The sequence below is a fragment of the Aeromonas sp. S19(2024) genome, assembly GCF_041402625.1.
GTDB classification, from domain to species: Bacteria; Pseudomonadota; Gammaproteobacteria; order Enterobacterales; family Aeromonadaceae; genus Aeromonas; species Aeromonas caviae.
Genome location: NZ_JBGLQU010000003.1, coordinates 57672 through 173014, shown reverse-complemented (window position 1 = coordinate 173014; position 115343 = coordinate 57672). Strand labels below are relative to the sequence as shown.

Here is a 115343-nt window from a genome sequence, read left to right as displayed (position 1 = left end):
AACTGGACGGTGCGCGCCGACCGGATGCGCTTCAACGACATGGATCTGCTGACCATGGCGCCCAAGGAGCGGCGCCGCATCATGGGGCGGGAGATAGCGATGATCTTCCAGGACCCTATCAGCTGCCTCGACCCCTCCGAGGAGATAGGCACCCAGCTCGAGGAGGCCATCCCCACCAGCGCCTTCACCGGCAAGTTCTGGCAGCGCTTCCAGTGGCGCAAGAAGCGGGCCATCGCCCTGCTGCACCGGGTCGGGGTCAAGGATCACCGCAAGGTGATGCGGGCCTATCCCCACGAGCTGTCGGACGGCATGTGCCAGAAGGTGATGATCGCCATGGCCATCGCCAACCAGCCGCGCCTGCTGGTGGCGGACGAGCCCACCAGCGCCATGGAGTCCACCACCCACTCCCAGATCCTGCGGTTGCTGGACAAGATGAACAAGCTGGGCAATACCACCATCCTCATCATCAGCAACGACATCGCCGCCATCGCGAACCTGACCGACACCCTCAACATCATGTATTGCGGCCAGATGGTGGAAGTGGGGACCCGGGACCAGATCCTGGAATCCCCTCACCACCCCTATACGGATGCCCTGCTCAAATCCATCCCGGACTTTGACAAACTGGTGCGCCACAAGTCCCGGCTCGAGACCCTGCCCGGGGTGATACCGCCGCTGCAGCATCTGCCCATCGGCTGCCGCCTCGGCCCACGCTGCCCCTACGCCCAGAAGCAGTGCGTGCAGACGCCGCTGATGAGCAAGGTCAAGGGGCATCAGTTCAGTTGCCACTTCCCCCTCAACATGGAAGAACCGAAGAAATGAACCGGCACCAGACCCTGATCCGGGGCACCTGCCCGCCCCGTCAGCCCCTCTATCCGGCGAGCACACCCAAGGAGACCACGTCGTGACCGAACCTTCCCTGTTGCAGGTCAGGGGCCTGTGCAAGACCTACCAGAACCGCACCGGCCTGTTCAGGCGCCGTGCGGTGGAGGCGATAAAGCCCCTCTCGTTCGATCTCGAGGTGGGCCAGACCCTGGCCATCGTCGGGGAGGCGGGCTCGGGCAAGAGCACCCTTGCCCGCATTCTGGCGGGCATGATTGAACCGAGCGGCGGGGAGATCGCCATCGAGGGGCAACCCATGGTCCACGGCGATTACCAGACCCGCTGCAAGCTGCTGCGGATGATCTTCCAGGACCCCAACACCTCCCTTAACCGGAAAATCCGGGTCGGCCAGATCCTGGAGACCCCCCTTCGCCTCAACACGGCCCTGAGCGAGGAGGAGCGCCGGGAGAAGGTGATCCAGACCCTGCGCATGGTGGGCATGCTGCCCGACCACGCCCTCTTCTATCCCCAGATGCTCTCCGCCGGCCAGCAGCAGCGGGTGGGGCTGGCGCGGGCGCTCATCCTCAATCCCAAGATAGTGGTGGCGGACGAGGCGCTCTCGACCCTGGATATTTCGGTACGCTCCCAGATCATCAACCTGCTGCTGGAGATGCAGGAGACCATGGGGCTGAGCTATGTGCTGGTGGCCAACGATCTGGGGATCGTGAGCCACATCAGCGACGAGGTGCTGGTGATGCACGAAGGGCGTGTGGTGGAGCGCGGCAAGACCTTGCGGGTCTTCGCCGACCCCCAGCACGATGTCACCCGCCGCCTTATTCAGAACTACAACAACGAATACCGCCGCTGATCCCGCGGCGCGTTTCCCCTTGCGCCAGACATAAAAAAACCCGGCCTGATGTCTCATCAGTCGCCGGGGGATTGCGTTCAAAAAGTGATTGCGTCGCTCGTAGTAGGAACAGGGGAATGGTAGGCAGCCCCCGTCATCTCAACAACTGTCAGATCTGACAGGCAGTCCGCTATGGAACCGGAATTGCGGATCCGGCGAACAGATGAGCTCGGCCTCCAGGCGACCGAAGAAGGCCACCCGCTCGCTGATGTCCTCGTCTGCGAACGTCTGTGCCAGGGCCAGGTAGTCCTGATAGTGACGCGCCTCCGAGCGCAGCAGGGAGACATAGAAGCGGCCAAGTTCCTCGTCCAGATGAGGGGCCAGCCTGGCAAAACGCTCGCAGGATCGCGCTTCGATATAGGCACCGATGATCATCTTGTCCACCACGGCCGCCGGCTCGTAGGTGCGCACATGGGTCAGCAGACTGCGGGCATAGCGGGAGGCGGTGACGGGACCATAGGGGATGCCCCGTGCGGCCATGATCTCCAGCACCTGCTCGAAGTGGTGCAACTCCTCCTGGATGAGGCGCACCATGGGGAACAGCAGGGGATTGCGCTCCAGCTCGGCAAACACGCTCCTGTCTGATTCGCCCATGGTGCGCTTGCCGAGGATCTCCGCCTTCTCCGGCAAGGCATCGAGCTCCCGGTAGAAGGTCAGCTTGGGCAGCAGGTGACGCTTCTCCTTGGGCAGGCAGTAGCGGCGCACCAGGCTGTGGGCGGTGAGTGCCGCCTTGTTCTCGCAGTTGGCGTGATCGATAAGCAGGGTCGGCAACTGGGCGGGATCCCGCGCCATTTCCACCCACTCATCCGGGGTCTCGCAATGCAGGAACTGGCGAACGGGGGCTAACAGGTCATCCATCTGAACTCTCATCTGTTGATACGACACGCGGCGCCTGGCGCCGGGGGGCCTATGCTAACGGATCCCGCCCGGCCTGCCCACCGCCATCATGGCTCAGCCCGTCAGACGCCTGAGGGAGTCGCGGCGGATCAGGGTGCCGCTGAAGGCGGGCAGTGCGTCCCGGCTCCCCTCCTCCACCATGGTGATCAGGCGGTTGATGGTCTCCTGGATCATCCCGTTCACCGGCATCTTGACGCTCGACAGCGCGGGAATGACGTAAGGGGCCAGGGGGATGTCGTCAAACCCCACCACCGAAACCTCGTCAGGCACCATCACACCGGCTTCGTGCAGCCGTTTGATGGCCCCGATCGCCATGTCATCGTTGCTGGCCACCAGGGCGCTGAAGCGAGCGCCTCGCGCCAGCAGGGTCGAGACGGCGGCCGCGCCACAGGCGGGGGTCCATTTGCCGGGAGCGATCAAGGTCTCCTGCACGGGGATGCCGTGCCGGATCAGCGCCTGCCGGTAACCGGCCAGGCGCTCGGCGCCGGTGGGGGAATCCGCAGAGCCTGCAATGAAGGCGATCTCCCTGTGCCCCATGGCCACCAGCTTGTCCACCACCGCCTCCGCCGCCGCCTGCTGATCCGCATAGACGCAGTGGGCCGGATGGCGGCTCAGACGCCGGTTGAGCACCATGATGGGCTGCTCATGCTGCTCGATGATCTCGTCCATCTCCTCCACCCCAAGAAAGCGCGGATAGATGATGACGCCATCGCAACGGGAATCGAGCAGATACTGGATGGCCTGGCGCTCCTCGTCGGCGCTGTGCTTGCCGTCCGCCAGTATGAGCTGGCGCCCGCGATCCTCGGTCATCCGCGCCACCTGGGAGAGCAGCTCGCCGAAGTAGACGCCGTGGTAGAGGGTGTTGGTGACCACCAGTCCCAGGGTCCGGGTGTGCCTGGTCGCCAGCTGCCTCGCCACCAGGTTGGGGCGATAGCCGCACTCCTCGATGGCCTGCTGCACCCGGTCCCGGGTCTCCTGGCTGGTGTAACCGTTGCCCGACAACACCCGGGAGACCGTCGCCTTCGACACCCCTGCCCGCCTTGCCACCTCCAGCATCGTCGTCATTGTGTTCTCCCTTGCTCGTAACGGGGCGCAGTGTACTGCACCGCCCCCGGCTTGTCGTCGCACGAATGGTGTGCTGGCCCGGGTTCAGTGATCCCATTCACGGATCCGGACGCTCGCTGCACAAGGTGCTTGTCTCCCGCGCTCAGGCCGCGCACTCTATGTGGAACCGGTTCCACATTCAGTTTCATGCGCGTTCCCGCCCTTCGCGGCGGCGGGGCGAGCAGGCCCACTTGGTGAAAAGGATCTACCTCGATGTCAAAAAACTATGCGGCTCTGGCCGGTACCGTCATCACCGCACTCGGCGGCGCCGACAACGTCGTCGCCGTGACCCACTGCATGACGCGGCTGCGCTTTGTGCTGGGCGATCCCGCCCGGGTCAATGGCCCTGCCCTCAAGGCCATCACGGGCGTGCTCGGGGTGGTGCAGGCGGACAACCAGTGTCAGGTGATCATCGGCAACACCGTCTCCCACGCCTATCGCGAAGTGCTGGCCCTGCTGCCCCAGGGCGGCGGGCAGACTCCGCTTGCGGAGGCTTCCGCTGGCTGGAGCCTGCGCCGCATGGGCGCCGCCATCCTCGACGCCCTGATCGGCACCATGTCCCCCCTCATCCCGGCCATCATCGGCGGCTCCATGCTCAAGCTGCTGGCCATGGTGCTGGAGATGACCGGCGTGCTGGAGAAAGGCTCCTCGACCCTCACCATCCTCACGGTGGCCGGGGATGGGGCCTTCTTCTTCCTGCCCCTGATGGTGGCCGCCTCCGCCGCCGTCAAGTTCAAGACCAACATGTCCCTGGCCATCGCCATCGCAGGCGTGCTGGTGCACCCCAGCTTCATCGAGCTGATGGCCAGAGCCGCCGAAGGGGAGCAGGTGACTTTCGCCCTGGTCCCGGTGACCGCGGTCAAATACACCTACACCGTCATTCCGGCGCTGGTGATGACCTGGTGCCTCTCCTACATCGAGGGCTGGGTCGACCGCATCACCCCGGCGGTCACCAAGAACTTCCTCAAACCCATGCTGATCGTGCTGATCGCGGCACCGCTGGCCATCCTCTTCATCGGCCCCGTCGGCATCTGGATTGGCACCGCCATCTCCGGCCTGGTCTACACGGTCCACGACTATCTGGGCTGGCTGTCGGTGGCCATCATGGGGGCGCTCTGGCCCCTGCTGGTGATGACCGGCATGCACCGCGTCTTCACCCCGACCATCATCCAGACCATCGCCGAGACCGGCAAGGAAGGCATGGTGATGCCCTCCGAAATCGGCGCCAATCTCTCTCTTGGCGGCTCGTCCCTGGCGGTGGCCTGGCGCACCCGTAACCCGGAACTGCGCCAGACGGCGCTCGCGGCGGCTGCCTCCGCCATCATGGCGGGGATCTCCGAACCCGCACTCTACGGTGTGGCCCTGCGCCTCAAGCGTCCGCTCATCGCGAGCCTCATCAGCGGCTTTGTCTGCGGTGCCGTCGCCGGCATGGCGGGGCTCGCCAGCCACTCCATGGCCGCCCCCGGGCTCTTTACCAGCGTGCAGTTCTTCGATCCGGCCAACCCCATGACCATCGCCTGGGTGTTCGGCGTGATGGCCCTCTCGGTGGTGCTCTCCTTCGTGCTGACCCTGGTGATGGGGTTCGAGGACATCCCGGTCGAGAGCCCGGCCCCCCGCGCCGAGCCCGTGCAACCCGTCGCCACCAGCCAGGCGCAGGCCGGGCTGTGACACCCCATTCAGACATGACAAGAGGTAACCAATGTCGTTAACAAGATTTCCCGAGGGCTTTCTCTGGGGCGGTGCCCTGGCCGCCAATCAGGCGGAGGGCGGCTATCTCGAGGGGGGCAAGGGGCTGACCACGGTAGACATGATCCCCCATGGCCCGCGCCGCATGGCGGTCAAACTCGGCCAGGAGAAGCGCATCACCCTACAAGATGACGAGTTCTACCCAAGCCACGGGGCTATCGATTTCTATCACCGCTATCGGGAGGATATCGCCCTGATGGCCGAGATGGGCTTCACCGTGTTTCGCACCTCCATCGCCTGGGCCCGTCTCTACCCCAGGGGGGACGAGCGCGAGCCCAATGCCGAGGGCATCGCCTTCTACCGCGCGGTGTTCGAGGAGTGCAGAAAGTACAACATCGAGCCCCTGGTGACCCTGTGCCACTTCGATGTGCCCATGCACCTGGTGACCGAGTACGGCTCCTGGCGCAACCGCCAGATGGTGGAGTTTTTCACCCGCTACGCCCGCACCTGCTTCGAGCAGTTCGACGGCCTGGTGAAGTACTGGCTCACCTTCAACGAGATCAACATCCTGCTGCACAGCCCCTTCTCCGGGGCGGGGCTGGTGTTCGAGCAAGGGGAGCACCAGGATCAGGTGAAGTATCAGGCCGCCCACCACGAGCTGGTGGCCAGCGCCCTGGCGACCCGGATCGCCCACGAGGTGAACCCGGCCAACCAGGTGGGCTGCATGCTGGCGGGGGGCAACTTCTACCCCTACTCCTGCAAGCCCGCCGACGTCTGGACCGCCCTCCAGAAAGATCGGGAGAACCTCCTCTTCATCGACGTGCAAGCCAGGGGCGCCTATCCGGCCTATGCGCAGAGGGTGTTTCGTGACAAGGGGGTCACCCTGGTGAAGGGGCCGGAAGATGACGAGATCCTCAGGCACACAGTAGATTTCGTCTCCTTCAGCTACTACGCCTCCCGCTGCGCCGCCGCCGACATGAATGCGGGCAACACCAGCGAGGCCAACGTGGTCAAGTCCCTGCGCAATCCCCACATCGAGGTGAGCGAGTGGGGTTGGGGCATCGACCCCCTGGGCCTTCGCATCACCCTCAACACCTTGCACGATCGCTACCAGAAGCCCCTCTTCCTGGTGGAAAACGGCCTGGGTGCAGTGGACGAAGTGAACGAGCAAGGGGAGATAGAGGACGACTACCGCATCGCCTACCTGCGCGCCCACATCGAGGCCATGGGGGATGCCATCGAGGACGGCGTGCCCCTGATGGGATACACCAGCTGGGGCTGCATCGATCTCGTCTCCGCCTCCACCGGCGAGATGAGCAAGCGCTATGGCTTCGTCCACGTGGACAGGGACGACGCCGGCCATGGCACCCTGGCCCGCCGGCGCAAGAAGTCGTTCTGGTGGTACAAGAAGGTGATCGCGAGCAACGGGGAGGATCTGGCCTGAGGACCCTTGTGTGGGTTGTCCAGGCGCTGCGCCGAGTGCACGAATACAAGATGGGGGCCTAGGCCCCCATCTTTTTTCATCACGCTGGCAATCTGAAAACGTTTAACTGCCTTCGTTGAAGATCTCGAGGTTGCTGGTCCCTTCCTGCCACTCGCGCACGGCCTTGTTGTCGTCGCTGCGCAGGGCATTGAGGTGGTCCAGATAACCCTGATCCACGTCGGAGGTGACGTAGTGGCCGTTGAAGACCGAGGTCTCGAAGTGGCGCAGCTCGGGGTTGATCTCCCGCACCGCCTCTTCCAGATCTTCCAGATCCTGGAAGATGAGGCCGTCGGCACCGATAAGCTTGCACACCTCTTCCACTTCACGACCATGGGCAATGAGCTCGTTGGCGGTGGGCATGTCGATGCCGTAGACGTTGGGGAAGCGAATTTCCGGCGCGGCCGAGGCGAAGTAGACCTTGGCGGCCCCCGCTTCACGGGCCATCTGGATGATCTGCTCGGAGGTGGTGCCCCGCACGATGGAGTCGTCCACCAGCAACACCTTCTTGCCCTTGAATTCGGAGCTGATGGCGTTGAGCTTGCGGCGCACCGACTTCTTGCGCTGGGTCTGGCCCGGCATGATGAAGGTACGGCCGATGTAGCGGTTCTTCACGAAGCCCTGACGGTACGGCAGGCCCAGGGTGTGGGCGATTTCCAGCGCCACGTCGCAGGAGGTCTCGGGGATGGGGATGACCACGTCCACGTCGAGATCGTCCCACTCCCGTGCGATCTTCTGGCCCAGCTTGCGACCCATGTTGAGGCGGGCGGCATAGACGGAGACCTTGTCGATGAAGGAGTCGGGGCGGGCGAAGTAGACGTATTCGAAGATGCAGGGGTTCATCTGCGGGTTCTCCGCACACTGCTCGGAGAAGAGCTGGCCCTGCTCGGTGATGTAGATGGCCTCGCCCGGGGCGACGTCACGCACCGTCTCGAAGCCGATGGCGTCGAGGGCCACGCTCTCGGAGGCGAGCATATACTCCACCTGCCCCTGCTCGTCGACCCGGCGACCCAGGATCAGCGGGCGAATACCGTTGGGATCGCGGAAACCGATGAGGCCGTGACCGATCACCAGAGAGACCACGGCATAGGCGCCGCGGATCTGCTGGTGCACTTTGCGCACCGCCGAGAAGATATCTTCCGGGCGCAGCGCCATCTTGTCGCACAAGTCCAGCTCGTGGGCCAGCACGTTCAACAGCACTTCGGAGTCCGAGGTGGTGTTGATGTGGCGGCGGGCCACCTTGAACTGCTGCTCCTTGAGCTCCTTGGCGTTGGTGAGGTTGCCGTTGTGTGCCAGCACCATGCCGTAGGGGGAGTTCACGTAAAACGGCTGTGCCTCTGCCGCGCTGGAGCTGCCTGCGGTGGGATAACGGACGTGTCCGATGCCGATATTCCCTTTCAGGCGCTGCATGTGGCGCACTTCAAACACATCCTTCACCAGACCGTTGGCCTTGCGTTGCCGGAAGTTTCCACTGTCAATGGTCACGATCCCGGCGGCATCCTGTCCCCTGTGCTGCAACACCGTCAAGGCGTCGTAGAGGGCCTGATTGACGGGGGTGGTGCCAACTATACCGACAATACCGCACATGTCTTTGCTACCTCGAAGTCACTGTACCTGTTGAAGAAAACTGGACGAGTTCATCATGAACCCGAAAAACCACTGGATCACCGGCTTGAACTCCGGCACCAGCCTGGACGCCACCCACCAGTCGCTCTGGGAGAGGCTGGTGAAGGTATCCATGAAAAACAGCAGGGCGCTGACGATCAGCACCCCGCGAATGGCGCCAAAACAGACCCCGAGCACCCTGTCTGTGCCGGAAAGCCCGGTCTTTTCCACCAGCAGGCCCACCACGTAGTTCACCACGCTCCCCAGGATCAGGGTCGCCACGAACAGGGCGGCGATGGCCAGACCGTTGCGCACCATGGCATCGGAGAAAGAGGTGAAATAGACGGCGAGATCGGGATAGAAATGGCTGGCAATGAAAAAGGCGACGAACCAGGTGACCAGAGACATGGCCTCCTTGAGAAAGCCGCGCACCAGGCTGATGAGGGCGGAGAAACCGACGATGCCGATGATGGCGTAATCAATCCAGACCATAGAAAAAGATGTCCTGCGAAATTGCGGCGCAGTCTAACAAAAACGATTGCGCAATGCTTGATAAAATTGTGTTACAGGCCCGAAGGGAGCTATCCCTTCCCCTTGCGGCGGGTTTCCCGGGCCCAGAATGCACAACGCCATGGCATGCCATGGCGTTGTCGTCTGCAACGAGCGCTTACCCGATGTGGGTCAGGCCGCCCATATAGGATTGCAGCGCAGCCGGGATGGCGATGCGGCCATCTGCCTGCTGGTAGTTCTCGAGCACGGCCACCAGGGTGCGACCCACCGCCAGGCCGGAGCCGTTCAGGGTGTGGATCAGCTGCGGCTTGCCGTCGATGCGCACGCGAGCCTGCATGCGGCGCGCCTGGAAGTCGGTGCAGTTGGAGACGGAGGAGATCTCGCGATAGGTGTTCTGGGCCGGCAGCCACACTTCCAGATCGTAGGTCTTGGCGGCGCAGAAGCCCATGTCACCGGTAGAGAGCGCCATCACGCGATACGGCAGCTCCAGCAGTTGCAGCACCTTCTCGGCGTGACCCACCATCTCTTCCAGGGCATCCCAGGATTTTTCCGGGTGCACCAGTTGCACCATCTCGACCTTGTCGAACTGGTGCATACGGATGAGGCCACGGGTATCACGACCGTAGGAGCCCGCTTCGGAACGGAAGCAGGGGCTGTGGGCGGTCATCTTGATGGGCAGCTCCTGCTCGTCGAAGATCTCGTCACGGGCCATGTTGGTGAGCGGCACTTCGGAGGTCGGGATGAGGGAGAACTTGCGCACCTTGCCTTCGTCTTCCCCTTCCCCTTCGATGCCGGTATTGAAGAGATCCTGGGAGAACTTGGGCAGCTGACCGGTGCCGTACAGGCTGTCCGGGTTGACCAGATAGGGCACGTAGCACTCGGTGTAGCCGTGCTGCAGGGTGTGCAGGTCCAGCATGAACTGGGCCAGGGCGCGGTGCAGACGGGCAATCTGGCCCTTCATCACCACGAAACGGGCACCGGAGAGCTTGACGCCGTTCTTGAAGTCGACCCCCTTGGCCGCCTCACCCAGATCGATGTGATCGCGCACCGGGAAATCGAACTCACGCGGGGTACCCCAGCGGCGGACCTCCACGTTGTCGTTCTCGTCACGGCCCACCGGGGTGGTCTCGCTCGGCAGGTTGGGGATGGCGTCGGCGATCCCCTTGAGCTGGGCCAGCAGGGCCTCCAGCTCGACCTTGCTGGTCTCGAGCTCGTCGTTGATCTTGGTCACCTCGGCCTTGAGGGGGGCAACATCTTCACCACGACGGGCAGCCTCACCGATGGACTTGGAGCGGGCGTTGCGCTCGGCCTGCAGCTCCTGGGTGCGGGACTGCAGATCCTTGCGTTTCTCTTCCAGAACATTGACCGCCGCTACGTCCAGAACGTAGCCACGTGTCGCCAGACGAGCGGCAGCTTCGGTGATGTCGCTGCGCAGATATTTGGGATCCAGCATGGTTTACCTACTTTTTTTAATGGGATCTGGGCCCGGGTCATCGTGACCGGGTTGGGAAACAGATCCGGAAGTTAACATCGGTTGGCGCACCCCTTTGCCTTCGGAATCGGGCCTTCGAAATCAAGAAGATGGTGCAAGGCCAAGACAACCGGGGTCAGACGGGCAGTGTAGCAGACCGCCCCCCCGCCCGAACAGGGACTATTGCGCCCGTTTTTGCCGGGCCCCCTCTCCTGATGCCCTTGCCGTGCGCTTTCCGGGCGAGGGGCTTGAAGGTCTTTCCTATCGCTTGCGCGGGCTCTGCTTGTCCAGCTCGTGCAGATAGTCGAGCTTCTGGGCTATCTGCTTCTCAAGCCCCCGCTCGGTGGGTTGATAGTACTGCTTGCCGGCAAGCTCCGGGGGGAAGTACTGCTCGCCGGCGGCATAGGCCCCCGGCTCGTCGTGGGCGTAGCGATACTCGGCGCCGTAGCCCAGCTCGCTCATGAGCTTGGTAGGGGCATTGCGAAGGTGCGGTGGCACCTCGAAGTCCGGCAGGTTCTTGGCGTCGTGAAGCGCCGCCTTCCAGGCGGTGTAGACCGCATTGCTCTTGGGGGCGCAGGCGAGGTAGACGATGGCCTGGGCGATGGCCCGCTCCCCTTCCGCCGGGCCGATGCGATGGAAGCAGTCCCAGGCCGAGAGCGCCACCTGCATGGCACGGGGATCGGCGTTGCCCACGTCTTCCGAGGCAATGGCCAGTAAGCGGCGGGCGATGTAGAGGGGATCGCAGCCGGCGCTCACCATACGGGCATACCAGTAGAGGGCCGCATCCGGCGCCGAGCCGCGAATGGACTTGTGCACCGCCGAGATGAGGTCGTAGAAGTGATCGCCGCCCTTGTCGAAACGGGCCACGTGCTCCCCCACTACGGCGGCGAGCAGGGTACTGTCGATCACCCGCGCCCCTGAGCTGTCGGCCTCGGCCATGTCGGCCAGGAGCTCCAGATAATTCAGAGACTTGCGCCCGTCCCCGTCCACGGCTTTCGCCAGCGCCTCCTTGGCCCCGGGGGCAAAGCGCAGGCTAGGGTCATTGAGCCCGCGCGGGTCCTGCATCGCCTGATCGATCATGGCGAGGATGTCCTGCTCCTCCAGCCTCTTGAGCAGATAGACCCGGGCCCGGGAGAGCAGCGCATTGTTGAGCTCGAACGAGGGGTTCTCGGTGGTGGCGCCGATGAAGGTGATGGTGCCGTCTTCGATGTGGGGCAGGAAGACATCCTGCTGGCTCTTGTTGAAGCGGTGGACTTCATCCACGAACAGGATGGTGCGCACCCCACGCCAGCCGTTCTCCTTCGCCTTGTCGAGGGCGGCGCGGATCTCCTTGATGCCGGAGGTGACCGCCGAGAGCCGCTCCACCTCCGCCTGGCAGTAGTGGGCAACCAGTTCTGCCAGCGTGGTCTTGCCGGTGCCGGGGGGGCCCCAGAGGATCATGGAGTGGCAGTGCCCCGCCAGGATCGCTTTTCGCAGGGGCTTGTCCGGCCCCAGGATATGCTGCTGGCCGATGTACTGCTCGAGGGTTTGCGGCCGCATCCGGGCCGCAAGCGGACGAAAGTCCGAGGAGAAATCCAGGGATAAATTGCTCATCTGCATTGACCTTGCAGCTGACCGGTCGTCCATGACGCCCGGTCAGACGATAACGCCGGTAACGGCTGGCTCATCAACGCTGGTCGTCCAGCTCGACCCCCTTCGGGATCTTGAAGACAAATTCGTTGCCCTTGAGCACCGGCTTGCGGTTGAAGCTGCTCAGGGTGAACTCGCTCCACTGCCCCTGCGCCTCTTTCACGTCGAAGCGGCTGATGTTGTTCTGACGGTCGAAGGTGATGCGAAAGGAGGCGATCAGCTCGTCCTTGTTGCGGCTGGTGACGGTGTAGACATCCCCTTCCTGGGTCACGTCATAGTTCTTCCAGAGGCTGTTGTCGTTGCCCGCGATGAGCACGAAGGGGGTGTTGAGCACCGCATCCTTCATCTTGAGGGCGGTGACCTGCTCGACGAAGGGGTCGTACACCCACACATCCTTGCCATCGGCCACGATCAAATTCTCGTCCGGGGAGGTAGTGTGCCAGTTGAAGCGGTTGGGTCGCTGCACCAGCAGGGAGCCGCTCGCCTTTTGCAGCTCCTTGCCCTTGCTGTCATAGACGGTCTGGGCAAACGTCGCGGAGAAGAGATTGACGGAGGAGAGCTTCTCCTTGAGATCGCTGGCCGCATCGGCCCATACCTGGCTGCTGGCGACCAGCAGAATGGAACCCATCAACAGTTGTTTTTTCATCAGGCTCTTCATAGGGAGGTTCTCGATAAAAGGCCACGCCCGCAGAGGGCATGGCCAGGATGATGTGAGGCTTAGTCACGGACCGGCGGCGGTGCCAGCACGTCGCGCTGGCCGTTGCCACCCGGGGCACTGACGATGCCCTGGTTTTCCATCTGCTCGATGAGACGGGCCGCCCGGTTGTAACCGATCTTGAACTTGCGCTGGACGCTGGAGGTGGAGCCACGACGGGATTCCACCACGAAGGCCACCGCCTCGTCGAACAGGGGATCGATCTCTTCATCGCCGCCCCCGCCGAAGTCGCCACCGCCGCCCTCGCCGTCCGACTCGCCGGAGAGGATCTCGTCGATGTAATCCGGCTCCCCACGCAGTTTCCAGTCCGCCACCACCTTGTGTACCTCGTGGTCATCGACGAAGGCACCGTGGACACGGGTGGGGTTTGAGGTGCCGGCAGGCATGTAGAGCATGTCACCCATGCCGAGCAGGGATTCGGCGCCCCCCTGGTCCAGGATGGTGCGGGAATCGATCTTGCTCGACACCTGGAAGGAGATACGGGTCGGGATGTTGGCCTTGATGAGGCCGGTAATGACATCCACCGACGGACGCTGGGTCGCGAGGATAAGGTGAATACCGGCCGCCCGTGCCTTCTGGGCGATACGGGCGATAAGCTCCTCCACCTTCTTGCCGACGATCATCATCATGTCGGCGAACTCGTCCACCACCACCACGATGTGGGGCAGTTTTTCCAGCTCCGGCGGCATCTGATCCATGGAGTCGCCAGGACGCCACAGGGGGTCGACCAGGGGATCCCCCGCCTCGATGGCGGCCAGCACCTTGTCGTTGTACCCCTTGAGGTTGCGCACCCCGACCGCGGACATCAGCTTGTAACGACGCTCCATCTCGCCTACACACCAGCGCAGGGCGTTGGCGGCATCCTTCATGTCGGTGACCACCTCGGTCAGCAGATGCGGAATGCCTTCATAGACCGAGAGCTCCAGCATCTTGGGGTCGATCATGATGAAGCGCAGATCCTCGGGGGAGGATTTGTAGAGCATGGAGATGATCATGGTGTTCACCCCCACCGACTTGCCCGAGCCCGTGGTACCCGCCACCAGCAGGTGGGGCATCTTGGCGAGGTTCACCACCACGGGTTCCCCCGCGATGTCCTGACCCAGCCCCATGGTGAGCGGATTGCGGCTGGCCGCGAACGCCTCGCAGTCGAGGGTTTCCCGCAGGTAGACGGTCTGGCGTACCCGGTTGGGCAGCTCGATCCCGACGAACGTCTTGCCCGGGATCACTTCCACCACCCGCACGCTGCTGGCAGAGAGAGAACGGGCGAGATCCCGGGAAAGGTTGGTGATCTTGCTCGCCTTCATGCCCGGCGCCAGGTCCAGTTCGAAGCGGGTAATGACGGGACCGGGATAGACGCCCACCACCTTGGCCTGCACGTTGTAATCGGCGAGCTTCGCCTCCACCAACCGGCCCATGCGCTCCAGCTCGTCCTTGCTCATCATCTGGGTCTTGGCGGGCGGCCTGTCCAGCAGATCGATACTCGGCAAAGGGGCCAGACCGGGCTGGGGACGGCGCTTGGCTTTCACCGGCGCCGCGGCAACGGGAGCATCGGGTTCGTCATCCCCCTCCGCCCAGGGCAAGTCGAGGTCATCTTCTTCCTGGCGCACGGCGGGACGCGGACGGCCATTGGCCACGCGCTTGCCCTTGGCGGCAGGCGCCGGAGCCTCGTCCTCTTCGTCGTCAAACTGTGGATCGAACTGGAAGGTGTCTTCGTCAAGCTCCGGCAGCCATTCGTCAGCTTTTGTCTTTTGAGCGCGATTCTTCGCCTTGGGGTTGCGTGTCCAGCTGCCGTGGGGGTCTTCGTCATCCTCTTCCTGATCGAAGCTGCCCACGCCCCCTTCCAGCAGGGGATCCGGCCCCTCATAGCGGGGCTGGCGCCAGCCACCGGTGAGCCAGCGGCCTAGGGTGGTGGGGAAATGGTAGATGGCGCTGACTGAGCCGGTGCAGGCGGCACCGATGCGCTCGACAATGGTGAGCCAGGACCAGCCGGTAAAGAGGGTGATGCCGGTCGCCACGAAGCAGAGCAGCATCAGGTTGGCCCCCACGCCGCCAAAGAGCGGCACCACGGCTGAGGCGATCACATCCCCCACCAGGCCGCCGGCGGAAAAGTTCTGCAAGTCGTTGAAGTTCATGCTGGCGATGGCGGACATGCCAAGCACCGTCAGCACGAAGCCGATGATCCGTACCGACAGGGTGAGGTAATCCACTTCCAGCAGCTTGCTCGGGCGCCAGAACAGGCTCCAGCCAAGCAGCACCACCAGAGGGGGCACCAGATAGGAGAAGGCCCCGAAGGTAAACATGGTGATGTCGGCGAGCCAGGCACCGGCGCTGCCCGCGAGGTTTTTCACCTCCCCTTGCCAGGAGGTTTGCGACCAGCCGGGATCGGCGGGATGGTAGGTCAGCAGGGCAAGCAAAAGATAGGCAGCCATCAGGGTGATGGCGATCAAGACGGCCTCGAAGATCCGTTGTGTACCTGATAAAGGAGTAAACAGCTTTTTATCGGCCAAACTCCGGCTCCTTTGTGAAAACATGAATGCGGGGATAGGGGGCCTAGTATCCCTGAAAAGCCCACCGATTGTCAGCCAGTGCCTGAGGGCGGGCCTGAAACTCTCTATAAGAAGAAACGAGCGGACCGGCCGCTCGTTTCTGACTATCGTGACTCGTCATGGAACTTGCAAGTCACAGCACAACCCCGCTTATCGGGTGCTGATCACCAGACGACTGCTCTGTTTGACCTCTTCCATCACCACGTAGGTGCGGGTGTCGTTGACGCCCGGCAGACGCAGCAGGGTTTCACCCAGCAGGCGGCGGTAAGCGGACATGTCGCTGACGCGGGTCTTGAGCAGATAGTCGAAATCACCGGACACCAGATGGCACTCCTGGATCTCTTCGAGCACCTGAACAGCCTTGTTGAACTGCTCGAACACATCGGGGGCGCCACGATTGAGGGTAATTTCCACGAACACCAGCAGAGACGCGTCCAGATAATGAGGGTTCAGAATGGCGGCATATCCTTCGATATACCCTTGTCGCTCCAGGCGACGAACCCGTTCCAGACACGGTGTGGGACTCAGGCCAACTCGTTTGGACAACTCAACGTTCGAAATCCTGCCATCCTTTTGCAGTTCATTCAGAATGTTGCGGTCAATCCTGTCCAAATCCTTTAGCCGACTCTTAGCTTCCATCATTTAATTCCATCCTTTGGCTATTTTTTGGTAAGAATCACCAGTCATTTTATAATAATGGTCACAAATCCTGTCAATACCTGAATATACTAGGCGCAAATGTCGCTTAACATCTAGGCAACATAAACCACCAATCGATAGACGAGGGATAGCATGATTATCGGTGTACCTAAGGAAATAAAAAACCATGAATATCGCGTAGGCATGGTTCCGGCCAGTGTACGTGAACTGACAGCACGAAACCATACTGTTTTCGTCCAAAGCGGCGCAGGAAATGGCATTGGGTTCAGTGACGCAGATTATCTGGCTGCCGGAGCCGAGATCCTGGCCTCCGCTGCCGAAGTTTTCGCCAAGGCGGAGATGATCGTCAAGGTCAAGGAACCCCAGGCAGTGGAACGGGCCATGCTGCGTCCCGGCCAGACCCTCTTTACCTATCTGCATCTGGCGCCGGACCTGGCCCAGACCCAGGATCTCATCGACAGTGGTGCCGTCTGCATTGCCTATGAAACCGTCACAGACGGTCGTGGCGGTCTGCCCCTGCTGGCCCCCATGTCGGAAGTAGCCGGACGCATGTCTATTCAGGCCGGTGCCCAGGCACTGGAGAAATCCCGTGGCGGCAGCGGCGTGCTGCTCGGTGGTGTGCCCGGAGTGGAACCGGCCAAGGTGGTGATCATCGGTGGTGGTGTGGTGGGCTCCAACGCTGCCCGCATGGCCGTCGGCCTGCGTGCCGACGTCACCATCCTCGACAACAACGTCGATACCCTGCGCCGTCTCGACAGCGAGTTCCAAGGGGCTGCCAAGGTGGTCTACTCCAACCGCGAGACCCTGGAGCGCCATCTGCTGGCGGCGGACCTGGTCATCGGCGGCGTGCTGGTGCCTGGCGCCACTGCGCCAAAACTTGTCAGCCGTGACCACATTGCTCGCATGAAACCCGGTGCAGCCATCGTGGACGTGGCCATCGACCAGGGCGGCTGTGTCGAGACCTCCCATGCCACCACCCATGAAGATCCCACCTTCATCGTCGACGAAGTGGTGCACTACTGCGTGGCCAACATGCCGGGTGCCGTGGCGCGGACCTCCACCGTGGCCCTGAACAACGCCACCCTCCCCTTCATCATCAAGCTGGCCGAACAGGGCTATCGCAACGCACTGCTCGCCGATCCCCACCTGTTGCACGGTCTGAACGTGATGGCGGGCAAAATCACCTGCAAGGAGGTTGCCGTGGCCCACAACCTGGCTTACACGGATCCCCTGACCCTGCTGAACTGATCGCGTCCCTGCAAAGGGAGGTAGATGAGTGAAAATCCGCCCGCGATGGGCGGTTTTTTTATGCCTGCCATCCCCGGCTCACCCCTCTTGTTGGCGATTGCCCCAATCGATGCGCTGGCCTTTGACCACGGATCACGAATTACCTACAATCGCGCAAACTCATCACGTCTCGGAAATCACATCATGAGCCAAGTCACTCACAGCAAACTGCTGATCCTGGGATCCGGTCCGGCAGGTTACACTGCGGCCGTCTATGCCGCTCGCGCCAACCTCAATCCCCTGCTCATCACCGGCATGCAGCAAGGTGGTCAGCTGACCACCACCACCGAAGTGGAAAACTGGCCAGGGGACGCGGAAGGGCTGACCGGCCCGGCCCTGATGGAGCGCATGAAAGAGCATGCAGAGAAGTTCGATACCCGCATCCTCTTTGATCACATCAATGAAGTGACGCTGACCGAGCGTCCCTTCCGCCTCAAGGGTGACAACGGGGAATACACCTGCGATGCGCTGATCCTCGCCACCGGCGCCTCCGCCAAATACCTGGGTCTGCCCTCCGAAGAGGCCTTCAAGGGCCGCGGCGTCTCCGCCTGCGCCACCTGTGACGGCTTCTTCTACCGCAACCAGGAAGTGGCCGTGGTCGGCGGTGGCAACACCGCCGTGGAAGAGGCACTCTATCTGGCCAACATCGCCAAGAAGGTGCACCTCATTCATCGCCGCGACGAGTTCCGCGCCGAGAAGATCCTGATCAAGCGCCTCAACGACAAGGTCGAGAGCGGCAATATCGTCCTGCATACCCATCAGACCCTGGACGAAGTACTGGGTGACGACATGGGCGTCACCGGTGTGCGCCTGCGCAGCACCCGGGATGACACCACCTCCGAGCTGCCGCTGATGGGGGTCTTCATCGCCATCGGTCACCAGCCCAACACCCAGATTTTCGAAGGGCAGCTGGCGATGGAAAACGGCTATCTGAAGGTGCGTGGCGGACTGGAAGGGTTCGCAACCCAGACCAGCATTCCGGGCGTATTCGCCGCTGGCGACGTGGCCGACCACGTCTACCGCCAGGCGATCACCTCCGCAGGAACCGGCTGCATGGCCGCCCTCGATGCAGAGCGATATCTGGACGCACAATAATCAGAAGGATATAAAGGGCATGCCAGTTGGCATGCCCTTTTTTATTGCAAGGAGCAGGATGAAACGAAAAATAATGATAGTGGAAGACAGCCTGACGGTACGCCGCATGCTGACCCAGGCCATTGCGCAGCAGACCGGGCTGGAAATCGACGCCTTCGATACCCTTGAAGGGGCTCGCGATTGCCATGGGGAAGATTATGTGGTCGCCCTGGTGGATCTCACCCTGCCGGACGCCCCCAGCGGAGAAGCTGTCAATGTGCTGAGGGAGCGTGGGTTGCCGGTGGTGATCCTGACGGCCGACATCAGCGAAGAGAAGCGGGAAGCCTGGCTGGAAGCCGGGGTGCTGGACTATGTGATGAAGGATTCACGTCACTCCCTGCAATATGCCGTCGGTCTGGTGCACCGCCTCTACCTCAACCAGGCCATCGAAGTCTTGGTGGTCGACGATTCACGCACCTCCCGTCACCGCACCGCGGCCCAGTTGCGCAAGCAGTTGTTGCAGGTGCACGAGGCCAATTCAGCCCGCGATGCGCTGGCGCAGCTCGAGCAGCACCCCGCCATTCGCCTGATGCTGGTGGACTACTACATGCCGGAGATCGACGGCATCAGCCTGGTGCGAATGCTGCGCGAGCGCTACAGCAAGCAGCAGCTCGCCATCATCGGCATCTCGGTGTCGGACAAACACGGCCTCTCGGCACGCTACCTCAAGCAAGGGGCGAATGATTTTCTCAATCAGCCCTTTGAACCCGAGGAGCTGCAGTGCCGGGTCAGCCACAACCTGGAGGCCCTTGAGCAGTTCAACAATATCCAGGAATCGGCCAACCGAGACTACCTGACCGGGCTTTACAACAGACGCTACTGGTTCAACGAGGGTCAAAAGTGGTTCGAGGAGCATCAGCGCCATCAGGCGCAGCTCTCCCTGTGCGTGCTCGACGTGGATCACTTCAAGCAGGTCAATGATCACTGGGGGCACGCCATCGGCGATCAGCTGCTCTGTCATCTGGCCAGGCTGCTCACCCAGTTCTTCCCGGATGCCATGATAGCCCGATTCGGTGGTGAAGAATTTGCCCTGATGGTGCCACACTGCCCCGTTCCCGTGCTGCTCAAGCGACTGGAAGGGCTTCGTCTGCAAATGCGTCAGCAACCGCTGTCGCGGGAGATATCGCTCTTTGTACGCGCCAGTTTCGGCGTCATCAATGTCGGGCGGCTCTCCATGGACGAGGCGCTGAGCGAGGCAGATCGCCAGTTGTATCAGGCAAAGAATACCGGGCGAGACAAGATAGTCTGTCAGGACGTCTGAGCAAGCATCAGCAGAGGCACTCCGTGTAGTACCGCCCGGCGCCCCTTGTGTGGCGGCCGCCGGGTCAATCCCTTCTTCACCGTTCAATAGGTCTTATCGACTCGCACCCCATCGCTGAAATAGAGGATGCGCACCTTGTCGCCCTGCGCAAAGACCATGGCCGGATCGTAATCCTGGATCACGTTGATGAGCCCGTTCTGCTCGTTGCGGATCAGCAGCTCCACCAGCTTGTTCTCCACCACGCTGCCCCCTGACTGAAACTGCTGCACCGCCGCCGCTCCCGCCAGTGCCCCGACCGCAGTGGCAATCTCCCGCCCGTGCCCACCGCCAAACTGGTTGCCGAGCAGCCCGCCAAGCACGGCCCCTCCCAGAGTTTTCCAGCCGGAATGCTCTGATTCCACCATCTGGCGCTGGGTGATGTTGCGCACCGCATCCACCTGGCCGAAGACCACCTGCTCCACCGGACGCGCCGTGTTGCGTTCATACACCGCACTCCAGGCCGGTGCCGTGACAAAGCCAAGCAAGCTGGATACTATCAGGATAATGGCCTTCATCTATGAACCTCTGCCTTATGTCTCGCTATCTTACCGAACTGGATGATGAGCTGTGCTGGTTTCCCTCCCCCAGCCATGCGCTGGAAGAGCCCAACGGGCTGCTCGCGATTGGGGGAGATCTCTCCCCCACTCGATTGCTGGCAGCTTACCACAGCGGGATCTTTCCATGGAATGAACCCCATCAGCCACTGCTGTGGTGGTCACCGGACCCCAGGGGAGTCATCGTGCCCGAGGAACTCCACATCGGCCGCAGCCTGCAGAAGTGTTTGCGCCGCACACCCTTCGAGATTTACATCAATCGCGCCTTTGATGACGTCATTGCAGCCTGCGCCGCCCCCCGTCGCACCGCCAGCGGCACCTGGATAAGTGCCCCCATGATCGACGCCTATCGGCGCCTTCATCGCCTCGGTCATGCCCACTCCATCGAGATCTGGCAGGATGATCAGCTGCAGGCAGGCCTCTATGGCCTCTCCCTGGGCAGACTCTTTTGTGGTGAATCCATGTTCAGCCGCATCGACAATGGCGCCAAACTGGCCATGGTGGCCCTCTGTCGCCACTTTGCAGGGCATGGCGGTGCCCTCATCGACTGCCAGATGCAAAACGACTTTCTGGCCACGCTGGGCGTCCAGGAGTGGCCAAGGCAGCGCTTTCTGACCACCCTAGCCACCCTCACCCGGCAACCGTTGCAAGAGGGATGCTGGCAACCGAGGAGAATCAGCCTATGAGTGAAGAAGTGATCCTCAAGGTCGGGCTGACCCCCAGGCACCCGTGCAGCTACCTCGGTCACGAGCAGGAGCAGTTGCTGGTCCTGATGGACCATGAACTGCTCAACGCCGCCGGGTACGAACGGCTGCTGACGGCAGGATTCCGGCGCAGTGGCAACGACATCTATCGTCCTCACTGCCCCGCCTGCAGCGCCTGCCAATCCTTGCGCATACACAGTGAACGCTTCATCCCGAGCCGTGGGCAGAAGCGCATCCGCCAGTTGAACCGGGATCTCGAGCTCGTGCTGAGCTATGACGACAAGCCCGAGTATTACCAGCTCTATGAACGCTATATCCGTGAGCGCCATAGGGATGGCAGCATGTATCCACCGAGCCGGACCCAATACAAGGGATTCCTGCACTGTGACTGGATGCCCCCCCTCTATCTGGAGATGCGCAAGGAGGGACGCCTCATCGGCGTGGCCACCACGGATCTGCTTCCCCACTCTCTGAGCGCCATGTACACCTTCTTCGACCCCGACTATGCCGACCGGTCGCTCGGCACCTTCGCCATCCTGAGCCAGTTGGAACTGGCCAGACGTACCGGTCGTCAGTGGCTCTATCTGGGGTATCTGGTGGAGGAGTGCCGCAAGATGAATTACAAGCGCCAATACCTGCCCCATGAGCTGCTGGTACAGGGCGAATGGAAAAAAATCGACACCAAGCCCGAGTAAACTTTACACATAGCCTTAAATCCGGCATGATCCAGCGGTTTTTTGTTGTGGCTTATCAAGAGGATTCAATGGCTAAAGAAGACAGTATTGAGATGCAGGGTACCATTCTCGAAACCTTGCCCAATACCATGTTCCGTGTGGAACTGGAAAATGGTCACGTGGTTATCGCTCATATTTCCGGCAAGATGCGCAAAAACTACATCCGTATCCTGACTGGGGACAAAGTAACGGTGGCTCTGACTCCGTACGATCTCTCCAAGGGACGTATTGTTTTCCGCTCTCGCTAAGCCAGGAATTCAGCAAAAAACCCCAGCCTCTCGGTTGGGGTTTTTTGTCATTTCCGGCCTTGCTCACAGTCAGTGAGAGACAGCTTCAACGTTGACCTGAAAATCAAAGCTGAGGCTGTTGTTCACCAGTTCGACCTTCACAATGCCGCCATCGACCAGGGAACCGAACAGGATCTCGTTGGCCAGGGGCTTCTTGAGGTGCTCCTGAATGACCCGGCCCATGGGTCTTGCTCCCATTGCCCTGTCATACCCTTTCTCTGCCAACCAGTGGCGCGCCTCTTCAGACACCTCCAGTGAAACGCCCTTGGCATCCAGCTGAACCTGCAGCTCGACGATGAACTTGTCGACTACCTGATGGATCACTCCCATGTCGAGATGGTTGAACCAGATGGTGTGATCGAGCCGGTTGCGGAACTCCGGACTGAACGTCTTGTTGATCACCGCCATGGCATCATGGCTCATGTCCTGCTGCTGGAAGCCGATGGACTTGCGCTGGGTCTCCTGAACCCCTGCGTTGGTGGTCATCACCAGGATCACATTGCGAAAATCTGCCTTGCGCCCGTTGTTGTCCGTCAGGGTACCGTTGTCCATCACCTGCAGCAGCAAGTTGAAGACATCCGGGTGCGCCTTCTCGATCTCGTCAAGCAGCACGACGGAGTGCGGATGCTTGAGGACGGAGTCGGTCAACAGCCCTCCCTGCTCGAATCCCACGTAACCGGGAGGAGCCCCGATCAACCGGGACACGGTATGGCGTTCCATGTATTCCGACATGTCAAATCGCAATACCTCGACCCCGAGCGCCTTGCCAAGTTGCTGGGTCACTTCGGTCTTGCCCACCCCGGTCGGGCCGGCAAACAGGAAGCAGCCCACAGGTCGGCGTTCGTTGCCAAGCCCTGAACGTGACAACCGAATGGCATCGGTCAGCACCTCGATGGCCTTGTCCTGCCCGAACACCACCATCTTGAGATTACGCTCCAGGTTCTTCAGCACCTCCTTGTCGGAGGAGGAGACAGATTTCTCGGGAATACGGGCAATCTTGGCAACAATGGCCTCGATTTCCGGCACATTGATCACCTTCTTGCGCTTGCTAACGGGCAAGAGGCGTTGCCCTGCACCCGCTTCGTCGATGACGTCGATGGCCTTGTCAGGCAGATGGCGATCATTGATGTACTTGGCGGAGAGCTCCACCGCCGCCCGGATCGCCTTGACGGTGTAACGCACGCCATGGTGAGACTCATAACGGCTCTTGAGTCCCATCAGAATGCGAGTGGTGTCGTCTACTGTGGGTTCGACGATGTCGATCTTCTGGAAGCGGCGAGCAAGGGCCCTGTCCTTCTCGAAGATCTGGGCATATTCCTGGTAGGTGGTGGAGCCCACGCAGCGCAGCAAACCATTGGAGAGCAGCGGCTTGATGAGGTTGGCCGCATCCAGCTGGCCACCGGAAGCCGCACCAGCGCCAATGATGGTGTGGATCTCGTCGATGAAGAGGATGGCCCCCTCCTGACGTTCAATCTGCTTGAGCAGCACCTTGAGGCGCTTCTCGAAGTCACCACGATACTTGGTGCCCGCCAGCAGGGAGCCCATGTCCAGGGAGTAGATGGTGCTACCCGCAATCACCTCGGGCACATCCCCCTTGACGATACGGTAGGCAAGCCCTTCGGCGATGGCGGTCTTGCCCACGCCGGCTTCCCCGACCAGCAAGGGGTTGTTCTTGCGGCGGCGGCACAATACCTGAATGGTGCGATTGAGCTCCTGATCACGGCCGATGAGCGGATCGATGCGCCCCTCCAGCACCAGCTGGTTGAGGTTGGTGGCAAAGCTTTCTATCTGGGCAGAGGATACCTCGTCATCAGATTCCGCATTGTTGCCACCACTCTCGGGCTTGTTGTCCTTGCGCACCCCGTGGGACAGGAAGTTCACCACATCCAGGCGGCTTATTTCGGCTTTTTTCAGGAAGTAGGCGGCCTGGGACTCTTGTTCGCTGAAGATGGCGACCAGGACATTGGCACCGCTCACCTCGGTATTGCCGGACGACTGGACATGGAAGACGGCACGTTGCAGCACGCGCTGGAAGCCCAGCGTCGGCTGGGTTTCCCTGTCTTCGTCGTCACGGGGGATGAGCGGGGTCGTTTGATTGATGAAGGCGCGGATCTCTTTGCGCATCTGTTCCACATCCGCACCACATGAACTCAGCGCCTCATGGGCTGAGCTGTTATCCAGCAGGGCCAACAACAGGTGCTCGACGGTCATGAATTCGTGGCGCTCGTCACGGGCCAGCTTGAAAGCCTCGTTCAGCGTCTTTTCTAGATCTTTGTTCAACATAGGCACCTCCCCTCAGTACAGCAACAATGCGGTGTCGTTATCGCCATCAAGTCATCAGATTCAAGCCTTTTCCATGGTACATAGCAGTGGATGTTCGTTGTTACGTGAATAGGTGTTGACCTGGACCACTTTGGTCTCGGCAATCTCGGCGGTAAATGTGCCGCAGACTCCCTTACCACTATAATGCACGCTCAGCATCACCTGAGTGGCCTTCTCCAGATCCATACCAAAGAACCTTTGCAGCACCTCCACCACGAACTCCATCGGTGTGTAGTCGTCGTTGTTCAGGACGACCTTGTACATGGGTGGCGGTTGCAGCTTCGTTTTCTCTGCCTCTGCAATCTCTTCATTAGCAAAGAGTTCTTTCTGCTTGCTCATAGTTGCGCTTTGGTACCTCTAGATTACTACCGTGTCGCTCAAGATTGTCAATAGACTTGTTAACCAGATCACATCGGTTGTTAACAACTTCTTGACTCGCTTAAAAGTTGGACTAGATTGGTTACTTGCTAATCGGCGCCCGTCTGCTACGGGGTCATGCCCTAGTTATATAAGGCTGGCGCAGGTTACTCAACGACTTCAGGGTAATCAATAAAAGGATGTAGATGTATGGCAACCGGAACAGTCAAGTGGTTCAACAACGCAAAAGGATTTGGGTTTATCTGTCCGGAAGGCGGTGGTGAAGACATCTTCGCTCACTACTCCACGATTCAAATGGAAGGTTACAAGACCTTGAAAGCAGGTCAGGCAGTCAACTTTGAACTGCAGCAGGGGCCGAAAGGAAATCATGCCTCTGTCATCGTGCCAAACGAAGCACAGAACATCTAAGAGTCAAACTGGATAAATTAAAAAGCGGCATCCCAAGGGATGCCGCTTTTTTATGGACAGACACGAAAAGGGGAACAAGAAAGGCAAGGCCTTCCCTGTTCCCTGCTGCCGCTACCTCAGCGGGCCAGCAGGATGTTGAGCATGCGGCGCAGCGGCTCGGCGGCGCCCCACAGCAGTTGGTCACCCACGGTAAAGGCGGCCAGGTACTCCGGGCCCATGTTGAGCTTGCGCAGACGACCCACCGGGATGCTGAGGGTGCCGGTAACGGCAGCCGGGGTCAGCTCGCGGGCGGTGATGTCGCGATCGTTGGGGATCACCTTGACCCAGTCGTTGTGGGCAGCCAGCAGGGCTTCGATTTCGGCCAGCGGCACATCTTTTTTCAGCTTGATGGTGAAGGCCTGGCTGTGGCAGCGCAGGGCGCCGATGCGCACGCACAGACCATCCACCGGAATGGCGGCGTTTTCGATACCCAGGATCTTGTTGGTCTCGGCCTGGCCCTTCCACTCTTCACGACTCTGGCCATTGTCGAGCTTGGTGTCGATCCAGGGGATGAGGCCACCGGCCAGCGGCACGCCGAAGTTGTCCACCGGCAGGGTGCCGGAGCGGGTCTTCTCGGTGATCTTGCGCTCGATGTCGAGGATGGCGGAAGCAGGATCGGCAAGCTCCACCGCCACTTCATCGCGCAGCATGCCCATCTGGGTGACCAGCTCGCGCATGTGGCGGGCACCACCACCGGAGGCCGCCTGATAGGTGGCCACGCTCACCCACTCCACCAGATCGGCCTTGAACAGGCCACCCAGGGCCAGCAGCATCAGGCTGACGGTGCAGTTGCCGCCAACGAAGGTCTTGATGCCGTTGTTCAGGGCATCCTCGATGACGTCGCCGTTGACCGGATCCAGGATGATGACAGCGTCCTTCTCCATGCGCAGGGAGGAGGCGGCGTCAATCCAGTAGCCCTGCCAGCCGGCGGCTTTCAGACGCGGATAAACATCCTTGGTGTAGTCGCCGCCCTGGGCGGTGATGATGACGTCCTGTGCGGCCAGCGCCTCGAGATCGAAGGCGTCCTGCAAGGTGCCGGCATCGACACCAAAATTGGGGGCGGCCTCACCGGCCTGGGAGGTGGTGAAGAAGGTGGGTTGAATGCGGGCAAAGTCCTTCTCTTCCTGCATCCGGCTCATCAAGACCGAACCCACCATGCCACGCCAACCGACCAAACCTACTTTTTTCATAATGTCCTACCCTGGATAGCTGCTTATAGAAATCGTGTGTGGTACCCGTGACCCCTGCCTTGGCGCCAACCGTTTACAAGGGATTCACAATATATGAGTTGCAAAAAATGCGTCTGTCCACATTACGGATTGTGACGGCGGGCGCAAGTCGAATTGCGCAATATTCTGTGCCATTCGCTGCAATATCCGTCGGCCTGGCCGACCTGCGGGCAGCCGGTTGGCATCCTGCCTCCAGTTGGGGCATCATTGAGACCGACCGGCAGCCCCGCTGCCCCTCGGGGACGGCCCCGAGGCCTCCTGATACGCAGGGACGACCCTGCTTCCTGCGGAATCTGCTTTATGTCCCGGTTGCTCCTGCTGTTGGCCGGCCTGTTCGAGGTCGCCTGGGCCATCGGCCTCAAATACACCGACGGTTTCAGCCGTCCCCTCCCCACCCTGCTGACCCTGATCGCCATGGCCGTGAGCGTGCTGCTGCTCGCCATGGCGGTCAAACAGCTGCCCCTTGGCACCGCCTATGCGGTCTGGACCGGCATCGGCGCGGTCGGCACCGTGCTGATGGGGATCTGGCTGTTCAACGAACCGGCCACCCTAGCCCGGGTGCTCTGCCTGCTGCTGATCATCGGCGGGATCCTGGGTCTGAAATTCATCGGTTAGGCGCGCTGAAAGGGCCGGGTACACCGGCCCCGACGTGGCAAGCTCCAGGGGGCGATGTCAGCCCGGCGTGTTGCGGTGTTCCTCTGCTTGCTGATGTGTTCGCAGACGGTGGGTAAAGGCGGGTGGCACAGACGTGGCATGGCGAGCAAGATCCGCCCCATGACCGCCCGGGCGAGCATGAGGCGCCTCCTTTTATCTTTTCGTCTGCTCCTTCAATCACTCCACCAGCGTCTGCTCGATGCGGGCCCCAGGCATCATCTGCGTGAGACCGGCAATCAGCCTGTCGCCGGCCTCCCACAAGGCCGTGCGCGGCATCGGCGGCAGACACTCCAGAATGAACCACATCCGGGGGGAAGAGAGGCTCAGGCGAGTGCGGATCCCCTGGCGCCAGTTCCAGCGGCGACAGGTGACGCCGAGATCGTCCCGCCACACCACCTCTCCGGGAGCCGGTGCCTCCTGGATTGGCAGCCCTTCTTTGAGGGTGTCAAAGCATTCGCTGCCATCGGCAATCACCAGGCGCGGCGTCCCCACATAGGCCGCCAGATCCTCCCCGCCCACGGGAATGGCATACTCGATGCTGATGGCGTTGTAGAGATCCACCACAGGATCGATGGCGGGCAAGACGCCATCGCGCAGCACCCGCTTGCGCAGTGCCTGGGCCGAGCAGGGCGTGCGGGCAGGCTTGGCGCCAAACCCCTTGAACACCTGATCCCAGGCGGCCAGATGTTCAAGGGCCCAGGGGGCCTCGTCGGTGCCAAGGGCCGCACATGCCCGGGCCAGGGCCCGCTCCCCCACCAGAGTGTCAATCACGGGGGCGGCTTCCACCACGATGCTGAGGGCACAAAAACCCGGCGCCAACCTGGCTATCTCGGGGTCGATACGGGGGATCATCGGGAACATTCAGCACTCCTGGTCAAGGCTCATCAAGACGGGGGGGCGGAACGGGCACGGGCGTTCCCCTCTTTTCCTTCCCCCGCCAACGGTTGACGCCATGATGAAGGGCACAGGGTCATAATAAAATTTACTTTATCTTAATTATGTTAAGTAAAACTGATGACCCAACCCTCTTTCCCATGAAAAATCGCCGCCCCGCAGCGCACCGTCCGGCCCCACTACCACACCCCGCCCATCCAATGCAGACCTGGGCAAGCCCACACCATTGCCCTGGCCGCTTTCCCCGTCACTCATGCTATTATCTGCGTCCAAACATGAGCCCATAAAATCAGGACATTGTGATGACCGACCACACTTTTATTCCCGGCAAGGACGCAGCGCTGGAAGATTCCATCGAACGCTTCCAGACCAAGCTGCAAGCCCTGGGGTTTGATATCGAAGAGGCCTCCTGGCTCAACCCCGTGCCCAACGTCTGGTCCGTGCACATCCGGGACAAGGAGTGCGCTCTCTGCTTCACCAACGGCAAGGGTGCCAGCAAGAAGGCGGCGCTCGCCTCCGCCCTTGGCGAATATTTCGAGCGTCTCTCCACCAACTACTTCTTCGCCGACTTCTACTTGGGCGAGCAGGTAGCCAATGGCGACTTCGTCCACTACCCGAACGAGAAGTGGTTCCCCATCGAGGGGGATCAGCTTCCCACTGGTCTGCTCGACTCCTTCACCCGCAAGTTCTACAACCAGGACGGTGAAGTGACCGCCGACATGCTGGTGGACCTGCAATCCGGCAACGAGGAACGCGGCATCGTCGCCCTGCCCTTCGAGCGCCAGTCTGATCACCAGACCGTCTACATCCCGATGAACATCGTCGGCAACCTGTATGTTTCCAACGGCATGAGCGCCGGCAACACCCGCACCGAAGCCCGCACCCAGGGGCTGTCGGAGGTGTTCGAGCGCCACGTGAAGAACAAGATCATCGCCGAGGCCATCAGCCTGCCCCAGATCCCGGGCGAGGTCATCGCCCGTTACCCCGGCATCAAGGCGTCCATCGATGCACTGGAGGCCGAAGGCTTCCCCATCTACAGCTTCGATGCCTCCCTCGGCGGCCGTTATCCGGTCATCTGCGTGGTGCTGCTCAACCCGAGCAACGGCACCTGCTTTGCCTCCTTCGGCGCCCACCCGCGCTTCGAGGTCGCCTTCGAGCGCACCGTCACCGAACTGCTGCAAGGGCGCAGTCTCAAGGATCTGGACGTCTTCGTGCCGCCGTCGTTTGACAACGAGCAGGTGGCGGATCACCACAACCTGGAGACCCACTTCATCGACTCCTCCGGCCTCATCAGCTGGGATCTGTTCAAGGAAGAGTCCGACTTCGAGTTTGCCGACTGGGACTTCCGCGGCACCTCTCAGGAGGAGTTCGACCACCTGATCGGCATCTTCCACGAGCTGGAGCAGCCGGTCTACATCGCCGACTACGAGCACCTGGGTGTCTACGCTTGCCGTATTCTGGTGCCCGGCATGTCCGACATCTATCCGGTGGAAGATCTGCTGCTGGCCAACAACACCATGGGGGCCCACCTGCGGGAGACCATCCTGGCGCTGCCGGCGCTCGAGTGGGACGCAGAGCAGTACATGGCCCTGTTCGACCAGCTGGATGAAGAGGGTCACGACGAGCGGACCCGGGTGCGCGAGCTGCTCGGCATCGCCGCCGCCAAGGGCACTGCCCTGCACACCCTGCGCGTCGGTGAGCTCAAAGCCATGCTGGCGCTGGCCGCAGGCGACCTGGAGAGCGCCCTCGACCTCATCGACTGGACCATGGAGTTCAACCAGTCGGTGTTCCCGGCGGATCGCGCCGCTTACTACCGCGCCCTGCGCGCCTGCGTCGAGCTCTTCCTGGACGAGGAACGCGACCCCGAGCAGTACCGCCCGGTGTTCGCCCGCATGTTCGGGGAAGAGACCCTGGCGCAGGCGTGGGCCAACGCCCGCGGCGAGGCGCGCTTCCACGGTCTGGAAGCCGCCGATCTCTCCCTCTCCCAGTTCCCGCTGCACCAGAAACTGCTGGCCGCTTACGAGAAATTGCAAAAAGCCAAACGAATCCATAGCTGGAACTGATATGCTGATATGACGAAGGGGCCCTGAGGGCCCCTTCTGTTTTATGGTCTACGCTTTGGCTGGCCGTGCCACAAAGATGAAATAAAAGACAAAAAATACCTCTTAGGGGGTTGTTAATTTGGCACTCATGGTGCAGTGCGGCCGCAAAGGTGCCTGGCCGGTACTTTTTTAAGGGTGTCCTTTATAAGTTCTTAAAAATCATAAAATTAATAACAGACTCATTTCTGTTTCACCTGAAACCTGGTGTAAAGAAACGCTTCCGGATGGCGAAAAATCCTGTAGTAAAATTACATTCACAATCTGTAATTCTTGATCGGAGTCAATTTTGGGGATCAGCCCCTTTGTTATGATTTCCACAGGCAAAATATGCAGGTACTGAGAATTGAAAGCAGAATCTCCCTTTGATTGTCTGAAGCCCGAAGCCATCGCCGCCCTGGCCGAAGACATTACCTATGCCAAGGCCACCAAGCCCGCATACAAGGTCATTCCCCTGGCCATCACCGCTGGCGCCTTCATCGCCATCGCCTTCGTCTTCTATATCACCGTCACCACGGGCTCAAGCGGCATGGCCTGGGGCATGTCCAAGTTGGTGGGCGGCATCTGCTTCTCCCTCGGTCTCATCCTCTGCGTCCTGCTCGGCGCCGAACTGTTCACCTCCACTACCCTCACCCTGGTAGCCAAGGCGGCGAATCGCATCAGCTGGGCCCAGTTGCTCAAGAACTGGGGACTGGTCTACTTCGGCAACCTCATCGGCGGTCTCATCATCGTCGGCCTCATCATCATGTCGGCGGAATACACGGCAGCGGATGGTCAGTGGGGGCTGAACGCCATGAAAGTGGCCCAGCACAAGATCCATCACACCTTCTTCGAGGCCGTGGCCCTTGGCATCCTCTGCAACCTCATGGTGTGTCTCGCCGTGTGGATGGCCTTCGGCGCCCGCAGCGCCACCGACAAGGTGATGGTGATGCTGCTTCCCGTCGCCATGTTCGTGGCCTCCGGTTTTGAGCACAGTATTGCAAACATGTTTATGATCCCGGTCGGTATCGCCATCCACAGCGTCGCGAGCCCGGAATTCTGGCAGGCCATCGGCCAGGATCCGGCGACCTTTGCCGACCTGACCGTGTCCAACTTCGTCCTGCACAACCTCATCCCTGTCACCATCGGTAATATCATTGGTGGTGGCGTCATGGTTGGGCTGACTTACTGGTTTATCTTCCGTCGCCATCATTAAGGATGGCGGCAGACACATAAATACCTTGAGAGGTAATGAAAATGGCAGAACTTAACGAACAGTTCCAAAAAGCATGGGAAGGCTTCGCAGCCGGTGAATGGCAGACCTCTGTCAACACCCGTGACTTCATCCAGAAGAACTACACCCCGTATGAAGGTGACGAGTCCTTCCTGGCTGGCGCGACCGAAGCCACCACCAAGCTGTGGGACAAGGTCATGGAAGGCATCAAGATCGAGAACCGCACTCACGCGCCGGTCGATTTTGATACCGACCTGCCCTCCACCATTACCGCTCACGATGCCGGCTATATCGACCAGAGCCTGGAGCAAATCGTTGGTCTGCAGACCGACAAGCCGCTCAAGCGCGCCATCATCGCCAACGGCGGTATCAAGATGGTCAAGACCTCTTGCGAAGTGTACGGTCGTCAGCTTGACCCCATGGTCGAGAAGATCTTCACCGAGTACCGCAAGACTCACAACCAGGGCGTGTTCGACGTCTACACCAAAGACATCCTGAACTGCCGCAAGTCCGGCGTCATCACCGGTCTGCCGGATGCCTACGGCCGTGGCCGTATCATCGGTGACTACCGTCGTGTTGCCCTGTACGGTATCGACTTCCTGATGGCCGACAAACTGGCTCAGTTCAAGTCCCTGCAGGCTGACCTGGAAAACGGTGTCAACCTGGAAGCCACCATCCGTCTGCGCGAAGAGATCTCCGAGCAGCACCGTGCCCTGGCCCAGATGAAGGTGATGGCTACCAAATATGGCTGCGACATCTCCGTACCGGCCAAGACCGCCAAAGAAGCCGTACAGTGGACCTACTTCGCCTACCTGGCGGCGGTCAAGTCCCAGAACGGCGCGGCCATGTCCTTCGGTCGTACCTCCAGCTTCCTGGACATCTACATCGAGCGTGACCTGCAGAAAGGCCTGATCACTGAGCAAGAAGCCCAGGAGCTGATGGACCACATGGTCATGAAGCTGCGTATGGTTCGCTTCCTGCGTACCCCGGAATACGATTCACTGTTCTCCGGCGACCCGATGTGGGCGACCGAGACCCTGGCCGGTATGGGCGTTGACGGCCGTACCCTGGTCACCAAGAACAGCTTCCGTATGCTGAACACCCTGTACACCATGGGCCCGTCCCCTGAGCCGAACCTGACCATCCTGTGGTCCGAGAAGCTGCCGGTCGGTTTCAAGAAGTACTGCGCCAAGGTATCCATCGAGACCTCTTCCGTTCAGTACGAGAACGACGACCTGATGCGTCCGGACTTCAACAACGATGACTACGCCATCGCTTGCTGTGTGTCCCCGATGATCGTCGGCAAACAGATGCAGTTCTTCGGTGCCCGTGCCAACCTGGCCAAGACCATGCTGTATGCAATCAATGGCGGTATGGACGAGAAGCTCAAGATCCAGGTCGGTCCGAAGACCGAAATGGTCACCTCCGAGTACCTCGATTACAACGACGTGATGGACAGACTGGATCACTTCATGGACTGGCTGGCCAAGCAGTATGTCGCCGCCCTGAACATCATCCACTACATGCACGACAAGTACAGCTACGAAGCCTCCCTGATGGCGCTGCACGACCGTGACGTCTATCGCACCATGGCCTGTGGTATCGCCGGTCTGTCCGTAGCCGCTGACTCCCTGTCTGCCATCAAGTACGCCAAGGTCAAGCCGGTACGTGATGCCGATGGCGTCTCCATCGACTTCGAAATCGAAGGCGAGTACCCGCAGTTCGGCAACAACGACGCTCGCGTCGATGACATCGCCTGCGACCTGGTCGAGCGCTTCATGAAGAAGATTCAGAAGCTGAACACCTACCGTGGTGCCGTGGCTACCCAGTCCGTGCTGACCATCACCTCCAACGTGGTGTACGGCAAGAAGACCGGTAACACCCCGGATGGCCGTCGTGCCGGTGCGCCGTTCGGCCCGGGTGCCAACCCGATGCACGGTCGTGACCAGAAGGGTGCCGTTGCTTCCCTGACTTCCGTTGCCAAGCTGCCGTTCGCTTACGCCAAAGATGGTATCTCCTATACCTTCTCCATCGTGCCGAACGCGCTGGGTAAAGACATGGAAGCCCAGAAAGCCAACCTGGCCGGCCTGATGGATGGTTACTTCCACCACGAAGCCAACCTGGAAGGTGGTCAGCACCTGAACGTCAACGTGATGAACCGTGAAATGCTGCTGGACGCCATGGAAAACCCGGAGAAATATCCGCAGTTGACCATCCGCGTATCCGGTTATGCCGTTCGCTTCAACTCCTTGACCAAGGAGCAACAGCAAGACGTCATCACCCGTACCTTCACCGCTTCTTTGTAATAGAGTCTCGGAGAACAAAAACCGGCGCCCAGGCGCCGGTTTTTTTATGCCTGATAGTCAGGGAGCATCGGCCTGAACCTGCCGGCAAGGCCGGCTCTCCCCTCCTCTCATCCCGCCTTGTTCAGGGCCGCTCTCCTGCCGCCAGACGGCGGTTGATATCGGCGATAACCGGGGCGATGTCGGCCAAGGTATCAATCACATAGTGCGCCCCCGCCGCCCGCAGTTTGGCCTCGGCCGGTGTGCGCCTGGCGGCTATCTCCGCCTCGTTCATGGCGGAAAACGCTTCCCAGGTGGCGCCAAATTCGTTGCCGGAAACCGACAATCCCACCGTCCACATGCCCGCGTTCAACCCTTCGCTGATACCCGGCACGGCGTCATCTACCTTGATGCAACGATGCACCGCGCTCACTCCCAGCTCAATCACGTTGGCCAGCGCCATCCAGGGGCCGGGGCGACCGCCAGCCTTGAGATCGTCGGTGGCGACCCAGTGATCCGGGCGATAACCGTGATCGGCCGCAGCAGGTACCAGCGCTTCCATCACCGGACGGGGGTAACCGGAGCAGGAGCCGATGCGCAGCCCCTGGCCCCGCAGTGCCTCCAGCACCGGTAGCACACCGGGAATGGGGGCGGCAAAGCGGGTCACCGCGGCAATCTGCAGCGGCATAAAGGTGTGATAAATGTGGTCCACCTCGGCGTGGCTCATGGGGTGGCCGAAGCGAGCCTGCCAGCGCACATCCACCGAGGGCAGACGGCCGAGCGCCGCGATATGATCCCACTTGCCCAGCCCCATGGGCTGGCGCGCCTCATCGAGGGTCACGGGGAAGTCATAGGCGCGGGCGAAGGCCTCGACGAAGATGGAGGTGGGGGCGAAGGAGCCGAAATCGACGACGGTGCCGGCCCAGTCGAGGATCAACGCCTCTACGTCGGTGGTCGGGTCTACAACAATCTGCAAGTCAGTCATGGTGGTGTTCCTGTTTCGGTGAAAGTGCGATCTCGCCGAGGGCGCGATCGAGAATGGAGATGGCGCGCACCAGATCGGCGCGAGCGATATTGAGCGGGGGCGAGAGCTGGATGACGTTGCCCTGAGAGACCTTGAAGCTGAGCCCCAGTTCCAGACAGCGGTAGAGCAGCCGCTCGGCGGCCTGGCTATTGCGGGTGCGACTCTGATGATCGACCACCAGATCGAGCGCCCAGAGCAAACCGATGCCGCGCACCTGCCCAATGAGCGGGTGGCGCTCGGCAAGCGCCGCGAGCTCTACCGCCATAAAACGGCCATCCTCCCGCACTTTGGCCAGCAACCCCTCTTCACGGATGGTACTGATGGTGGCTAGGGCCGCCGCGCAGCCGATGGGGCTCTTCTCGTGGGTGTAGTGACCCAGTGAAATGGCCGCCGCCTGATTGAAACGATCCCGAGTGATGAGGGCAGCAAAGGGCACCACACCGCCCCCCAACCCCTTGCCCAGGCAGATGATGTCGGGCTCGATGCCGAACTCTTCAAAGCTGAACCAGTGGCCAGTGCGCCCCAGGGCATTGGGGATCTCGTCGACGATCAGCAGCACCTTGTGGCGATCGCAGATCTCCCGCACCCGCTGCCAGTAGGCCTTCGAGGGCACCTGTACGTCGGTGTTACGGATGGGCTCCGCGATAAAGGCGCCTATTCCTCCCTCCTTCTCGATGACGTACTCCAGATAATCGGCGTAGTGCAGGTCATCCCCCTCCCCGCGATACCAGACGCCGCGATAACGGGTGGGCGGCGGGATGCGCTCCACTCCGGCCATCAAGGGGCCCATACCGGCGCGAAAGCAGGCCTCGCCGCCGACCGAGATGGCATCGAGGGAGGCGCCGTGAAAGGCATCCCACAGGGACACCACCTTGCTGTTGCCTGTGATAAAGCGGGCAAGCTTCAGAGCAATCCCCACCACCTCGCTGCCACCGGGGGCGAACAGCACCCGGTTAAGATCGCCGGGGGCCAGCTCGACCAGGGTGCGGGCGCAGTCGATGGCGACCTGATGGGTGTAGCGGCGGGGCGCAAACGGCAGATCGGCGAGTTGCTGCTGCACCGCGGCCACCACTCTGGGGTGGCCGTGGCCCAGCTGATGGACGCTGTTGCCGTGGAAATCGAGATACTGTTTGCCCGATACACTGGTCAGCCAGCTCCCCTGCGCGCGCTCAATCAGATCCAGACAGGGGGTGGAGAGGGCCTGATGGAGAAAGTAGCGGCTATCCTCCGCCAATCCGGCCTGTACCTCTTCGCTCTGACCTGCCCACCAGCACGCCCGACCCGCGCCAAGGTTGATATCCCCTTCGCTGTCGGCGCGGCCGCTACCGTGCAGCTTATGGCCATGTAAATCGCGGCCACGCAGATCACGACTCTGAGCCAGCATGCTGGTCATCGCGCGTCCCCTTGCCAGTAGCAGGCGCTGGTCATGGCGACGAGCAGAGCGCGCACCCGCTCTGGGGTCACGTCGCCGATATTGCCGATACGGAAGCAATCGGCCTGGGAGACCTTGCCCGGATAGATGACAAAGCCCTGCGCCTTGAGCCGCTGGTAGAAGTCGGCGAAGCGGTAATCAGGGTGGGTCGGAGAGTAGAAAGCGGTAATGATGGGAGATTGCCACTGTTCTGGCAGCAGTGCCGCAAAGCCAAGGGCGACCATGCCATCCACCAGTGTGCGCTGATTTTCGCGGTAGCGCTGATGGCGGGCGGCAATGCCCCCCTCTTCGTCCAGCTCGCGCAGGGCCTGAGCAAAGGCGAGTACGGTATGAGTGGGCGAGGTAAAGCGCCACTTGCCCCCCTGCTGCTCCATGGTCTGCCACTGGGCATGCAGGTCGAGGGAGACAGATCGGGCATGACCGGCGCAGGCCGTGAGCGCCACGCGGCGAGCGATGACGAAGCCAAAGCCCGGCACCCCCTGAATGCACTTGTTGGCAGAGCTGATGAGAAACTCGATGCCAAGGCGCCCCATGTCGATGGGGATACCGCCAAAGCTGCTCATGGCATCGACGATCAGACGGATGCCGCGGCGCTGGCAGAGTTCAGCCACCTCCTCAAGGGGGTTGAGCATGCCGGTGGTGGTCTCGCAGTGCACCATGGCCAGATGGGTGATCTCGGGGTGGCGCGCCAGCATCGCCTCGATGGCGGCGGGTTCCGGGCGGGTCGTCTCGCCGCAGTCGAGCTCATGGTGGCGCAGGCCAAGGCAGCGGGCCATCTCCCCCATGCGGGCACCGTAGGCGCCGTTGTTGATGATCAGCAGACACTCATCGACGCCTATCGCCGAGCCCAGTACGCTCTCCACCACATAGCTGCCGCTCCCCTGCAGCAGCACGGCGCTGTAGTCGCTTTGATATTCCGGGCCGGCGGCGAGGCGCACCAGCTCGCGGCGGATGGGCTCCACCACACCCTGGTTGTAGTCCGCATCCCAGGTGCAGCTGTCTTGCAGCATGGCGGCGCGTACAGTCGCGGTGGTCGAGAGGGGGCCCGGGGTCAGCAGCAGGTAATCGACGGCGGCGGGGGCCGCAGGAATATGGGTCATGACTTCGCTCCTTTTTGGTATATACCAGAATGAGCGCATTGTGGATAACTGCCCCGCCAAGGTCAAAGGCGTGGCACTACATGCAACAAAAAATTCATTTTCAGCGCCGGGATCGCGATAATCTAGGAAGCCTGAACAGCAGGGGTGATTCTGGTATCTACCAACGCATGTTGATGTTGCCGTGTAACGACCGGGCAGATGACCTGCCCTGTGCCCAACCAATTACCCAACTCATTGAACAAACAGGGATTTTCATGAGCAAACCCCAATACCTGCAGATCAAGGATGCCCTCGCCAACCAGATCCTGGCGGGGGGCCTGGCCCCCAACGACAAGCTCCCCTCCGAGCGGCTGCTGGGGGAACTCTATGGCACCACAAGGGTTACCATCCGCGAGGCGCTGGTGCAGTTGGAGGCGAACGGCCTTATCTATCGGGAGGATCGCCGCGGCTGGTTCGTCACCCCGCCGCGTTTCAGTCTCAACCCCAGACGCACCTCCAACTTTCACCAGATAGTGCGGGAGCAAGGGGGCGAGCCGCGCACCGAGCTGCTGGAAAAAAGCCGCCAGGCGGTGCCGCCCGCGTTGATGGCGCAGTTGCAACTCAAGCCGTTTGACAGCCTCTTTTTGCTCAAGCGACTGCGCTACGCCAACGGGCGCGCCATCTGCTACTGCGAGAACCACTGCCTGCCAGAGCGGGTGCCCGGCCTGCTGGAGCTGGATCTCAACGGCAGTCTGACCGAGATCTACCAGGCCCATTACGATCTCCACTACGCCCGCATGCAGGTGCGCTTCTTCCCCACCGCCCTGCCGGACGAAGTGGCCAAGGCGCTCGGGGCCACCGCCGGTCTGCCCGCCCTGCGCCTCGAGCGACTCAACTTCGATCAGCACGGCCGGGTGCTCGATTTCGATCTGGAGTACTGGCGCCACGACAGTCTGGAGATCGAGGTGGATACCCAGGATTAGTCACGGACAAATCAGGGACGGCAAAACGTCACGGGGCTGTCACGGTCACGTCATAAAGATCCCCTAGCCTCTCTCTCGACCAATCTGGTTTATACCAAACCAATTTAACTGGAGAAGAGGATGAAACAGGGAACCCATCTGCTGGCCGCCGCCGTACTGGCTGCCATGACCGCCCCGGCACTGGCCGCGACCGACCTCACCGTCTACACCGCCTTCGAACCGGAGCAGCTCAACGAGCTGAAAACCGCGTTCGAGCGCCAGCATACGGATATCAACATCAAGTGGGTGCGTGACTCCACCGGCGTGGTCACCGCCCGCTTGCTGGCAGAAAAAACCCAGCCCAAAGCGGATGTGGTATGGGGACTGGCGGCGACCAGCCTGATGCAGCTCGATCAGCAGCAGATGCTCAATGCCTATGCACCGAAAGGGCTGGACAAGCTCGACAGCCGCTTTCGCGACAGCAAGGCCGAGCCGCACTGGATCGGTCTGGACGCCTTCTTCAGCGCCATCTGCTTCAACAAGGTAGAGGCGGAAAAGCAGGGGATCCCGGCGCCCACCAGCTGGGCCGACCTCACCAAGCCCATCTACAAGGGCAAGGTGATCATGCCCAACCCCAGCTCCTCCGGCACCGGTTACCTGAACGTCGCTGGTTGGCTGCAGACCATGGGTGAGAAGCAGGGCTGGCAATTCATGAACGGCCTGCACCAGAATATCGACCGTTACACCCACTCGGGCTCCGCCCCCTGCAAGCTGGCCGCCAGCGGCGAGACGGTGATCGGCATCTCCTTCGACTTCCCGGCCACCAGCCTCAAGGCCAAGGGGGCCCCCATTGAGGTGGTGTTCCCGAAAGAGGGGTCGGGCTGGGATATGGAAGCCGCCGCCATCATCAAGGGCACCCCCAAGCTGGAAGCCGCCAAACAGCTGCTCGACTTTGCCGCCACCGAACAGGCCAACGCCCTCTACAACAAGTCGTTCGCCGTGGTCGCCATCCCCGATGTAGCCCAACCGAGAGCGGGCTATCCGGCTGATATCAAAGGCCAGATGATCGACAACGACTTTAGCTGGGCAGCCCGCGAGCGTAACGCCATCCTGGCCCAGTGGAGTGCCAGCTTCGACGGCAAGACCGAAGCCAAGCAGTAAGCGTGAAGGGCGGCGGTTTGTTCACGCCCCACACACAGCCACCAATAAACTGCCAGTCGAAGGCCAACAGTTGTTGGCCTTCGCTTTTTGGTTTTCACTTCCCGAGTGTGTATTGCCTTCAATTAGCGACGCTTCGCCCATCCACACAGGGCCCAACTACTTGCTGGCGACCCGATGTCACTTGACTGTCATCAAGCTGTCATCCCCCGATCACCTGACCGTCACACTTCACTCGCAAACTGGTATATACCAAATCAGTAGCGAGTCGAACCATGACCCAGCCCTATCTGGACATTCAACATCTCAACAAGCAGTTCGGTGCTTTTCAGGCCCTCAAGGGGATCTCTTTGACCATTGAGCCGGGGGAGTTTATCTGCTTTCTCGGCCCCTCCGGCTGCGGTAAAACCACCTTGCTCAGAGCCATCGCCGGGCTGGATCTGCCGGACAGCGGCGAGATCTGGCAAGGGGGGCGCAATATCTCCCGCCTGCCGCCCCAGCAGCGCGACTTTGGCATCGTGTTTCAATCCTACGCCCTCTTCCCCAACCTGACGGTGGCCCAGAACATCGCCTTCGGCCTTGAGAATCAGGGGCTGGCACGGGATCTCATCAAGGAGCGGGTCGATCACTGGCTGGGGTTGGTGGATCTCACTGCCCAATCCCACAAATACCCGAGCCAGATCTCCGGCGGCCAGCAGCAGCGGGTGGCGCTGGCCCGGGCACTGGCCCTCTCCCCCGGCCTGTTGCTGCTGGACGAACCGCTCAGCGCGCTGGATGCGCTGGTTCGCACCCACCTTCGCAGCGAGATCCGCGCCCTGCAGCAGCGCCTTGGCATTACCACCATCATGGTGACCCACGATCAGGAAGAGGCGCTGACCATGGCCGATCGCATCGTGGTGATGGAGGGCGGCCGCATCGTGCAGGTGGGCACCCCGCAGGCGATCTACCACCAGCCTGCCAGCCGTTTCGTGGCAAGCTTTGTCGGCACCATGAACTTCCTCGATGCCCTGGTGCTCGGCCCCAATCAGGTGCGCCTCAACGAGCAGCCGCTGCAACTCACCAACCGGGCCGCCGCCGGCAGCAAATTGCAGGTGGCGATCCGCCCCGAGGCGATCACCCTGAGTGCGCCGAGCGAACCGTATCTTGGCCATCATGGTGTTGAAGCAACCATCGATCAGGTGGAGTTTCTCGGCGCCGCCCAGCGCCTTATCTGCACCGCCGACACCTATCTGGGCCCGCAGCAGATCCTAGTGGAGCGCCCGACCCATGAGCTGCCCCGCCACGAACAGGGGGGCTGGCGCAGCGGCATGCGCTGCTCGCTGCACTGGCCCGCTGGGGCGATGCAGCTGTTTGAAGGAGAGTGTCTATGACTGCCCCCCTTGCGACCTCCTCCCTGTTGCCGCCCGCGACAGCCCGGCAAGACTCTCGATGGCAGCGACTCTGCCGTGGCTGGAGCCGGGATCAGCTGCTGCAACTGCTCCTGCTTGCGCTCGGTATCGCCCTGCTGGTGGGGGGCCTCTTGCTGCCGCTGCTCACCATGCTGCAAAAGAGTCTGCAGGATGAGAACGGCCTCTGGGTGGGGCTTGCCAACTTCAGCGCCTACTTCGACTCCCCTCATCTGGGGCGCACCATTGGCAACACCCTCTGGCTCGGGGTGCTGATCACCGCGCTGGTGGTGACCATCGCCTTCGGCTACGCCTACGCCCTCACCCGCACCTGCATGCCGGGCAAGCCCCTGTTTCGCCTCATCGGTTTGATCCCGCTCCTGATGCCCTCCCTGTTGCCCGCCATCAGTCTGGTCTACTGGTTTGGCAATCAGGGAGTTGCCAAGGGGCTGCTCGGCGGCGAGAGCATCTATGGCCCCATCGGTATCGTCATTGGCCTTGGCTTCTGGTGCTTCCCCCACGCCCTGATGATCCTGATCACTGCGCTCGGTCAGAGCGACGCCCGCCTCTATGAAGCCTCCCGGGTGCTCGGCAGCAGCGGCTGGCGCACCTTTGTCACCGTCACCCTGCCCACCGCCCGTTATGGCCTGCTCAGCGCCGCCATCGCCGTCTTCACCCTCACCATCTGCGACTTCGGGGTGGCCAAGGTGATTGGCGGCCAGTACAGCGTGCTGGCCACCGATATATACCGGCAGGTGATCGGGATGCAGAACTTCTCGCTGGGCGCCGTTGCCAGCGTCACCCTGCTGCTGCCGGCGCTCATGAGCTTTGCGCTGGAGCACAGGGTGCGCAGCAAGATGCAGGAGCAGAGCAGCACCAAGGCGGTGCCCTATCAGCCCAAACCCCATCGGCTGCGGGATCTGCTGGCGCTCGGCTGGTGCACTCTCTGGGCCCTGCTGTTTCTGGCGCTGGTGGGGATGGCCGTTTACGGCTCCCTGGTGCAGTTCTGGCCCTACAACCTCGCTCTGACGCTGGATCACTACGCCTTTGACAGCAACAGCGTCTACGGCTGGCAGCCCTTTACCAACACCTTGCAGCTGGGCCTCTATACCGCGCTGATCGGCACCGTACTGGTGATGGTGCTGGCCTGGGCACAGGAGAAGGGGCGCCACTTTGCATGGCTGCGCCAGTTGCTGCATCTGCTCGCCATGCTGTCGCTGGCGGTGCCCGGCATGGTGCTGGGGCTGGGTTACATCTTCTTTTTCAACGGCAATCCACTCTTTGGCAGCCTCTATGGCACTCTGCCGCTGATGGTGCTCTCCTGCGTCATCCACTACTACACGGTGGGCCATATGACGGCGCTGACCAGCCTGAAACAACTGCCCAAGGAGCTGGAGCTGGTGGCCATCTCATTGCGCATTCCGCTCTGGAAGGCGTTCTGGCGAGTCACCCTGCCCGCCTCCCTGCCAGCGCTCTTGGAGATCTTTATCTATCTGTTCGTCAACGCCATGACCACCACCTCGGCGGTGATCTTCCTCTACTCGAGCGACAGCGTGCTCGCCTCCATCGCCGTACTCAATATGGAAGATTCCGGCGATACCGCCGCGGCCGCCGCCATGGCCACCCTGATCCTGCTGGCCGCCGCCACCGTCAAGTTGCTCCAGCTCTTTTTGAGCCGCGCCCTGCTGGATCGCACCCAGCGCTGGCGCCACCAATAACCTTATCGAGGAGTCATCATGTCCACTCTCCCCTTCTGGTTGGCCGAGGCACTCGCCGCCGAACAGCCCGCGCCCCCCATCCCCCTGGTCGGCCACCACGAGGCCGATGTCTGCATCGTCGGTGGCGGCTTTACCGGGCTGTGGAGCGCCATCGCCCTTAAACAGGCCGAGCCACACTTGCGCATCATGGTGCTGGAAAAAGATCGCTGCGGCAGCGGCGCCTCCGGGCGCAACGGCGGCTGCCTGCTCACCTGGTCGGCCAAGTATTTGACGTTAAAGCGCCTCTTTGGCGAAGAGCAGGCCGCCTGGCTGGTACAAAGATCCGAGCAGGCGGTGCACGAGATCGCCCGCTTCTGCGAAACACACAACATAGAGGCAGAGTTGAGGGTCGAGGGCACCTGCTACACCGCCACCAGCGAGGCCCAGCGTGGCCTGATGGAGCCGGTATTGCGGGAGCTACAGCGAGCCGACCTTAACCAGTGGCAGGCGATTGCAGAGGTTGAACTGGCGAGCCAGAGCGGCTCCCACGTCCATCTGGAGGGGCTCTACAGCCCCCACGCGGGCTCGGTGCAACCGGCACTGCTGGTGCGCGGCCTGCTGCGGGTGGCGCGGGAACTGGGGGTCGAAGTCTATGAACTCTCCCCCATGCAGCGCCTTGAGGCGGGCCAGCCGGCGCGGGTGCAGACGCCGCAGGGTGAGGTGCGTGCCCGCAAGGTGGTGCTGGCCCTCAACAGCGCCATGACGGCGCACTTTCGCGAGTTTCGCCGCAGCATAGTGCTGGTCTCCTCCGACATGGTGATCACCGACCCGGCACCACAGGCGCTTGCCGCCCAGCAGCTCGCGCACGGTCGCACCGTGGTGGATGGCCGCACCTTCGTGCACTACTACCGATCCACTCCGCAAGGACGGCTGATGCTGGGCAAGGGGGGCAACACCTTCGCCTTTGCCAACCGCCATCTGGCCCTGTTCGATGCGCCGAGCCGCTATCTTGCCCCCCTCACCCGCACCCTGCGCCGCTTCTTTCCGGCCCTCAAGGAGGTGCCCATCGCTGCCAGCTGGTGCGGCGCCTCCGATCGCTCGGTGGATGGCCTCCCCTTCTTCGGCCACTGGCGAGGGCAGCCCAACGTTGTCTATGGCCTCGGCTATTCGGGCAACGGGGTGGCGCAAAGCTGGATGGGCGGCCAGATCCTGGCGGCCTTGGTGAGAGACGAGGTGCGGGAGGAGGACAAACCGTGGCGTGACTGCGCCTTGGTAAGCGGCCCGCGCGGCTACTTCCCGCCAGAGCCATTCCGCTGGCTGGGGGCCATGGCGGTGCGGGGTGCCATCCGGCGCAAAGAGAAGGCGGAAGATGAAGGCCACGCGGTGGCCTGGTATGACAAACAGCTGGCCCGGCTGGCGGATGCGGCGGGCAAGGCAGACAAATAGGCGCCTTCGTCCAGCGCTTCGGAAAGCACCAAAAAACCGAAGGGGCAGGAGAGTGATGACTCCCCTGCCCCTTCGCAGTTGGTACGGCTCTCGGCTGGCCCGAAAGACAGCCCTGGCGTTAGCTGGCCCAGGTGATGATATGGTCGGCCCAATCGCCGGCATGTACCTCATGGATCACCTTGCCGCGCACCGACTGACCCGCCTGATGCATGGCGGAGCGACTGCCGGTGATCAGCGGATGCCATTCGGGCAGGGTCTGCCCCTCCGCCAGCAGGCGATAGGCGCAGGTGGAGGGCAGCCAGTTGAACTCGGCAATCTTGTCGTGGGTGATCTGCAGGCAGTCCGGCTCTTTTTTAAAGCGGTTGCCGTAATCGGAGCACTGGCAGGTCTTGGTATTGAGCAGGTTGCAGGCGACATTGGTGAACACCAACTCCTCGGTGTCCTCGTCAATGAGCTTGTTCAGGCAGCACTTGCCGCAGCCGTCGCACAGGGACTCCCACTCCGTCATGGTCATCTCTTGCAGACTCTTCACCTGCCAAAAGGGGGCGTTCTGCACTTCGTTTAACTGCGGCACTTTTTGCTGCATGGCAATGGGCTCACTCAATACGCTGACAAGCGCGTGGTTATACGCCTTATGGTCCGATTTTTCAAGGTAAGTGGGGCGATGCCAGAGAATCGGAAAGGTCAGAAATTGTGGTTAAACGTTGGGCTTCGCTACGCGAAGCGCCAACCTACAACGCCTGTAGGTTGTGGCTGAGCCTGCGAAGCCCAACATACGAGATCAAACCAAATACACGGTTACACTCCAGTCAAAAAGGTGGATTCCCAGATTTCCTACAGCCTAGGACTTAATCGACTTTATGAAGTTTCCTATTTGTTCAACTCCATCAAACGTAGACGGCAGGCTTCCATCCTCGGTCACTATTCCAGAGAATATGATTCGTTCAAATTTATCTAAAGCATCGGCATCTTGGCTTTTTATCTCGCTAGCATACCCAGAATAACTTTGAATGAACCTGCATAATGTTTTCCTAAGGTCTATTTGCAATAATTGTGATTTAACAGACTTGTAATTAAAAAGAAGAACTCTAAAATAATAAATAGAGATCGCAACTAAAGAAAGCGTTGGAAAAATAGATACCAATAAACCATCTCTAATGGTAGATATGTTATCGATATTCTTATATATGAGTACAAATTCAGCAACTATCGGTAAGATAATTATCACAGACAACAATTTAAGCCAAAATAGAATCCCGTCTCGCTCATTTTTCTTTTCATTTGCTAAATCATCAAAGCCTTGATATAAACCAACAAAGTTAAACGCATTCTCGTACTTAGATAGAGACGCCTCTATATTTTTTACTCTACTCTCCCTCTCACTTAAGTTTCTATCCCATTCTTCTTTAAGATTTTTAGCTTTTTCTGAAACAGCATCGAAATTTTTTAAACTTTCAATTCCCTCACTGTTTGCAATCTCCTTGAAAATACTAATAGGCATGTCACGGATCGCAAACTCAATCTGTTCCTTGGCTGTAACTTCAAATAAGTTTACATTGTCAAAGACGAAGCGCCTTGCGGCTTCGAACTCCATTGCCAGGTCATTTTTGGTTGAGAGATACAACTCGAAAAGGAATCTAAAACACATCGAGCAAATATCATCCAATCGATCTTTCGTTAGATCTTTTTCATCAGCAAGCCTATTAATGAATTGATCGCCGATCCACTTTATATTTATCTGGCAGAACGTATTCCATTCATTAGGTCTTTTTTCCATAGCATTAACAATTAGGCGGATAAGACTATTCCGCTGTTTATCGAAGTCATCAGAAGGAACTAAGCCATCAATTTTTTGCCTAAATTTAGCAAGTACAGCTTTACTCTGGTTTGTATCAAATAATTCCATCATAAATATCGCTACCCACGAAATATGAAAAATAAATTGTCATTTAGCCATCCTCTATCCTACGCAGGGTTCTATTCAAGATCTAGCTGTAGATAGAATAACTATTTGAAGCGTGCCAATAATCATATTCTATCCATAAAAAATGCCGACCATCAGGTCGGCATTTTCAATTAGAGATAACAGGCTAAAGAACTTACCAGCCGGTCACTTCACGCAGGGCCTTGCCGATATCGGCCAAGGAGCGCACGGTTTTCACGCCGGCATCTTCCAGTGCGGCAAATTTCTCGGCCGCGGTGCCTTTACCACCGGCGATGATGGCGCCCGCATGACCCATGCGCTTGCCAGCCGGGGCGGTGACGCCCGCGATGTAGGAGACCACCGGCTTGGTGACGTGAGCCTTGATGTAGGCCGCCGCGTCTTCCTCGGCGTTGCCGCCGATCTCGCCGATCATCACGATGGCTTCGGTCTGCGGGTCGTTCTGGAACATCTCCAGAATGTCGATGAAGTTGGAACCCGGAATGGGGTCGCCACCGATACCGACGCAGGTGGACTGGCCGAAGCCCTCGTCCGTGGTCTGCTTGACCGCTTCGTAGGTCAGGGTGCCGGAGCGGGAGACGATGCCCACCTTGCCCGGCTTGTGGATGTGGCCCGGCATGATGCCAATCTTGCACTCACCCGGGGTGATGACACCCGGGCAGTTGGGGCCGATCATGCGCACGCCGGTTTCCTGCAGCTTCACCTTGACGTCCAGCATGTCCAGGGTCGGGATGCCTTCGGTGATGGTGACGATGAGCTTGATACCGGCATCGATGGCTTCCAGGATGGCGTCCTTGCAGAACGGGGCCGGGACATAGATGACGGAGGCAGTGGCGCCGGTGGCTTCCACGGCGTCACGGACGGTGTTGAACACCGGCAGGCCCAGGTGAGTGGTGCCGCCCTTGCCCGGGGACACGCCGCCGACCATCTGGGTACCGTAGGCAATGGCCTGTTCGGAGTGGAAGGTACCCTGACCGCCGGTAAAGCCCTGGCAGATCACCTTGGTGTCTTTGTTGATCAGAACGCTCATTATTTGGCCTCCGCTGCTTTTACCACTTGCTGAGCTGCGTCAGTCAGACTCGTTGCGGCGATGATATTGAGGCCGCTGTCGGCCAGTTTACGGGCACCCAGTTCGGCATTGTTGCCTTCCAGACGCACCACCACGGGCACTTTCACCCCCACTTCCTTCACGGCACCGATGATGCCTTCCGCGATCATGTCGCAGCGCACGATGCCACCGAAGATGTTGACCAGCACGGCTTGTACCTTGCTGTCGGAGAGGATGATCTTGAAGGCCTCGGTCACGCGCTCCTTGGTGGCGCCGCCGCCGACGTCCAGGAAGTTGGCCGGGGAACCGCCGTGCAGGTTGACGATGTCCATGGTACCCATGGCCAGGCCCGCGCCGTTGACCATGCAGCCGATGTTGCCATCGAGGGCCACATAGTTCAGCTCCCACTGGGCGGCGTGCGCTTCGCGGGGGTCATCCTGGGACGGGTCGTGCATCTCGCGCAGTTTGGGCTGGCGATACAGGGCGTTGGCGTCGATGTTGATCTTGCCGTCCAGGCAGTGCAGGTTGCCCTTGTCGGTGATGACCAGGGGGTTGATCTCCAGCAGGGCGAAATCGCAGTCCAGGAACATCTGGCCCAGGCCCATGAAGATCTTGGTGAACTGCTTGATCTGATCGCCGACCAGACCCAGCTTGAAGGCCAGCTCGCGGGCCTGGTAGGGCTGCGGGCCTACCAGGGGATCGATGGCAGCCTTGTGAATGAGTTCCGGGGTTTCGTGGGCGACTTTCTCAATCTCCACGCCACCTTCGGTGGAAGCCATGAAGACCACGCGGCGGCTGCCACGGTCGACCACGGCGCCCAGGTACAGTTCCTTGGCGATGTCGGTGCAGGACTCCACCAGGATCTTGGTAACCGGCTGACCGTTGGCGTCAGTCTGATAGGTCACCAGGTTCTTGCCGAGCCAGTTCTGGGCGAAGGCGCGGATCTCGTCCTTGCTCTTGGCCAGCTTGACGCCGCCCGCCTTGCCGCGGCCACCGGCGTGGACCTGGCACTTGACGACCCAGGTGTTGCCGCCAATCTTGTCGGCCGCTTCGGCCGCTTCCTGCGGGGTGGCACAGGCATAACCTTCGGAGACCGGCAGGCCATACTCGGCAAACAGCTGTTTTGCCTGATATTCATGCAGATTCATAGATGCTCTATCCGTGTTGTAGGTATTTCCGTCCGGGGCTCGTGTTTCTCAATCCCCTGTGAATGGGGGCCTGGGCGGCCCCTCGTTATCTTTCAGTCACGCTTGCTCAGACATCCAGCAGCAGACGGGTCGGGTCTTCCAGCAGCTCCTTGATGGAGACCAGGAAGCCCACGGACTCGCGGCCGTCGATGATGCGGTGATCGTAGGAGAGTGCCAGGTACATCATCGGCAGGATCTCGACCTTGCCGTCGACGGCCATGGGGCGGTCCTGGATCTTGTGCATACCCAGAATGGCGCTCTGAGGCGGGTTGATGATGGGGGTGGACATCAGGGAGCCGAACACGCCACCGTTGGTGATGGTGAAGTTGCCGCCAGTCAGTTCATCCACGGTCAGCTTGCCGTCACGGCCCTTGCCCGCCAGATCCTTGATGGCCTTCTCGATGTCCGCCAGGCTCATGTTGTCGCAGTCGCGCAGCACCGGGGTCACCAGACCACGGGGGGTGGAGACGGCGATGCTGACGTCGAAGTAGTTGTGGTAGACGATATCGTCACCGTCCAGCGCCGCGTTCACTTCCGGGTAGCGCTTGAGGGATTCGACCACGGCCTTCACATAGAAGGACATGAAGCCGAGCTTGATGCCGTGCTTCTTCTCGAAGATCTCGCCGTACTGCTTGCGCAGCTTCATGATGGGCGCCATGTTGATCTCGTTGAAAGTGGTCAGCATGGCGGTGGTGTTCTTGGCCTCCAGCAGACGCTCGGCGATGCGCTTGCGCAGACGGGTCATGGGCACGCGCTTCTCGGTGCGACCGGCCAGCGGCGCGACCGGTGCGGCAGCCACGGGAGCGGCAGCAGTCGGCGCAGCCACGGGAGCCTTGCCCAGATTCTTGATGAAGGCTTCCACGTCTTCCTTGGTGACACGGCCCCCCTTGCCGGTGCCGGTCAGCTTGGCGACGTCGATGTCGTGCTCGGCCACCATGCGGCGCACGGAAGGGCTAAGGCCATCGGCAGCGTCGTCGGCCACGGCTTCCACCGGCTTCTCGCTGGTCGCTTCACCGGCAACGGGGGCCGGCTTGAGCATGGCGATCAGCTGGCGGGAGAGCACGGTCGCCCCTTCGCTCTGCAGGATGTCGCCCAGTACGCCGGCTTCCGGCGCGGGCACTTCCAGCACGACTTTATCGGTTTCGATGTCAACCAGCACTTCGTCACGGGCAACCAGATCACCCGGTTTCTTGTGCCAGGTCGCGATGGTGGCATCCGCCACTGATTCCGGCAGGTCCGGTACCTTGATCTCGATAGTCATGTAATCAGTTCCTTGTTACTTCTTGGCCAGCAGGCTTGTTCCAGGTCAGAGAGGGTCCCGACACGGGCCCTCTCATCCACAACTCGTTATTCCAGGGTAAGGGCGTCTTCCACCAGGGCTTTTTGCTGCTTGGCGTGGACGGACATGTAACCGACGGCCGGTGAGGCCGAGGCCGGGCGACCGGCATAACGCAGACGGGCATGGCTTGGCAGCACGCTGTCGTAGTGATGACGGGTGCTGTACCAGGCGCCCTGGTTCTGCGGCTCTTCCTGACACCAGACGAAGTCGGTGACATGGCTGTAATCGGCCAGGATGGCGCGCACTTCCTCTTCCGGGAAGGGGTAGAGCTGCTCGATCCGTACCAGGGCCACGTCCTGCTGCTCGGCCTTGCGACGGGCATCGAGCAGGTCGTAGTAAACCTTGCCGGAGCAGAAGACCACGCGCTTGACGCCTTTGGGATCCAGCGCATCGATTTCGCCGATGGCGTTCTGGAAGGTGCCCTCTGCCAGCTCTTCGAGCTTGCTCACCGCCAGCGGGTGGCGCAGCAGGGATTTGGGCGTCATCACGATGAGCGGACGGCGCATGGGGCGCACCACCTGGCGACGCAGCATGTGGAACACCTGCGCCGGGGTGGAGGGCACGCACACCTGCATGTTGTGCTGGGCGCACATCTGCAGGTAACGCTCCAGACGGGCAGAGGAGTGCTCCGGGCCCTGGCCCTCGTAACCGTGGGGCAGCAGCATGGTCAGGCCGCACATCCGGCCCCACTTCTGCTCGCCGGAGGAGAGGAACTGGTCCACCACCACCTGGGCGCAGTTGGCGAAGTCACCGAACTGGGCTTCCCAGATGGTGAGACCGGCCGGCTCCGCGCTGGCGTAGCCATATTCAAACGCCAGTACCGCGTTCTCGGTCAGCACGGAGTCGTACACCTCGAACGGGCCCTGCTCGTCGTGCAGGTTGCACAGCGGGGTGTAGGTGCTGGCATCGGTCTGGCTGTGCAGCACGGCGTGGCGATGGAAGAAGGTACCGCGGCCGGAGTCTTCCCCGGTAAAGCGAATGCGGGATCCCTTGTCCACCAGGGTGGCGTAGGCCAGGGTCTCGGCAAAGCCCCAGTCCACCAGCTTCTCACCGGCGGCCATCAGGCGACGGTCTTCGTAGATCTTCTCGACCTGGCGTTGCAGCACATGGGTCGCCGGGTACTGGCTGATACGCTCGCCCAGGGCCTTCAGATGATCCATGGGCACAGTGCTGTCATAGGCCATGGCCCAGTCGTGACCCAGATAAGGGGTCCAGTCCACGGAGTGCAGCTCCATGGGGCGCCATTCCTTGCTCACCCGCTCGCCCCGATCCAGGGTATCGCGATAGTCGTTGACTAGCGTGGTGGCCAGCTCCGGCGCGATGGCTCCTTCGGCGATCAGCTGATCGGCGTAGATCTTGCGCGGGGTCGGGTGCTGCTTGATCTTCTGGTACATCAGGGGCTGGGTCGCGCTCGGCTCGTCAGCCTCGTTGTGGCCGTGACGACGGTAGCAGACCAGCTCGATCACCACATCGCGCTTGAAGGTGTTGCGGTAATCCAGGGCGATCTGGGTCACCAGCACCACGGCTTCCGGGTCATCCCCGTTGACGTGCAGCACAGGGGCCTGCACCGCCTTGGCGATGTCGGTGCAATATTCGGTGGAGCGCAGGTCACGGATATAGGAGGTGGTGAAGCCCACCTGGTTGTTGATGACGATGCGCACCGTGCCGCCCACGCCATAGGCTCGGGTCTGGGACATGTTGAAGGTCTCGGCAACGACCCCCTGCCCCGCGATGGCGGAGTCACCGTGGATGGTGATGGGCAGGACGCTGGAGCCGTCCTTGTCACCGCGACGGTCCATACGGGCACGCACGGAGCCGATGACCACGGGGTTGACGATCTCGAGGTGCGACGGGTTGAAGGCGAGCGCCAGGTGGACGTTGCCGCCCGGGGTGGCGAAGTCGGAGGAGAAGCCCATGTGGTACTTCACGTCCCCTGTTCCCCAGGATTCGCCGTGCTTGCCGGCGAACTCGTCGAACAGGTCCTGGGCGCGCTTGCCCAGCACGTTGATGAGCACGTTGAGGCGACCGCGGTGGGCCATGCCGATGACGGCTTCCTTGCAACCCTGCTCACCGGCGCGGCGAATAAGCTCTTTGAGCATGGGCACCATGGCATCGCCCCCTTCCAGGGAGAAACGCTTGGCCCCCGGGAACTTGGCACCCAGGTATTTTTCCAGCCCTTCGGCGGCGGTCAGGCTCTCGAGGAAGCGGGTCTTCTCTTCGAGGGTATAGTTGCCCTTCCCTTCGATGGATTCCAGCCTGTCTTGCAGCCAGCGCTTCTCCTCGGTGGAGGTGAGGTGCATGTAGTCGGCGCCGATGCTGCCGCAATAGGTCTTCTTGAGCGAGGCATACAGATCGGAGAGCACCATGGTCTCGCGACCGATGGCGTAGGAGCCCACATTGAAGGTGGCCTCCATGTCTGCACCTTGCAGATTGTGGAAGGCCGGGTCCAGCTCGGCGACCGGCTCGCGCTGCCACAGACCCAGGGGGTCCAGGTTGGCGTTCTGGTGACCGCGGAAACGGAAGGCGTTGATCAGTTGCAGTACGCGAACCTGTTTGGCATCCACCTGGGGATCGGAGACGGGAGCGCTGTAACGGGAGGAGTCCTTGGCCAGGCGGCGGAAATAGTCGCGAACCTGGGAGTGGGGTTGTTCTACTGCATGTCCGTTGACCTGGGGCAGCGACTGGAACAGGCTGCGCCATTCGTCGGCAACGGAGTCGGGGTTTTCCAGGAAGGATTCGTACAAATCCTCAATGTAGCTTGCATTCGCACCAGCCAGGTGAGATGACTCCAACCAGGCCTTCATCACGCCGTTATGCATTTCTATCCCTTGTACATCTTGTTCGCTGCACTGCAGCTTGTAGGGTCATAGCCATCCCGGGGCGGGATGGCTATCCAGAGGTCGGGCCCGGCGCAAGGCGCCCTGGCCCCGATACTACACGGCTCGGTTGAGCAACATCGACTTGATCTGACCGATGGCCTTGGTCGGGTTCAAGCCCTTGGGACAGACGTTCACGCAGTTCATGATGCCGTGGCAGCGGAACACGCTGAAGGCGTCATCCAGGTTGCCCAGTCGCTCACTGGCCGCAGTGTCGCGGCTGTCCGCCAGCCAGCGATAGGCGGCGAGCAGGCCGGCCGGACCGATGAACTTGTCCGGGTTCCACCAGAAGGAGGGGCAAGAGGTGGAGCAGCAGGCACAGAGTATGCACTCGTACAGGCCATCCAGCTTGGCGCGCTCTTCGGGGGATTGCAGGTGCTCACGCACGGGCGGCAGTTTTTCGTCGTTGATGAGGAAGGGTTTGACCTTCTCCCACTGGGTGTAGAACTGGGTCATGTCGATCACCAGATCCCGGATCACCGGCAGACCGGGCAAGGGCCGAATGACGACCTTGCTGCCCTTCTTCAAGAGATCGGAGAGCGGCGTGATGCAGGCCAGACCGTTCTTGCCATTCATGTTGAGACCGTCAGATCCACAGACCCCTTCGCGGCAGGAGCGGCGGAAGGCGAGCGTGGGATCCAGCTCCTTGAGCTGGATCAGTGCGTCAAGCACCATCATGTCGGAACCTTCAGGAATATCAAGACGATAATCCTTCATATACGGGACGTTATCAACGTCCGGATTGTATCTGTAGACAGAGAATGTGACGTTCATTGTGCTTGGCTCCGCAATCAGTAAGTCCGGACCTTGGGCGGGAACGCCTCACGGGTCTTGGGTGACATGTTGACAGCGCGACGGGTCATGGACTCGGTGTCCGGATGATAGAGGCTGTGGCACAGCCAGCTCTCATCGTCACGCTCCGGGAAGTCGAAGCGGCTGTGGGCGCCACGACTCTCGGTACGGAAGTTCGCCGCCACCGCGGTGGCATAGGCGGTCTCCATCAGGTTGTCCAGCTCCAGGCACTCGATGCGCTGGGTATTGAACTCCTTGGAGGTGTCGTCCAGACGGGCGTTCTTGAGACGCTCGCGGATGAGTTTCAGCTCGGCCAGCCCTTCTGCCATGGCATCCCCTTCCCGGAACACGGAGAAGTTGTTCTGCATGCAGCGCTGCAGATCCTTGCGGATCTGGGCCGGGTCTTCCCCGTCACGGTTGTTTTCCCAGCGGTTGAAGCGCTCCAGCGCCTTGGCGATATCGGCGTCGGTGGCTTCCACGCCGTGCTCCATCGAGCCAAGGGTCTCCACCAGGTGCATGCCGGCAGCACGACCGAACACCACCAGATCCAGCAGGGAGTTGCCGCCCAGACGGTTGGCACCGTGCACGGAGACGCAGGCGATCTCGCCCACCGCGAACAGACCGACCACCGGCACGTCGTTGCCATCCTTGTCCTGGGTCAGGCACTGGCCGTTCACGCTGGTCGGCACGCCGCCCATCATGTAGTGGCAGGTCGGGATGATGGGGATGGGCTCTTTGACCGGATCCACGTGGGCGAAGGTGCGAGAGAGCTCGCAGATGCCCGGCAGGCGGGATTCCAGCACCTCTTTGCCGAGGTGATCCAGCTTGAGCTTGATGTGCGGGCCCCAGGGACCGTCACAGCCACGGCCTTCGCGGATCTCGATCATGATGGAGCGGGCCACCACGTCGCGACCGGCCAGGTCCTTGGCATTTGGCGCATAACGCTCCATGAAGCGCTCGCCGTCCTTGTTCAGCAGGTAGCCGCCTTCACCACGGCAACCCTCGGTCACCAGTACCCCTGCCCCGGCAATACCGGTGGGGTGGAACTGCCAGAACTCCATGTCCTGCACGCCGACCCCGGCACGCAGCGCCATGCCGACGCCGTCACCGGTGTTGATGTGGGCGTTGGTGGTGGACTGGTAGATGCGACCGGCGCCGCCGGTGGCGAGCACGGTGGCCTTGGCCTTGAAGTAGACGACCTCGCCACTCTCCATGTCGATGGCGGTACAGCCGACGATATGGCCATCCTGGTTCTTCACCAGATCCAGGGCATACCACTCGGAGAAGACGGTGGTCTTGTTCTTGACGTTTTGTTGATACAGGGTGTGCAGCAGGGCGTGACCGGTACGGTCGGCTGCCGCCGCAGTGCGGGCAGCCTGCTCGCCGCCGAAGTTCTTGGACTGACCGCCGAACGGACGCTGGTAGACGGTACCGTTGTCAAAGCGGGAGAAAGGCAAGCCCATGTTCTCCAGCTCATAGATGGCCTCGGGGCCGGTCTTGCACATGTATTCGATGGCTTCCTGATCACCGATATAATCGGAGCCCTTGACGGTGTCATACATGTGCCACTGCCAGTTGTCGTCGTGGGCATTGCCCAGGGCGACCGTGATCCCGCCCTGGGCGGAGACCGTGTGGGAACGGGTCGGGAAAACCTTGGATAACAGGGCGCAGCTCTTGCCGGACTGGGCAATCTGCAGCGCGGCGCGCATGCCGGCGCCACCGGCACCGATCACGACCGCATCAAATTCACGAGTTGGAATAGTCACCTTACACACCCCACAGCACGACGAAACCAGTCATCACATAGACAAACAGCACCACCACCAGCACAAACTGCAGCGCACCGCGCAGTCCGACCGGCTTGATATAGTCGGTCAGCACCTGCCACAGACCGATCCAGGCGTGGATCAAGACGCATACGAGCGTCAGCAGGGTGAAGACCTTGGTGAAGGTGTTAGAGAAGAAGCCGGTCCACACCTCGTAGGTGATGTCGTTGAACGCGACAAAGCCAACCAGATAGAGGACGTAGCACGTCATGATGAGGGCGGTGGCGCGGATCAGGATGTAATCATGAACACCGCTGCGCCCGAAAGTTGCAGAATTGGTTACCATACCAGTACCCCCGCCAATACCGCCAAAACCGCGGTGATCACGAAGGCCACACGGGCACTCTGATTACCGGATTCCAGCTCTTCCCAATAGCCCATGTCCATGACCAGGTGCCGCAGACCGCCCACGATGTGGTAAGCCAGCGCGGTCAGGATCCCCCACAGCACGAACTTGACCAGGAAGTTGTCCATGATGGCAACGACCGATTCAAATCCTTCGGGAGAGGCGAGTGAAGTACCAAGCATCCACAGCAAGATGGCCAATGCCACAAAGGTGATGACCCCTGAGACACGATGCAAGATGGAAGCGATGGCGGTGACAGGAAAGCTGATCGTCTGTAGGTCGAGGTTTACAGGTCTCTGTTTGTTTTTCACGGCTTTGCCCACTCAGCTCCATTGAGCACGTTAGTTATTGTTTTCACACGCTTTGAGGGCGAGGATTGGCATTTGTTAGGTTTTTGTTACCAAAACAACTCAGGAAAGCCAAAAATAACATTTTCGATATCACATCTGGCTTTGCGAAAGCGTTTCAAACACCGACGACCATCACCCACGTGGCGCAGTATATCGGCGGCCTTAACCAATGACAATCAAATAGCTACACAGAAAATCCAAAACCGTAAACCAGATCTCACAACAGCTTTAACAAGTCATTAATGATCATCCAGCAAAATTGACAAAGACATGGTTCTCTGGTTCAAATAAGGCGCTCCAGCCGCCGTGGTACGGGTAAGAACCTTTGCCAGCGTCATAACAGTCGTAATAAAGTAGGGCTGGAACCAAATTATAAAAGAGCAAAGGAGACGTGCTATGGCTGATAAGATAGCCACCCTACATCTGCCCGGAAAAGAGCCGGTTGAACTGCCGATCCTCTCCGGTACCGTTGGACCCGATGTGATCGATGTCAGAAAGCTGGGCACGCAAGGATATTTCACCTTCGACCCCGGCTTCATGGCCACCGGTTCTTGCAAATCTTCCATCACCTACATCGATGGCGACCAGGGTGTCTTGCTGCACCGCGGTTACCCCATCGCCCAGTTGGCCACCCAGGCCAGCTACCTCGAAGTCTGCTACATCCTGCTGTACGGCGAGGCCCCCACCAAGACCCAATATGCGGAATTTGAACGTCTGGTCACCCGCCACACCATGGTGCACGAGCAGATCGCCTTCTTCTTCCGCGGCTTCCGCCGCGACGCCCACCCCATGGCCGTCATGTGCGGCGTGGTCAGCGCGCTGTCCGCCTTCTATCACGACGCCCTCGACATCAACAACGAGGAGCATCGCGAGATCTGTGCCTTCCGTCTGCTCTCCAAGATGCCGACCCTGGCCGCCATGTGTTACAAGTACTCCATCGGCCAGCCCTTCATGCAGCCGCGCAACGCCCTCTCCTATGCAGGCAACTTCCTGCACATGATGTTTGGCGTGCCGACCGAAGAGTACAAGGTCAACCCCATCGTCGAGCGCGCCATGGACCGCATCTTCACCCTGCATGCGGATCATGAGCAAAACGCCTCCACCTCCACCGTGCGTCTGGCCGGTTCTTCCGGTGCCAACCCGTTTGCCTGTATCGCTGCGGGGATCGCCTCCCTGTGGGGCCCGGCCCACGGTGGTGCCAACGAAGCCTGCCTCAAGATGCTCGAAGAGATTGGCTCCGTGGATCGCATTCCCGAGTACATCGCCAAGGCCAAGGACAAGAATGATCCGTTCCGTCTGATGGGCTTCGGTCACCGGGTTTACAAGAACCACGATCCCCGTGCCACCGTGATGCGCGAAACCTGCCACGAGGTACTGACCGAGCTGCAGATCAAGGATCCGCTGCTGGACGTGGCCATGGAGCTGGAACGCATCGCGCTGTCCGACCCCTACTTCATCGAGAAGAAGCTCTACCCGAACGTGGACTTCTACTCCGGCATCATCATGAAGGCCATCGGCATCCCCATGTCCATGTTCACCGTGATCTTCGCCATCTCCCGTACCATCGGCTGGATTGCCCACTGGAACGAGATGCACTCGGACCCGGATCAGAAGATCGGCCGTCCCCGTCAGCTCTACACCGGTCAGCCCCTGCGAGAGTTCGTGCCCCTCGACCAGCGCTGAGCCCGATCTGTCATGGTTTGTTACAAAGGCGGTCATTGACCGCCTTTTCTTTTGCAGGTTTAATCGCGCCCTTTTACGCCAAGGACACTCATCATGAAATCTCCCCTGCTCCTCAGCTCTGCCCTCCTGCTCAGCGCCTGCCAGAGCGCCCCGAGCACCGAAACCCTCTATATCCAGGACAAGCTGGCAGACTGCGTCGGTGTCGCCCCCATGAAGTGCATGCAGGTGCGCAGTCAGCCAGGCGAGAGCTGGAGCCTCTTCTATCAGCAGATCGAAGGCTTCACCTTCGAGCCGGGCTACCGCTACCAGCTGGAAGTGAGCAAGGAGCAACTTGCCGATGTGCCGGCCGATGCTTCTTCCCTGCGCTACCAGCTGGTCAAGATCGTGAGCAAGGAGCCGGTTCGCTGACGAGTCGCTGACAGGTGACCCGGTTTCGTTTGTGTGCTCTCTGGGGTATGCTGTCACCCCTTTTTGCCACGGTTTGAGTACGGACCCGACCCGCATCATGATCACGATCCGCACCATCCGCACGCCAGACTGGCCCGCCATCATGGCCATCCAGCACGAGTGTTATCACCAGTTCGAACCCGAGCCCCTCGAGGTGATGCAGAACAAAACCGAGCTGGCCCCCGCCTCCTGCTGGGTGGCCGAGCGTCAGGGCAAAGTGCTGGGTTACCTGCTCTGCCACCCCTGGCGTGCCCACCAGCCCCCGCCCCTCTCGGTGCAGATGAAGGCGCTGGCCGGTCACGACGAGTTCTATCTGCACGATCTCGCTGTCTCGAGCAAGGCACGCGGCCTGGGTGTCGGACAGCGAATGCTGGCAAGGGCGCTCACTTTCGCGAGCCATGCAGGATATCGCCATGCAGGCCTGGTGGCGGTTCAGGATGCCCCCGCCTTCTGGCGCAAGCAGGGGTTTGTGCCCGCCGACACCGGCAAATCGCTGGTGGAGTATGGTGACGGGGCAGTCTATATGCGGTTGCCCCTGGCTGACAGCGGTCCCAAACCGGGAACCATCAGCAGAGTTCAATAAAAAGAATTCAATAAAAAGAGTTCAATAAAAAAGGCGCCTTTCGGCGCCTTTTTCTATTTCGCGTTGCGCTCCCCACAGGGAGATCAAGCCTTGAACTTGCTGAACACCAGAGAGGCGTTGGTACCGCCAAAGCCGAAGCTGTTGGACATGACGGTATTGAGGTCGGCCGCTTCGTATTCACGCACGATGGGCAGGCCCACGGCTTTCTCGTCCAGGTTCTCGATGTTGATGCTGGGGGCGATGAAGCCGTGTTCCATCATCAGCAGGGAGTAGACGGCCTCGTGCACGCCGGCGGCGCCCAGGGCATGGCCGGTCATCGCCTTGGTGGCGGAGAGCTTGGGTGCATTGCTGCCAAACAGGGTCTGAATGGCTTCCAGCTCCTTGGTGTCACCAACCGGTGTAGAGGTACCGTGGGTGTTGATGTAGTCCACCTTGCCGACACCCTGCATCGCCATCTTCATGCAACGCACGGCGCCTTCACCGCTCGGGGCCACCATGTCGTAGCCGTCGGAGGTCGCACCGTAACCGGTGATTTCGGCGTAGATGTGGGCACCACGGGCCAGGGCGTGTTCCAGCTCCTCGACCACCAGGATGCCGCCGCCACCGGAGATGACGAAGCCGTCGCGGTCCGCATCATAGGTGCGGGACGCTTTTTCCGGGTTGTCGTTGTACTTGGTGGAGAGCGCGCCCATGGCGTCGAACTGGATGGTGGAAGACCAGTCCAGCTCCTCGCCGCCACCGGCAAAGATGATGTCCTGCTTGCCAAGCTGGATCAGTTCCAGGGCGTGACCGATGCAGTGAGCAGAGGTGGCGCAGGCGGAGCTGATGGTGTAGTTGACACCCTTGATCTTGAACGGGGTGGCAAGACAGGCGGAGGTGGTGGAGGACATGGTACGCGGCACCATGTAGGGACCCACCCGCTTGACGCCCTTTTCACGGGCGATATCGGCAGATTCGGAGGTGTTCTTGCCGGAGGCGCCGCCGGAACCGGTCACGATGCCGGTACGCTCGTTGGAGACCATCTCTTCCGGCAGGCCGGCATCTTCGATGGCCTGCTGCATGGAGAGGTAGGCGTAGGCCGCGGCGTCACCCATGAAACGCATGACTTTACGGTCGATCAGTTCAGACGGATCGAGTTTGATGTTACCCCAGACACGGCTGCGCAGGTTGTACTGCTCGAACTGCTCGGAATAGGTGATGCCGGATTTGCCTGCTTTCAGGGAGGCCAGCACCTCTTCCTTGTTGTTGCCGATACTGGAGATGACGCCGATACCGGTGATCACTGCTCTTCTCATTAATTCATCTCGTCTGGAAAAACTGGCACCGAGTCTACCCGCTTTCGGCTGCCAAACTGGTCTGCTTTCACGTAGAATGCCCGCGATTTTGTGACGCGAGCCGAGGAAAACGTGAGTCAAACATCCTTACATCATGCCCGATTGGACTGGAACGAAGCGGGAACTCCAGTCTCCAGTGAGTTCGGGGATGTGTACTTTTCCAATGATAACGGTCTAAGTGAAACCCGCTACGTCTTTTTGCAGCAAAATCGACTGCCAGAGCGATTTTCGCACCACGATAGTGACAGTTTCGTGATTGGTGAAACAGGTTTCGGTACAGGACTTAACTTTCTGGCCACAATGGCCGTCTTTCTGGAACGGGCCCCCCTGTCCGGCAACGGATCCCGGCTGCACTTCATCAGCGTCGAGAAATACCCCCTTACCCAGGCCGATCTGCGCAAGGCCCTGGCCGCCTGGCCCGAGCTCGCCCCCTTGAGCCAGCCTCTCATCGACCAGTGGCCGTTGCCGGTCTCCGGCTGCCATCGCCTGCTCTTTGCCGATGGCCGCATCCGCCTCGATCTCTGGTTTGGCGACATCAAGGAGATGCTGCCTCAGGTGCCCCATCCGGCAACCGGTCTGGTGGACGCCTGGTATCTGGACGGTTTCTCCCCTGCCAAGAACCCAGAGATGTGGACCCAGGATCTCTTCGACGATCTCGCTCGCCTCGCCCGCCCCGATGCCACCCTCTCGACCTTTACCTGCGCCGGTTTCGTGCGACGGGGGCTGATTGCCGCCGGCTTTGCCATGAAAAAGGTGAAGGGCCACGGCAGCAAGCGGGAGATGCTGGCGGGTGTTCGGGAAGGCAAAGTGCCGCAGCAGAGCATCGCCCCCTGGTATGCCCGCCCCGCAGGGCGGGAGGGAGAGGTGCTCATCATCGGTGGCGGCATCGCTTCCGCCATGACGGCGCTCTCTCTGGTGGAGCGGGGTCGGCACGTCACCTTGCTGTGCGAAGACGGCGAACCGGCCAGCGGCGCTTCCGGCAATCGGCAAGGAGCCCTCTACCCCCTGCTCAACGGCGAGCACGATGCCCTGTCGCGCTTCTATTCGCTGGCCTTTGGCTTTGCCAGAAACCGGCTGCTGGCCCTGGCAAAGCGCCACCCCGTCGCCTTCTCTCTGTGTGGTGTCACCCAACTCGGCTACGACGACAAATCCGCCGCCAAGCTTGCCAAGATGAGCCAGGGCCCCTTCCCCCCCGAGCTGATGCACCCACTCTCGGCAGCGGAGGTGGAGCAGGTGGTCGGCCTGCCCTGCGATGCGGATGGCGTGAGCTATCCCCTGGGGGGCTGGCTCTGTCCGGCGGATCTCACCCGCGCCGCCATCAGGGAGGCGCAGGCCAGCGGGCGGCTGGAAGTGGTGTTCAATGCCGCTGTGACCCGCATTGCCGAGGAGGACGATGGCTGGCGGGTGGAGAGCCAGGATGGCCGAGCCTGGCAGGCGCCAAACCTGGTGGTGGCCGCCGGTCACAAGCTGCCCGCCCTGCTTCCCTTCGCGGAGTTGCCGCTCTATCCCGTGCGCGGTCAGGTGAGCCATGTGCCAACCACGGCTGGCTTGAGCCAGCTCAAGACCGTGCTCTGCTACGACGGCTACCTCACCCCGGCCCACAACGGCGCGCACTGCATCGGGGCCAGCTATGGCCGCAACCAGACCGACCTTGCCTACCGCGCCGACGAGCAGGAGCAGAACAGGGCGCGGCTGCAAGCCTGCCTGCCGGATCAAACCTGGCCGGCCGAGGTGGATGTGAGCGGCAACCAGGCGCGGGTGGGGGTGCGCTGCGCCAGCCGGGATCACCTGCCGGTCGCCGGGCCCGTCGCCCGGTTGGCGGCGCTGGCGGATCATGACGTCAACGCCCCCGCGGATCAGCAGAGCGCGCTGCCCCTGCACGCCGGCCTCTACGTGCTGGGGGCGCTCGGCTCCCGGGGGCTCTGCTCGGCGCCCCTGTGCGGCGAGCTGCTGGCCAGCGAGATCTGCGGCGATCCCCTGCCGCTGGCCGCCGATCTGCTGGAGGCGCTCCACCCCGCCCGCTACTGGGTGCGAAGGCTGCGCAGGGGCAAGCCACTGCGCGACTAGCCACCCAGGAGCCGGGGCTGCCGGCCTCCACGCTATTGGCGCACCAACAAAAAAACGGGCTCAATCAGCCCGTTTTTTTATGTTTCCCATGAGTGGCCATGGGCCTGTACACGTGTTATCAGCCAGCCCTGGGCCAGACGACCCCCAGCTTGCGCCCCTGATCGGTCTGGCTGGCCAGGGTGTCGAACCGCGCCCGGGTTGCCTCCAGCACCGCCTGCCCTGCCTGCCAGCCCTGATGCTCCAGGGTTGGGCAATCCCGGGTCACCGGCAACTGGGCGAGGCGCGTGCCAAGCTGGCTCACGCTCTCCAGCAGAATACCCTTGTGACGGCTCTCGTAGTCAAACATGGCGGCCACCAGCTTGTCCCACTTCTGGCGCTCCTTCGCGGGCGCACGGGCCTTGTCCATCCAGTTGGGCACCCTGACCTGGATGCGCGCACGAACGCTGGCCTGCTCCAGCTCGCAGCGTGTCGCCGTCGCCTTCGTCTGCAACTGCCAGGAGAGCTGATAACTGGCCTTGCCGATGTGCCCGTCCGCCTGGGTGGGCGACAAGGCGGTGATCTGGCGCATCACGGCCCCCACATCGGCCCCGGAGACCCGATAGAACTGGAAATCGACCTTGATATCGGGGGCGACCTTCACACCGGCATAGTGGGAAGGTACAGCACCGATTGAGGCGGCATAAATGAGGGCCGCCGTCACCCCTGTCTTGCTGAAGAGTCCCATCTGTCCGCGGCTTTGCTCCTTGTGAGTCCCGGCTTAATTTCAATTAATAATCAATGAATTAATAACCCGATTGGGAGATTACCCCTGATCCAGCCCCCTGTCATCCGCTCTTGGCACCCGCTTGCTGCAAACGTGCGAGTCATCACCCCGGCTCAGGCGGGGATTTGCAGTCGAGATCACAAGCTGCCATCGAATGGATGGTGAAATACTCCTTATTGGGTAATATCCGCAGTGTTTTTGTTGGCCGATGCCGGATAGTCCAGCGCAACCCTCTGGTGAGCCGTGGCAGGCCACCCCCTCATTTCAACTCTTGGGAAGGTTTTATGATAGAACTCCTGATCGGCACCCTGGTCACCCTGGCCGTGGGTCGCTACATCTTCAAGGGCTACTCCGCCACCGGGGTACTGCTCAGCGGCGGCCTGCTGCTGCTGGCGATCACCGCCCTGATGGGCAAGGCGGTGCTGCCGGCGAGCGTCCCCTCCACCGGCCACATGGCCACCGACATCTTCGAATTCGTGCGCTTCCTGCTGGTCGACAGGGGGGGTGGCCTCGGCATGCTCATCATGGTGCTGTGCGGCTTTGCCGGCTACATGAGCCACATCGGCGCCAACACCATACTGGTGAAGCTCGCGAGCAAACCCCTCGGTGTCATCAAGTCCCCCTACATCCTGCTGGTGGCCGCCTATCTGGTCGCCTGCGCCATGTCGTTGGCGGTGAGCTCCGCGACCGGCCTCGGGGTTCTGCTGATGGCCACCCTCTTCCCGCTGATGGTCAACATGGGGATCTCCCGTGGCGCGGCGGCGGCGGTGTGCGCCTCGCCGGCCGCCATCATCCTCTCACCCACCTCGGGGGACGTGGTGATGGCAGCCCAGGCCGCGAACATGGAGCTCATCGAGTTTGCCTTCAAGCTGACCCTGCCCATTTCCCTGGTGGCCATCGCAGCCATGGCGGTGACCCACTTCTTCTGGCAGCGTTATCTGGATCAGAAGGCCGGGGAGCACAACGCCGCGGTCGCCCCGAGCGATCTCGTCACCGACGCCCCCGGCTTCTACGCCATCCTGCCCTTCACCCCCATCATCGGTGTGCTGCTGTTTGACGGCAAACTGGGGCCCAAGCTCGACATCGTCACCATCATCGTCATCTGCCTGGTGCTGGCTGCCCTGCTGGAGCTGGTGCGCAAGCGCAACGGCCGCGAGCTGCTGGACGGGCTGCAGGTGTGCTGGCGCAACATGGCCGACGCCTTCGCCGGCGTGGTGATGCTGCTGGTGGGTGCCGGGGTCTTTGCCCAGGGTCTGATGGGGCTTGGTTTCATCGCCAACCTCCTGGATCTGGCCCAGAGCTTCGGTACCGGCGGCATCGTCATCATGCTGGTGCTGGTGGTCATCACCACCCTGGCGGCCTTCACCACGGGTTCCGGCAACGCCCCCTTCTACGCCTTCGTGGAGCTCATCCCCCATTTGGCCACCAGCCTCGGCGTCAACCCCGCCTATCTGGTGATCCCCATGCTGCAGGCATCCAACCTCGGCCGCACCATCTCGCCGGTCTCCGGGGTGGTGGTCGCCTGTGCGGGGATGGGCAATCTCTCTCCGTTCGAGGTGGTCAAACGTACCTCGCTGCCGGTGGCCGTCGGCCTGCTGGTAGTGATCCTCGCCACCCAGATCATGGTTCCCGCCTGACTCTTTACCGGCCCGGCTGCCGCCGGGCTGGTATCCCCCCCACCCCATGCAGTAGACTCGGTGCTCTTTTTTCCTAAGGAGGACCGAGCCTTGAGTATGACGGTTCAACTTGCCCACTTCAGCGACTGCCACTCCCATTTCGATGGCGCCCCCATGCGCTTCTCCCCCGATGGCGAGTCCGAATGGCGCACCCAGTGCGGCGGCTATGGCCGCATCCTGACCCGGCTCACCGCCCTGCGCCAACAGGCCGAGGCAGCCGGCCAGACCTGCCTGCTGCTGCATGGCGGCGATACCTTCCAGGGGTCACTTTACTTCAACCGTTTCAAAGGGCGGGCCAATGCGGACCTGCTGGCCCTCTTGCGACCGGATGCCATGGTGATCGGCAACCACGAATTCGATCTGGGCAACGGGCCGCTGGTGGAGTTTTTGCGCCAGCTCGATTTCCCGGTGCTCGCCGCCAACATCGACAACCGTCAGGAGCCCGCCGATGCCCCGCTGCGGCTGCAGGGACTGCCGCAGCTGTTTGACGCGAGCCGCCCCTGGCACAAGCGCGTCATCGACGACGTGCCCTTCGCCCTGCTCGGCATCACGCTGCCGCAGATGGCCGCCATCGCGAGCCCCGATCCCCACACCCGTTTCCACGGTATCGAAGAGACCTTGAGCCGCGCCCTCGAAGAGATCAAGGCCGCCGGCATCCAGCACATCATCCTGCTCAGCCACCTGGGTCTGGCGCAGGACAAGCGACTGGCGACCCGCTTCCCCGAGCTCAGCCTCATCGTCGGCGGGCACACCCACAGCCTGCTGGGGGATCTGGCGCCGCTCGGGCTCGACAGCGAAGGCAGCTATCCCCTCATGGTGAACGGGGTGGCCATCCTGCACGCCGCCCACAGCGCCCTCTGTCTCGGGGTGTGCGAACTCACCTTCGACGAGCAGGGACGCGTGTCCCAAAGCCGCGGCCAGCTGGAGTGGTTACCCTGGGATCCCTGGCCCTTTGCTTCCCCGCCTCCTGCGGGGCTGCACTTCTGCGAACCGGCCCCCGAGCTCGAGCTGCATCTGGCCCGGCGTTATCGCCCCGAGCTCGAGACCATGACCCGCCGCATCGTGACCCGCCTCGCCGGGCCACTGCACCATCAGCGGCTGCCCGATGCCACCCAGCCCGCCGGCAGCCAGGTCGCCCCCCTGGTAGCGAGCGCCATGCTGGCCAGTGCCCGCGAACAGGTGGGTCAGGTGGACTTTGCCCTGCACAATGCCGGGGGCGTGCGCTGCTCCCTCGAGCCCGGCCCCCTGACCGAAGCAGACGTTGCCGGACGCCTGCTGCCCTTTGCCATTCCCCTTACCCTCTACCAGGTGCACGGCCATGAACTGGCCGAGGCACTGGAGGGGGCCATCGACAACGCCACCAACAACGGGGTGACGGGCAATGGCAGCGGCAGCTTCCCCTACACCGCCGGGGTGCGCTTCTGCTATCAGGCCGACAGGCCCAAAAGGGAGAGGATCACTCGCCTGGAATGGGAAGCCAGCCCGGGTCAGTGGCTGCACGTCGAGCCGGATGCCATCTATCGCGGGGTCTCCAGTGCCTATACCGCCTCCGGCAAGGAGGGCTACACGGCCCTTGCCCGCACCCTGACCCAGCACAATCAGGAGCTCGGCATCACCCTCGCGGATGCCTTCCTGCGCTGGGCACGCCACCTGCCGGAACTCAGCCCTCTGCCGGCCCTGGTGGAGTATCACGGCCAGTGAATCTGACACCGGCCCATCCCGGGTCGGTGCCGCCTTTCCACCGCATAGGGGAATCCTGATCCGCTCCCAGGCGCAGGCCCCCCTACCATGCAACCTCAGGCTGTGACGCCCGACTGCGCCTGCCCTGTCTTGTGATGGGGCCTGCCAGTGCAGCCAGAGGCGTGAAGACGATACTTTTACGAATTATTTCAGGTGCCTACACTTCTTCCATTGCATCGTGCAGCCCGGCTCGGCAAGATAAGCCCGCTTTTTCAGTCTTTCCCGCAGGAACAGGTCACCCATGAATCATGCCATCCGCTTTACCCCGCACCGCCACAATCCCGGGATCAGGCCGTCGGTCATCTTGCTCACCGCCCTGATGGCTCTGCTGTTCTGTCTGCGCAATCCGTTGTTCCACGGCATGGCCCCGGGATTTGATGCCTCCCTGTTTGCGGTGATGGGCAAGATGTGGAGCGAGGGGGGCGTACTCTATCGGGACATGATCGACATCAAGGGTCCCATGATCTTCGCCCTCGATGCACTGGGCTATGGCCTTGGTGGCTTCTTCGGGATCTGGCTGCTGGAGTGGGTGCTCTGCTGGCTGGGCCTCATGGCGAGCTGGCAGGCTTTTTCGCAGCTCGGGCTCTCGGTGCGGGCGCGACTTGGCAGCATGCTGGCCCTGCTGGCGCTCTACAGCACTCGCTACTACTACGGCAACATGACCGAGGACTGGACATTCCATCTGGCCCTCATCGCCCAGTGGGCTTTCATCACCTTGCTGCTGGACAAGCGATTCAGCTGGGGACCGGCCCTGGTCGCCGCACTCACCTTCGCCATCGTGGCCTGGATGCGCACCAACAACGGCGCCTTCTGGGGGGCCTGGTATCTGGTGCTCTTCTGTCACTGGTGCCTGCGCGAGCAGTGGCGCTGCGCCTTTGCCCTGCTCTTTTCCAGCCTGCTTGGACTGGCTCTCGTCGGCGGCCCGCTCTATGCCTACTTCCAGCACCACGACGTGCTGGCAGAGTTCAAATACTACGCCTTCGGCATCTTCTTTGAAGGGAGCTACGGCAACGGTTTCTCTCCTGAGGTAGGCGCCGTCGGTCTGCTGCGCACCGGCCTCATCATGCTGCTGCCCGCCTTCCTCGTCCTGATGCTCGGGCGCCGCCAGGAGTGGTATCTCCCCGCGCTGTGCGCCACCCTGCTGGGGGTGCTGTTCACCCTGATCGCCAACTCGGTCTCCGGCCATGTGTTCGATCACTATGACGTGCTCTATCTGCAGCTTGGCCTGCTGCCGCTCGCCTGCCTGCTGGACAGAAGCGAGCAGCGATCCGATGCCCTGGGGCTGCTTTGCATCTCCCTGGTGGTGCTGACCGCCAGCTGGTTGCTGGCCCAGCAGCTCGGCTATGGCTGGAGCACCAAGGAGTGGTCTCTGGAGCGGGTGCGCGAGGTGCTCGGCAACAGCCTGCTGTGGGCCTTGCCCGTGCTCATTCTGGTCCCGCTCTGGCGCGCCTGGGACGTGCGAAGCGCCACCCCCTGGCTCGCCTCGCTGGCCATGCTGGCGCTGCTGGTCAACAACGCCTGGGAAGGCAATCTCAAGGGCAGGCCGTTCAATCCCCCCGCCCAGGTCAGGGTCGATCGTATCCTGGCCGAGACGGCGCCCACCGACAAGATCTGGGTCGATGGCATCCAGCCGCAATACTACCTCTGGACCGATCGCCAGCCGGCCTCCGCCTATCTGTTCTTTGCCAACGTCAACCCGCCCTACGATGTGCGCGAGCGGGTGCTGGCTGACATCCAGCGCCAACAACCCAAATTCATCATCGCCAAACCGGAGCGGGTGGCACAGGAGCTCAAGACTCCGACCTCCCCCTCCCACCTTGCCTTCTACCAGTATCTGGCAGCCCAGTATGAAGAGGTGGACCCGGGCCTGTACCGGCGCCGCTAATCAGGCACACAGAAGGGGCCATCCTGGTGATGGCCCCTTTTCGTTGTCGTCATAAAGAGGGGGGCCGACCATGTTCAAGGCGCTCCATCCTGACTACAATGGCGCTCTTTTTTGCGGCAGAGGGAAGAATCATGGCGGAGCTGACTTATCTGGGGGGCTATCCGGAGCCACTCAAGGCTCAGGTACAGCAGTTGATTGCGGCGGGCAAACTAGGCGAGATGCTGGCCAAACGCTACCCGCAAACCCACCTCGTCCAGAGCGACAAGGCGCTGCTCGCCTATACCATGGAGCTGAAGAACCGCTACCTGAAAAGCTCGGCGCCGCTTTCCAAGGTGATCTTCGACGGCAAGATCAACGTGATCAAGGATGCCCTGGGACTGCACACCTATGTCAGCCGGGTGCAAGGCAGCAAGCTCAAGGCCAAGAACGAGATCCGCATCGCCGCCCTGTTCAAGGAGGCCCATCCCGCCTTTCTCAAGATGATAGTGGTGCATGAGCTGGCCCACCTGAAGGAGAAGGATCACAACAAGGCTTTCTACCAGCTCTGCCAGCACATGGAACCGGACTATCATCAACTGGAGTTCGATCTCAGGCTCTGGCTCACCTGGCGTGATATCGAGCGTACCGACCGCTGATCCCCTTGCAAGGAGGCAAGATGCGCCCATGGCACACACCTGTCCAGCCCGTTCGCCATGGGCACTGGTTGCTCCCGGGGCTGGTGCTCTGGCTCTTCTCCCTGCCGCTGTCGGCCACCGAACGCTGGCAGCGTGATGACTACCTTGTCCAGAGCTTCATGGAAATCGCCATGAAACGGGAGTATGGCCATGAACAACAGGAGCACTTCTCCCGCTGGCCGGGCCCCGTGCGTCTCAAGCTCGTCAACGAATTCGGCGACAAGCCGCTGCAGGCCGAGGTCGTCAAGGTACAGACCCGTCACCTGAGCAGGATCACCGGTCACCCCATCGAGATTGTCAGCGACAACCCCAATCTCACCCTCATCATGACCCGGCACAAACAGATGGCGAGCTGGGCTGCGCGCACCATGCGCCAGGACGAGTCGGTGCGCATCGCCCTCAAGGAGGGGATCTGCCTGGCCAATTTCGCCACCAACGCTCGCTACGAGATCACCCGTGCCACCATCATCATTCCGGTGGATTACAGCCGGGCAAAGGGCCGTTTTCTGGATTGCGTGGTGGAAGAGCTGAGCCAGGTGATGGGGCTGCCCAACGACTCGGACAAGGTGTTCCCCTCCATCTTCAATGACAGCAGCATCGACAGCTTTCTGACCGGGCTCGATTACGTGTTGCTCAAGCTTGCCTACCACCCGGCATTGCAACCGGGGATGACGGCGGATGAGGTACGCGCGGCGCTCCCCACCGCCCTCAAGGCACTGCGTGCCAATGGCGACATCGCACAGGCCACCCAACGGGTGCAGGTCGACAGCCTCAAGCGTTGGGCGGGACTCTGAGCGCAGCCAGAGACATTACTCTTTCGCCTTTCGCCTTTCGCCTTTCGCCTTTCGCCTTTCGCCTTTCGCCTTCATGGTCATGCGCCTCCCCCATCAACGCAACACGCAGCCCATGGCTGCGTGTTTTGAAGAGCGGTTCGGCAAAGCCAGTACAGGGATCATCATCCGGCTGGAGACTCCTCCTCTCGGCCTGGCAGATCACGACGATGCTTGCTGCTGAGAGCTTATCTTCAGGCCTCCAGAGCCTCTTCTTCCGGCATCCAGCTATCGGCGTTTTCCCACACCTCCTGAACCATGGCTTCGGCCAGCTCCTTGTCTTCCTTGCTGGCGCGACTGACTGTCAGAGCCATGGCACTACCCGGTGCCACCCGCACATGCAGATCGGGAAAGCGCTCGCCCAGTTGCTTGAGCAGCTCCTGGCGCAAGGCCTCCATGGTCGAGGTGGGGATCAGGTGTTTTCTGTCGATGATGATTTCCAGGCGCATAGGGTACGTCTCCATGATAATTAACTGTATTTTTATACAGTAATTTTAAAAAGTAAAGATGGTGGCTGCACATAGGCCCTCACCGCTCACACCTTCTCGCTGACGATGTGCAGCCGAACGGCCCCGATTTTCCCCCATCGCTGTCATCATGGAAAAAACAGTTGATATTGATTCTCATCCATCGCATCATTTATGTCCTGTTATAACATAACAACAGAGGCAATCATGCGCCCCCATATTCACCCTGAATACCGCAAGGTTCTGTTCCACGATCTCGCCAGCAATACCTACTTTCTGATCGGCTCCACGCTGGCCACCGATCGCACCAGAGTGTGGGAAGATGGCAACACCTACCCCTATGTGACGCTGGATGTCTCCAGCGCGTCCCACCCCTTCTATACCGGCAAACAGAAGCAGGTCGGCAAGGAAGGTCAGGTCGCTCGCTTCGGCCAGCGATTCGGTCAGTTCTTCAGCAAAGGAAAAGAGAAACAATGAAAGTCCTCGCCTCCCTGAAATCCGCCAAGTCGCGTCACCCGGATTGCCAGATCGTACGTCGACGCGGCAAGCTGTTCGTCATCTGCAAGAGCAATCCCAGGTTCAAGGCTCGTCAGGGCTGATTGCGCATCCGCCCCTCATGGATAACAAAAGCCCTCGTCATGAGGGCTTTGTCATCTCTGGGCTCTGCTCACAGCGGGGTGGCGCACTTGCGGTATTCGGTGGGGCTGACCCCCACCCGCTTTCGGAATACCCGCGAAAAGTAGAGCTGATCGTCATAGCCCACCTGCTGGCCTATGGTGGCGACCGACAACGGCGTGGTCTGCAGCAGCAGCTTGGCCCGCATGATGCGCTGATCCTCGCGCCAGCGCACTATGCTCACCCCCACCTGCTCGCGAAACAGGTGCGCGAGGCGCGAGGGGGACAAGAACACCTGCTCCGCCAGCGCTTCCACCGAGATCTCGGCCGAGAGGGACTCGCTCAGGATCTGGCACGCCTCGTGGACCCGGTGATCGATGGCGGGATAGGCATTCTGGGACGATGCCTCGTAGCAGCGGATGAGCAACCGCTCCAAGAGGTTCATGGCCAGTTGCTCCGACATGGGCCGCAGCTGCTTGTGGGTCTCCTCGATGTCGAGGAAGAGGGTGTCGAATTCGGTGAGCAGCTGGTTGTCCGCTAGTTGCAGCCGCCCCACCTGCTCCGTCACCTGGGGCCACTTGAGCCAGTCAGCCCAATAGGCCCGCGGCCGGAAATAGACCCAGCGGTGATACCACTCCCGGGCATCCGGCGCCCGGCCGTAATGGTGCACCGCCGCTGGAGGAAAGAGCAGCAGGTCACCGGGCTCCACGGTGAAGGCCTTGTCCCCCTGAAAGATCTGCCCCTTGCCCTTGATGGTCAGATTGACGATGAACCCCTTCATGCCGTGGGGCCTGTCGATGGTGAAATCCAGCGCGCTCCCCTGCTCGATGGGAGTCATCCCCGAGACCAGGAAGACGTCGAAGGCGTAGCCAGGCAGCAGGGGATTGAGTTGTTTCGGCTTCTCTTTTTGCATCGAGGACATGGCGGAAAACAGGGTTTCAGTAAAAAAGTCGACATGGGCCATTGTAGAGATCCGGCGTAGGAACCCCCTAAGTTCGCAAGCTGTTCGTTGTGAAATTGTTGAACTGGCTCACAGCTTGCCGGGGAAAACACCGGGCCGGCGCGAGGCCGGCCCGGTGACGAGGAAAGACATCGCTCAGATACGGGCTTTGCGCACCTGCTTGTAGCGGTCGAACAGCACGGCGGCGAGCAGGATGAGGCCACGCACCACGTACTGGGCAAACGGGGAGATGTTGAGCAGGTTCATGGCGTTCTCCATCAGCCCCAGGATCAGCACCCCGGCGATGATGTAGGAGATCTTGCCGATCCCCCCCTTCATGGAGACCCCACCCAGCACGCAGGCGGAGATCACCACCAGCTCGAAGCCGATGGAGGTCATGGGCTGACCCGAGGTCATGCGGGATGCGAGGATGATGCCGGCGAGCGAGGCGATGAGCCCGGTCATGGTGAAGATGATGATCTTGGTGCGCACCACGTTGACCCCGGCCAGACGTGCGGCCTCCTCGTTACCCCCCATAGCCAGGGTATTGCGCCCGAAGGTGGTCTTGTTGAGCAGCAGCCCGAACAGCACGAAGCAGACAGCCGTCAGCCAGATGGGCGTCGGGATGCCGAGCAGGGCGGAGTTGCCAAGCTCGAAGAAGCCCTCCTCCACGATGCCCACCGCCTTGCCGTCGGAGATGATGTAGCCCACCCCGCGCGCCATCTGCATGGTGGCAAGGGTGGTGATGAGGGCGTTGATCTTGAATTTGGCCACGACGATGCCGTTGATGAGGCCAAAGACAAGGCCCACCGAGAGACCGGCCAGAATGCCGAGGGGGATGCTCTCGGTGGCGTTGATGCCCACCGCGCAGGCAACCCCGGAGCAGGCCACCACGGAGCCCACCGACATGTCGAACTCGCCGGAGGCGAGGCAGAACAGCATGCCGCAGGCCACCATGCCCGACATGGAGACGGCAAGCCCGAGCCCCCGCATGTTGATAAGGCTGGCGAAGTTGGGGACCAGCACGCAGGCGAGCAGGAACAGGATGGCGAAGATCACCAGCATGCCGTACTGATCCCAGATGCGGGTCAGTTGCAGGCGGGTACCGCTCGCCGCGGTGTCGTTGGCGGCTTGGCCGACCGAGGTCGTTGTTGTCATGGTATTTCTCCTGAAAATTCCGGGTGCTATCTCGTTGCGGTCAGCAGATCAACGGGCCGGCATGGCCAGATTGAGCGCCTTGACCTCGTTGGCCTCGTCGTGGGAAAGCTCTCCGGCGATCTCCCCCTCCCGCATGACCAGGATCCGATCCGCGATGCCCAGCACCTCCGGCAGCTCGCTCGAGACCACCATCACGGCGATGCCCACCTTGGCCAGATCGTAAATCACGTTGTAAATCTCGTTCTTCGCCCCGACGTCGATGCCCCGGGTCGGTTCATCGAGCAGGATCACTTTCATGTCTTCCGACAGCCAACGCCCCAGAATGGCCTTCTGCTGGTTGCCGCCGGAGAGGTTCATGATGGCCTGCTGGGGAGACGGGGTCTTGACCCGCATGTCGCGGATCCGCAGCCTCGCGTTCTCGTCTTCCCACTTCTGGTTGATCCAGAAGCCTCCCCACGCGTGGTGGCGGCGGGCGCTGATGTTGATGTTCTCCTGCACCGAATGGATGGGGATGATGCCGAGCGCCTTCCTGTCTTCGGTGCAGAGCATGATGCCGCTGCGAATGGCGTCGATGGGGCTCTGAATGACCACCTGTTTGCCAAACACCGATATCTCGCCCCCTCGAGGTGTCTCGGCGCCGAAGATAAGCTTCATCAGCTCGCTGCGCCCGGCCCCCACCAGCCCGAAGATGCCGAGGATCTCCCCTCTCTTTACCTCGAGCGACACCGGCGCCTTGAGGCCGGGCCCCATCAGGTGCTCCACCTTGAGGCCCGCCTCGCCTAGCGGCCTTGGGCTGTAGCCATAGATGTCGGTCAGCTCGCGCCCCACCATGGTCTTCACCAGCAGATCCCGGTCCACCTCGGCCATGGAAGCGAAGGTGCGCACGAACTGGCCATCCTTGAACACCGTGATGGCATCGCACAGGGCGAAGATCTCGTCCATGCGGTGGGAGACGTAGAGAATGACCTTGCCCTCGTCCCGCAACTGGCGGATGACCCGAAACAGCTGCTCAATCTCGCGGGACGACAGGCTGCTGGTCGGCTCGTCGAAGGCGATGACGCTGGCGTCCCGGGTCAGGGCCTTGGCGATCTCCACCATCTGCCACTGACCCAGGGACAGGTACTTGAGCGGCGTCTCGGGGGAGACGTCCATCCCGAGGCGCGCCAGCTGCCTGGCTGCATCCTGATAGAGCTTCTCCCGATCGATGACGCCGCGCCGGGTCGGCAACTGCCCCAGGTAGATGTTCTCCGCCACGCTCATTTCAGGGACCAGGTGCAGCTCCTGATAGATGATGGCAATCCCGCTCTCAAGGGCATCGACCGTGTTTTGGAACACTTTCTCCTGACCCGCCAGCTTCACCACCCCGCGGGTGGGCGCCTGAAAACCGCTCAGGATCTTGAGCAGGGTGGACTTGCCGGCCCCGTTCTCTCCCATCAGCGCGTGTACCGTGCCCTGCTGGCAGGCGAAGGAGACGTTCTGCAGCGCCTTGACGCCGGGAAACTCCTTGCTGATGCCGCAAAACTCCAGATATGGAACTTGATTCATGAGATGACTCCAGCCAGCCGGCACGGCGCACTCCGCCATGCCGGCATGGGTATCAAGGGATGGGGATCACAGCCCTTTCTTTTGCAGCTCGGCCTTGAAGTTGTCGCGGGTGATGAGTACCACGTCGGTCACCTCGGTGAACTTGGCAGGCTCGGCGCCGTTGACGACCCAGTCATGGAGCATCTGGATGCTCTTGTAGCCGTGTACGTCCGGGCTGGGCAGCAGGGAGCCGAGGAAGCCGGTGGCGCTGGACTTGGAGAGCTCGTTCACCGCATCCACCCCGTTGATGCCGATACCGATGACGTTCTCCGCCTTGAAGCCCTGCCCTTCGGTGGCGCGCACGCCGCCGAGCACCGTGTTGTCATTCATGCCGACGATGAGCCAGTTCTTGACCTCGGGGTGTTGCACCAGCATGGAGTTGGCGGCATCCAGCGCCCCCGGAATGTCATTGCTCTTGGTGGGCGCGCGGAAGATCTGGCCCTCGGGGAAACCGGCGGCCTTGAGCGCGCTCAAGGAGCCCTCGACCCGGCGACGGGCGGTGTCGAGCTCGTCGGCGGTGATGGCCAGCACCCCGGTCGCTTTCACGTCCCACTGGCGTTTTTGCATCTCCTTGTAGAGCTCCTGCCCCTGACGCTCGCCAATCTTGGTGGCGGCCATCATCACCAGCGGCACCTGCTCCATGGGCTGGCCCTTGGCGTTGACGAACTGGTCATCCACCGTGATGACCTTCAGATCCATGCTGTTGGCCTTGGCCATGATGGCGGCACCGAGTTTGGGATCCGGAGTACAGATGACGAAGCCCTTGGCGCCATTCGCCGCCAGGCTGTCGATGGCATTGAGGGTCTTCTCCCCGTCGGGGACGGCTATCTTGATCACCTCGAAGCCCAGATCCTGGCCCGCCTTGTCGGCGAAGTTCCACTCGGTCTGGAACCAGGGCTCCTCGGGCTGCTTGACCAGGTAACCCAGCTTCAGCGCTTCGGCCGAGAAAGCAGAATTTGCCATACCAAGGGCGAACCCCATCGCGATCATGCCTTTAACGATTTTGTTCATGCGAATGTCTCCAACGGTTCTATCAATCCATGTATCCACGCAGTGCTGCTCGTTGAGTCAATCAAGTCGCAGCCATATAAAAACATGCTTAAACAGGACTTTATTGTTGTTGCTGGTTGAGCGAACCAAGTTGTAATCGTTTTCACAATTAAAAATGGAGAGCAGGATCACGCCATGAGATTGCAGCCATTTCGTCTATATAATTAGCAACTTCGTCACATATTGAATTTTAGAGAGCCGTCACCCTGTCGCACTGACAGCGTTAAAATCCATATTTCCAGCAGCCAATGGCTAACCGCCCCTCCTGCCCATCTCCTATGGTTCCCCCCAGTCACCCCTCATTGATGGTCAGGAGCACTTATGTCTGAGCACATCGTCATCGGACTCGATTTCGGCAGCGACTCGGTCAGGGCACTCGCCGTGCGCTGCCAGGACGGCGCCGAGCTGGCGACCCATGTCGTCTATTACCCGCGCTGGCAGGCAGGCCACTACTGCCAACCGGTCAACAACCAGTTCCGCCACCACCCCCTCGACTATCTGGAGTCCATGGAGCAGGCAGTGGTGGCGGTGGTGAGCCAGCTCACGCCGAGTCAGCGTACCGCCGTGCGCGGCATCGGGGTGGACAGCACCGGCTCCACCCCCGCCCCCATCGACAGAGAGGGGCGCGTGCTGGCCCTGCGTCCGGAGTTTGCCGACAACCCCAACGCCATGTTCGTGCTGTGGAAGGATCACACCGCCATCGAGGAGGCGGAGGCCATCACCGCCCTGTGCCACGGCGGCCAGTTCCCCGACTACAGCCGCTACATCGGCGGCATTTACTCCTCCGAGTGGTTCTGGGCCAAGATCCTGCACGTCTCCCGAGCCGATGCCGCCGTGCGCGCCGCCGCCTGCAACTGGGTCGAGCTGTGTGACTGGGTACCCGCCGTCCTGAGCGGCACCCAGGCCCCGGCCACCCTCAAGCGCGGGCGCTGTGCCGCCGGCCACAAGTCCCTCTGGCACCCGAGCTGGGGCGGCCTGCCCCCCGCCGACTTCCTCAATGCCCTGGATCCCCTGCTGACGGAGGATCTCGACTTCCCCCTCTTTACCGACAGCTGGACCGCCGATCTCCCGGTCGGCACCCTGACCCCGGAGTGGGCGGAGCGGCTGCACCTCTCCTGCGAGGTGGTGATCGCCGGCGGCGCCTTTGACTGCCACATGGGGGCGGTGGGAGCCGGGGCCGGCAACAATGCCCTGGTGAAGGTGATCGGCACCTCCACCTGCGACATCCTGATCGCCGACGAAGCCACCATTGGTGATCGGGCCATTGCCGGGATCTGCGGCCAGGTGGATGGCAGCGTGGTGCCGGGCATGGTGGGGCTGGAGGCGGGACAGTCCGCGTTCGGTGACATCTATGCCTGGTATCAGCGCCAGCTCGGCTGGCCCCTTGACAGCCTCGCCGCCCAGTATCCGGAGCTTCGCACCGCCATCGAGCGCCACAAGCAGGCCCTGTTACCCAGCCTCGCCGCCGCCTGGGATCAGCAGCGCGACCTGGCGCACCTTCCGGTGGTGCTCGACTGGTTCAACGGCCGGCGCACCCCCTATGCCAACCAGCGCCTGCAGGGCACCCTCACGGGGATCAACCTCGGCACCGATGCCCCCGATCTCTTCGGCGCCCTGGTGGCCTCCACCGCCTTCGGCGCCCGCAGCATCATGGAGTGCATGACCAGTCAGCAGGTGCCGGTGGAGCAGGTGATCGCCCTTGGCGGCATCGCCCGCAAGTCCGCCACTGTGATGCAGACCTGCGCCGACGTGATGAACAGGCCTATCCAGGTGGTGGCCTCGGATCAGTGCTGCGCCCTGGGGGCGGCCATTTTTGCCGCCGTGGCGGCCGGGATCCATCCCGATGTGGCCAAGGCCCAGCGCCACATGGCGAGCGCCGTGGAGCGCACCCACCAGCCTGACCCTAAGCGGGTCGCCGAGTATGAACGCCTCTACCAGCGCTACCTCGCCTGGGGCGCCGCCGCCGAGCCGCTCTACAACCGGGGGGCACTGGCATGAACCTTCACACCCTCAAGGAGCAGGTGCTCGCCGCCAACCTGGATCTGCCGCACCACGGTCTGGTGACCTTCACCTGGGGCAACGTGAGCGGCATAGACCGGGAACAAGGTCTGGTGGTCATCAAGCCAAGCGGTGTCAGCTACGAGCGGATGCGGGCCGAGGACATGGTGGTGCTGGATCTAACGGGCAAGCAGGTGGAGGGGGACCTTCGCCCCTCCTCCGACACCGCCACCCACCTGGTGCTCTATCGCGCCTATCCGGAGCTTGGCGGCGTGGTCCACACCCACTCCACCCATGCCACCGCCTGGGCCCAGGCGGGGCGCCCCATCCCCATTTTCGGCACCACCCAGGCCGACTACTTCCACGGCGAGATCCCCTGCTCCCGCCTGCTCACCCCGGGCGAAGTGGAGGAGGACTACGAGGGGCTGACCGGTCATCTCATCGTCGAAACCCTCAAGCAGACCCCCATCCTCACCATGCCGGGGGTACTGGTGGCCAACCACGGCCCCTTCAGCTGGGGCAAGAGCGCCGAGGATGCAGTACACAACGCCGTGGTGCTGGAAGAGGTGGCCCGCATGGCCTGGCTCACCGGCCAGATCAACCCGGGGGCCCGCCCCCTGCCCGATTACCTGCTGGAGAAGCACTACCAGCGCAAGCATGGCAAACACGCCTATTACGGCCAGACAAAAGCCTAAAAGAGGACAAACTCATGGAATTGATGAAACAGCTGGAAGTGTGGTTCCTGGTCGGCAGCCAGCACCTGTATGGCGCCACCACATTGAAGCAGGTGGCCGATCACGCCCACACCATCGCCAGCCAGCTCAACGAGGGGGCGAACCTGCCCCTCAAGATAGTGCTCAAACCCACCGGTACCACCCTCGATGAAATCAGCGCGGTGGCCCGGGATGCCAACCACGACGAGCGCTGCGCCGGGCTCATGGTGTGGATGCACACCTTCTCCCCCGCCAAGATGTGGATCCCGGCGCTGAGCCAGTTGCAAAAGCCCCTGCTGCAGTTCCACACCCAGTTCAACCGGGATCTCCCCTGGAGCGAGATCGACATGGACTTCATGAACCTGAACCAGACCGCCCACGGCGGGCGCGAGTTCGGCTTCATGGGGGCCCGCCTGCGGCTGCCCCGCACCGTGGTGGTGGGTCACTGGCAGGATGAAGAGGCCAGACAGAAGATTGGCAACTGGATGCGCATCGCCGCCGCCATCCACGACAGCCGCCACCTCAAGATTGCCCGTTTTGGCGACAACATGCGCAACGTGGCGGTCACCGAGGGCGACAAGATTGAGGCCCAGATCCAGTTCGGCTATCAGGTGAACTACCACCCGGTCGGCGATCTGGTCAAGGTGATCGATGCCGTGCCCAAGAGCGACATCGAGGCGCTGCTGGCCGAATATGAGGCGACCTACACCCTGACCGAGGCGGTGCAGGCGGGTGGGGGGCTTCGTGCCTCACTGTATGAGGCGGCGCGCCAGGAGCTGGGGATGAAGAAGTTCCTCACCGACGGTGGTTTTGGCGCTTTCACCACCACCTTCGAAGATCTCTATGGTCTGCACCAGCTGCCGGGCCTCGCCTGCCAGCGCCTGATGGAGCAAGGCTTCGGTTTTGGGGCAGAAGGGGACTGGAAGACCGCGGCCCTCTTGCGCACCCTGAAAGTGATGGGTGCAGGCCTTGCGGGGGGCGCCTCCTTCATGGAGGACTACACCTACCATCTGGAAGCGGGCAACAACCTGGTGCTGGGAGCCCACATGCTGGAAGTCTGCCCCTCCATCGCCGCAGGCAAACCCGTGCTGGACGCCCAGCATTTAGGCATAGGCAAGAAGGCCGATCCGGCCCGCCTGCTGTTCGCTGCCCCCGCCGGCAAGGCGGTCAACGCCAGCCTCATCGATCTCGGCAACCGCTTCCGCCTGGTGGTCAATCAGCTGGAGGTGGTGGACCTACCAGAGGCCATGCCGAAACTCCCGGTGGCGAGCGCCCTGTGGAAACCCCTGCCGGACCTGCAGACCAGTGCCGAGGCCTGGATCCTGGCGGGCGCCGCACACCACTCGGTGTTCACCCAGGCGGTGGACATCGAGCAGCTGCGCACCTTCGCCGACATCATGGGTATCGAGTTTGTGGTCATCGACGAGCATACCCGCATCCCCGCGCTCAAGGAGCAACTGCGCTGGAACGAGGTCTACTACAAGATCTGCCAGTGACCCTTTAATCGGCCAGCGGCCATCACCATGACAACAGCCCCGCCCGCGGGGCTGTTTCATTTCGCGTCCCCTCAGGGATGACCCTCCTCCCCCTCCAGCAGCCAGTGACAGACCCGCTGCACCCCGTGGCGCTGGCTGTCAGGCCGGGCGAGCAGGGCGTATTCGTGATCCGTCTCCAGCACGGGGGCGAAGGGAGCGACCAGGGCGCCGCTCTCCAGCTCCTCGGCCACTATGGTGGGATCCCCGAGAGAGAGGCCAAACCCCTGCAGCGCAGCATTCATCGCCAAGTCCAGGGTATCGAACAGCTGCCCCCCCTGGGGCTGCCAGGGGATGTCGAGGAAGGCGGCAAACCAGTTGCGCCAGTCCCGCCTATCGGCGCTGGCATGGATGAGGGGCAGCAGGGGCAGCTCGTTCAGGTCGCGCTCGAACAGATGATGCTTGGCAGCAAACGCCGGGGCGCAGACCGGGGTCAGCCGTTCCCGAAACAGGGGCTGGCTGTGGGGATAGCGCCCCAGGCAGGGCTGGTAGACGATGGCGAGATCGAAGGGCTCCCGGGAGAAGTCGATGCCATGGCTGTGGCTGCCACGCACCTCCACCGCCTCCCCCTCGAACGCCTGCAACCGCCGCAGCAGCCAGCGGCTGGCGCAGGAGGGCACCTTGATGCTGATCGCCTGTTCGTGGGGCAGGCTCTGCAAGGCGCTGAGCCCCTCCCCCATGCGGGCCAGCCCTTCGCGAACAAAAGGCAGCAGCCGCTCAGCGGCGGGGGTCAAGGTGAGACAACGGGTGCCGCGCACGAACAGCAGATGGCCCAGGCGCGCCTCCAGCTGGGCGATCTGCTTGCTCACCGCCCCCTGGCTCACGCACAGCTCATCGGCGGCCAGGGTAAAACTCAGGTGGCGGGCAGAACACTCGAAGACCTGCAGGCCATAGAGAGGCAACTGAGTACGCGGCTGGGTGGACAACATGACAAGCCTCCATGCTTGAGAAAAACTCATGCATACCATGCCGAATAATCCGTTGTCCGGCAAGCCTTGGGGGGGCTAAAAAGGGACCTCTTTCACACACGCAGGTGACGGCGCCATGTCCATCCCCCAGGTTTCCAGCAAACTGCCCCAGGTGGGCACCACCATCTTCACCGTGATCGGGGATCTGGCCGCCCGCCATCCCAGCATCAACCTCTCCCAGGGGGCGCCGAGCTTCCCCTGCGATCCCGAGCTCATCCGGGTGACCCACGAGGCCATGCTGGCCGGTGAAAACCAGTACGCCCCCATGACGGGGCTGCCTGCCCTGCGCGAACAACTGGCGGCCAAGATTGCAGCCAGCTACGGCTATCACTATGACGCGGGCGAGGAGATCACCATCACCGCCAGCGCCAGCGAAGCCCTGTTCTGCGCCATCACCGCCCTGGTTCACCCCGGCGACGAGGTGATCATGTTCGAGCCGGCGTTTGACAGCTACCGCCCCATGATCCAGTTGCAGGGAGCCACCCCTGTGGTGATCGCCCTCAAGGCGCCGGATTTCGCCATTCCCTGGGACGAGGTGGCCGCCCGCATCACCCCCCGCACCCGCATGATAGTGCTCAACACCCCCCACAACCCCACCGGCACCGTCTGGCAGGCAGGGGATCAGGAGCGCCTCGCCCGCCTGGTGCGCGGCACCGACATCCTGATCCTCTCGGACGAGGTGTACGAGCACGTGGTGTTCGACGGCGCCCTGCACCAGAGCGTCATCCGCTATCCGGAGCTGGTGGAGCGCTCCGTCGCCGTCTTCTCCTTCGGCAAGACCTTCCACGTCACCGGCTGGCGGGTGGGCTACTGTGTGGCTCCCCGTCCCCTGATGGAGGAGATCCGCAAGGTGCACCAGTTCGCCATGTTCGCCGCCGACACCCCCATGCAGTACGGCTTCGCCCACCTGTTGCAGCAACCGGCCCACTATCAGGGGCTGGCAGCCTTCTACCAGCGCAAGCGCGACCTGCTCGCCTCGGCCCTGGCTGGTTCGCGCCTGACCCTGCTCCCCTCGGCGGGCAGCTTCTTCATGCTGGCGAGCTACGAGCGGGTAAGCGACGAGCCCGACAGTCTCTTCGTGCAGCGGCTCATCCGCGATCACGGGGTCGCCACCATTCCGGTCTCCGCCTTCTATCACGACGGCACGGATCAAAGAGTCATCCGCCTCTCTTTCTCCAAGGATGACGACACCCTGCTGGCGGGCGCCGAGCGCCTGTGCGCCGTCTAGGGGGCACCATGGATTCATTGCGCGTTGCCGTCCTCCAGATGGTCTCTGGGGATGACCTTGACCACAACCTGACCCAGGCCGAGGCGCTACTGCGTCAGGCCGCGGCCGAGGGGGCAGAACTGGCCCTGCTGCCCGAATACTTCTACCTGATGCCGGTTGATGAGCGGGCGCGGGTGGCCCTGGCCGCCCCCGCTGGCGATCACCCCCTGCTGGCCTGGGTACAGAGGCTGGCCCGGGAGCTCGGCGTCTGGATCCTGGCCGGCACATTGCCGCTTGCCAGCCACGAGCCCGGCAAGATGCACAACAGCAGCCTGCTCATCGACCCCCAAGGACAGCTCGCAAGCCGCTACGACAAGCTGCACCTGTTTGGCTTTTGCACCGGGCAGGAGCAGTATGACGAGGCCGCGACCATGACCCCGGGCCGGGAGGTGGTGAGCCATCCCCTGCCCTGGGGCGTGCTGCGCCTCGGGATCTGCTACGACCTGCGCTTCCCGGAGCTGTTTCGCCTGGGGCCCGCCCCCGATTTCATCGCCCTGCCCGCGGCCTTCACCCACACCACCGGGCTCGCGCACTGGGCGCTGCTGCTGCGGGCCCGTGCGGTGGAAAACCTGGCCTTCGTGTTTGCCAGTGCCCAGGGGGGGCATCACCCCGGTGGGCGGCGCACCTTCGGCCACAGCATGATCATCGATCCCTGGGGCCGGATACTGGCCCAGGTAGAGGAGGGTCAGGGCCTGGCCATCGCCACCCTGGATCTGGCGGCACAGCGCACGGTGCGCAGCCAGTTGCCGGCCCTCACCCATCGCAAGATAGCCGTCGGCCCTTGAGGCCGGCACCCTTTAGCACGCTAGGAATGACACCACACTTCAAGGGACTGACCATGAAACTCAACACACTGATGATGCTGATGGCCCTGGCCACCGCCGGCCAGGCCGCCGCCAAACCCCTGGTGATCGCCACCGATGCCACCTATCCCCCCTTCGAGATGGTCGACAGCAACGGCCAGCTCGGCGGCTTCGAGGTCGATCTGGCCTATGCCCTGTGCGCGGCCATGAAGACCGAGTGCGAGGTGATCAACCAGCCCTGGGATGCCCTGCTGCCCGGCCTGCAGGTGCGCAAGTACGACGCCATCATGTCCTCCATGAACATCACCGACGAGCGGCGCCAGAAAGTGGACTTCAGCCAGGTCTACTACATGATGCAGAACCGCTTCGTGGGGCGCAGCGACAAGGCCGCCGACTTTGCAGACGATCCGGCCCACTTCAAGGGCAAGGTGATCGCGGTGCAGGAGGGCACCCCCCAGGACAACTTCGTCACCGCCCGCTATGGCGAGGTGGCCAAGATCAAGCGCTACGTCAATGCCCAGTCCCCCATGCTGGATCTGCAGTCCGGCCGCGCCGACTACACCTTCGGCAACATGGTGCAGTTGAAGGTGGGCTTCCTCGACAAGGAGATGGGCAAGCAGTTCGCCTTCGTCGGTCCCCAGTTCAACGGCACCCAGGACAAGATCCTGGGAGAAGGGGTGGCGGTGGCCCTTCGCAAACACGATGACAAGCTCAAGGCCCGCTTCGATGCCGCCATCGAGAGCGTCAAGGCCGACGGCACCTTCAACACCCTACTCAAGAAGTACCAGCTCGAAGATCTGCTCTGATCCCGGCATGCCGGCCCCCTGGACAGTTGCAAGGGGCCATGGCAACAGGGCGGCCATTGGCCGCCCTGTGTCGTTTTCCCGGCCTCTCGCCGTTATTGGGCCAGGCCCAGGTGCCCGGCAATCTGCTGGTACAGGGTCTGGTAGTTGTCGTCGAAGTGGTGGGATCCCGGCAGGGTCACCGTCGTCACGTTCGGCTGCTGCAAACGCGGGCAGAGTTTGACCGGGGAGTCATCCTCCGCCCCCTGCACGCAGAGCAGCGGCAGACTCTGGATGCGTGTCACCTCCGGCAGGGTGGGATAGCTGCCCCCCTTGCCGTGCACCACCATGTCGCTGACGTGGATCTCGAAGTCCGATGCGGTCGAGGGCGACAGCATCACGGCCCCCACCAGGCTATTGCGATAGGCCTGCGGCAGGCGATTGATGACGAAGGGCACTATCTCGGCGCCAAAGGAGAAGCCCACCAGCAGCCAGCGCTGGCGTCCCCAGCGGGACTGGTACTCGGTGAGGATGCGCACCAGATCCGCCGTCGCCTGATCCGGCGTCTTCTTCTTCCAGTAATAGGAAAGCGAGCTCCAGCCCACCACCGGCATGCCGTGGGCCTGCAACTGGGCGCTGAGCCCCTTGTCCAGCGCCGCCCAGCCGCCATCCCCGCTCATGAAGACCACCATGGGGGCAGACGAGGCTTGCGCCACCGGCAACTCCACCAGCCCCAGATCCGCACCGACCCGGCCCGGCTGGGCGGCCACCGCCGGCAAGGTGAACGAAGAGACGAAACAGCAAATCAACAGCAACAACATGGCTCTCATGGGCCAACTCCTATTTCTTCATGAGCCCGAAGGGGCCGCGACTGATGAGGGAGACGAGGTGAGTCAGGGTGCGGGGCAGCACCAGATGACCGGTACAGAGCAGGTAGCGGGGCTCCCACCTTGGGCCGAACTTCTCCTTGTAACGCCGCAATCCCTGGAAGTTGTAGAAACGGCTGCCTCGGGTGAACAGGGTGTTGCCAAGGCGGGCCCAGTAACCGCCGAGGGGGTTGTCGTTGAAGCCTGACATGGGGGCCATCCCCAGGTTGAAGCTGGCATACCCCTCCTGCTTGCCCCACAGCAGGAGCTCGACAAACAGGAAATCCATGACAGGCGCCGCCCCTGTGTCCAGGCTGTAGCGCATCAGATCGATGGAGAGGCTCTCCTTGTTGTCGCTGGTCCAGAGGTTGGCAAACCCGACGATCTGCCCCTCCCGCCGCACCAGCGCCATCGGGTTGAGGGTGAGGTAGGCAGGATCGAAACTGCCCACGGAGAAGCCCTTCTCCCTGCCCTGTTTGCTGTGCAGCCAGCTGTCGGAGATCCCCTTCAACTCGGGCAGCAGGGGGGCAATCTCACCGGGGGCCACCACCTCGAAGCGCAGCCCTTCCCGCTTGCCCTTGGCGTGACTCTGGCGCAGGTTGCGCAGGCGACTGCCGGCGAGATCGAAGCTCGGCAGATCCACGATGGCCTCCTCCCCCAGCTTGAAGGGGATGAGCCCGAGATCCAGATAGACAGGCAGATATCGGGCCGACACCTGGTAGAAGACCGGGCTGACGTCGTGCTCGTCACAGCGCTCGCGAAACTGCCAGAGCAGCTCCTCCACGAGGGAGGGCTGGCCGACGGGATCCCCCATCACTATCCAGCTGCTGCCCTCGGCCCCGTACATGAGGAAGGCCTCGCCGCTGGGGTGGAACAGCAGGGACTTGTCCCCAAGCTGGGCCAGGTAGCCGTGGCCTCCCCCTGCCCGCATCACCAGCCCATGGGCACGGGAGAGCGCCTCGGCATCCGGCTTGCCGGCGGCGAGGCGCAAGGGGGCCAGCAGATGGGCCACCCCGACCACCGCCAGCACGCCGATGACACTCCCCAGGGCGCGCAGGGCACGGGAGGCGGCCCCGGGCCCGTGGGCCGAGACGTGCAACCAGAGGGAGGGGTCGTACTCCACATGCCGATAGGAGAAGAGCAGCAACCACAAGGCCCCCAGCAGCACGGCCCCCACCGACATCAGCCAGGAAGGGGTGAACCGGGCGTGGAGCAGGGAGCCCTTGCGATAAAAGAGCGGGCGGCAGGGGGTGATGACGAGCAAGAAGCCCCCGAGCAGCAGGGCGGACTCCCAGTCAAACCCCTTGAACAGGGAGAACAGCATGCCAAGCCCCAGCAGCCACTGGGTGATCCTGAATGCCCCGTCATGGCGGCGGTAGAGGCTGTGGGCCAGCAACAGCAGCAACACGCCGCTGACGCTGCCGAGCACATGGGAGAGCTCCAGCAGGTGCAGGGGCAACACCTGCAGGAAGGCTTCGATGCGCCCCTTCATGGTGGGGATCATCCCGGAGCAGAGCAGCAGGGTGCCCGCCGCGAAGGTACCCATGCTCACCAGGGCGGGCACAAACTCCCGGGTCGCCATCATCACCCCCTGCAACCGGTGCAGGCGGACCCGCTGTTGCAGCAGTTCCTGACCTGCGAACAGCAGCAGGGCACAGAGGAAGGGCAGGAAGTAGTAGACGCAGCGGTAGATCAGCAGGGAGGCGAGCAGCTTGTCCACCGGCAGATAGTGGGTGAGCAGCAGGCTCATGCTCGCCTCGAAGACCCCGATGCCCCCCGGCACATGGGCCAGCACCCCGAGCAGGCTGGAGAGCACGAAGGCACTGAGCAGCACCGGATAGGGCACGCTGCCCGATGGCTGCAGCACATAGAGCACGGCGGCGGCGGCCATCCAGTCGAGCAGGGCGATGAGCAGTTGCAGCAGGCGGTATCTGATGCGCGGCAGGAACAGCGGGTGCCCGCGCCAGACCAGGGCTGTCCCCGGCCACACCAGATATGCCAGCACCGTCAGCAGGGCCAGGCCACCCGCCAGTTGCAACAACCCGGTCGCCCAGCGGGGCCAGTCCACCAGCAGGGCCGCCCCCTGCCCCAGCAGCAGGGCGCTGCCCCCCCAGCCCAGCAGACCGAGGAAGAAGGTGATGGAGCAAAAGAGGATTACCCTGGCCACCTCCCCGGTGCCAAGCCCCAGGGAGGAGTAGAGCCGGTAGCGTACCGAGGAGCCGGTGAGCAGCGCAAAGCCCAGGGTGTTGGAGAAGGTGTAGGCGATGAAGGAGGTCATCCCCACCTGCTGCCAGGGCAGGCGTTTTTCCAGCACCTTCAGGGCCAGCAGATCATAGCAGCAGAGGCAGCCATAGCTGAGCAGGGTGAGCAGCAGGGCGCCCCCCAACTGCGGCAAGGGTTGTGACCAGATGGCCTGGCGGATGTCGTGCCAGTGCCACAGGTGGGTCAAATGATAGAGGACGGTCAAGGCCGCCCCCAGCAGCAGCAGGCTGCACAGGGGGCCTATCCAGATCAACAGCTGACGCCGCATTCAAGATTCCTGTCAAAAAGCGTGGAGAAAGAGAGCCTCCGAAAGCGGGCGGACAAGGCGCCCTCCCGGAGTGACTCCCCCACAGGCAGCGCGTGACGCCGCACGTTCACGGGGGCAATCCCATGATTTACCAGGCCCTGCCCGCTCGCCACTTTTCTTCTGTAACCTTATGTACAGGCAGACAAAACATCCCCGTCCGGGATAGAGGCAGGAGACGCCATGACACCCTCCCCCCTGATAAGACGCTTCCCCCAAAACGCCCTGGGGCGCGATCTGGCCGTCGGCGACATCCACGGCCACTTCGCCCTGTTGCAGCAGGCCCTCGACACCCTGGATTTTGATCCCGCCCGGGACCGTCTCTTCAGCGTCGGGGATCTGGCGGATCGCGGGCCCGAGTGCAGCGAGGTGATCCACTGGCTGGCCAGACCCTGGTTTCACCCGGTCTGCGGCAATCACGACGACTACGTCTGCCGTTACGAGAGCTGCGATCGGGAGAACTGGGTCCGAAACGGCGGCGGCTGGTTTCAGCACCTGACCCCTGCCGAGCAGGCGGCGTTCGCCGTCCACTACCGCAGCCTGCCCCTGGCCATCGAGGTGGCCACCACGGCCGGCCCCGTCGGGCTGCTTCACGCCGATTGCCCCTTCTCCTCCTGGCAGGGGCTGCTGGACCAACTCGATGCCGGGGTGAGCGGCGGACGGCTTCGGGCCATCAAGAACGTCTGCCTCTGGTCAAGGCGCCGTATCGAACGGCTGGACGAGGACGGGATCGCGGATCTCGCCGCCCTGGTGGTGGGCCACACTCCGGTGAGGGTGCCGGTGCGCCTTGGCAACGTCCACTACATCGACACCGGCGGCTGGTATCCCGAGGAGGTCGGCTACTTCACCCTGCTGGACCTCAATACCCTGACCCCTCACTTTCCCCTGCCCTGAGCCGGACCGATGGGATGACCAGGCTCAAGGACAACGCCCACTGCCCATTAAAGCGCCAGGCGAACGCCCCGGACTTCGCTCTGCCAGCGCGATGGTTTACCATGCAGGCAATTGCGGTGCATGGCACCCCCACCCAGGCGCCAGGCGCCGCCGTCATCGGATACTCCTTTCGAGCAACATGAGCACATCAGCGCACCCGGCCAGCGGGCCCACGTTCTATTTCCACGACTACGAGACCTTCGGCATCAGTCCGGCCAAAGACAGGCCGTCGCAGTTTGCGGGCATTCGCACCGATGCGGATTTCAACGTCATCGGCGAGCCGCTGGTGATTTACTGCAAGCCGCCGGCAGATTACCTGCCGGAGCCGGAAGCCTGCCTCATCACCGGCATCACGCCGCAAAAGGCGATGAAGGACGGCCTGTGCGAGGCGGACTTCATCCGCCAGATCCACGCAGAGTTCGCCACCCCGGGCACCTGCGTGCTCGGCTACAACAGCATCCGCTTCGATGACGAGGTGACCCGCTACACCCTCTATCGCAACTTCTATGACCCCTATGCCTACGCCTGGCAGAACGGCAACTCCCGCTGGGACATCCTCGACATGCTGCGGGCCTGCTACGCCCTGCGCCCGCAGGGGATAGAGTGGGCCTTCGATGAAGAGGGCAAGCCGAGCTTCAGGCTGGAGAAACTCACCGTGGCCAACGGCGTGGCCCACGCCAACGCCCACGATGCGCTCTCGGATGTGCTGGCCACCATCGAGATGGCCAGGCTGGTGAAAAAAGCCCAGCCCAAGCTCTTCGAGTACCTCTTTGATCTTCGCAACAAGAACAAGGTAAAGGCCCTCATCGACGTGGTGACCATGAAACCCCTGGTGCACGTCTCCGGCATGTTCTCCCCCTGGCAGGGGTGTGCGAGCTGGGTGTCGCCGCTCGCCTGGCACCCCACCAACCAGAACGCGGTGATCATGGTGGATCTGACCCGTGACCCGACTCCGCTCATCGAGCTCTCCTGCGAGGAGATCCGCGAGCGCCTCTACACCAAAAAAGAGGAGCTGGGGGATCTGGCCGGCATTCCGGTCAAACTGGTGCACATCAACAAGTGCCCGGTGCTGGCCCCGGCCGCCACCCTGACGCCGGAGCGGGCAGACGAGCTGGGCATCAATCGGGCACAGTGCCGCAAGAGCCTGGATCTGCTGCGGGCCCACCCCGAGGTGCGGGAAAAACTGGTGGAGGTGTTCAACCAGGAGTTTGCCGGCAGCACCGACGGCGACCCCGACACCCAGCTCTACGCCGGTTTCTTCGGCCACGGCGACAAGTCCACCATGGATCTGGTGCGCGCCACCCCGGCGGATCTGCTGGGGGAGCGGGAGTTTGCCTTCACGGATCCCCGTCTGCCCGAGATGCTGTTCCGTTACCGCGCCCGCAACTGGCCCCACACCTTGAGCGAAGCGGAGCAGAAGCGCTGGCGCCTGCACTGCAGCGACTACTTCAGCCGCCGCCTGCCGGATTATGTGCCGCGCCTGGAAGCCCTGGCGGAACAGAATCAGGGGAACGAACGGAACTTTGCGATTCTAAAGAGTCTCTATCACTACCTTGAAAATCTGTGAGATGTGAGCCGTTTCACAGTTAAAAACCGATGCGTTTCCCCGGCTCGCGACATAATGGGCAGGGAGCCCAAGCTCCTGATAGTGTGAATATTTAGATGCGCTGACGGCATGGATGCCGTGCTTTCGACTGTTGGGGAACTCTCGTTTTATGCGTTCAGCTCTGCCTGCTTTGACACTCGTCGCCTGTGCCCTGCTGCCCCAGGCCGCCCTCGCTGGCGCCCGGTTCGAGGTGCCAGACTACCTCTTGCGCCTGCCGGAGCAGACCTACCGGCTCATCGAGCGCAATTTCAGCACCCTCTACCAGCAGACCGACTTCACCCCGCAAATCACCAACAGCTATTTCAACCACTCGGATCTCTACCGCTTCGCCGGCATTCCCCTGGCCATCACGCCGCAAAACGGCTTCCAGATGGAGGTGTTCGGCCAGCTCTACAACAAGTCGTCCCAGATCTATGCCCAGATGAGCCAGGATCTCTCCCTCTATCGCACCCTGCGGGTGGACATGATGGGGGATCAGAGCGACGAAATCGCCATCGGCATGGGGCTCGGCATCCCCCTGACAACTCGCCTCACCGTCAAGGCGCTCGCCTCCAGCAACGAGATCCCGGGCTATGGCTCCGCCAATTACGCCATCGGGATGGAGTGGCACTTCTAGAGACCATTTCGCCACGTAAAAAAGGCTCCCGAGGGAGCCTTTTTGCAGTGCAACGCCATCAGGGGTAGCGGATCACCGCCCCCTGCCCCCCTTGCAGCACCAGGGTGCTCCCCAGGGGCGTCTCGTCCCAGAAGTCCGTGCCCCCCGGCGCCAACGGGAACTCGCAGGCGTGCTCCCCCCAGTTGAACAGGCAGAGCAGCTCGCCGCCCCCGGGCAGCGCCACCCGCCCGCGCTCGAATGCCATCCCCTCGAAGCGGGCCGCCGGGGTGCGCGCGGCGCACAGGGCCAGCAGCTTGCCAAGGCGCGCCCCTTGCGCCTCGTCCAGATCCTGTAATCTGTCCCCCGCCAGTACCATGCCACCGCTCGCCACCAGGGCGGCCAGGTGGAAGTCGTACTCGGCGCGGCTCCCGTGCTGGCCCGGAATATCCCGCAGGCAGACGCAGTCGGGGTCCAGCACCCAGAGCCGCTCGTGCTGCCAGGCGCGGCAGAAGGCTTCTCGCGCTATCTGGCGAAAACGGGGGCCCTGGCGCTCCACGTCATCGCTCACCCGCATGCCATGCACCAGGCCGAGGCTCGGCCACAGCGGCGCATTGCAGCCGAGCAGGAAGGCCCCCTCCCCGGCGCCGCGCAGGATGGCGGCCATGCCGCGCCGATAGGCCTCCACCCGGGTGGCGGCGGGGTCGTGGAAGCGACCACCGTGGATGGCCCCCCAGAAGTTGGCATCGAGCTTGAAGTAGTGAATGCCCCACTGGGTACGCAGGGTGCGAAATACCTGCTCCAGGTGCGTCTGCACCTCGGGGTGGGTGCCATCCAGCACGTACCAGGGGGTGCAGCGCCAGCCCCCGTAGGTGACCCGCTCCGAGGGGAGCGGCAGGCCATCCTCCCCTTTCACGAACCAGTCAGGGTGATCCTGGAACACTTGCGAGCCGGGCTCGGCGATAAAGGGGGCGACCCAGAGCGCAGGCTCGCAACCGGCGGCGCGGATCTCCCCTGCCAAGGCCGCCACCCCCTCCTCGAACTTGGCAGAAGGGGTGAGCCAGTCCCCCATCTTCCCCTGATAGCCATCGTCTATCTGCACGTAGCGCAGGGCCGGGAAACGCTCGGCCCGCACCGCCAGGTTCTCGCGAATGTCCGCCGCGCTCACGTTCGCGTAATAGTGATACCAGGAGCACCAGCCGCTCGGGCGCGTGGGCACCTCCCCCACCAGGGAGCCGTGCTCGGCGGCGATATGCTGCGCCAGCGTCGCGAGCAGGGCCTCCCTGTCCGGCCCCTCCAGGCAGATCAGCGCCTCGCTCTGCCAGTGCGCACCCGGCGCCAGGGTGCGCCCTTCGGTGTTCATCACGATCTCGAGGCGCCCGTCGGGATGGAGGCGAAACTCCCCGCCAAAGCGCTGGCAGCTCGCAAAGGCCAGCAGCAGCCAGCCCCCCTCCAGCGCCACCAGCAGCAGGTTGTGCACCGTGTGGTAGCCATGGTCGGCGGTGATGCGATAGACAGACGCATCGGGGCAGCGGCCCAGGTGCTCGGGGGCATTCCAGCGTCCCCCGGTCTGGGCCAGCATCTGGAACCCCTCCCCGTAGATGGCCGCGTCGGGCGCAAGTCCGAGATCCCCCTCAAACAGCCGCCAGTGGTGGACGGCCTCGGACTGCTTCCCGGTGTTGTCGAGCCTCACCCGGCAAAGCGGCCCCTCCCACTGGCGGGTTTGCAGCAGGGTGTCAGGGAGGGCGGGATCGGCGGGCAGTTGGCGCAACCGGGCCAGGAGAGAGGGGGTCGACATGGGAACTCCTTCTTGTGAATGGGGTTGAAGCCGGGCCATTGTATCCCCTGCGGGCCAGTTGACCCTGTTCCCTCCCCCCCGTGCCTGTTAAACTGCGACCTCGCTCACACTTGCCAAGATGAGGCCCCCGTGCTGCTGCAACGCACCCTGCGCTACCTTCGTGATTTTCTGGTCATCATCGCCTGTCTGCTGGCAGGCAAGGCCGTGGCGGCCATCCTGCCCTTCGCCTTCCCCGGCAGCATCATCGGCATGCTGCTGCTGTTCGTGCTGCTCTCCTTGCAGATCGTCCGCTTCTCCTGGGTCGAGCTGGGGGGCGGCCTGCTGCTGCGCCACATGGGGGTGCTGTTCGTGCCGGTGGCGGTGGGCCTGGTGGCCTGGCTCGAGCCCCTGCGCCAATCCTTCGGTCTCATCATGCTCTGCGTCGTGCTCGGCATCGTGCTCATCCTGGGCGCGGTCGGCCACCTCTATCAAAGGATGAACAAGCCATGATCCTCTGGTTCGCCCTGCCCCTCACCCTGGCCCTCTATTTCATGACCCGGGCCCTCTACCGCCGCCTGCCCTGGCCCGTCATCAATCCGGTGCTGATCCCCACCGCCGTCATCATCGGCCTGCTGCTCTGGCTCGATCTGCCTCTGGATCAGTACCAGCAGGGGGCCTCGCCCCTGACCGCCCTGCTGGAACCCGCCGTGGTGGCCCTGGCCCTGCCGCTTTACCAGCAGGCACGCCAGATCCGCGACAAGCTCACCCCCATCCTGGCCTGTACCCTCACCGCGGTGCTCATCTCGGTCTGCACCACCCTGGGGGTCGGCCACCTGATGGGGGCGGATCCGGCGCTGCTCGCCTCCATCGCCACCAAGTCCATCACCACGCCGCTCGCCATGAGCGTCAGCCAGTCCCTCGGCGGCATTCCCGCCATCGCCGCCGCCGTGGTGGTGGTGGTGGGGATCCTGGGGGCCCTGGCGGGCTATCCCCTGCTCAAGCTGATGCGGGTCACCGACCCCGAGGCCCAGGGGCTCGCCATGGGAGCCTGCGCCCACGCCATCGGCACCGCCGCCTCCGCCGAGCAGGGAGTGACCCAGGGCGCCTTCTCGTCGCTGGCCATGGTGGTGTGCGGTGTGCTGACCGCAGCCATCGCCCCCCTGCTGTTCGCCCTCTACCACTGGCTGACCTGATCCCCGTTGCCATGGCCGCCCCTGCGGCCATGGCCTCTGTGCCCTTTCACCGTTTCCATCCGATACCCTCGCCTCCCTGATGCCGGGAGCTGGCGCACAGATTGCGAAAGACAAACGTTTCCTTTACCATCCCCGCCCCTTTGCCCATCAAGGCGTGAGCGCGCTCACACAATTCGCCGCGCTTGCTCCCTACAATGGCCCCCCAATTGGCCTTTGAGGACACAGTATGCATCCCCGCTTTGCCAAGCCATTCGAGACCCTTTCCGCCCCGCTCCAGGCTGCCCTGCTGCCCATGCTGGGGGACGATTTCCAGGCCCGTTTCACCCCGGACCAGGTCGCGACCCTGAAAGCCGCCACCGGGCTGGATGACAGGGCCCTGCGTCTGGCCTTGCTGCCGCTGGCGGCCGCCTGCTCGGTGGCCCCCATCTCCAGGTTCTTCGTCGGCGCCATCGCCTGCGGCCTGAGCGGCACCTGGTACTTTGGCGCCAACATGGAGTTCGCGGGCCAGGGGCTGTTCCACTCGGTCCACGCCGAGCAGTCCGCCATCTCCAACGCCTGGCTGGGTGGCGAGACCGGGATCTCCGAGATCACCGTGAACTACACCCCTTGCGGCCACTGCCGCCAGTTCATGAACGAGCTGAGCACCGCCAAGACCCTGAAGGTCTCCCTGCCGGACGATCTCAGCGAGCTGCAATCCTTCCTGCCCCACTCCTTCGGCCCCGCCGATCTCGAGATCACCGATGCCCTGATGAGCCCCCAGGCCCACGACGAGCTGGTGCTCGAGAGCGACGATCCCCTGTGGCAGGCTGCGCTCGCCGCCGCCCGCCAGAGCTATGCCCCCTACAGCCAGGGCTATGCCGCGGTGGCGCTGCAGTTCGAGGACGGGCGCATCTTCTGCGGCCGCTATGCCGAGAACGCCGCCTTCAACCCGAGCCTGCCGCCGATGCAGATGGCCTGCGCCCACGCGGTGCTGGGTGGCGAGGATCTCGCCACCGTGCGCCGCGCCGTGCTGCTGGAGAGCAAGGATGGCCAGATCAGTCAGCGGGACTCCGCCCAGTCCACCCTGAAGGCGCTGGGCTCCGTCGAGCTTGAGTACAAAGCCGTCTGACCCCGGCATCCGCCAACGGGAAGGGGAGCTGCGGCTCCCCTTCTTGCTCTCTGCGGCTCTCATCCTGCCCCTCACCCCCTCTCTCTGCGCCTCTGGCGCCGTGCATCAGATGCCCCCCTGCCCCATGTGAGGGCGGCCTCCCTCCGATGACCTTATTGGCAGACCTCCTCTGCGGTGGCGGGAAGCCCAGGTTAAGGGGTCAATGCCTCCCCCCGCCCCTTGCGGCCCCCGTGTGTGACCCCAAGATGCATTTGCCAAGCCACTGGGATCCCGCCTCTCCATGGATTTTGCAAATACCTTTCCCGGCCGATTCCCTCGATGCGGGGCGGTATGGCGGCAGCGGGAAACGTCGGGGAAGGGCTCAATGCCCCGCCCCCGCCCCTGGCGGCCCCCGTGTGTGACCCCAAGATGCATTCGCCCAGCCACTGGGATCACCCCTCTCCATGGATTTTGCAAATACCTTTCCCTGCCGTTCCCTCGACGCGGGGCGGTATGGCGGCGGGAAACCTCGGGGAAGGGGTCAATGCCCCAGCCCCGCCCCCTGTCGGCTGCTTCCCCCTGAAATACAGCGGGGGAGCCACTGGCTCCCCCGCTGTCATTGATGTGGCCGATATGGCGGCACCGACCCCTGTCAGGACTCCCACAGGATGCGCTGGCTGCCGGACCAGCGCTCGCCGATGTCCGCGTATTTTTGTTCCAGCAGGTGGCGGCGGATCTTCATGGTGGGGGTCAGCACCCCGTTCTCGATGTTCCAGGGGTTCTTGACCACCAGGATGCCCCGCAGGCGAGCATGGGATTCCAGCTTGTCGTTGACCCGGTTGAGGGCAGCCTCCAGCTGGGTCTCCACCCCGGCCTTGTCCCCCTTCATGGCGCTCTCGGCGAGCTGCACCAGGGCGACCGGCTGCGGCATGCCGTAGCCGATGACGCAGAGCTGCTCGATGATGGGCTCCTGCCCGAGCATCCCCTCGATGGGCACCGGGGCCACGTACTTGCCCTTGGCGGTCTTGAAGACGTCCTTCATGCGGCCGGTGATGGTGAGGTAACCCTCCCGGTCCAGCTTGCCCATGTCACCGGTGTGCAGCCAGCCCTCGGCGTCGATGGCCTCTGCACTGTGCTCGGGATCCTTGTAGTAGCCCACCATCATGCCGTCGCAGCGACAGAGGATCTCCCCCTCGTCGGAGATCTTGATGGTCACCCCGGGCCCGGCCTTGCCGACGGTGCCTATCTTGTCCGCCCGGAACGGGTAGTTGAGGGTGGAGTAGGCGTGGTTCTCGGTCATCCCCCAGGCCTCGGTGATATGGATACCGATGCTGTGATACCACTCCAGCAGCGCCGGGGCCACCGGCGCCGAGCCGCAGCCCAGCACCCGCGCCTGATCCAGCCCCAGCCCCTTTTGCAGCTTGCTCTTGATGAGGCTGGAGACGAGAGGGATCTTGAGCAGCAGCGCCAGCTTTTTCTGGGGCAGCTTCTCGTGGATCTTGATGCGGAACATGGCCCAGAGCCGCGGCACCGAGATGAAGACGGTGGGACGGCAGCGCTTGACGTCCTCGATGAAGGTGTCGAGGGATTCGGGGAAGGCGATGGTGGCACCGCTGAACAGGCTGCCGCCGTAGATGTAGACCCGCTCGGTGATGTGGGCAAGGGGCAGGTAGGAGAAGCCGCGATCCTCGGCGGTGAGGGAGACCGCCTCCACCAGCTTCTCGCAGGACCAGGCATAGCGCTCCACGCTCAGCATGGCCCCCTTGGGCTTGCCGGTGCTGCCGGAGGTGTAGACCAGGCTCAGCAGGGCATCCGGCGCCTGCACCGGGCTGTCCGGGATGGGGTCGTATTGCGCCAGCAGATCGTCCCACTGGTGGGTGGCCGGCATGGTGTCGTAAGGCAGGGCGATACGCAGCAGATCCCCGGGCACCCCCGCCTCCTGGCTCTTCCAGTCGTCCAGCTTGCCGACGAAGATCGCCCTGGTTTCGCTGTGGCGCAGCACGTATTCGATGGTGTCGACGTTGGCGGTGGGGTAGATGGGCACGCTCACGTATCCCCCCATCTGCATCGCCAGATCGGCAATGAACCACTGGGCGCAGTTCTTGGAGAGCAGGGCCACCTTGTCACCGGGCACCAGGCCCAGGGCGCGCAGTGCCGTCACCATGCGCCGCGCCTCGTCGGCGACCTCACCCCAGGTGAAGTCGACGTATTCGCGGTGGATGGTCTGACGCAGATAGATTCGGTCGGGACACTGCCGCTCCCAGTGATAGAGCATCTCGAGCGGCAGTCTGGTGGCAATGCGTGAGGTGGAGGCCATGGTTTAATCCCTGAAACAAAAGGCGAGCCTCATTATTAACCTTTTGATAACACTCAGGGAAGCAGATTACTTAAACTTGTGTTTGAACTGCGAATGGGATCAAGCTTCCGCCTGGGCCTGCAGACGCTTCCACATCTCCTGCACCAGCACCTCGTCCTGCTCGGAGAGCTCACCCTGCAAGATGGCCTCGTTCAGGCTGCGCAGCACATAGCTCTTGACGTCCCGCACCAGGGTCTTGCCCTCCAGCTCGGCGCGCGCCACCGCAAGGGAGATGTGCCCCCGCAGATAGCCGCCCGCAAACAGCTCGTCTTCGCTGGCCGTGGCGACCATGGCGTCGATCAGTCCCAACAACTTGTGTTCAAAATCGTGAATCGTCATTTAACGCAGCCTCATTTCCGGGGTTGCCGGCAAAAAATTCGGGGAGTGGAACCGCGATCCGGTTGATCGCGGCTCTCTGGCGCCAGGCCAGCCGCATCCTTGATGTCCTATTCCGGGTTGGCCACCGGGTAGATGACCTGATCCTTGTATCCCGTGGTTATGCGCAGATAACCACTCAACGACCGGTTCAGTGCCGGATCGTCGGTGTCCACCAGCAGCGGACGGCCTTCTAGCGCCGCCAGCTTGGCTTTGGTGGCGAGCACCTGGATATGCTCGCGCCCGACGGCCCGGATCACGTCTGGACTCAATTGCTGATTTCCGCGCCCGAACAGATGTCCCTGACCGCCGATCAGGGTGATGATCAGACGGCAGCGACGGCCGCGGATCCGGGTCAGGATCTCGGCGGCGCTGAGATCCTGCCCGATAAGCCGGCCATTTTCCACCAGATCCACACCGAGCAAGGTATTTTCCAGACCCAGCTCCCCCATGCAGGCGGCCACCGTGCTCCCCGACCCCATCAGGTAGAGGGTATCGGGCTCCATCTGCTCCACCACACCGGCGGCAAGATCGGCGAGCACCAGCTCCTCGGACTCCCGCCCCCCCTGCTTGACCGCCTGCACGTAGCGCAGATCCCCGGGCACCAGCAACTGGCCGTAGTGGCGGGCGCGCACCTTGCCGGCGCGAAACGCCTCCTCGTCGATGTCCATCACCTCCGCATCCACCAGGCTCAGAAGCTCCCCTGCGATCATTCTGGCCGCCACCCGGCCACTCGCCGCCGGCGTCACCCCGTAGACCCCGGAGTGGATCTTGCACCCCGCCGGGATACCTAGCACATGGCAGGACTCCCCCACCGCAGTGCAGATGTCACGGGCGGTGCCATCGCCACCGGCGAAGAGCAGCAGATCCACCCCGGCATCGCGCAGGGCCAGGGCGGCAGCCCGGGTGTCCTCGGCGCTCGTCTGCGCCCCGGCAGGCCGATGGACGATGCGATGGGGCAACCCCAGCTCGGCGGCGAGGTCGGCCCCCATCTCTTCGGCCACCGTCAGCAGCTCGAATGGGGTGGTCAGCTCGCACAGGGGCAACAGGGCCTGGCGAGCCCGCTCCCGGGCCTTGGGGACGGCCCCGCGCGCCAGCGCCTCGGCGACCATGCCGTCACTGCCCTTGAGACCGACGGCCCCGCCGATGCCGGCGACGGGGTTGATGATGAGCCCTAATCGAAACATGTTTCCCTCCTGTTGGATCGCCGCCATTTTTATCTTTTCCCGCCACTGGGACAAGCCATGACCCCCTGCTAAAATGCGCGGCTTCTACCTCAATCACTGTTCAACCAAGGTTCAATCATGCTGGAATGGATTGCGGACCCCTCCGCCTGGGTCGCGCTCGCCACCCTGACCCTGCTCGAGATCGTGCTCGGCATCGACAACATCATTTTCATCTCCATCCTGGTGGGTCGTCTGCCGGAAGCCCAGCGCCAGAAAGCGCGCATCCTGGGGCTGGGGCTCGCCATGGGCACCCGCATCCTGCTGCTGCTCTCCTTGGCCTGGGTGATGCGCCTCACCGAGCCCCTCTTCACCGTGCTGGGGGAAGCCATCTCGGGACGGGATCTCATCCTGCTGGTGGGGGGTCTGTTCCTCATCGCCAAGAGCACCCACGAGATCCACCAGAGCCTGGAAGGGGCCGCCGAAGAGGCGGGTGTGGTGAGCAAGACCGCGGGCTTCCTGTCCACCCTAGTGCAGATCGCCATCCTCGACATCATCTTCAGCCTGGACTCCGTCATCACCGCCGTGGGCATGGCGGATCATGTCCCTGTCATGGTGCTGGCCATCATCATCGCCGTCGGCGTCATGATGTTTGCCGCCAAGGCCATCGGCGACTTCGTCGATACCCACCCCACCATCAAGATGCTGGCCCTCTCCTTCCTTATTCTGGTCGGGGTGGCGCTGATGGCCGAAGGGCTGGATCTGCACATTCCCAAGGGTTACATCTACTTCGCCATGGCCTTCTCGCTGGTGGTGGAGATGATCAACATCCGCCTGCGCGGCCACCAGGAGCGGGCCAAGTAAACCGCGACCTGCCGAGAGATGGCCAAACAAAAAGCGCGACCCAGGGTCGCGCTTTTTTATTGCCCCGCCAACGGGGCGCCTTGGGCTCAGAGGGCGTTGCGAGCGGCCACGGCGTCCGCCAGGTTGCGCAGCAGCACCTCGGTATCGGCCCAGCCGATGCAGGCGTCGGTGATGCTCTGGCCGAAGGTGAGCTCGCACCCGTCCACCAGATCCTGACGCCCTTCCACCAGGTGACTCTCCACCATGACGCCGAACACCGCCTTGCTGCCGGCACGCAGCTGACCGGCCACGTCCTCGGCCACCAGCATCTGGTTCTTGAACTGCTTGCTGCTGTTGGCGTGGCTGAAGTCGATCATCACTTTCTGGGGCAGACCGGCCTTGTCCAGACCACTCACCACCTCATCCACGTGACGGGCGCTGTAGTTGGGCTCGCGGCCACCGCGCAGGATGATGTGACAGTCCGGGTTGCCAGCGGTCGAGACGATGGCGGAGTGGCCGTACTTGGTCACCGACAGGAAGTGGTGCGGGGCGCTGGCGGCGCCGATGGCATCGATGGCCACCTTGATGGTGCCGTCGGTGCCGTTCTTGAAGCCCACCGGGCAGGAGAGACCGGAGGCCAGCTCGCGGTGTACCTGGGATTCGGTGGTACGGGCGCCGATGGCACCCCAGCTCATCAGATCCGCCACGTATTGCGGGGTGATCATGTCGAGGAACTCGGAGGCGGTCGGCAGCCCCATGTCGTTGAGATCCAGCAAGAGCTTGCGACCCAGGCGCAGGCCGTCGTTGATCTGGCAGCTGTTGTCGAGGTAGGGGTCGTTGATCAGCCCCTTCCAGCCCACTGTGGTACGGGGTTTTTCGAAGTAGACCCGCATCACGATCTCCAGCTGATCTTTCAGCTCGTCGCGCAGCACCTTGAGGCGTTTGCCGTATTCCAGGGCGGCGACCGGATCGTGGATGGAGCAGGGGCCGATCACCACCAGCAGGCGATCATCGTCGCCGGCCAGGATGTTGTGGATGGCCTGACGGGATTCAAACACGGTGGCCGAGGCGGTGTCGGTCGCCGGAAACTTCTCAAGCACCGCAACCGGGGGCAATAACTCTTTGATTTCACTGATACGAACGTCGTCGGTTTGATGCTGCATGACCAAGTTTCCTGCTAGATGACTGCGATAAAGAGATCTCAATCTAGCCCTGTGCCGGGTCGGTGTAAATAGAAAATTACATTCTTCGACAAGGAATTTTATTATCGCACCTTGCAAGTTTGCATAATGCTGCTAGGAGGCATGAAAAAAGCGGGGGGCAGAGATGAAAAGGCCCGCACGAAGCGGGCCGAAAGGGCTCAGGCCTGACTGACGCTGGCCAGCTTGTCGAAGTAGTCCGGGAAGGTCTTGGAGGTGCAACCCGGATCATTGATGGTGACCGGCGTATCGGAGAGTGCCACCAGGGAGAAGCACATGGCGATGCGGTGATCGTTGTAGGTGTCGATGGCCGCGTGGGTCAGCTGTGCGGGCGGAATCACGGTGATGAAGTCGTGCCCCTCCTCCACTTCCACGCCCAGCTTGCGCAGCTCGGTCGCCATGGCGTGCAGGCGGTCGGTCTCCTTCACCCGCCAGTTGTAGATGTTGCGGATGGTGGTGGTGCCCTCGGCAAACAGCGCCGTGGTGGCGATGGTCATGGCCGCATCCGGGATGTGGTTCATGTCCATGTCGATGCCGTGCAACGGCCCCTGCTCGGCCTCGATGAAGTCATCGCCCCAGGTGATGCGGGCCCCCATCTTCTCCAGTACGTCGGCGAAGTGGATGTCCCCCTGGATGCTGTGCTTGCCGATGCCGGTAACCCGCACCTTGCCCTTGATGGCGCCCGCCGCGAGGAAGTAGGAGGCGCTGGAGGCATCCCCTTCCACCAGGAAGTCCCCCGGGCTGACATAGGTCTGGTTGCCCTTGATGTAGAACACCTTGTAGTCGTCGTGCTCGATGACCACCCCGAACTGCTTCATGATGTGCAGGGTGATGTCGATGTAGGGCTTGGAGACCAGCTCCCCCTTGATGTGGATGCGGGTGTCGCCAGCCGCCATGGGGGCCGCCATCAAAAACGCCGTCAGGAACTGGCTGGAGACGGAGCCGTCGATGTGGACATCGCCACCCCAGAGCCCCTTGGCATCCACCACCAGGGGCGGATAGCCATCTTTCTTCAGGTACTGGATGTGGGCACCCGCTTCGCGCAAGGCATCCACCAGGTGGCCGATGGGGCGCTCTTCCATGCGCGGCTCGCCGCCCAGGGTATACTCGCCGGAGCCCAGGCACAGAGCGGCGCACAGGGGGCGCATGGCAGTACCGGCATTACCGAGGAACAGGTTGACTGGCGCCGAGACCGCGAAGCTGCGACCCAGACCGTGCACGGTGCACTCGGTCTTGTCGGCGGAGAGCTTGTACTTGACGCCAAGCTGGGTCAGCGCCGCCAGCATGTGGCGGATGTCATCGCTGTCGAGCAGGTTGGTCAGCCGGGTGGTGCCCCGGGCCAGGGCCGCCAGCAGCAGGGCCCGGTTAGAGACACTCTTGGAGCCGGGCAGATTGACCACCCCGGCCACGCTAGAAATGGGTTCCAAACGCAACGAATTCATAGACTTCCTGTTCGATCTCAATTAAATCACCTGACCGGACGTTAACAGCCCGCGTCCCCCGCGGCAAGTTCGACAGTGGCACGACCGCGGGAGAGGGTCGCCTGGGTCAGGATGGGTCTGAAAAACAGACGCCGGGGAGTCCCCGGCGTCTGGCAATGGGGAGGCACGCCTCAACCGTGGCGTTTGGCAAAATCATCCATAAAGCTGACCAGGGCCTTGACCCCTTCCAGGGGCATGGCGTTGTAGAGGCTGGCGCGCATGCCACCGACGATGCGGTGTCCCTTGAGGGCCAGCAGACCGGCCGCTTCCGATTCCGCCAGGAACAGCTTGTCCAGAGCCCCGTTCTTCAGCTGGAAGGGCACGTTCATGCGGGAGCGGCAGGCCACATCCACCTTGTTGCCATAGAAGCTCGACTGATCGAGGTAGCCGTAGAGGAAGTCGGCCTTCTCCTTGTTGCGTGCTTCCATCGCCGCCAGGCCACCCTGCTCCTTGAGCCACTCGAACACCAGACCGGCCAGATACCAGGCGTAGGTGGGGGGCGTGTTGAACATGGAGTCGTTCTTGGCGGTGAGCTGGTAGTCGAAGATGGACGGCACATCGGCACGGGCCTGGTTCAGCAGATCATCGCGCACGATGGCGATGGCCAGACCAGAGGGGCCTATGTTCTTCTGGGCACCGGCGTAGAGGATGCCGAAGCGGCTCACGTCGAGGGGACGGGAGAGAATGGTGGAGGAGAGATCCGCCACCAGGGGCACATCGCCGGTGGCCGGGATGTCGAACATCTCGATGCCATCGATGGTTTCGTTCGGGCAGTAGTGCACATAGGCGGCATCGGCGCGAAACGCCGGCGTCGGCAGCAGGTGGGAGACCCCCTGCTCGTTCTTGGCCACCCCCTGGAAGGTCTGGATGTCACCGTATTTCTGGGCTTCATCCACGGCGCTCTGGGCCCAGACGCCGGTCACCAGGTAATCAGCCTTCTTGTTGGCGCCACCCAGCAGGTTCATGGGCACGGCGGAGAACTGGCCGCGGCCACCGCCGTGCATGAAGAGCACCTTGTAGTTGTCCGGCACCGCCAGCAGGTCGCGCAGATCGCTTTCCGCCTTCTCGGCGACCGCCATATAGGGCTTGCCGCGATGGGAAAGCTCCATGACCGAGGCTCCCAGCCCCTGGAAATTACAAAATTCGCGCTGGGCGCGCTCCATGACTTCAACCGGCAACATGGCGGGGCCGGCGCAGAAGTTGTAAATCTGTTTGCTCATGACGCTTTCCGTGAATGGATGTGTGTGATCGGTGACTCGAACGTTTTTACACGACAGCCCCCCGTGGGGGCAAAGGCTTTTTGGGATCCAGCGCAACCTTTTGCCCTGGCGCCACCGGGCACCCATCAGACAAAAGCCCTGAACGGGCCAGGGCTTGCAGAGAATATGCATGGAAACGGGGGCGAGACAGCACGGACGGCTTTACTTCGCCCCTTTGTGGCAAATTTACAGCTTGGCGGTGAGCTCCGGCAGCAGGGTGAAGAGATCCCCCACCAGACCGTAGTCCGCCACCTGGAAGATGGGGGCCTCCGCGTCCTTGTTGATGGCGACGATCACCTTGGACTCCTTCATCCCCGCCAGATGCTGGATGGCGCCCGAGATGCCCACCGCGATGTAGAGCTCGGGGGCCACCACCTTGCCGGTCTGCCCCACCTGCAGGTCGTTGGAGACATAACCTGCATCCACGGCGGCCCGCGATGCCCCGACGGCAGCCCCCAGCTTGTCCGCCAGAGCGTCGATGAGGGCAAAGTGCTCTTTCGAGCCGAGTGCCCGCCCGCCGGAGACCACCACCCGGGCCGCCCCGAGCTCAGGTCTGGCGGAGCGCACCGCACGCCGCTCGATGAGCCGGGTACGGCAGCGCACCTCGCCCACCGGCAGCGATTCCATCACGGCACGCTCCTCCCCGGACCCGGCCTTGGCGAACGCGGTGGGCCGCACGGTGAGCACCTTGATGGGGGCGCTGCTCGCCACCCGGGCGATGGCGTTGCCCGCATAGATGGGACGCAGGAAAGTGTCGGGCCCCTCGATGCCGGTCACCTCGGCGATCATCTCCACCCCGAGCCTGGCCGCCACTCGCGGCAGCAGATCCTTGCCCTGGCTGCTGGCCGCCATCAGGCAGTGCTGGTAGTCCCTGGCCACCTCGGCGAGCAGTCTGTCTACCCCGTCGTTGAGCCCCTCCGCCAGCATGGGATGTTCTGCCAGCAGCACCCGGTTTACCCCCGTGAGGGCGGCGGCCTGCTCCCCCGCCTCCGTCAGCCCCTGCCCCAGCAGCAAGAGGTGCACCTCGCCCCCCAGGCGCCCCGCCGCCGTGACCAGCTGGGCCAGGTTGTCGGCGATCCGCCCCTGATGATGTTCCGCAATCACAAGTACGCTCATGGCAGCACCTTCATGTCATCCATTGATCCCTTGCTCCCCGGGGCCGCTGCCCCATGCATGGCGCTCACGCCTGCGGGAGACATCCCTCTCATGCCCCCACTCATCAGAGCACCCGGGCTTCGTGCTTGAGCTTGTCCAGCAGCTCGTCCACCGAGCCCACCCTGATGCCGGCGCTGCGCACCGGCGGCGCCATCACTCCGAGCTGCCGTGTCTGGCCGGCCGGCACCACCCCGAGGGCGGCGAACGGCTGGCTCTCCAGCGGCTTGCGCTTGGCCTTCATGATGTTGGGGAGGGAGGCGAAGCGCGGCTCGTTGAGGCGCAAGTCCACGGTCACCACGGCGGGCAGCGCCATGCCGAGGGTCTCGAGGCCACCGTCTATCTCGCGGGTCACCTGCAATTCCCCCTCCACCAGCCTGATGGCGGAGGCGAAAGTGGCAAGCGGCCAGTCATTGAGGGCGGCGAGCATCTGCCCCACCTGGTTGTTGTCGGAATCGATGGACTGTTTGCCGAGCAGCACCAGATCGGGCTGCTCCTGCCCGCACACCGTTTGCAGGGCCCGGGCCACGGTGAGCGGAGTCAGGGTCTCGTCGGTAACATAGTGCAGCGCCCGATCCGCCCCCAGCGCCAGGGCATGGCGCAACTGCTCGGCCGCCGCCTCGGGGCCGAAGGTCACCACCACCAGCTCGGATGCCACGCCGGCTTCCCGCAGCCTGACCCCCTCCTCCACCGCGATTTCACAAAACGGGTTGATGCCCATCTTCACATTGGCGAGCTCCACATCGGAGCCATCCCCCTTGACCCGGATCCTGACGTTGTAATCAACGACCCGTTTGACTGCGACCAGCAGCTTCATGGCGGTCATCCCTCATACCTGTTGTGTGGGTCCACCTTGTCGTCACTCACTTTTCTGCTGACAAAGTGGTTTACGTTTACGTAAACTACCAGCACTACCCTAGGCCAAGTCGAGCGCAGAGGCAAGATGGAACGCGAAGCAATGGTATTTGATGTCGTCATCGTCGGTGGCGGCCCGGCAGGCCTGAGCGCCGCCATCGCATTGAAGCAGCAGGCCCCGGCCCTCTCGGTCTGCCTGCTGGAGAAGGGGGCCGAGATCGGCGCCCACCTCATCTCCGGCGCCCTGTTCGATCCCGTCGCCCTCAGGGAGCTGCTGCCAGAGAGCTGGCAGGAGGCCCCCCTCGGCGTGCCGGTGACGGATGATCAGGTCCATCTGCTGCAAAGCGACAGCCGCTCCCTGCAACTGCCCCACTGGGCGGTGCCACCCCGCATGCACAACGACGGTAGCCACATCATCAGCCTCGGCACCCTCTGCCGCTGGCTCGGCAAGCAGGCCGAGGCCCTCGGTGTCGAGATCTACCCGGGCTTTGCGGCGAGCACCATCATCGTGGAGGAGGGCCGGGTGCGCGGGGTGGTGACCGGCGATCTTGGCCTCGACAAGGAGGGCAACCCCAAGCCGGATCACGTGCCCGGCATGGCCCTGTATGGCCGCTATACCCTGTTTGCCGAAGGGGCGCGCGGCCACCTCGGCAAACAGCTGATCGCCCGATTCCATCTGGAAAATAGCGCCCAGCCGCAGCATTACGCCATCGGCTTCAAGGAGGTGTGGCAGGTGCCTGCGGGACAATCCCATCCTGGGCGGGTGCTCCATGGCAGCGGCTGGCCTCTTGGTGAGAGAAAGGGCAACAAGAGTCAGGGGGGCTTTTATCTCTATCATCTGGCCCAGGATCAGGTGGCGGTCGGCCTTATCGTCGATCTCAACTACCAGAATCCCTGGCTCAGCCCCTTTGACGAATTCCAGCGTCTCAAGCACCACCCCCTCATCGCGGCAACGTTGCAGGGGGGCGAGCGCATCAGCTACGGCGCCCGGGCCATCACCAAGGGGGGCTGGCACTCATTGCCGCGCATGCACTTTCCCGGCGGCCTGCTCATCGGCTGTGATGCGGGCACCCTGGACTTCTCCCGCATCAAGGGGATCCACACCGCCATGAAGTCAGGCATGGTGGCGGCCGCGACGGTCGCCATGGCACTGCGAGGAGGGGATGAAGGGGGACGGGATCTGGCCGAGTTTCAGGACGCGCTGCTGCAAAGCTGGCTGACCCGGGAACTGAAGAGGGCCCGCAACGTTGGGGCCGCCCTGCACCGCTTCGGCCCCTGGCTCGGCGGCGCCTTCAACTGGCTGGAGCAGCGACTCTTTGCCTTGACCTCTCCTTTTACTCTGCTGGACAAGGAGCCGGATTACCGCCAGCTGCGCCTGGCCAGCCGTTGCCAGCCCATCGACTACCCCAAACCCGACGGCAAGCTCAGCTTCGACAAGCTCTCCTCCGTCTATCTGGCCAGCACCAGCCACGACGAGGATCAACCCTGTCACCTGACCCTTCAGGACGCGCGCATTCCGGTCGAGGTCAACCTGCCCACCTGGGCCGAACCCGCCCAGCGCTACTGCCCGGCGGGGGTGTTCGAGATCCTCGATGGGGATACCCGGCCAAGGCTGCAGATCAACGCCGCCAACTGCATTCACTGCAAAACCTGCGACATCAAGGATCCCAGCCAGAATATCGTCTGGACGCCGCCCCAGGGCGGCTCGGGCCCCAACTATCCCAATATGTAACAGGCTTGCCCACGCAAACCAGAGCAGATAACAAGGAGACGCAGCCCCGGAACATCGCACGGAGACCGTTTCCTGCGCTTGGCCGGGGGCTGTCGCAGGGCGACCAGCAACCCGTCATTCCCGCCGGTGAGCCCGGGCCCTTCTCCACTCCAGGGCGAACAAAGGAGGCGACGTCGGGATCGCCCGCATCGGGGTCGCCACGGCTGATCCGACCTCGCCGCTTTTTTGAGCGAACAGGCTGAACCCCCGATGAATAGGCCCTGACAAGCGGGTCCCGCCCCTGTATAGTTCGCCGCATTCAGGTTGTCCATCGGCCTCGTTATGCTATTTCATGGGATCGCTTTCCGTGCGATCTAAGGCCGCATGAACCTGTGCAACCATCCCTGATTACCCATGACTTCTTAAGGGGGGACAGATGATCACCGCCTACATTCTCAACAACAAGGTGCTGGACATAGTCACGCTCGGGCCGGATGACATCGTTCCCGACAACACCGTCTGGCTGGATGCCTACAAGCCGGACACTGCGGAGCGAGAATGGTTGACGGGCCTGTTCCTGGAGGAGGTGCCGGACAAGGAGGAGCTCGATGACATCGAGGCATCCGCCCGCTTCTACTGGGACACCGACGGTCTGCACATCCACTCCCTGTTTCCCCAGCGCATCGGCCGCGACACCAAGGGTGTGCACGTCTCTTTTACCCTGCGCAACAACCTGCTGATCAGCATTCGCGAGGATGACATCGGCCTGGTGCGTCTGCTGCGCCACTACATGCGCCAGGACAGGCTGGAGGTCGAAGACGCCCTCGACATCCTGCTGGAGGTGCAGAACCTCAAGGTGGAGTACCTCTCAGACCTGATCGAGGATGGCTACAAGACCCTGGAGAACACCGCCGATCAGATCTTCGAGCCGGACCAGATCAACCCCATGCTCAAGGAGCTGATGGCCCAGGAAGAGGCCAACGGCCAGATCCGTCTCTCCCTGCACGATACCCGCCGCGCCCTGCGCTTCCTCAAACGCAGTCTGCGCCAGCGCATGACGGGGGAGCAGAACAAGTGGATCGACGAGATGCTGCACGACGTGGAATCCCTGCTGCCCCATACCCAGTTCCTGTTCGACAAGATCAACTTCCAGCTGGAGGCCTCCATGGGGGTGACCAATCTGGAGCAGAACAAGGTGATCAAGATCTTCTCGGTAGCCGCGGTGATCTTCCTGCCGCCGACGCTCATCGCCAGCATCTACGGCATGAACTTCGGCCGCATGCCGGAGCTCGCTTGGGAATACGGCTATCCCCTCTCCCTGGTGCTGATGGTGATGTCATCGCTGGGCACCGGTCTCTTCTTCAAGCGAAAAGGCTGGCTGTGACGCCGGAACCCGGCAACTAAAGACTGCGGATTGGGGGGCCTGGCCCCCCGATTAATTCCCGGCCGTTGCCGGCCTTGCAATGGCCTGCCCTGTGCCCCATATCCCCTTCATCACTCGCACTGCATGAATGGATACCGGGCCACCATGACCCTCTACCCCGAACACCGTTACGACGATCACGGCCAGTTGCGCCCCCCGCTCTGGTTCTGGCCCATCGCCCTCTTGCTGACCCGCTCGGTCTGGCTGTTTCTGATGGCGGGGGTCACCCGGGAGAGTGGCAGCGCCATCCTGACCCTCTTCTACCCGGACAAGCTCACCCTCTATGTCAGCCTGCTGACGGACGTGCCCGCCATGCTGGCGCTGCTCGCCTGCGGCGGCACCCATCGCCAGACCCACAGTGCCAGAGCCTGGCTCAGACGCCACAGCCGCGCTCTGCTGCTTTGCTCCACCGCGAGCGGCCTGGTGATGCAACTGCACAGCCTCAATCTGCAGCAGTGGTCGTTCAACTGGCCCACCGCCCTGGTGCTCATCGCCAGCCTCTGGGCGCTCTGGTATCTGCTAAGAAGCCGCCAGTTGCGGGATTACGCTCTGGATCAGCCCCACTGACAGGCTGGTTCACTGGCGCGTGACCCGGATCTGCAGAGTCTGGCGTTCGCTGCCGCTGGCCCCGCCCATGCCTGATGGATTGGCGATCGCGGCCTCCCGGCTGCCTTGGGTTGTGGAAAGCTCCCCCACCGTCAGCCACTGGCCCGGGGCGCCGCTCACCTCGGTGGCACTCTGGCCGGTGTGTATGTTGCCTCGCTCCACTCTTGCCTGTTCACTGCTGAGGGCCACCTGCACCCTGTCCCCTATCAGGGTCGCGGTGGCGTAGAGACCGTTCATCAGCGGCATCATGCCCACCACCCTTCCCCCCTGCCACTGGTAAAAGGTGACCGGCTGATAGGACCCCATCTGCAACAACACGGGCCGCCCGGAGAGGCCACGCACCTGCCAGTTGTCACTCTGGCTGCGTTCATAGTGCCGGGCATCCCCCCCCAGCAGCCACTGCCGTTTGGCATCCAGGCCCAGCCCCACTCCGGCCTGCTGACTGCTGGAGGCGCCATCCACCCGCCACTCGATGAGCAGGCTTTGGGGCGGCTGGTTCACTTGCGCCAGGGTACGCTCGGCCTCCTGCAACTGGGCGGGGGTTCCGCTCAGTACCAGCTGGTTGCCCATGGCGCTCACCCCGAGATCCGGGTAGATCTCCTTGAGCGTCTGCACCGCGGCATCCGCCTCGAATACCGGTATGACCTTCACTTCGGCCCTCAGGGGCAATGCCAGCAACAGGCAGCACCCCAGCCCCCAATACCCTGATCCAGCGCGCATCTTCTCCTCCCGGCGTTCACCGCCACCCTCTCGCTTCCTGCCATCATGGTCCATGGCGCCCCGATTGCAACGGGCCTGGTATGCAACCCCATACAGAGGCACCTGATAAAGACTCGTTAAGATACCAATCAATACAAATAAAAATGGTTATCATTTGTTGTCACAACAAAAACCCTCGGATACAATTCGGACTCATTTTTTCGAGTCAGCCTCTGATGAAGCCAGAATCCGTCGCATCCACCCCTGCCGCCATCCACCTGGCGCTGCTCATCAACATGCTCTCCATGGGCTGCATGATGATGGTGATGCCCCTTGGCCCGGAACTGGTAACCCGCCTGGGGATGCTGCCGGAGCAGACAGGTTACTTCAGCGGCGGCGCCACCCTGGGCGCCGCTCTGCTGGGCCTCCTGGCCGCCCCCTGGCTCGATCGGGTCAACCGCAAACCCGCTCTGCTGGTACTGCTGGTCTTGCGCTTTCTGCTCTTGATGGCTTGCGCCCTGGCCGAGGATAGCCAGACACTGCTGCTGCTTTTCATCCTGTCCGGCTGCGTGGCCGGCCCCCTGGGGGCCATCCTGATGGCGGCGGTGCTGGATCTGGTACCGCCCGCCGAGCGGGGCCGCCGTCTCGCTTACGTGGGCATGGCGTTTTCCCTGGCCGCCATTCTGATCGTGCCCGCGGCCCTCGTGCTGGCCCAGTGGTCTGGCTGGCAGAGCCCCTTCCTCTTGTTTGGTGCAGGGGGCCTGCTGCTGGCCCTGCTGTGTGCCATCTGGCTGCCGTCCCTGCCGGTCAACCGGGCCCCGGCAGGTCAGGGGATGCGCCAGTTGCTGGGGTCACCGCTCTGCCAGGGAGCCCTCTTCATCCTCTGCCTGCAGATGTTCGGCCACTTCCTGCTCATTCCGCACTTTGCCAACTACTTCCAGTTCAACCTGGGTTTCCCGCGCGAGCAGATCGCCAGCCTCTATCTGTGCGGCGGCCTTGCCAGCATGGCCACCATGCGCCTGTGCGGCGGCTGGATCGATCAGGGCCGCGCCCAGGGCGCCATCCTGCTCACCAGCCTGGCCCTGGCCCTGATCACCCTGGTGGGCTTTGCCTTGCCGGCAGGCCTGCCTCTCTATCTGCTGTTCACCCTCTTCATGGCCCTGAGCTCCGCCCGTGCCAGCACCACCCTCGCGGTCACGGCGGCCATTCCGGCACCCCATCAGCGCGCCGCCTTCATGTCTTTCCAGGGCTCGGTCACCAATGTGGCCGCGGGCCTCGGCAGCCTGTTCTCCGCCAGATATCTGGTCTCCGACGAGGGGGGCGCCCTGCACGGTTTCCCCACCCTGGCCTGGATCAACATTGCGTGCACCCTGGTGGCCTGCGCCGGTGTCTGGTTCCTCATCCGGAGCCTGAAGAGCACAAGAGATAACAATAATCCTGCCTCTGGCACCGCCAGACAAGGAAGTCAGTGAGCACCGGATCAGAAGAATCCGGACCCCATAACCTCAGTTATATCCATGGAGTTTTTGACAATGCAGTTGCAGCACGGCCTCTTTAAACTGAACCCCATTCTGCTCTCCCTTGGTCTGCTGGCCGTACCGGGCCTGGCCCAGGCCGAGTCCGTCAAGGCCAACGAGACGGTGGTGGTCACCGCCACCCAGACCAAGCACACCGAGCTGACCGCCCCGGCCAGCGTCTCCGTGGTCACCCGCGCCGATCTGGACAAGATGAACGTCAACAACATCGGCGATGCCCTCAAGCACGTGCCCGGTGTCAACATCATCGGCACCAACCCCACGGGTCGCAACGAGATCAAGATCCGCGGCATGGGCGGTGACTACACCCTGCTGCTGGTCAACGGCAAGCGGGTCAACGCCCGCGAGACCCTGGGCAGCTCCTTTGGCAACGACTTCGACTTAAGCTCCATCCCCATGGCCGCCATCGAGCGCATCGAAGTGATCCGCGGTCCCGTCTCCTCCCTGTACGGGGCCGATGCCCTCGGCGGCGTGGTCAACGTGATCCTGCGCCAGGCCAAGGAGAACACCGAAGCGGCCGTCGGCTACACCCACACCATGCCCACCAAGGGGGATGGCGGGGATGCCAACCAGGGTAGCGCCTTCGTCTCCGGCGCCCTGATCGACAACAAGCTGCTGGGCAGCGTGGTGGTGGAAGGCTATCAGCGGGATCGCTGGAAGAGCGAGCAGTCCAACAACCCGGATGCCGACGCCCTGGAGAAACGGGAAGTGGTCAACGTGCTCTCCAGCCTGAAGTGGCTGGTGGCCGACAACCAGGACATCGACTTCGATCTGGGTTACAACCAGAACGACATGGACAGCTACTTCAACAACGTGCCCCGTGCCCCGACCGCACCGGCCACCCCCCACAACGTGCAGAAACTCGATCGCCTGAGCCTGGGGCTGACCCATAACGGCCGTTGGGAACACTTCGACAGCCGCGCTCGTTACTACTTCGAGCAGACCGATCTGATGGATGACTCCCAGCTCAACGGTGGCGCCGCCGACATCACCCAGACCAACAACACGGTGGATGGCCAGTTGAGCGGCTACCTCGGGGATCACCTGCTGACCTCGGGTGCAGAGTTCCGCAAGACCGAGCTGGAGCACAGCCGCAGCATCCAGAACGGCAGCGTGGATGCGAGCCAGAGCGCCCTCTACCTGCAAGACGAGTTCGGCTTTGGGGATCTGGCCCTGACGCTCTCCGGCCGTCTGGATCACCACGAGACCTATGGCAACGAGTTCAGCCCCCGTGCCTACGCCCTCTACTCCCTGAGTGACGAGTGGGTGATCAAGGGCGGCGCCGGCAAGGCGTTCAAGGCCCCGACCCTGGCCCAGTCCAGCGAAGGGTTCGCCACCACCGCCTGCCGCGGCGCCTGCAAGGTGATAGGCAACCCGGATCTGAAGCCGGAAACCTCCGTCAGCTACGAGCTTGGCACCGCCTACAACGCCGATCGCTTCGGCGCAGGCGTGACCGGCTTCCACAACGAGATCGAGGATCTGATCCAGAGCGATCAGTGGGGCCCGGGCTACCGTCCGACCGTCATGACCTACCTCAACGTCAAGAAGGCCCGCATCAAGGGGCTGGAGCTGACCGGCTGGTTCGACGTGCTGGACAACGTGCAGCTGACCGGCAACCTGACCCTGCTCGACTCCGAAGACAAGAGCACGGGTGACGATCTGGCCAAGACCCCGGATCACACCGGCAACATCGGCCTGGACTGGAAGGCGAGCGACGTGGTCAGCGCCAACCTGGCCTGGCAGTATGTCGGCAGCCAGGTGATCAAGGTGCCGGCCCGCAACGCCCAGGCATTCACCTCCAAGCATTACCAGACCCTGGACGTGAACACCAAGTGGACCGTCACGCCGGCCCTGGACTTCAAGCTCGGCATCACCAACCTCACCAACACCCAGCGTGACGAGGTGGCGACCGACGCCGACTTCATCCTGGAAGGTCGCACCGTCTACGCAGGGGTCGATTACAAGCTGTAATCCATCCTGTATGCGGGAGCCCCGGTCGCGGGGCTCCCTTTTTGCGTTTCTGCCTCCCCGAATTCAAGGAGTCATTGAGTGCTCAGATACCAAGCTCGGCTGTTCTGGCTCGGCGTGCTGCTCCTCTTCCTGCTGATTTGTCTGTCACTGGCCACCGGGGCCGGTGTCTATGGTGGCCGCGAGGTCGCCGGTTTCCTGATGGGCGATCCCGCCTTCGTAGCCGATGAAAAGCTCGCCATGATAGTCCATACCCTGCGCCTGCCCCGCACCCTGGCAGCCCTGGTGGTGGGGGCGTCACTCTCCCTGGCGGCTTCCATGCTGCAAAGTGCCACCCGCAACCCTCTGGCCGAACCCGGCCTGCTCGGGGTCAATGCCGGCGCCGTCTTTGCCCTGGTGATCGGCCTCACCTGGTTTGGCGTCGAATCCGCCTACGGGTATCTGCTCTGGTCCGGCATGGGGGCCCTGCTCGGCAACCTCATCGTGCTGGGCCTCGGCCTCATGGTGGGGCGCTCCAACCCCCTCAAGCTCATCCTGGTGGGGGTCGCCCTCTCCGCCACCTTCGGCGGTCTTTCCAACTTCCTGCTGCTCTCCAACCGGGTGGTGCTGGAGCAGTTCCGCTTCTGGAACTTAGGGTCCCTTGCCGCCTCCAGTCTGGAAGCGGTACTCACCGTGGTCCCCTTCGCCCTGGCCGCCCTGCTGCTGACCCTGGCGCTCTGTCGCCCTCTCACCCTGATGCAAATGGGGGATCACCAGTCCAGGGCCCTCGGCATCCGCCCCACCCGGGTGCGGATCGGCGTGCTCTTGGCCGCAACGCTCTTCACCGCCTGCGCCATCGCCATCGCCGGTCCCATCGGCTTTGTCGGCTTCCTCGCCGCCTACTGCGCCCGCCTGGTGGAGCCGGTTCGCCTCGCCATCCAGGTGCGCTTCTCCGCCCTGTTCGGGGTGCTCTTTCTGCTCGGTGCCGATGTGCTGGCCCGCTGGCTTATCCAGCCCTACGAGCTGCCCAACGGCGTCATTCTGGCGCTCATCGGAGCGCCCGTGCTCATCCTGGTGGTGCGCAGCGGCGGCTTCCGCTCCCTGCTGGCCGTCAAATAAGGTGCCACGCCCATGAAGAACTCTCTCTCACTCCCGAGCGGCACCCTCTGCCTTCGCCTTGGCAGCCACACCCTGTTGCTGCACCGCCGCGCCTGGCTCATCACGCTGGGGCTCCTGGTCGCCCTCACCCTGCTCTCCCTGCTGGCCCTCACCCTGGGTTCCGGCAAGATCACCATGATGGGGGTGATCCAGACCCTGCTCGGGGAGGGAAGCCGACTCGATCAGGTAACCGTCTTCAAGATCCGCCTGCCGCGCCTGTTGGCAGTGCTGGTGGCCGGCGCCGCCATGGGACTCTCGGGCTGCCTGGTGCAGACCCTGGTGCGAAACCGCCTCGCCACCCCGGACATGATCGGGGTCAACGAGGGGGCATCCCTTGCCATCATCATCTTCTCTCTCTATCTGACCCTGGGTACCTGGCCCTGGTGGGCCGCCCCCTTCGGCGCCCTGTTTGCCGCCGCCGTGCTCTATGCCCTGTGCAACAAGCCGGGGGAGCAGGGCTACCTGTTCGTGGTGATCGGCATCGGGGTCTCGGAACTGATGAACGCCCTCGGCCAGTTCGTCATGTCCACCCAGTCCCTGGTGCACCTCACCAGCCTCTATCTGTGGAACATGGGCAACTTCGTCGGTCAGGGCTATGGCACCCTGCTGCCGGTAAGCCTGCTGCTCCTGCTCATCTGTCCCTGGACCGTCTGTCTCTCCCGCTCCCTTGGCGTGCTGCGCCTGGGACCGGTCACCGCCCGAACTCTCGGGGTCAACGTGAACCGGGTGCAGCTCGGGGTGCTGGCCCAGGCCATCATCGTCGCAGCCCTTGGCACCGCCATCGGCGGCCCCGTGGTTTTCATCGCCATGGCGGCACCCATCCTTGCCTCCTGGCTCAGCCGGGATCGCATCGTGCCGCTCTGGATTGCCGCCCTGTGCGGCGCCCTGATGCTGCTCGCCAGCGACACCCTGGTGCGGGTGCTGGCCAGCCCCCACGAAGTGGCTACCGGCATCATGACCCGCATTCTCGGCGGCCTGCTGCTGCTCTTCATCCTGCTCAAAGATCGCCAGAAGGCCGACTGACCATGGCATTCATCCATTTTCAATACAGACCGAGGGCCGCCCGATGACGCTCACCGTGAACCGACTCCAGTTCGGCTACCCGCAAAAGACCATCTTCAAGGAGATCTCCTTCTCCCTCCCCCGGGGCAAGCTGGTGGGGATCGTCGGCCCCAACGGCGGTGGCAAATCCACACTGCTCAAGCTCCTTGCGGGACAGGAGCAACCCCGGTCCGGGGAGATCCTGCTCAAGGAGAAGCCACTCGGTGCCTATGGCGCCAAAGCCCTGGCTCGGGAACTCGCCTATCTGCCCCAGCGACCCCTGGTCCCCCCCGGTATCCTGGTGGAGCAGCTGGTGCAATATGGCCGCCATCCCCATCAGGGCTGGTTCAATCAGTGGAGCGAGGAAGATGCCCGCATGGTGGACTGGGCCCGGGAGCGGATGCAGCTTGATGCCATCTGGCACCAGAGCGCCAGTTCGCTGTCCGGCGGTCAGGCCCAGCGGGTGTGGCTCGCCATGGTGCTGGCCCAGGATGCGGACATCATCTTGCTGGACGAGCCCACCAGCGCGCTGGACATCGGCCACCAGACCGAGGTGATGGAAGCCATCCATCGGGTCGCCGCCGAGGGCAAGACGGTGCTTATCGTCATCCACGATCTCGCCACCGCCGCCCGCTACTGTGACGAGCTGATTGCCCTGGGGGATGGCGCCATCCAGGCCATGGGCCCGGCCCGGGAGGTGGTGACCAAGCCCCTCATCGATCGCCTCTACCAGACCGATGTGGACATACTGCACGCCCCCGGCGACGGGGCCCCTGTCATCGTGCCCCGCCGATGCGCTGACGAAGTGCCTCGCCTGCGCGCCGACCATGGCGTGTCGGCCTGAGCCATACCCTGTGCCAGAGAAAGAAACCGCCTGATGGCGGTTTCTTTCTCTGGGCTTTGCGTTGGCGTTATCCGGGCG

99 protein-coding genes (1 of these 99 only partly in view) are annotated in these 115343 nt (G+C 62.5%); 52 read left to right on the top strand and 47 right to left on the bottom strand.

All coding sequences use genetic code 11. The annotated features are described in order from the left end of the window. A protein-coding gene (locus ACB037_RS08205) for an oligopeptide/dipeptide ABC transporter ATP-binding protein (RefSeq protein WP_010674529.1) crosses the window boundary here: on the top strand, positions 1-822 show its 3' portion. The gene continues 177 nt to the left of window position 1, outside the view; only the last 822 of its 999 coding nucleotides appear in the window; its start codon lies off the left edge, out of view; its stop codon occupies positions 820-822. Positions 823-904: 82 nt separating this feature from the next. Next, positions 905-1690, top strand: coding sequence for an ATP-binding cassette domain-containing protein (locus ACB037_RS08200; protein ID WP_039039015.1), 786 nt, complete (start codon positions 905-907; stop codon positions 1688-1690). Between the two features lie 138 nt (positions 1691-1828). Here ACB037_RS08200 and ACB037_RS08195 read toward each other — a convergent pair whose 3' ends face one another. Beyond that, entirely contained in the window at positions 1829-2587 is a 759-nt protein-coding gene (locus tag ACB037_RS08195; RefSeq protein WP_042016277.1) for a tRNA-(ms[2]io[6]A)-hydroxylase, read from the bottom strand. Between the two features lie 93 nt (positions 2588-2680). Further along, entirely contained in the window at positions 2681-3691 is a 1011-nt protein-coding gene (locus ACB037_RS08190) for a LacI family DNA-binding transcriptional regulator (RefSeq protein WP_042863778.1), read from the bottom strand. Between the two features lie 252 nt (positions 3692-3943). Here ACB037_RS08190 and ascF point away from each other — a divergent pair, with 252 nt between their 5' ends. Together ascF and ACB037_RS08180 are read left to right on the top strand one after the other, a co-directional pair. Continuing rightward, positions 3944-5398, top strand: coding sequence for a PTS cellobiose/arbutin/salicin transporter subunit IIBC (gene ascF / locus ACB037_RS08185; protein ID WP_128296697.1), 1455 nt, complete (start codon positions 3944-3946; stop codon positions 5396-5398). A gap of 31 nt (positions 5399-5429) precedes the next feature. Beyond that, positions 5430-6860 (top strand): 6-phospho-beta-glucosidase, encoded by a 1431-nt coding sequence (locus ACB037_RS08180; protein WP_182721835.1) that lies wholly within the window; start codon positions 5430-5432, stop codon positions 6858-6860. A 102-nt stretch (positions 6861-6962) separates the two neighbouring features. Here the strand turns inward: ACB037_RS08180 and purF are convergent, their stop codons facing one another. The 7 genes from purF to lrp form a co-directional block, all read right to left on the bottom strand. Continuing rightward, positions 6963-8483 carry an amidophosphoribosyltransferase gene (gene purF, locus ACB037_RS08175; protein ID WP_010674523.1) on the bottom strand — a complete coding sequence of 507 codons (1521 nt, stop codon included), beginning with the start codon at positions 8481-8483 and terminating at the stop codon, positions 6963-6965. 18 nt (positions 8484-8501) lie between these two features. Then, on the bottom strand, positions 8502-8993 hold the full coding sequence (locus ACB037_RS08170) for a CvpA family protein (RefSeq protein WP_010674522.1): 492 nt from the start codon (positions 8991-8993) through the stop codon (positions 8502-8504). A 175-nt stretch (positions 8994-9168) separates the two neighbouring features. Further along, a complete protein-coding gene (serS, locus tag ACB037_RS08165) occupies positions 9169-10464 on the bottom strand; it encodes a serine--tRNA ligase (protein ID WP_039039009.1) in 1296 nt (431 codons plus the stop codon). A gap of 279 nt (positions 10465-10743) precedes the next feature. Continuing rightward, positions 10744-12081 carry a replication-associated recombination protein A gene (locus ACB037_RS08160; RefSeq protein WP_041211365.1) on the bottom strand — a complete coding sequence of 446 codons (1338 nt, stop codon included), beginning with the start codon at positions 12079-12081 and terminating at the stop codon, positions 10744-10746. Between the two features lie 67 nt (positions 12082-12148). Next, positions 12149-12757, bottom strand: coding sequence for an outer membrane lipoprotein chaperone LolA (gene lolA, locus ACB037_RS08155; RefSeq protein WP_323942391.1), 609 nt, complete (start codon positions 12755-12757; stop codon positions 12149-12151). 71 nt (positions 12758-12828) lie between these two features. Continuing rightward, positions 12829-15333, bottom strand: a complete 2505-nt coding sequence (locus ACB037_RS08150) for a DNA translocase FtsK 4TM domain-containing protein (RefSeq protein ID WP_371175171.1) — start codon at positions 15331-15333, stop codon at positions 12829-12831. 189 nt (positions 15334-15522) lie between these two features. Beyond that, positions 15523-16014, bottom strand: coding sequence for a leucine-responsive transcriptional regulator Lrp (gene lrp / locus ACB037_RS08145; RefSeq protein WP_005300047.1), 492 nt, complete (start codon positions 16012-16014; stop codon positions 15523-15525). 150 nt (positions 16015-16164) lie between these two features. On the opposite strand from lrp, the gene ald reads away from it, so the two are divergent. From ald to ACB037_RS08130, 3 genes are all read left to right on the top strand, one after another. Then, positions 16165-17280 (top strand): alanine dehydrogenase, encoded by a 1116-nt coding sequence (ald, locus tag ACB037_RS08140; RefSeq protein ID WP_010674517.1) that lies wholly within the window; start codon positions 16165-16167, stop codon positions 17278-17280. A 183-nt stretch (positions 17281-17463) separates the two neighbouring features. After that, on the top strand, positions 17464-18414 hold the full coding sequence (gene trxB / locus ACB037_RS08135; protein ID WP_010674516.1) for a thioredoxin-disulfide reductase: 951 nt from the start codon (positions 17464-17466) through the stop codon (positions 18412-18414). Between the two features lie 58 nt (positions 18415-18472). Next, positions 18473-19714 (top strand): diguanylate cyclase, encoded by a 1242-nt coding sequence (locus ACB037_RS08130; RefSeq protein ID WP_052815246.1) that lies wholly within the window; start codon positions 18473-18475, stop codon positions 19712-19714. 83 nt (positions 19715-19797) lie between these two features. Here ACB037_RS08130 and ACB037_RS08125 read toward each other — a convergent pair whose 3' ends face one another. Continuing rightward, positions 19798-20268: a glycine zipper 2TM domain-containing protein gene (locus tag ACB037_RS08125; protein WP_041211363.1), complete on the bottom strand. Its 471-nt coding sequence runs from the start codon at positions 20266-20268 to the stop codon at positions 19798-19800. 17 nt (positions 20269-20285) lie between these two features. Here ACB037_RS08125 and aat point away from each other — a divergent pair, with 17 nt between their 5' ends. The 3 genes from aat (at position 20286) to infA (ending at position 21993) form a co-directional block, all read left to right on the top strand. Beyond that, positions 20286-20993 (top strand): leucyl/phenylalanyl-tRNA--protein transferase, encoded by a 708-nt coding sequence (gene aat / locus ACB037_RS08120; protein WP_029314435.1) that lies wholly within the window; start codon positions 20286-20288, stop codon positions 20991-20993. Beyond that, positions 20990-21706, top strand: coding sequence for an arginyltransferase (locus ACB037_RS08115; RefSeq protein ID WP_045524744.1), 717 nt, complete (start codon positions 20990-20992; stop codon positions 21704-21706). Before aat ends, ACB037_RS08115 begins: the two co-directional genes overlap by 4 nt. A 68-nt stretch (positions 21707-21774) precedes the next feature. Further along, positions 21775-21993, top strand: a complete 219-nt coding sequence (infA, locus tag ACB037_RS08110; protein WP_005300033.1) for a translation initiation factor IF-1 — start codon at positions 21775-21777, stop codon at positions 21991-21993. Between the two features lie 69 nt (positions 21994-22062). Here infA and clpA read toward each other — a convergent pair whose 3' ends face one another. Beyond that, positions 22063-24315 carry an ATP-dependent Clp protease ATP-binding subunit ClpA gene (gene clpA, locus ACB037_RS08105; protein ID WP_010674511.1) on the bottom strand — a complete coding sequence of 751 codons (2253 nt, stop codon included), beginning with the start codon at positions 24313-24315 and terminating at the stop codon, positions 22063-22065. A gap of 60 nt (positions 24316-24375) precedes the next feature. Further along, the gene (gene clpS / locus ACB037_RS08100; protein ID WP_005325410.1) at positions 24376-24693 is read right to left on the bottom strand and encodes an ATP-dependent Clp protease adapter ClpS; all 318 of its coding nucleotides are present in this window, start codon (positions 24691-24693) and stop codon (positions 24376-24378) included. Between the two features lie 228 nt (positions 24694-24921). Here clpS and cspD point away from each other — a divergent pair, with 228 nt between their 5' ends. Next, positions 24922-25140, top strand: a complete 219-nt coding sequence (gene cspD / locus ACB037_RS08095; protein ID WP_010674510.1) for a cold shock-like protein CspD — start codon at positions 24922-24924, stop codon at positions 25138-25140. Between the two features lie 116 nt (positions 25141-25256). On the opposite strand, the gene asd is transcribed toward cspD, so the two are convergent. After that, positions 25257-26369 (bottom strand): aspartate-semialdehyde dehydrogenase, encoded by a 1113-nt coding sequence (gene asd, locus ACB037_RS08090; protein ID WP_042016283.1) that lies wholly within the window; start codon positions 26367-26369, stop codon positions 25257-25259. 339 nt (positions 26370-26708) lie between these two features. Here asd and sugE point away from each other — a divergent pair, with 339 nt between their 5' ends. Further along, positions 26709-27023, top strand: coding sequence for a quaternary ammonium compound efflux SMR transporter SugE (gene sugE / locus ACB037_RS08085; protein ID WP_371175170.1), 315 nt, complete (start codon positions 26709-26711; stop codon positions 27021-27023). Between the two features lie 216 nt (positions 27024-27239). On the opposite strand, the gene ACB037_RS08080 is transcribed toward sugE, so the two are convergent. Continuing rightward, a complete protein-coding gene (locus ACB037_RS08080; RefSeq protein ID WP_045524741.1) occupies positions 27240-27923 on the bottom strand; it encodes a B3/4 domain-containing protein in 684 nt (227 codons plus the stop codon). A 335-nt stretch (positions 27924-28258) separates the two neighbouring features. Between ACB037_RS08080 and ycaO the strand changes: the two genes are divergently transcribed. The 3 genes from ycaO to pflB all read left to right on the top strand — a co-directional run bounded on the left by ycaO (position 28259) and on the right by pflB (position 33574). After that, positions 28259-30019, top strand: coding sequence for a 30S ribosomal protein S12 methylthiotransferase accessory factor YcaO (gene ycaO, locus ACB037_RS08075; RefSeq protein WP_371175169.1), 1761 nt, complete (start codon positions 28259-28261; stop codon positions 30017-30019). Between the two features lie 382 nt (positions 30020-30401). Beyond that, on the top strand, positions 30402-31250 hold the full coding sequence (focA, locus tag ACB037_RS08070) for a formate transporter FocA (RefSeq protein ID WP_010674505.1): 849 nt from the start codon (positions 30402-30404) through the stop codon (positions 31248-31250). 41 nt (positions 31251-31291) lie between these two features. Beyond that, a complete protein-coding gene (gene pflB / locus ACB037_RS08065) occupies positions 31292-33574 on the top strand; it encodes a formate C-acetyltransferase (RefSeq protein WP_371175168.1) in 2283 nt (760 codons plus the stop codon). Positions 33575-33695: 121 nt separating this feature from the next. Here the strand turns inward: pflB and phnX are convergent, their stop codons facing one another. From phnX to phnW, 3 genes are read right to left on the bottom strand one after another with little or no spacing between them, the layout of a single operon-like run. Then, positions 33696-34535: a phosphonoacetaldehyde hydrolase gene (gene phnX / locus ACB037_RS08060; RefSeq protein ID WP_371175167.1), complete on the bottom strand. Its 840-nt coding sequence runs from the start codon at positions 34533-34535 to the stop codon at positions 33696-33698. Next, entirely contained in the window at positions 34528-35967 is a 1440-nt protein-coding gene (locus tag ACB037_RS08055; RefSeq protein ID WP_371175166.1) for an aspartate aminotransferase family protein, read from the bottom strand. The genes phnX and ACB037_RS08055 overlap by 8 nt, the downstream gene beginning before the upstream one ends. Beyond that, on the bottom strand, positions 35964-37106 hold the full coding sequence (gene phnW / locus ACB037_RS08050; protein WP_069785457.1) for a 2-aminoethylphosphonate--pyruvate transaminase: 1143 nt from the start codon (positions 37104-37106) through the stop codon (positions 35964-35966). The genes ACB037_RS08055 and phnW overlap by 4 nt, the downstream gene beginning before the upstream one ends. 254 nt (positions 37107-37360) lie before the next feature. Here phnW and phnR point away from each other — a divergent pair, with 254 nt between their 5' ends. The 5 genes from phnR (at position 37361) to ACB037_RS08025 (ending at position 43733) form a co-directional block, all read left to right on the top strand. Continuing rightward, a complete protein-coding gene (gene phnR, locus ACB037_RS08045; protein ID WP_029303195.1) occupies positions 37361-38068 on the top strand; it encodes a phosphonate utilization transcriptional regulator PhnR in 708 nt (235 codons plus the stop codon). A 120-nt stretch (positions 38069-38188) separates the two neighbouring features. Continuing rightward, the gene (locus tag ACB037_RS08040; protein WP_371175165.1) at positions 38189-39208 is read left to right on the top strand and encodes a putative 2-aminoethylphosphonate ABC transporter substrate-binding protein; all 1020 of its coding nucleotides are present in this window, start codon (positions 38189-38191) and stop codon (positions 39206-39208) included. Positions 39209-39480: 272 nt separating this feature from the next. After that, complete coding sequence (locus tag ACB037_RS08035) at positions 39481-40575, top strand: putative 2-aminoethylphosphonate ABC transporter ATP-binding protein (protein WP_336591797.1); 1095 nt, start codon at positions 39481-39483, stop codon at positions 40573-40575. Then, a complete protein-coding gene (locus ACB037_RS08030) occupies positions 40572-42308 on the top strand; it encodes a putative 2-aminoethylphosphonate ABC transporter permease subunit (protein ID WP_371175164.1) in 1737 nt (578 codons plus the stop codon). The genes ACB037_RS08035 and ACB037_RS08030 overlap by 4 nt, the downstream gene beginning before the upstream one ends. 18 nt (positions 42309-42326) lie before the next feature. Then, positions 42327-43733, top strand: coding sequence for an FAD-dependent oxidoreductase (locus ACB037_RS08025; RefSeq protein WP_371175163.1), 1407 nt, complete (start codon positions 42327-42329; stop codon positions 43731-43733). Positions 43734-43851: 118 nt separating this feature from the next. Here the strand turns inward: ACB037_RS08025 and ACB037_RS08020 are convergent, their stop codons facing one another. From ACB037_RS08020 to sdhC, 10 genes are all read right to left on the bottom strand, one after another. Next, entirely contained in the window at positions 43852-44319 is a 468-nt protein-coding gene (locus ACB037_RS08020; RefSeq protein WP_371175162.1) for a YcgN family cysteine cluster protein, read from the bottom strand. Positions 44320-44574: 255 nt separating this feature from the next. Continuing rightward, positions 44575-45639: a hypothetical protein gene (locus ACB037_RS08015; protein ID WP_371175161.1), complete on the bottom strand. Its 1065-nt coding sequence runs from the start codon at positions 45637-45639 to the stop codon at positions 44575-44577. A gap of 193 nt (positions 45640-45832) precedes the next feature. Beyond that, positions 45833-46705: a succinate--CoA ligase subunit alpha gene (sucD, locus tag ACB037_RS08010; RefSeq protein WP_005300222.1), complete on the bottom strand. Its 873-nt coding sequence runs from the start codon at positions 46703-46705 to the stop codon at positions 45833-45835. Next, positions 46705-47871, bottom strand: coding sequence for an ADP-forming succinate--CoA ligase subunit beta (sucC, locus tag ACB037_RS08005; protein WP_005300220.1), 1167 nt, complete (start codon positions 47869-47871; stop codon positions 46705-46707). The genes sucD and sucC overlap by 1 nt, the downstream gene beginning before the upstream one ends. Positions 47872-47977: 106 nt before the next feature. After that, positions 47978-49171: a 2-oxoglutarate dehydrogenase complex dihydrolipoyllysine-residue succinyltransferase gene (odhB, locus tag ACB037_RS08000; protein ID WP_042863770.1), complete on the bottom strand. Its 1194-nt coding sequence runs from the start codon at positions 49169-49171 to the stop codon at positions 47978-47980. Positions 49172-49257: 86 nt separating this feature from the next. Then, a complete protein-coding gene (gene sucA, locus ACB037_RS07995; protein ID WP_010674498.1) occupies positions 49258-52068 on the bottom strand; it encodes a 2-oxoglutarate dehydrogenase E1 component in 2811 nt (936 codons plus the stop codon). A gap of 114 nt (positions 52069-52182) precedes the next feature. Then, complete coding sequence (locus ACB037_RS07990) at positions 52183-52899, bottom strand: succinate dehydrogenase iron-sulfur subunit (RefSeq protein WP_010674497.1); 717 nt, start codon at positions 52897-52899, stop codon at positions 52183-52185. Between the two features lie 17 nt (positions 52900-52916). Beyond that, entirely contained in the window at positions 52917-54683 is a 1767-nt protein-coding gene (sdhA, locus tag ACB037_RS07985) for a succinate dehydrogenase flavoprotein subunit (protein WP_029314421.1), read from the bottom strand. A 1-nt stretch (position 54684) separates the two neighbouring features. Next, positions 54685-55029, bottom strand: a complete 345-nt coding sequence (gene sdhD, locus ACB037_RS07980; RefSeq protein ID WP_010674495.1) for a succinate dehydrogenase, hydrophobic membrane anchor protein — start codon at positions 55027-55029, stop codon at positions 54685-54687. Further along, a complete protein-coding gene (sdhC, locus tag ACB037_RS07975; RefSeq protein ID WP_029314418.1) occupies positions 55023-55412 on the bottom strand; it encodes a succinate dehydrogenase cytochrome b556 subunit in 390 nt (129 codons plus the stop codon). Before sdhC ends, sdhD begins: the two co-directional genes overlap by 7 nt. Before the next feature lie 423 nt (positions 55413-55835). On the opposite strand from sdhC, the gene ACB037_RS07970 reads away from it, so the two are divergent. The 3 genes from ACB037_RS07970 to ACB037_RS07960 all read left to right on the top strand — a co-directional run bounded on the left by ACB037_RS07970 (position 55836) and on the right by ACB037_RS07960 (position 58152). Then, the gene (locus ACB037_RS07970; RefSeq protein WP_039040080.1) at positions 55836-57122 is read left to right on the top strand and encodes a citrate synthase; all 1287 of its coding nucleotides are present in this window, start codon (positions 55836-55838) and stop codon (positions 57120-57122) included. Between the two features lie 93 nt (positions 57123-57215). Then, entirely contained in the window at positions 57216-57530 is a 315-nt protein-coding gene (locus ACB037_RS07965; RefSeq protein ID WP_371175160.1) for a DUF4377 domain-containing protein, read from the top strand. A 97-nt stretch (positions 57531-57627) separates the two neighbouring features. Beyond that, complete coding sequence (locus ACB037_RS07960) at positions 57628-58152, top strand: GNAT family N-acetyltransferase (RefSeq protein ID WP_371175159.1); 525 nt, start codon at positions 57628-57630, stop codon at positions 58150-58152. An 83-nt stretch (positions 58153-58235) separates the two neighbouring features. Here ACB037_RS07960 and fabB read toward each other — a convergent pair whose 3' ends face one another. Further along, positions 58236-59447: a beta-ketoacyl-ACP synthase I gene (gene fabB, locus ACB037_RS07955; RefSeq protein ID WP_029314417.1), complete on the bottom strand. Its 1212-nt coding sequence runs from the start codon at positions 59445-59447 to the stop codon at positions 58236-58238. A 90-nt stretch (positions 59448-59537) separates the two neighbouring features. Here fabB and mnmC point away from each other — a divergent pair, with 90 nt between their 5' ends. Continuing rightward, the gene (mnmC, locus tag ACB037_RS07950) at positions 59538-61553 is read left to right on the top strand and encodes a bifunctional tRNA (5-methylaminomethyl-2-thiouridine)(34)-methyltransferase MnmD/FAD-dependent 5-carboxymethylaminomethyl-2-thiouridine(34) oxidoreductase MnmC (protein ID WP_371175158.1); all 2016 of its coding nucleotides are present in this window, start codon (positions 59538-59540) and stop codon (positions 61551-61553) included. Positions 61554-61671: 118 nt separating this feature from the next. On the opposite strand, the gene ACB037_RS07945 is transcribed toward mnmC, so the two are convergent. After that, entirely contained in the window at positions 61672-62277 is a 606-nt protein-coding gene (locus ACB037_RS07945; protein ID WP_371175157.1) for a DUF922 domain-containing protein, read from the bottom strand. Positions 62278-62600: 323 nt separating this feature from the next. On the opposite strand from ACB037_RS07945, the gene dcuC reads away from it, so the two are divergent. The 5 genes from dcuC to ACB037_RS07920 all read left to right on the top strand — a co-directional run bounded on the left by dcuC (position 62601) and on the right by ACB037_RS07920 (position 69085). Next, positions 62601-63953 (top strand): anaerobic C4-dicarboxylate transporter DcuC, encoded by a 1353-nt coding sequence (gene dcuC / locus ACB037_RS07940; protein WP_319908043.1) that lies wholly within the window; start codon positions 62601-62603, stop codon positions 63951-63953. 90 nt (positions 63954-64043) lie between these two features. Then, positions 64044-65693 carry a bifunctional UDP-sugar hydrolase/5'-nucleotidase gene (locus ACB037_RS07935; RefSeq protein WP_371175156.1) on the top strand — a complete coding sequence of 550 codons (1650 nt, stop codon included), beginning with the start codon at positions 64044-64046 and terminating at the stop codon, positions 65691-65693. 280 nt (positions 65694-65973) lie between these two features. Then, the gene (locus tag ACB037_RS07930; RefSeq protein ID WP_045524716.1) at positions 65974-67617 is read left to right on the top strand and encodes a hypothetical protein; all 1644 of its coding nucleotides are present in this window, start codon (positions 65974-65976) and stop codon (positions 67615-67617) included. 131 nt (positions 67618-67748) lie between these two features. Beyond that, on the top strand, positions 67749-68252 hold the full coding sequence (locus tag ACB037_RS07925; protein WP_049636201.1) for a M48 family metallopeptidase: 504 nt from the start codon (positions 67749-67751) through the stop codon (positions 68250-68252). A gap of 20 nt (positions 68253-68272) precedes the next feature. Continuing rightward, on the top strand, positions 68273-69085 hold the full coding sequence (locus tag ACB037_RS07920; protein ID WP_371175155.1) for a DUF2927 domain-containing protein: 813 nt from the start codon (positions 68273-68275) through the stop codon (positions 69083-69085). 230 nt (positions 69086-69315) lie between these two features. Here the strand turns inward: ACB037_RS07920 and ACB037_RS07915 are convergent, their stop codons facing one another. Then, entirely contained in the window at positions 69316-69570 is a 255-nt protein-coding gene (locus ACB037_RS07915) for a DinI family protein (RefSeq protein ID WP_371175154.1), read from the bottom strand. A gap of 225 nt (positions 69571-69795) precedes the next feature. Here ACB037_RS07915 and ACB037_RS07910 point away from each other — a divergent pair, with 225 nt between their 5' ends. Together ACB037_RS07910 and ykgO are read left to right on the top strand one after the other, a co-directional pair. Beyond that, positions 69796-70065, top strand: a complete 270-nt coding sequence (locus tag ACB037_RS07910) for a type B 50S ribosomal protein L31 (RefSeq protein WP_139737321.1) — start codon at positions 69796-69798, stop codon at positions 70063-70065. Continuing rightward, positions 70062-70187 carry a type B 50S ribosomal protein L36 gene (gene ykgO, locus ACB037_RS07905; RefSeq protein WP_010674479.1) on the top strand — a complete coding sequence of 42 codons (126 nt, stop codon included), beginning with the start codon at positions 70062-70064 and terminating at the stop codon, positions 70185-70187. Before ACB037_RS07910 ends, ykgO begins: the two co-directional genes overlap by 4 nt. Before the next feature lie 68 nt (positions 70188-70255). On the opposite strand, the gene araC is transcribed toward ykgO, so the two are convergent. From araC to ACB037_RS07885, 4 genes are all read right to left on the bottom strand, one after another. Next, positions 70256-71167, bottom strand: a complete 912-nt coding sequence (gene araC, locus ACB037_RS07900; protein WP_048207522.1) for an arabinose operon transcriptional regulator AraC — start codon at positions 71165-71167, stop codon at positions 70256-70258. 132 nt (positions 71168-71299) lie between these two features. Then, positions 71300-72301 carry an L-arabinose ABC transporter permease AraH gene (gene araH / locus ACB037_RS07895; protein ID WP_010674477.1) on the bottom strand — a complete coding sequence of 334 codons (1002 nt, stop codon included), beginning with the start codon at positions 72299-72301 and terminating at the stop codon, positions 71300-71302. 48 nt (positions 72302-72349) lie between these two features. After that, complete coding sequence (gene araG / locus ACB037_RS07890; protein ID WP_371175153.1) at positions 72350-73846, bottom strand: L-arabinose ABC transporter ATP-binding protein AraG; 1497 nt, start codon at positions 73844-73846, stop codon at positions 72350-72352. Between the two features lie 66 nt (positions 73847-73912). Then, positions 73913-74896: an arabinose ABC transporter substrate-binding protein gene (locus ACB037_RS07885; RefSeq protein ID WP_371175152.1), complete on the bottom strand. Its 984-nt coding sequence runs from the start codon at positions 74894-74896 to the stop codon at positions 73913-73915. 360 nt (positions 74897-75256) lie between these two features. On the opposite strand from ACB037_RS07885, the gene ACB037_RS07880 reads away from it, so the two are divergent. The 3 genes from ACB037_RS07880 to araA are packed head-to-tail and all read left to right on the top strand — an operon-like array spanning position 75257 to position 79142. Continuing rightward, a complete protein-coding gene (locus ACB037_RS07880) occupies positions 75257-76933 on the top strand; it encodes a ribulokinase (protein ID WP_371175151.1) in 1677 nt (558 codons plus the stop codon). Further along, the gene (locus ACB037_RS07875; RefSeq protein ID WP_324041984.1) at positions 76930-77628 is read left to right on the top strand and encodes an L-ribulose-5-phosphate 4-epimerase; all 699 of its coding nucleotides are present in this window, start codon (positions 76930-76932) and stop codon (positions 77626-77628) included. Before ACB037_RS07880 ends, ACB037_RS07875 begins: the two co-directional genes overlap by 4 nt. A gap of 14 nt (positions 77629-77642) precedes the next feature. Then, the gene (araA, locus tag ACB037_RS07870) at positions 77643-79142 is read left to right on the top strand and encodes an L-arabinose isomerase (protein WP_371175150.1); all 1500 of its coding nucleotides are present in this window, start codon (positions 77643-77645) and stop codon (positions 79140-79142) included. A 71-nt stretch (positions 79143-79213) separates the two neighbouring features. Here the strand turns inward: araA and ACB037_RS07865 are convergent, their stop codons facing one another. Beyond that, positions 79214-80107, bottom strand: coding sequence for a LysR family transcriptional regulator (locus ACB037_RS07865; protein ID WP_371175149.1), 894 nt, complete (start codon positions 80105-80107; stop codon positions 79214-79216). A 115-nt stretch (positions 80108-80222) separates the two neighbouring features. Here ACB037_RS07865 and ACB037_RS07860 point away from each other — a divergent pair, with 115 nt between their 5' ends. From ACB037_RS07860 to ACB037_RS07850, 3 genes are read left to right on the top strand one after another with little or no spacing between them, the layout of a single operon-like run. Next, positions 80223-81374: a methionine aminotransferase gene (locus tag ACB037_RS07860; protein WP_324041983.1), complete on the top strand. Its 1152-nt coding sequence runs from the start codon at positions 80223-80225 to the stop codon at positions 81372-81374. Positions 81375-81382: 8 nt separating this feature from the next. After that, positions 81383-82198 carry a carbon-nitrogen hydrolase family protein gene (locus ACB037_RS07855; protein WP_371175148.1) on the top strand — a complete coding sequence of 272 codons (816 nt, stop codon included), beginning with the start codon at positions 81383-81385 and terminating at the stop codon, positions 82196-82198. Between the two features lie 53 nt (positions 82199-82251). Next, positions 82252-83022: an ABC transporter substrate-binding protein gene (locus ACB037_RS07850; RefSeq protein ID WP_041211345.1), complete on the top strand. Its 771-nt coding sequence runs from the start codon at positions 82252-82254 to the stop codon at positions 83020-83022. A 92-nt stretch (positions 83023-83114) separates the two neighbouring features. On the opposite strand, the gene ACB037_RS07845 is transcribed toward ACB037_RS07850, so the two are convergent. Further along, positions 83115-83828 carry an AcvB/VirJ family lysyl-phosphatidylglycerol hydrolase gene (locus tag ACB037_RS07845; protein WP_371175147.1) on the bottom strand — a complete coding sequence of 238 codons (714 nt, stop codon included), beginning with the start codon at positions 83826-83828 and terminating at the stop codon, positions 83115-83117. Between the two features lie 10 nt (positions 83829-83838). Then, entirely contained in the window at positions 83839-86394 is a 2556-nt protein-coding gene (mprF, locus tag ACB037_RS07840; RefSeq protein WP_371175146.1) for a bifunctional lysylphosphatidylglycerol flippase/synthetase MprF, read from the bottom strand. A 219-nt stretch (positions 86395-86613) separates the two neighbouring features. Between mprF and ACB037_RS07835 the strand changes: the two genes are divergently transcribed. The 3 genes from ACB037_RS07835 to ACB037_RS07825 all read left to right on the top strand — a co-directional run bounded on the left by ACB037_RS07835 (position 86614) and on the right by ACB037_RS07825 (position 89585). Then, on the top strand, positions 86614-87324 hold the full coding sequence (locus tag ACB037_RS07835) for a metallophosphoesterase (protein ID WP_371175145.1): 711 nt from the start codon (positions 86614-86616) through the stop codon (positions 87322-87324). A gap of 178 nt (positions 87325-87502) precedes the next feature. Further along, a complete protein-coding gene (gene sbcB, locus ACB037_RS07830) occupies positions 87503-88930 on the top strand; it encodes an exodeoxyribonuclease I (protein ID WP_201968918.1) in 1428 nt (475 codons plus the stop codon). Between the two features lie 148 nt (positions 88931-89078). After that, entirely contained in the window at positions 89079-89585 is a 507-nt protein-coding gene (locus tag ACB037_RS07825; protein ID WP_039038881.1) for a hypothetical protein, read from the top strand. A 58-nt stretch (positions 89586-89643) separates the two neighbouring features. Here the strand turns inward: ACB037_RS07825 and ACB037_RS07820 are convergent, their stop codons facing one another. After that, on the bottom strand, positions 89644-91359 hold the full coding sequence (locus ACB037_RS07820) for a glycoside hydrolase family 36 protein (protein WP_371175144.1): 1716 nt from the start codon (positions 91357-91359) through the stop codon (positions 89644-89646). Between the two features lie 129 nt (positions 91360-91488). On the opposite strand from ACB037_RS07820, the gene ACB037_RS07815 reads away from it, so the two are divergent. The 3 genes from ACB037_RS07815 (at position 91489) to cdd (ending at position 93639) form a co-directional block, all read left to right on the top strand. Beyond that, positions 91489-91848, top strand: coding sequence for a CidA/LrgA family protein (locus ACB037_RS07815; RefSeq protein WP_010674461.1), 360 nt, complete (start codon positions 91489-91491; stop codon positions 91846-91848). Continuing rightward, positions 91845-92531 (top strand): LrgB family protein, encoded by a 687-nt coding sequence (locus tag ACB037_RS07810; protein ID WP_041212945.1) that lies wholly within the window; start codon positions 91845-91847, stop codon positions 92529-92531. The genes ACB037_RS07815 and ACB037_RS07810 overlap by 4 nt, the downstream gene beginning before the upstream one ends. Before the next feature lie 226 nt (positions 92532-92757). Further along, positions 92758-93639, top strand: coding sequence for a cytidine deaminase (cdd, locus tag ACB037_RS07805; protein ID WP_010674459.1), 882 nt, complete (start codon positions 92758-92760; stop codon positions 93637-93639). A 631-nt stretch (positions 93640-94270) separates the two neighbouring features. On the opposite strand, the gene ACB037_RS07800 is transcribed toward cdd, so the two are convergent. The 3 genes from ACB037_RS07800 to ACB037_RS07790 all read right to left on the bottom strand — a co-directional run bounded on the left by ACB037_RS07800 (position 94271) and on the right by ACB037_RS07790 (position 97536). Further along, on the bottom strand, positions 94271-95935 hold the full coding sequence (locus ACB037_RS07800) for an AMP-binding protein (protein WP_371175143.1): 1665 nt from the start codon (positions 95933-95935) through the stop codon (positions 94271-94273). Positions 95936-96034: 99 nt separating this feature from the next. Then, positions 96035-96313, bottom strand: a complete 279-nt coding sequence (locus tag ACB037_RS07795; RefSeq protein ID WP_010674457.1) for a YfcL family protein — start codon at positions 96311-96313, stop codon at positions 96035-96037. Positions 96314-96420: 107 nt separating this feature from the next. Then, on the bottom strand, positions 96421-97536 hold the full coding sequence (locus tag ACB037_RS07790; RefSeq protein ID WP_161469565.1) for an ATP-NAD kinase family protein: 1116 nt from the start codon (positions 97534-97536) through the stop codon (positions 96421-96423). A gap of 117 nt (positions 97537-97653) precedes the next feature. Here ACB037_RS07790 and ACB037_RS07785 point away from each other — a divergent pair, with 117 nt between their 5' ends. Continuing rightward, positions 97654-98376 carry a TerC family protein gene (locus tag ACB037_RS07785; RefSeq protein ID WP_010674455.1) on the top strand — a complete coding sequence of 241 codons (723 nt, stop codon included), beginning with the start codon at positions 97654-97656 and terminating at the stop codon, positions 98374-98376. Between the two features lie 86 nt (positions 98377-98462). On the opposite strand, the gene aroG is transcribed toward ACB037_RS07785, so the two are convergent. From aroG to ACB037_RS07760, 5 genes are all read right to left on the bottom strand, one after another. Beyond that, positions 98463-99518, bottom strand: a complete 1056-nt coding sequence (gene aroG, locus ACB037_RS07780; RefSeq protein WP_041212942.1) for a 3-deoxy-7-phosphoheptulonate synthase AroG — start codon at positions 99516-99518, stop codon at positions 98463-98465. 197 nt (positions 99519-99715) lie between these two features. Further along, entirely contained in the window at positions 99716-100996 is a 1281-nt protein-coding gene (gene aroA, locus ACB037_RS07775; protein WP_041212941.1) for a 3-phosphoshikimate 1-carboxyvinyltransferase, read from the bottom strand. A gap of 170 nt (positions 100997-101166) precedes the next feature. Further along, positions 101167-102255, bottom strand: a complete 1089-nt coding sequence (gene serC, locus ACB037_RS07770) for a 3-phosphoserine/phosphohydroxythreonine transaminase (RefSeq protein ID WP_371175142.1) — start codon at positions 102253-102255, stop codon at positions 101167-101169. Positions 102256-102480: 225 nt separating this feature from the next. Then, positions 102481-103410: an electron transfer flavoprotein subunit alpha/FixB family protein gene (locus tag ACB037_RS07765; RefSeq protein WP_104452801.1), complete on the bottom strand. Its 930-nt coding sequence runs from the start codon at positions 103408-103410 to the stop codon at positions 102481-102483. A 103-nt stretch (positions 103411-103513) separates the two neighbouring features. Then, positions 103514-104263 (bottom strand): electron transfer flavoprotein subunit beta/FixA family protein, encoded by a 750-nt coding sequence (locus ACB037_RS07760; protein ID WP_041215927.1) that lies wholly within the window; start codon positions 104261-104263, stop codon positions 103514-103516. A gap of 126 nt (positions 104264-104389) precedes the next feature. Here ACB037_RS07760 and ACB037_RS07755 point away from each other — a divergent pair, with 126 nt between their 5' ends. The 3 genes from ACB037_RS07755 (at position 104390) to ACB037_RS07745 (ending at position 108002) form a co-directional block, all read left to right on the top strand. Continuing rightward, positions 104390-106033: an electron transfer flavoprotein-ubiquinone oxidoreductase gene (locus ACB037_RS07755; protein WP_371175141.1), complete on the top strand. Its 1644-nt coding sequence runs from the start codon at positions 104390-104392 to the stop codon at positions 106031-106033. Positions 106034-106448: 415 nt separating this feature from the next. After that, on the top strand, positions 106449-107396 hold the full coding sequence (gene corA / locus ACB037_RS07750) for a magnesium/cobalt transporter CorA (RefSeq protein WP_005301617.1): 948 nt from the start codon (positions 106449-106451) through the stop codon (positions 107394-107396). 144 nt (positions 107397-107540) lie between these two features. Continuing rightward, a complete protein-coding gene (locus ACB037_RS07745) occupies positions 107541-108002 on the top strand; it encodes a DUF2919 domain-containing protein (RefSeq protein ID WP_045524977.1) in 462 nt (153 codons plus the stop codon). A 9-nt stretch (positions 108003-108011) separates the two neighbouring features. Here ACB037_RS07745 and ACB037_RS07740 read toward each other — a convergent pair whose 3' ends face one another. Next, positions 108012-108761, bottom strand: coding sequence for a hypothetical protein (locus ACB037_RS07740; RefSeq protein ID WP_316286952.1), 750 nt, complete (start codon positions 108759-108761; stop codon positions 108012-108014). Positions 108762-108976: 215 nt separating this feature from the next. Here ACB037_RS07740 and ACB037_RS07735 point away from each other — a divergent pair, with 215 nt between their 5' ends. From ACB037_RS07735 to ACB037_RS07715, 5 genes are all read left to right on the top strand, one after another. Continuing rightward, positions 108977-110212, top strand: coding sequence for an MFS transporter (locus ACB037_RS07735; protein ID WP_104455806.1), 1236 nt, complete (start codon positions 108977-108979; stop codon positions 110210-110212). A 60-nt stretch (positions 110213-110272) separates the two neighbouring features. Further along, positions 110273-112246 carry a siderophore amonabactin TonB-dependent receptor gene (locus ACB037_RS07730; RefSeq protein ID WP_010674445.1) on the top strand — a complete coding sequence of 658 codons (1974 nt, stop codon included), beginning with the start codon at positions 110273-110275 and terminating at the stop codon, positions 112244-112246. A 78-nt stretch (positions 112247-112324) separates the two neighbouring features. Then, on the top strand, positions 112325-113341 hold the full coding sequence (locus ACB037_RS07725) for an amonabactin ABC transporter permease subunit 2 (RefSeq protein ID WP_010674444.1): 1017 nt from the start codon (positions 112325-112327) through the stop codon (positions 113339-113341). Positions 113342-113353: 12 nt separating this feature from the next. Next, positions 113354-114403: an amonabactin ABC transporter permease subunit 1 gene (locus ACB037_RS07720; protein WP_039038895.1), complete on the top strand. Its 1050-nt coding sequence runs from the start codon at positions 113354-113356 to the stop codon at positions 114401-114403. 43 nt (positions 114404-114446) lie between these two features. After that, positions 114447-115265: an amonabactin ABC transporter ATP-binding protein gene (locus ACB037_RS07715; RefSeq protein ID WP_371175140.1), complete on the top strand. Its 819-nt coding sequence runs from the start codon at positions 114447-114449 to the stop codon at positions 115263-115265. Positions 115266-115343: the final 78 nt, after the last annotated feature.

Excerpts from the sequence above, each read along its gene's own strand:
- ACB037_RS07880 (WP_371175151.1), top strand. The coding sequence starts at position 75,257 with ATGTCTGAGCACATCGTCATCGGACTCGATTTCGGCAGCGACTCGGTC.
- ACB037_RS07910 (WP_139737321.1), top strand. The coding sequence starts at position 69,796 with ATGCGCCCCCATATTCACCCTGAATACCGCAAGGTTCTGTTCCACGAT.
- araH (WP_010674477.1), bottom strand. The coding sequence starts at position 72,301 with ATGACAACAACGACCTCGGTCGGCCAAGCCGCCAACGACACCGCGGCG.
- araA (WP_371175150.1), top strand. The coding sequence starts at position 77,643 with ATGGAATTGATGAAACAGCTGGAAGTGTGGTTCCTGGTCGGCAGCCAG.
- ycaO (WP_371175169.1), top strand. The coding sequence starts at position 28,259 with ATGACCGACCACACTTTTATTCCCGGCAAGGACGCAGCGCTGGAAGAT.
- ACB037_RS07740 (WP_316286952.1), bottom strand. The coding sequence starts at position 108,761 with ATGCGCGCTGGATCAGGGTATTGGGGGCTGGGGTGCTGCCTGTTGCTG.
- ACB037_RS07970 (WP_039040080.1), top strand. The coding sequence starts at position 55,836 with ATGGCTGATAAGATAGCCACCCTACATCTGCCCGGAAAAGAGCCGGTT.
- aroA (WP_041212941.1), bottom strand. The coding sequence starts at position 100,996 with ATGAATTCGTTGCGTTTGGAACCCATTTCTAGCGTGGCCGGGGTGGTC.
- clpS (WP_005325410.1), bottom strand. The coding sequence starts at position 24,693 with ATGAGCAAGCAGAAAGAACTCTTTGCTAATGAAGAGATTGCAGAGGCA.
- trxB (WP_010674516.1), top strand. The coding sequence starts at position 17,464 with ATGAGCCAAGTCACTCACAGCAAACTGCTGATCCTGGGATCCGGTCCG.
- ACB037_RS08015 (WP_371175161.1), bottom strand. The coding sequence starts at position 45,639 with ATGGAATTATTTGATACAAACCAGAGTAAAGCTGTACTTGCTAAATTT.
- ACB037_RS08195 (WP_042016277.1), bottom strand. The coding sequence starts at position 2,587 with ATGGATGACCTGTTAGCCCCCGTTCGCCAGTTCCTGCATTGCGAGACC.
- corA (WP_005301617.1), top strand. The coding sequence starts at position 106,449 with ATGATCACCGCCTACATTCTCAACAACAAGGTGCTGGACATAGTCACG.
- ACB037_RS07790 (WP_161469565.1), bottom strand. The coding sequence starts at position 97,536 with ATGTTTCGATTAGGGCTCATCATCAACCCCGTCGCCGGCATCGGCGGG.
- dcuC (WP_319908043.1), top strand. The coding sequence starts at position 62,601 with ATGATAGAACTCCTGATCGGCACCCTGGTCACCCTGGCCGTGGGTCGC.
- ACB037_RS07810 (WP_041212945.1), top strand. The coding sequence starts at position 91,845 with ATGATCCTCTGGTTCGCCCTGCCCCTCACCCTGGCCCTCTATTTCATG.
- ald (WP_010674517.1), top strand. The coding sequence starts at position 16,165 with ATGATTATCGGTGTACCTAAGGAAATAAAAAACCATGAATATCGCGTA.
- ascF (WP_128296697.1), top strand. The coding sequence starts at position 3,944 with ATGTCAAAAAACTATGCGGCTCTGGCCGGTACCGTCATCACCGCACTC.
- ACB037_RS07885 (WP_371175152.1), bottom strand. The coding sequence starts at position 74,896 with ATGAACAAAATCGTTAAAGGCATGATCGCGATGGGGTTCGCCCTTGGT.
- ACB037_RS07960 (WP_371175159.1), top strand. The coding sequence starts at position 57,628 with ATGATCACGATCCGCACCATCCGCACGCCAGACTGGCCCGCCATCATG.
- ACB037_RS07795 (WP_010674457.1), bottom strand. The coding sequence starts at position 96,313 with ATGACGATTCACGATTTTGAACACAAGTTGTTGGGACTGATCGACGCC.
- ACB037_RS08130 (WP_052815246.1), top strand. The coding sequence starts at position 18,473 with ATGAAACGAAAAATAATGATAGTGGAAGACAGCCTGACGGTACGCCGC.
- ACB037_RS07820 (WP_371175144.1), bottom strand. The coding sequence starts at position 91,359 with ATGTCGACCCCCTCTCTCCTGGCCCGGTTGCGCCAACTGCCCGCCGAT.
- serC (WP_371175142.1), bottom strand. The coding sequence starts at position 102,255 with ATGAGCAAACAGATTTACAACTTCTGCGCCGGCCCCGCCATGTTGCCG.
- araG (WP_371175153.1), bottom strand. The coding sequence starts at position 73,846 with ATGAATCAAGTTCCATATCTGGAGTTTTGCGGCATCAGCAAGGAGTTT.
- mprF (WP_371175146.1), bottom strand. The coding sequence starts at position 86,394 with ATGCGGCGTCAGCTGTTGATCTGGATAGGCCCCCTGTGCAGCCTGCTG.
- ACB037_RS07915 (WP_371175154.1), bottom strand. The coding sequence starts at position 69,570 with ATGCGCCTGGAAATCATCATCGACAGAAAACACCTGATCCCCACCTCG.
- ACB037_RS08035 (WP_336591797.1), top strand. The coding sequence starts at position 39,481 with ATGACCCAGCCCTATCTGGACATTCAACATCTCAACAAGCAGTTCGGT.
- purF (WP_010674523.1), bottom strand. The coding sequence starts at position 8,483 with ATGTGCGGTATTGTCGGTATAGTTGGCACCACCCCCGTCAATCAGGCC.
- phnR (WP_029303195.1), top strand. The coding sequence starts at position 37,361 with ATGAGCAAACCCCAATACCTGCAGATCAAGGATGCCCTCGCCAACCAG.
- ACB037_RS07965 (WP_371175160.1), top strand. The coding sequence starts at position 57,216 with ATGAAATCTCCCCTGCTCCTCAGCTCTGCCCTCCTGCTCAGCGCCTGC.
- ACB037_RS07865 (WP_371175149.1), bottom strand. The coding sequence starts at position 80,107 with ATGTTGTCCACCCAGCCGCGTACTCAGTTGCCTCTCTATGGCCTGCAG.
- odhB (WP_042863770.1), bottom strand. The coding sequence starts at position 49,171 with ATGACTATCGAGATCAAGGTACCGGACCTGCCGGAATCAGTGGCGGAT.
- ACB037_RS07925 (WP_049636201.1), top strand. The coding sequence starts at position 67,749 with ATGGCGGAGCTGACTTATCTGGGGGGCTATCCGGAGCCACTCAAGGCT.
- ACB037_RS07850 (WP_041211345.1), top strand. The coding sequence starts at position 82,252 with ATGAAACTCAACACACTGATGATGCTGATGGCCCTGGCCACCGCCGGC.
- ACB037_RS08115 (WP_045524744.1), top strand. The coding sequence starts at position 20,990 with ATGAGTGAAGAAGTGATCCTCAAGGTCGGGCTGACCCCCAGGCACCCG.
- ACB037_RS07990 (WP_010674497.1), bottom strand. The coding sequence starts at position 52,899 with ATGAACGTCACATTCTCTGTCTACAGATACAATCCGGACGTTGATAAC.
- ACB037_RS07875 (WP_324041984.1), top strand. The coding sequence starts at position 76,930 with ATGAACCTTCACACCCTCAAGGAGCAGGTGCTCGCCGCCAACCTGGAT.
- cdd (WP_010674459.1), top strand. The coding sequence starts at position 92,758 with ATGCATCCCCGCTTTGCCAAGCCATTCGAGACCCTTTCCGCCCCGCTC.
- lrp (WP_005300047.1), bottom strand. The coding sequence starts at position 16,014 with ATGATGGAAGCTAAGAGTCGGCTAAAGGATTTGGACAGGATTGACCGC.
- ACB037_RS08180 (WP_182721835.1), top strand. The coding sequence starts at position 5,430 with ATGTCGTTAACAAGATTTCCCGAGGGCTTTCTCTGGGGCGGTGCCCTG.
- ACB037_RS07765 (WP_104452801.1), bottom strand. The coding sequence starts at position 103,410 with ATGAGCGTACTTGTGATTGCGGAACATCATCAGGGGCGGATCGCCGAC.
- ACB037_RS07945 (WP_371175157.1), bottom strand. The coding sequence starts at position 62,277 with ATGGGACTCTTCAGCAAGACAGGGGTGACGGCGGCCCTCATTTATGCC.
- ykgO (WP_010674479.1), top strand. The coding sequence starts at position 70,062 with ATGAAAGTCCTCGCCTCCCTGAAATCCGCCAAGTCGCGTCACCCGGAT.
- phnX (WP_371175167.1), bottom strand. The coding sequence starts at position 34,535 with ATGACTGACTTGCAGATTGTTGTAGACCCGACCACCGACGTAGAGGCG.
- infA (WP_005300033.1), top strand. The coding sequence starts at position 21,775 with ATGGCTAAAGAAGACAGTATTGAGATGCAGGGTACCATTCTCGAAACC.
- ACB037_RS07855 (WP_371175148.1), top strand. The coding sequence starts at position 81,383 with ATGGATTCATTGCGCGTTGCCGTCCTCCAGATGGTCTCTGGGGATGAC.
- ACB037_RS07845 (WP_371175147.1), bottom strand. The coding sequence starts at position 83,828 with ATGAGAGCCATGTTGTTGCTGTTGATTTGCTGTTTCGTCTCTTCGTTC.
- clpA (WP_010674511.1), bottom strand. The coding sequence starts at position 24,315 with ATGTTGAACAAAGATCTAGAAAAGACGCTGAACGAGGCTTTCAAGCTG.
- ACB037_RS08125 (WP_041211363.1), bottom strand. The coding sequence starts at position 20,268 with ATGAAGGCCATTATCCTGATAGTATCCAGCTTGCTTGGCTTTGTCACG.
- ACB037_RS08080 (WP_045524741.1), bottom strand. The coding sequence starts at position 27,923 with ATGTTCCCGATGATCCCCCGTATCGACCCCGAGATAGCCAGGTTGGCG.
- sugE (WP_371175170.1), top strand. The coding sequence starts at position 26,709 with ATGTCCCGGTTGCTCCTGCTGTTGGCCGGCCTGTTCGAGGTCGCCTGG.
- araC (WP_048207522.1), bottom strand. The coding sequence starts at position 71,167 with ATGGCCCATGTCGACTTTTTTACTGAAACCCTGTTTTCCGCCATGTCC.
- ACB037_RS08190 (WP_042863778.1), bottom strand. The coding sequence starts at position 3,691 with ATGACGACGATGCTGGAGGTGGCAAGGCGGGCAGGGGTGTCGAAGGCG.
- ACB037_RS08020 (WP_371175162.1), bottom strand. The coding sequence starts at position 44,319 with ATGCAGCAAAAAGTGCCGCAGTTAAACGAAGTGCAGAACGCCCCCTTT.
- sucD (WP_005300222.1), bottom strand. The coding sequence starts at position 46,705 with ATGAGCGTTCTGATCAACAAAGACACCAAGGTGATCTGCCAGGGCTTT.
- pflB (WP_371175168.1), top strand. The coding sequence starts at position 31,292 with ATGGCAGAACTTAACGAACAGTTCCAAAAAGCATGGGAAGGCTTCGCA.
- ACB037_RS07755 (WP_371175141.1), top strand. The coding sequence starts at position 104,390 with ATGGAACGCGAAGCAATGGTATTTGATGTCGTCATCGTCGGTGGCGGC.
- asd (WP_042016283.1), bottom strand. The coding sequence starts at position 26,369 with ATGAAAAAAGTAGGTTTGGTCGGTTGGCGTGGCATGGTGGGTTCGGTC.
- sucC (WP_005300220.1), bottom strand. The coding sequence starts at position 47,871 with ATGAATCTGCATGAATATCAGGCAAAACAGCTGTTTGCCGAGTATGGC.
- ACB037_RS07735 (WP_104455806.1), top strand. The coding sequence starts at position 108,977 with ATGAAGCCAGAATCCGTCGCATCCACCCCTGCCGCCATCCACCTGGCG.
- ACB037_RS07860 (WP_324041983.1), top strand. The coding sequence starts at position 80,223 with ATGTCCATCCCCCAGGTTTCCAGCAAACTGCCCCAGGTGGGCACCACC.
- lolA (WP_323942391.1), bottom strand. The coding sequence starts at position 12,757 with ATGAAAAAACAACTGTTGATGGGTTCCATTCTGCTGGTCGCCAGCAGC.
- serS (WP_039039009.1), bottom strand. The coding sequence starts at position 10,464 with ATGCTGGATCCCAAATATCTGCGCAGCGACATCACCGAAGCTGCCGCT.
- ACB037_RS08030 (WP_371175164.1), top strand. The coding sequence starts at position 40,572 with ATGACTGCCCCCCTTGCGACCTCCTCCCTGTTGCCGCCCGCGACAGCC.
- ACB037_RS07825 (WP_039038881.1), top strand. The coding sequence starts at position 89,079 with ATGCGTTCAGCTCTGCCTGCTTTGACACTCGTCGCCTGTGCCCTGCTG.
- phnW (WP_069785457.1), bottom strand. The coding sequence starts at position 37,106 with ATGACCCATATTCCTGCGGCCCCCGCCGCCGTCGATTACCTGCTGCTG.
- ACB037_RS07730 (WP_010674445.1), top strand. The coding sequence starts at position 110,273 with ATGCAGTTGCAGCACGGCCTCTTTAAACTGAACCCCATTCTGCTCTCC.
- sbcB (WP_201968918.1), top strand. The coding sequence starts at position 87,503 with ATGAGCACATCAGCGCACCCGGCCAGCGGGCCCACGTTCTATTTCCAC.
- ACB037_RS07800 (WP_371175143.1), bottom strand. The coding sequence starts at position 95,935 with ATGGCCTCCACCTCACGCATTGCCACCAGACTGCCGCTCGAGATGCTC.
- aat (WP_029314435.1), top strand. The coding sequence starts at position 20,286 with ATGTCTCGCTATCTTACCGAACTGGATGATGAGCTGTGCTGGTTTCCC.
- ACB037_RS07920 (WP_371175155.1), top strand. The coding sequence starts at position 68,273 with ATGCGCCCATGGCACACACCTGTCCAGCCCGTTCGCCATGGGCACTGG.
- cspD (WP_010674510.1), top strand. The coding sequence starts at position 24,922 with ATGGCAACCGGAACAGTCAAGTGGTTCAACAACGCAAAAGGATTTGGG.
- ACB037_RS07760 (WP_041215927.1), bottom strand. The coding sequence starts at position 104,263 with ATGAAGCTGCTGGTCGCAGTCAAACGGGTCGTTGATTACAACGTCAGG.
- sucA (WP_010674498.1), bottom strand. The coding sequence starts at position 52,068 with ATGCATAACGGCGTGATGAAGGCCTGGTTGGAGTCATCTCACCTGGCT.
- ACB037_RS08055 (WP_371175166.1), bottom strand. The coding sequence starts at position 35,967 with ATGACCAGCATGCTGGCTCAGAGTCGTGATCTGCGTGGCCGCGATTTA.
- ACB037_RS07835 (WP_371175145.1), top strand. The coding sequence starts at position 86,614 with ATGACACCCTCCCCCCTGATAAGACGCTTCCCCCAAAACGCCCTGGGG.
- ACB037_RS08170 (WP_010674522.1), bottom strand. The coding sequence starts at position 8,993 with ATGGTCTGGATTGATTACGCCATCATCGGCATCGTCGGTTTCTCCGCC.
- ACB037_RS07785 (WP_010674455.1), top strand. The coding sequence starts at position 97,654 with ATGCTGGAATGGATTGCGGACCCCTCCGCCTGGGTCGCGCTCGCCACC.
- fabB (WP_029314417.1), bottom strand. The coding sequence starts at position 59,447 with ATGAGAAGAGCAGTGATCACCGGTATCGGCGTCATCTCCAGTATCGGC.
- ACB037_RS07715 (WP_371175140.1), top strand. The coding sequence starts at position 114,447 with ATGACGCTCACCGTGAACCGACTCCAGTTCGGCTACCCGCAAAAGACC.
- ACB037_RS07930 (WP_045524716.1), top strand. The coding sequence starts at position 65,974 with ATGAATCATGCCATCCGCTTTACCCCGCACCGCCACAATCCCGGGATC.
- sdhD (WP_010674495.1), bottom strand. The coding sequence starts at position 55,029 with ATGGTAACCAATTCTGCAACTTTCGGGCGCAGCGGTGTTCATGATTAC.
- ACB037_RS08025 (WP_371175163.1), top strand. The coding sequence starts at position 42,327 with ATGTCCACTCTCCCCTTCTGGTTGGCCGAGGCACTCGCCGCCGAACAG.
- ACB037_RS07745 (WP_045524977.1), top strand. The coding sequence starts at position 107,541 with ATGACCCTCTACCCCGAACACCGTTACGACGATCACGGCCAGTTGCGC.
- ACB037_RS07720 (WP_039038895.1), top strand. The coding sequence starts at position 113,354 with ATGAAGAACTCTCTCTCACTCCCGAGCGGCACCCTCTGCCTTCGCCTT.
- ACB037_RS08160 (WP_041211365.1), bottom strand. The coding sequence starts at position 12,081 with ATGCAGATGAGCAATTTATCCCTGGATTTCTCCTCGGACTTTCGTCCG.
- ACB037_RS08040 (WP_371175165.1), top strand. The coding sequence starts at position 38,189 with ATGAAACAGGGAACCCATCTGCTGGCCGCCGCCGTACTGGCTGCCATG.
- aroG (WP_041212942.1), bottom strand. The coding sequence starts at position 99,518 with ATGCAGCATCAAACCGACGACGTTCGTATCAGTGAAATCAAAGAGTTA.